Below are 113,712 nucleotides of genomic sequence, written 5' to 3' on the forward strand. Positions count from 1 at the left end.
AAGCCCGCCGAGCAGTCGCTGAACGCCGGGACGAAGATGGGCACGCCCACCTCATGCGCCGCCAGCACCACGCTGTCGCGCGTCCTGCCGTGCTTCACCAGGTAGCGGCCCATCTCCCCGATGAACTCGCGCGACGAGTACGGGCGCGGCTCCAGCTCCGCCGCGATGCGCGCGATGGTGGCGTCGCACTCGCGCAGCTCGTCCTCGTCGATGTACGTGTCGTAGATGCGGTCGATGTGCAGCTCGCGCAGCGCATTGTCGTCCGCGTCCGCGCGGCCCTTGTAGTGGCGGAAGCCCAGGGCCTCGAAGAAGTCCTGGTCCACGATGAGCGCCCCGGTGGAGACGATGGCGTCCACCATCCGGTGACGCACCATGTCCACCACCACCTGCTTCAGGCCGGCGGAGAACAGGCTGCCGGCGAGGCAGAGGATGACCCCGCACTTCTCGTCACGGAGCATGGCGTCATAGAGCCCCGCGGCGCGGCTCAGGTTGCGCGCCTGGAACGCCATGTGCCCCATGGCCTCCACGAGGGGCCGTACGTCCAACGCCTTGATGTCGATGTGCTGGATGGGAGCGCGAAGCAGCCCGGTCTTGCTGAGTGTGTCTGTCACGGCGGGTGTACCCCGACGGCCGTTGATGGAGGTCGGGAGGCCCTGGGCCGACAACAAGCGCCACCCGAGACGTCCTACGGTCCGGCCTCGGGAGAGGGGGGACCGCCATCGGAGACGTCAGGTGGCGTGCGACCCGTGCTCCCTAACACGCCAGCCGGGCGGGTGCGAGCAATGTCTGGCAGCACGCCTGCGTATGACGTGACAGGATGCCGCACCCATTCCTCCATCCCATGAGCAAGCCATGTCCCACCTGCGTCTGATGTGGAAGCGCTCCCGTCTGCTCTGGCCCACGCTGGCCGCCTGCGCCGCGGCGCCCGCCTGGGCCGCTCCCGCGCCCATCGCCGTCCCCAACGCCGGCTTCGAAACCGCCGCCGCCACCGGCCTGCCCCAGGGCTGGACCGCCTCCGGCCAGGGCAAGGTGTCCGCCCGCGGCGACGCGAAGGCGGAGGGCAGCCGAAGCCTTGTCATTGAAAACCCCCAGGGCGGCGCGGAGACCACCGTCGTCTCCGAGCCCGTGAAGCTCCAGGTGGGCCGCCTCTACCGGCTCTCCGCCTGGGTGCGCACGAAGGGCGTGCAGGCGGATGCGCAGGCCCGCTACCCCACGGCGCTGGGCGCGTGTCTGTCCATGCAGAGCTTCCCCTTCACCAACTGCTCGCCGCCGCAGGGCGCGGACCAGAGCGGCCGGGTGCAGGTGCTGTTCTTCGCCACCACGTCCAATGATCGCGTGCGCGCGCACCTGGGCCACAACGGCAAGGCCACCGGCACCGCGTGGTTCGACGACGTGAAGCTGGAAGAGGTGGACGACGTCACCGCGTACGTCCCCATGGAGAGCGTGCGCTGGGCCGGCAAGGGCTTCCGCTACGACGACGGCGGCTGGGTGTACGTGCACATCGAGGGCGAGCCCTACGAGCGCGGCCGGCAGTACGGCGAGCTCGTGTCGCAGGAGATCGTCCGCTACATCGAGAAGCTGGGCATCCAGAAGGACAAGACGGACGCCGCGAAGGGCTGGGCGCAGGTGCGCCTGCTCGCGGATTCGCTGTTCCTGCGCCGCTTCGAGCCCGAGTACCTGGAGGAGATGAAGGGCATCGCCGACGGCGCCAACGTGGGCGGCGCGAAGTTCAAGGGCCCGGACGGCAAGGAGCGCGACCTGGACGTGCTGGACGTCGTCGCCATCAACTCCGCCGTGGACCTGGGCCAACTGGAGGACGCCAACCGCGTCACCGCGTCACCGCTCTCCGGCCGCACCTTCCTCAAGGGCGAGGACGAGAACGGCCGGGCGGGGGAGGGCGACCACTGCTCGTCGTTCGTGGCCACGAAGTCCGCGACGAAGGACGGCCGCGTCGTCATGGGGCAGATCTTCATGTGGAACGGCTACACCGGCGTCCACTGGGACGTGGTGCTGGACGTGCAGCCCACCAAGGGCCACCGCTTCGTGATGCAGACCTTCCCGGGCGGCATCCACAGCGGCTCCGACTGGATGCTCAACGACGCGGGCATCGTCATCGGTGAGACGACGGTGGGCCAGACGCCCTTCAACATCGACGGCACGCCGCAGAGCAACCGCATCCGCAAGGCCGTGCAGTACGCGAACTCCATCGACGACGTGGAGCGCATCCTCAAGGACCGCAACAACGGCCTCTACACCAACGACTGGACGCTCGCGGACACCAAGACGGACGAGGGCGCGTGCCTCCTCCTGGGCACCGCGAAGACGCGCCTGTGGCGCACCGGCAGCAAGGGCAAGGCCTCCGACACGCCCGGAAACCTCAAGGACTTCATCTGGGCCAACAACAACAACCGCGACCCGGAGGTCCGCAAGGAGTCCGTGCCCAACGCGAGCAACGCCCCGGTGGACCTGGCCTTCAACACCTGGAACCGCGACATCGCCTTCCAGGAGTACTACGCGAAGTACGGCAAGGGCGGCTTCGACGTGGACAGCGCCACGCGGATGATGGCCTCCAGCCCCATCAACCGCCCGCACGCGTGTGACGGCAAGGTCACCACGTCGGAGATGGCGGAGAAGCTGATGTTCCTCGCCCACTACGGCAAGACGACGCTGCGCGAGAAGATGGTGGGCAGCCGGTGGATCCCGGACCTGCCCGGCGCCACGCCGCACCTGTCCCTGGGCTACACCGCGTTCAGCCCCGTCTACGTGGCGGATCAGCTCAAGGCCGCCAAGGCGAAGCAGAAGCCGGAGCCCAAGGCGGACGCGAAGCCCAAGCGCGACTTCGCCCGCGTGAAGGACGCGCTGTCCTTCGACGAAAAGAAGCTCTGGTCCAACACGGTGTTCCCCGCGACGGACGCGGACAACTGGTTCGGCAGCGGCTCCGCCGCGTACTGGACCCAGCTCAAGGACCTGCCGGAAGGCGATGACCTGTCCAAGGCCTTCGACACCCAGCGCGACGCGCTCGCGGAGCTCAACGCCCGCTACCTGTACGTCACGGCCCGCGAGGGCGACGTGGTGCCCAACGCGGCGCGCACGGACTACGGCCGCTACGGCCAGTACGCGGTGCCGCGCATCAAGGGCACGTACCTCCTGCACCAACTGCGGCTGACCCTGGGCAACGCGAAGTTCGCCAAGGTGATGGGCGCGGTGCACGGCAAGTTCGCCAACAAGAAGCTCAGCACGCAGGACTTCATCCGCACCGCCTCCGAGGCCGCGGGCCAGGACGTGGGGCCGCTCGTGAAGCAGTGGGTGGAGCGCGGAGGGCTGCCCGCGCCGCGCCTCACCACGCGCGCCCAGAAGGCGAAGGAGGGCTACGAAGTCACGCTGAAGGTGGACCAGTCCGGGACGCCCTGGCGCTTCGCCACGCTGGTGGAGGTGCAGACGGAGAAGGGCAGCGTGCTGGAGCGCGTGGAGGTGAAGGGCGGCAGTGACACCTTCACCGTGAAGGTCGCGGACCGGCCGGTGCGCGTGGTGTTCAACGTGGGCAACGACATCCCCGTGGCCCGCGAGCGCTACCAGACCCTGGCCAACACGCTGGATGACTGGGAGAAGCTCCTCTTCGTCTACGGCTCCGCGCACCAGGTGGAGTCCATGCGCACGCTTGCGACGAACTACCGCGAGCAGCTGGCGGACGCGTCCCCGGAGAAGCTGGCCCCGCTCAAGCCGGACGCGGAGGTGACGGACGCGGAGCTGGCGGACCGCGACCTCGTCGTCTTCGGCGGCCTGGAGGACAACGGGCTTCTGGCGCGCCTGGCGGCGGAGAAGAAGCTGCCGGTGGAGCTGGGCCGGCGCTACTTCCGGTGGCAGGGCAAGACGTACGGCCGCGCGGATGACGGCCTGGCCATGGCGCTGCCCAACCCCTGGAACCCGAAGCGGACGCTGTACCTCTTCGTCGCCAACAGCGGCCTGGAGCTGTGGCACATGACGCGCTCGTTCCAGCGCGGCCTCCAGAGCTGGGCCCTGTTCCGCGCGGGCGAGGTCAGCGGCAAGGGCTTCCACGCGGCGGACGGCTTCACGCAGGAGCTGTCCGTGGACCTGCCCGCTCCCAAGCTGGGCATGCTCACGCCCTGAACGACCGCACCGGCACCGCGCGGAAAGCAGCAGTCCTTCCGCGCGGTGGAGGTGGCCGCGGCGTCAGGGCATTTGTGCGGGGCCGTGGTGCTTCGGGACCAGCCGGGCCGCGAGGTCCATGGCCAGGGCCACCATGGTCATGGTCGGGTTCCACGAGCCGCCCTGGGGCCAGAGGGCGCCTCCCGTGACGTAGACGTTCTTCGTGCCCCGCAGCAGGTAGTCCAGGTTGACCGGCGCGCTGTCGTCCTCGCCGATGTGGAGCGTGGAGCTCTCGTGCACGAGGGCGTCCACCCGCCGCTCCTTCACGTCCGGGCGCTGGGAGGTCCAGGTCCCCACGTCGGGAGAACCGTGCCAGTACTGCACCCGGTCCGGTCCCTTCGGGCTGAGCACCCTCTCCAGGACCTCGAAGGTGCTCTGGTCCATGGCGTTCCAGGTGTGCTGGTCGGACTCGTTCACCGTCACCCGGAGCAGTGAGTTCGTCGTGGGGTTCGCGTCCGCGCCGTTCGCCCGGAACCACGTGTTCGGGTTGCGGTAGTCCAGCTCGCCGAGCACCGCGCAGACGAAGACCACGTACTCGTTGGAGGACTGGAGCTGGGCCATGGAGGCGGTGGCCACCACGTCCGGCATGTACCTCAGCGCGGTGCCTGCGTTGTGCTCGGGGGCGCGGTCCGACAGCGCGGACAGCTGGATGTGGAACTGCTGCGACCAGTCCTGCGCCTTGCCGGCGACGTAGCACGCCCCCAGCTCCAGGCTCCCGAACTCGCCCTTGGGGTCCAGGTCCGCGCGGGGCACTCGCGCGACCAGGGAGGTGATGAAGTGGGCGGAGAAGCGTTCCCCCACCCTCCTGAGCTGGGGAAAGGAATTGCGCACGAGCGTCGTCGGAGGAAGCGTGCCCATGGCCAGGATGAGCTTCGCGTCATTGAGCGGCAGCACTCCCCGCGAGGTCATCAGCGCGGTGGCCGTGCCCTCCTGTTGCACGATGCTCTCGACGATGCACTCCGTGGCGACGTCCAGCGGCGCGCCCTTGTTCTCCAGCGCCAGCTGCCGCTGGTTCATCACCAGCTCGAGGAGCGCGCCGGGCGTCGAGTACTTCTGGAAGTCGATGCCGTTGGTGTCTGGGTCCCCGGAGGCGAGCGGCGCCGGTTCGGTCCGGTAGATGGTGGGCACCTGTCCGTACCCCTGCGCCAGCAGGTTCTGGACGGTGAGCTGCAGCGCGCCGTACACGGGCCGCTGCTGCTGGATGATGCGCAACTCCTCAGGGCTCCGGTGGGCATCCACCTTGTCCGCGGGGTGCACCTGGAGCAGCGCCTCCGCGCGGGCGAAGTTCTCCTCGGCCGCCGCGATGGTGCGCCCCGGCCACCCCTGCAGCTCCTGGCCCTTGGGGCGGGGGCACCACGCGCTCCACAGCGTGGAGCGGCCTCCGAAGAAGGGCACCATGCCGTGCTGCCAGGTGACGGTGCCATCCGCGCCGCTCGCGGTGGACGCAGCCAGCGTCCACGGGAACGTCTCCGACATGCCGCCCAGCGTTCCCACGAAGGGCAGGGGCAGGTTCTGGAAGTGCTCCGGCAGGAAGAAGGGGCCTCGCTCCAGCATCAGGATGCGGCAGTGCGGGTTCTGCTCCAGCGCGCGGTGCGCCACGGCGAGCCCGCAGAAGCCCGTTCCGACAATCACCAGGTCGTACTTCTTTTCCTCCCGGGCCTCCTTCCAGCCTTCGTTGGACAGGAAGAAGACGTGGTCCATCACCCGCTGCCCCGTGGGGGACTGGGGACCGGGGGTTGGAAAGCCATGCTGGAAATTGGGCGTCGACGAAGCAGCGGACATGAGCGCTCCTTGTGGACACTCCCGTGGGGTCGGGATTGTCAGACAAAATACTCCCATCTTGGATGGCGCGTCTGTCAATGAAGACAGGGATTGAAATGACTCGCACCGCGGTCGCGGGTCTGCGTGGACCTGTCATTGCGGTCAGGCCACCTCCTGTCTGCCTGCCCACACCCTGAAAGCCCCGGCTGATTTGACTCCGGGACGGAGAGGGTTAAATCTCCCTTCAGGAAATGAATCGAGATTCAAAATCTGAGGCGCCCGTCAAACGGCTGCGCTCGCGCATGAAGGAAGCCACCGCCGACGCCATCCTGTCGGCGGCCGCGGGGGTGTTCGCCCGTGACGGCCTGCACGCGGCGAAGATGGAGTCCATCGCCGAGCAGGCAGGCGTGTCGGTGGGGACGCTCTACAACCACTTCACCGACCGCGCGGCCCTGCTGGACGCGCTGCGTGCGAAGCGCCGGCAGGTGATGCTGGAGCGGCTGGACGCGGCCCAGGCCCCCGTGGCGGCGCGGCCCGCGCGCGAGCAGCTGCGCGCCTTCGTGACCGCGGTGTTCGCCCACGCGGCCGAGCAGGACGCGTTCGTGCGGGCGCTGGTGCAGCTGCCGGAGGACCCCGCGCGCAAGAGCCGCATGATGGCGGAACTCCAGCGGCGGCTGAACGCCATCATCGACCGGGGCATCCAGGCCGGTGACATCCGCGCGGAGGGCCGCGCGTTCTACCCGGCCCTGTTGATGGGAATGGTGCGCGGCGCGCTGGACCGCCTGCGCGAGGACGACGCCGCGAGCCTTCCGGCAGCCGCCTGGGCGGAGGAGATCCTCCGCGTCTTCTTGAAGGGCATCGAGGTCGACTGACATGGCGACATCCGTCGCGACACCGGAGGTTCTGGCGCAAGCGGCGCCCAAGGCCCCCGTCAACAAATGGCTCGTCACGCTGTCGGTGACGTTCGGCACGCTGATGGGCGCCATCGACTCGTCCATCGTGAACGTGGCGCTGCCGCAGATCCGCGGCGCCGTGGGCGCCACGGTGCAGGAGATCACCTGGGCCACCACCGGCTTCGTCATCGCCACGGTGATGGTGATGCCGCTCACGGGCTTCCTGGGCCGCATGTTCGGCCAGAAGCGCGTGTACCTGTCGTGCCTGGTGCTCTTCGTGGCGGGCTCGTTCCTGTGCGGCCTCGCGTGGAACCTGCCCACGCTGGTGCTCTTCCGCTTCCTGCAGGGGCTGGGCGCGGGCGCGCTGCAACCCACCGAGCAGGCCATCCTCCGGCAGACGTTCCCGCCCAAGGAGCAGGGCACGGCGATGGCCATCTTCGGCATGGCCGTGATGGTGGGCCCGGCCATTGGCCCCACGCTGGGCGGCTACATCGTGGACAACTGGCACTGGTCCTGGATCTTCTTCATCAACGTGCCGGTGGGCATCCTGGGCTTCTTCATGGTGGCCCGCTTCGTCCAGGAGGACGAACAGCTGCGCGCCACCGCGCGCCGGGAAGCCGAGCAGCAGCGCAAGCACATGGACTGGTCCGGCATCACGCTGCTCTGCATGGGCCTGGCCACGCTCCAGTACTTCCTGGAGGAGGGACAGGCGGATGACTGGTTCGAGTCTCCCGTCATCGTCATCTGCGCGCTCCTCTCCGCCACGTGCCTCATCGCCTTCGTCATCCGCGAACTCACGGCGGTGGCGCCCGCGGTGAACCTGCGGCTGTTCAAGGACCCGGTGTTCGCGTCCGGCACGCTCCTGGGCGCGCTGGTGTTCGCGGTGCTCATGGCGAGCATGTTCCTCCTGCCGGTGTTCATGCAGGAGCTGCTGGGCTTCACCGCGACACAGTCCGGCTTCTCGCTGATGCCTCGCACGCTGGTGATGATGTTGATGATGCCCATCGTCGGGCGGCTGTACGGCAAGGTGCCGGCGCGGGTGCTGGTGGGGATTGGCATCGTGTTCGCGGGCTTCGGCGCGTACGAGATGAGCCACTTCTCGCTCGCCACCGGCTCCAGCAACATCATCGCGGCCATCGCGCTGCAGGGCGTGGGCTTCAGCATGATGTTCGTGCCGCTCAGCGCCACGGCATTGGGCAGCATCCCGCGCGAGCGGATGGCGGATGCGACGGGCCTCAACTCGCTCCTGCGTCAGATTGGCGGGTCCGTGGGTCTGGCCATCTTCACCACGCTCCTGTCTCGCTACACCGTGCTGTCCAAGGCCTCCATCGCGTCGCACCTGAACCCGGAGCGGTGGGAGGTGGCCAGCCGCATGGCCGCCACGCAGAAGGGGCTCATGCAGCACGGCCTGGACGCCGCGAGCGCCAGCATGGCCAGCCTCCAGATGATGGTGGGCAACGTGTCCCGGCAGGCCATGGTGCTCGCGTTCGACAAGCTCTTCGTGTTGGCGGCGCTGATGTTCGTGGTGGTGCTGCCGCTCATCTATTTCCTCAAGGATCCCCCGAGCGTCGGGGGCTCCCACGAGAAACCGCACATCGACGTGGAGATTTGAGACATGGCAACGACAACGACAGCTCCCCAACTCGTCCCCGAAGGGGCGCCCGCGCCCGCCGCCGCGGCACAGGCGAAGCGCGGCAAGCGGGGCTTCCTCATCCTCGGCATCGTTGTGGCCGCCATCCTGCTGGCCATCGGCGGCTTCAAGGTCGTCACGGCCGGGCAGGAGTCCACCGACGACGCGCAGGTGGAGGCGGACGTGGTGCCCCTGGCCGCGCGCGTGTCCGGCCCCGTGGTGAAGGTGGTGGTGAAGGACAACGCCACGGTGCACCAGGGCGACGTGCTCCTTCAGATCGACCCGCGTCCGTACGAGGCGCGCGTGAAGCAGGCGGAGGCCGAGCTGGAGTCCGCGCGCGCCCAGGCGGTCGCGGCGGACGCGCAGGCCACGGTGGCGGAGGCCGGTGCGAAGGGCGGCCTGTCCAGCGCGAAGGCGCTCGTGTCCACGAGCACGTCCGCGGTGAGCAGCGCCCAGGCGCAGGTGGCGGCGGCCCGCGCGGCGGTGACTCGCGCGGAGGCCCAGGCTCGCAAGGCCACGCTGGACCTGGAGCGGGCGCAGAGCCTGCGCAAGCAGAACGTGGTGGCGCAGAGCGCGCTGGACGACGCGCAGACGGCCAACGAGACGGCGCAGGCCGCGCTCGAGGGTGCCCGCGCGCAGCTCGCGCTGGCGGAAGAGGGCCGGCGGACGGCGGAGAGCAAGGTCGCGGAGGCGAAGGGGCAGCTCGACGTGAGCGCGCCCATCGACGAGAAGATCGCCGCCGCCCAGGCCAGCGCGTCGCTGGCGCACGCCCGGGTGAAGGGAGCGGAGGCCGCGCTGGAGCAGGCGAAGCTGCAACTGGAGGACACGCGGATCATCGCTCCGGCGGACGGCCAGGTGTCCAAGCTGTCCGTGCACGCGGGCCAGTTGCTCACCCCTGGCCAGGCCGTGGCGGAGCTGGTGCCGAACACGACCTACGTGGTGGCGAACTTCAAGGAGACGCAGGTGGGCCACATGCAGCCCGGCCAGCGCGTGGAGGTGGAGCTGGACGCCTTCTCCGGTGAGAAGCTGGAGGGCAAGGTGGAGAGCCTGTCTGGTGGCACCGGAGCCCGCTTCTCGCTGCTGCCGCCCGACAACGCGTCCGGCAACTTCGTGAAGGTGGTGCAGCGAGTGCCCGTGCGCATCACCTGGGTGCACCCGCCGGAAGGCCTGGCCCTGAGAGCCGGCCTCTCCGCCGACGTGACGGTGCACACGAAGTAGCCAGAAGCCCCGTCCCCCCAGCGCCGCGCCCCAGCAGGGACGCGGCGCTTTTTCATGCCCTGATGGCGGCGGGCCAAGAGCCCCTGCCTGGCGCAGCGGCCAGGTCCTCGGCGCCAATTTCAATCTCCGCTACTGAGAAGCTGAGAGCCGAACGAGCCTCCCCGTCAGGCGCGCCCCAAGCGAACTGGTCCGACAGTCGGACCAATTGGTCCTCACGCCCGAGGTAAGGGGCGCCCGCCGCAGCCAAGCCACACGGACTGGTCCGACAGTCGGACCAGTTGGGCCCAACACCAATGGCCAGCGGACCCCTCATGCGTGCCGCCGAAACCGGTCCGATAATTGGACCCGTTACGCCAACCGACCAAGGCCGGGGCGCCCGCCTCAGCCAAGCCACACGGACTGGTCCAACAGTCGGATCCGTTGGGACCAACGCCCGAGGCAGGAGGGGCCTCCGCTCCAGCCGTGCCGGAGCAACTGGTCCGACAGTCGGACCAGTTGGAGGCACTGCCCAAGGCAGGGCGTCCGCTCCGACCGTGCCTCGTGAACCGGTCCAACAGTCGGACCAGTTGGAGGCACTGCGCAAGGCAGGGCGCCCGCTTCAGCCGAGCCACATGAACTGGTCCGACAGTCGGACCAGTTGAGCCCAACGCCCGCGGGAAGGGGGACCGCTTCAGCCGAGCCACATGAACTGGTCCGACAGTCGGACCAGTTGAGCCCAACGCCCGCGGGAAGGGGGGACCACTCCATCCGAGCCATGGAGACTGGTTCGACTGTTGGACCCGTTGGGCCTACTGACTACGGCAAGGGGGACATCTTTTCTCCCGAGCGATGGCGACTGGTCCGACAATCGGACCAGTTGGGCAACCGCTTGAGGCAGGAGCCTTCGCTCCATCCGAGCTACACGAACTGGTCCGACAGTCGGACCCACTGGGCTCATCACCGAGGCAAGGGGCAGCCCTCCAGGCGAGCCTCATGAACTGGTCCGACAGTCGGACCCGTTGGAATCACCGCCCGAGGCAGGGGCCGCTCCAACCATCCCTCCGAAACTGGTTTGACAGTCGGACCAGCTGGGGGGCTTACGGCGTCCGCTCCAGCTGTGCCGCGGCAACGGGTCCGACAGTTGGACCGGTTGGGCGCATCGCTCGTGCCGAGGGGGCGCCTGCTCCAGCCGGGCCATGGAGTCTGGTCGGACCGGTTGGGGCTCGTGGGGCGGTGCCTAAACGACCGATCGTGATTCTCGAACGGTCTCAAGCTGCGCGTCGAGCGGAGGCGACGCGCAGCAAGGGGCTGGCGGACTTCTGGGTGTTCCGTGCGTCGAGGTAGGCGTCCACCTCGGTCATGAGCGCCTCCATCTTCTTGCAGCGATGGTTGCGGGTGACGTTGGCGTGCACGTCCCACCACACGCGCTCGATGCGGTTGCCCTCCGGGCAGTACGGCGGCAGGAAGTGCAGCACCAGCCGCTCACCCAGAGCCTCCAGCGCCTTCTGCGTCTTTTTGCTGGAGTGGGTGGCGGCATTGTCGAGGATGAAATGTAGGCGCTTCGCTCTGGGATAGGCGGCGTCCACGGCGCGCACCAGGTCGATGAAGAGCGCACTCGTCTTCTTCTCCCCCTGCACCCAAGTCATCCGGGCCGTGCTCGCATCCAGCGCCCCTGCCACGAAACGCTTCTGGTTGTTGCCGGGAGTGACGACCTCTCTGCGCTGTCCGGGCAACGTCCAGTCGGGGCCGATTTTCGGGTTGAGGTGCACGTCCATTTCATCCTCGAAAAGCACGGGCTCGTCGGGCCGGGCGAAGGCCGCACGGCATTTCAGCTGCCAGAGGCGCCGTCGACGTCGGCGCTCCGGCCAAGGGCAGCGCACCACGGGACGCGGACGCCTTCTGTGGGCTCCCACCGAGGCCAAGGCGCGTCCCATCGTCGCGGGCGAGACGCGTACCCGGCCTCGCCTCTGCACCTCACGCACCAGCAACTCGCGCGTCCACGTCGTGCGCCGCCAACCGGACTGCTGCGGCGTGCCTTCCAGCACCCGGCGCAGCGTCTGCCGAAATCGCTCGTCCACTTTGCGTGGCCCATTCTGAGCGCGCCTGTCCGAGAGGCCTTCTCGGCCTGACTTCTGGAAGCGCTGAACCGCGGACACCACCGTGGACGTGGCGCACAGCAACTGCCGCGCTGCTTGCGCCCGTGACTGACCACTGGCCACCTTCGCTACCGCCAGGCACCGCCGCAGGGTGAGCGGGCAGCCAGTCCTCTCTCCCCAGCGAATCAGCCGCCTGCGGTCAGGACATCGCAGGCGCAGCTGTTGCCTTCCCTGAGGCAGGGCTCGCTTCTTCATCCGGTTCTTGCGCACACAAGGCCGAACGGCGCGAGCTCCTGCCCCTTTCCTTCAGCTCCCAGCGCCTGCCTACCCTCCGAGCCGATCGGGATTCATGCGCGGTCGTTTAGCTTGGGGATTGCCGTCAGAGCGTGACGGACATTTCCACGTCGGCTCGCGAATAGCCTGTTTCCCGGGCGATCTCCGGGCCGCTGCGCGTCGTGACGAAGCCGTGCTTGCGGTACAGCCCCAGCGCGGGCCCCAAAGCGCTGTTCGTCACCAGGTACATCCGCTTCGCTCCGCACTGCCTCGCCCTGGCCAGTGCGGCCTTCATCAGCGCGTCGCCCAGGTCGCGGCCCCTTGCCTCCGGGGCCACGGCCATCTTGCACAGCTCGAACGTCTCCGCGTCCTCGCGCCTCAGCGCGCAGGTACCCAGCACCTGCCCTTCCACGAGCGCGAAGAACACCTCGCCCCCTGTTGCCACGAACATGCCGTGGGGATCCGCGAACGAGGCCTCGTCCGAGCCCTCGATGCGGAAGTCCTTTTCGATCCACTGCCGGTTGAGCCGCTGGAAGTGCTCGCGCAGCTCCGGCCGGTAGGGGACGACCTCGACGGGGACGGAGGCCATGGGGCTCACGCGGTGGCGGTGGCCGCGGCGGGCTTCTTGCGCAGGAACATCACGAAGATGAGCGCCACGATGCTGATGCCCACCAGCGTGATGAGGCCGTCCGCCGCGATGGTGGCTCGCGTGCCGATGTTCCGGAACTCCGACGCGTGCCCGTCCAGCGCCGTCGTGTAGCTGATGGCGAAGTTGGAGGCCGCGACGAAGAGCGAGTACTTCGTCGTCACCGCCGCGCCCTCGCTCACCATCTCCAGCACCATGCCCGCGAAGGCCGCGAAGCCCGCGCCGTTCGCCAGGCTGTACGCGAGCGAACCCCAGATGTACGTGCTCGTCGTCATGGGCCCCGCCGCCATGGCGAACGCGCACAGCGCCGTGGCGCCGCCCATCAGCGCGTACGCGAGCTTGCGGTTCATCCGGTCCGACAGCCAGCCGCCCACCAGCGAGCCCACCGCGCCCGTCACGCCCATGCCCAGGCCGCTCACCAGCTCCACCGTGTGCTCCGGCACCTGGTACGCACCCGCCATCGCGCTGAAGAGGTTGGTGAGCGCGCCGCAGCTCACCGGCGCCAGGCAGAGAATCAGCATGATGAGCCCGTCGCGGCTGAACGCCGTCTTCGCCAGGTCCACCACGATGCTCTTCACCCGGTCCACCGCCGCGCGGAACAGCGGCCCCGTGGGCGCTGTCGCCGGGTCGTGCCGCTCGGTGATCCAGAAGATGCCCGCGCCGCTCGCCAGCACCAGCGTGGACAGCACGATGCCCGCCACCTGCCGGGAGAACCGGCTCGCGAGGAAGATGGCCAGCGCGCCCATGAGCGCGGTGGAGCCCACGTTGCCCGCCATCTGCCAGCCGCCCGTGCGCCCCTTGTCGGACGGCTTGGACGTCGTCGCCATCAGCCCGTTGAGCGCCGCGTGCGCCGTCGTCGCCGCCGCCTGCAGCGCGGTGAGTAGCAGCGTGAAGAGGCCCAGGTGCTGGCCCGGCTCCGGGAACATCGCGCACGCCAGGATGAGCAGCGCGGTGAGCAGCGTGCTCACGCCGTACCAGACGCGGCGCCACGGCCCCAGGTCGATGAGCGGCACCCACAAGAGCTTCCACGCGTGCGGAGAGAACGCCGTGCCCGACAGCACGCCAATCTCCGCCAGCGGCATCCCGTCCTTCGCCAGCCAGTACGGCACCGCCGTCTGCAGGTAGCCCACCGCGGCGCCGAACTGCACCTCCAGCAAGCCGAACAGCGGGGGCCAGGACCAACGCGCTTCCTCGGCGGGCGCCGTGGCGGGAAGGGCTGTCTCTTGTTCAATCAAGGGCGACACCTACAGGGCAGGACAGGGAAGGGTGGGATTCTAGACAGCTCCCGCGTCCTGCACAGCGCGACGCACTGCGCTGTCACCTTGGAAGCACGGGGTGGGAGGGTCCCCTTCAACGGGGAGTCCTGGTTCGTGTCGGAAGGCAGGACTAGCTTGCCCGCGCTTCCTCCCCCAACCCCGAGGTCCCCGATGACGTTGAAGACCCGACTCCTGGTCGTCTCCACGGCCGGCCTGTTCGCCGCCGCGCCCGCCGTGGCCAAGCCGCTGGATGGCGCCAGCACCGACGTGATGATCCAGGGCTTCCACTGGAACTCCGCCAGCGCGGGCGGGTGGTGGAACACGGTGAAGAACAACGCGGCCACGCTGAAGGCCGCGGGCTTCACGATGATCTGGCTGCCGCCGCCGTCCGACGCGGCGTCCACGCAGGGCTACCTGCCCCGGCAGCTCAACGTGCTCAACTCCAGCTACGGCACGGAGGCGGAGCTCACCGCCGCGCTGGCCGCGCTCAACGCGCAGGGCGTGAAGCCCATCGCGGACATCGTGGTGAACCACCGCGTGGGCACCACCAACTGGGCGGACTTCACCAACCCCACCTGGAGCGGCTGCAGCGCGGTGGCCAAGGGCGACGAGTGGGCCAGCGCCTGCGGCAACAACGACAGCGGCGAGGGTTACGCCGCGGCGCGCGACCTGGACCACTCGCAGGCGAACGTGCGCGCGGACCTGAAGACGTGGATGAACACGCGCCTGAAGGGCGTGGGCTTCCAGGGCTGGCGGTTCGACTTCGTGAAGGGCTTCGCGGGCGGCTACGTGAAGGAGTACGTGACGGACACCGCGCCGTGGTTCTGCGTGGGTGAGTTCTGGCCCACGAACTACTTCGACGCGAACAACCCCAACGACTGGAAGCAGCAGATCACCAACTGGGTGGACGCGACGACGGGCACCTGCGCCGCGTTCGACTTCGCCACCAAGGGCCTGCTCAACGACGCGCTCACCAACAACAACTACGCGCGCCTGAAGGCGGCCGACGGCAAGCCCGCGGGTGGCATCGGCTGGTGGGCCAGCCGCCACGTCACCTTCGTGGACAACCACGACACCGGCCCCAGCGAGACGTGCGGCAACGGGCAGAACCACTGGCCGGTGCCGTGCGCGAAGGTCATGCAGGGCTACGCCTACGTGCTGACCCACCCGGGCATCCCCACCGTCTACTGGGCGCACTACTTCAACTGGGGCCTGGGCAGCTCCATCAAGACGCTGATGGACATCCGCAAGAACGCGGGCCTCACCTCCGAGTCCACCGTCAGCATCCAGCGCGCGGAGAGCGGCCTGTACGCGGCCATCATCGGCGGCAAGGTGGCCATGAAGATTGGCAGCGGCTCCTGGACTCCCGGCACCGGCTGGACGCAGGCCGCCTCCGGCACGGACTACACGGTGTGGACGTCCAACGGCACCACGCCGCCCCCCACCACCGCCAACGTGGAGTTCGTGTGCAACAACGGCACGACCGTGATGGGCCAGAACGTCTACGTGGCCGGCAGCGTCGCGGCGCTCGACAACTGGAGCCCCACCACCACCAGGATCCTCAGCCCCACCGCGTACCCCACCTGGCGCGGCACCTACGCGCTGCCCGCGAACACCACCGTGCAGTGGAAGTGCCTCAAGCGCGACGGCAGCGGCAACGTCGTGTGGCAGGGCGGTAGCAACAACACCGTCACCACCCCGGCCGCCGGCGGCAGCATCACCGCCACCGCCAGCTTCTAAGACGCCGAGACAGGCGCCCCTGTTGCACGTCTCACCGGGGGCGCCTGTGTTTCATCTGTTGCTTGAGTTCCCGTCTTCAAGCTGTCACAGGGGCCGCCTCACTCCCCCGGGCGGGCCCCTCCCGCCCTCTTGAACGAAGGCGGAAGCGATGACGCGTGGAACGGCAGTGGTGGTGTGCATGTCCGCGGTGGGCCTGATGGGCGCCTGTGGCGGACAGCCGGAGCAGACCCCGGGAAGCAGCGACACGGTGACGACGGCGACGCAGCAGCTGGTGCCGGCGCCTCCCACGCCGTTCGACAGCTATCTGTACATCGCGGGCAACCTCCCGGTGGGCGGCGCGGTGTCGTCGAACACGGGCACGTCCGCGGCCTATGAGGGCTTCAAGCTCACCGTCGCGGCGCACACGCAGGTGGCGCTGGAGGTGACGCACCTGGGCACCGGCGTGGGCGTGGACACCGGCCTGTTCGTGTACGGCCCGAAGACGCAGAACGGCTATGGCTACCGTCCGCTCTATCAGGACGACGACTCCGGCTACGGCGAGCTGAGCAAGATTCCGCTCGCGACCTTCGACGCGGCGGGCGAGTACCTGGTGGTGGTGGGCTGGAGCAACGGCCTGGGCAAGCAGTACCGCCTCCAGGCCTCCTGCGTGGGCGGCGCGTGCGTGGCGAACCCCACCCCGGCGCCGGCCAACACCCCGGTGAAGCTGGCGGCGTTCCCCCTGGAGGGGAACCTCCAGGCCCTGGTCAACACGGGCAACGCGTACCGCGAGGACATGTACTCGTTCCTGGACCGGTATGACTTCGCGTGGCCGTACTCGACGTCCGCGTCGCTGGACGCGGCGGCGGCGGCGGTGCTCGCGCGCAGCGAGTACTCGGGCTACCGCAACGACGTGCCGGACACGTACACCTACGCGGCGTTCCTGTCGCAGATGTACGGGCAGTTCCAGCCGCTGCACCAGGCCATCCTCGACACCTACGGCGAGAGCGCCGCGAACGCGCAGGTGAGGACGTACTTCCGCGAGTTCAGCACCGGCCCCAACGGCGACAACTGGCGCACGCTCAACATCATCCTCCTGCCCGTCTCCCGCCACGTCCTCGTATACGAGCAGACCGCCCACGAAATCTGACGCGCGACGCGCAGTCCTCCGAAAACACCACCGCCCTCCTCTTCGCGTACCGGAAGGGGAGGGCGGTCTGTTTTTTCAGCGCTGCGTCCGCGACGTCAGCTCACGGCGAGTGGGCCGGGGCGACCTCGTGCGACGGGGGTGCTTCCTCCTCACCGCTGGACCGCTTCGCGTCTCCGCGCACCTTCTGCATGAGGACGTAGAGGCCCGGGATGAAGATGAGGTTGACGACGGTGGACACCAGCATGCCGCCGAACACCGCGGTGCCCAGCGAGTTGCGCGCCGCCGCGCCCGCGCCGGACGCCGTCATCAGCGGCACGACGCCCAGGAGGAACGCGATGGACGTCATGAGGATGGGGCGCAAGCGGACTTCGGCCGCCGTCACCACCGCCTCCAGCGCGGTCTTGCCCTGCTCGCGCAGCTGCTCCGCGAACTCCACGATGAGGATGGCGTTCTTGGAGGACAGGCCCACCAGCATCACCAGGCCCACCTGGCAGAACACGTCGTTGGCGTAGCCGCGCGCCACCTGCAACCCCAGGGCGCCCATGATGGCCAGCGGCACCGACAGGATGATGACGAACGGGAGGCTGAAGGACTCGTACTGCGCCGCCAGCACCAGGAACACGAAGAGGATGCCCAGGGCGAAGATGATCATCGTCTGCCCGCCGGACTCCTTCTGCTCCAGGCTGATGCCCGTCCACTCCGACGACATGCCCTGGGGCAGCGCCGCCTGGGCCACCTGCTCCATGGCCTCCAGCGCCTGACCGGACGACACGCCGGGAGCGCCCTGGCCGTTGATCTCCACGGAGCGGAACAGGTTGTAGTGCTTGATGACCTGCGCGGAGACGATGGGCGTCACCTTTACCAGCGACTCCAGCGGAATCATGTCCCCGGTGTCCGTGCGCGCGTAGAACGAGCCGATGTCCTGGGGACTGTCGCGGAACTGCTGCTCGGCCTGGACATAGACGCGGTAGGTGCGGCTGGCGTAGTTGAAGTCGTTGACGTACTGGCTGCCCATGTAGAGCTGCATCACGCCGAAGATCTGCTCAATCGGCACGCCCAGCGCCTTGGCCTTCTGGCGGTCCACCTCCACGTCCAGGATGGGCGTGTTGGCGTTGAAGGGGGTGAAGACGCCGCGCAGGCGGCCCTCCTCGTTGCCCTTCTGCACCATCTCCTGCGTCGCGTTGGCCAGGTCCTCCAGCGAGTGGTTGCCGGCGACGTCCTCCACGATGAACTGGAAGCCGCCCACGCTGCCCACGCCTCGGATGGCCGGAGGCTGGAAGGGGATGACGCGCGCGCTGCCAATCTTGCCCAGCGGTCCGCGCAGCCGCTCCACCAGCGCGGCCACGGACTGGTCCTTGCCCGTGCGCTCCTCCCACGGCTTGAGGGCCGTGAAGACGGTGGCGTAGTTGGAGCCGTTGCCGCTGGGGGAGAAGCCGCCGATGGCGAACATCACCGCCACCTCCGGCTGGGCCTTGAGCACCGCCTCCACCTCCTGGAGCACCTTCTCCGTCTGGGTGAGGGACATGCCCTCCGGCCCCTGCACGGAGATGATGACGTAGCCCTGGTCCTCATCCGGGATGAAGCCCGTGGGCGCCGAGCGGAACAGCATCACCGTGGCGCCGATGCAGACGAGGAACGCCACCAGCACGAGCAGGGGATGCGCCAGCAGCTTGCGCAGGCCCTTGCCGTAGGTGTCGCGCGTCCAGTCCAGCACCTGGTCCACCTTGCGGAAGAACACCCACTTGGGGCCGTGGTGGTGCTTGAGCAGCCGCGCGGACAGGGCGGGCGTGAGCGTCAGCGCGCAGAAGGTGGACAGGGCCACCGACGCGGCGATGGTGAGCGCGAACTGCCGGTAGATGGAGCCCGTGGTGCCCGGGAAGAGGGCCACCGGGATGAACACCGCCACCAGCACCACGGAGATGGCCACCACCGCGCCGGCCACCTCCTTCATGCCCTCGCGCGCCGCCTGGAACGGCTTAAGCCCGCGCTCCGCCATCAGGCGCTCGATGTTCTCGATGACCACGATGGCGTCGTCCACGACGAGGCCCGTGGCCAAGGTGAGGCCGAAGAGGGTGAGGGTGTTGATGGAGAAGCCCATCAGGTAGACGAACGCGAACGTGCCGACGAGCGACACCGGCAGGGTGAGCGCCGTGATCAGCACGCTGCGCCACCCGTGCAGGAACAGGAAGATGACCAGGATGACGAGCGCGATGGCTTCGATGAGGGTGTGAATGACCTCGTTGACGGAGGCGCGCACCGCGAGCGTGGTGTCCGTGCCGGTGCGGTACTCCAGGCCCGGCGGGAAGGACTGGGCCAGGCGGTCCAGTTCCTTGATGACGCCGTCGCGCACGTCCAGCGCGTTGGCGGTGGGCAGCTGGAAGATGGCCAGGCCCACGCCGGTGCGGCCGTTGAAGCGCAAGAGCGTGCCGTAGTTCTCCGCGCCCAGCTCCACGCGGCCCACGTCCTTCACCGTGACGGCCTTGCCGTCGGTGTTGCGCATGAGGACGATGTCGCCGAACTCCTCCGGCTCCACCAGGCGGCCCCGCGCGCGCACGGCGATCTGATACGGCTGCGCGTCGCTGGAGGGCGGCTGGCCCACCTGGCCCGCGGCCACCTGGAGGTTCTGCTCCTGGAGCGCGCGCACCACGTCCTGCGGCGTCATGTTGCGGCGGGCCAACTCCGACGGATCCAACCACAGGCGCATGGAGAACTTGCGCTCACCGAAGATGCGCACCTCGCCCACGCCGCGCACGCGCTTGATGGCGTCCTTGAGGTTCACGTCCGCGTAGTTGGAGAGGAACTTCGCGTCGTAGCGGTTGTCCGGGGAGGACAGGCCCACCGTCAGCAGCATCTGGCTGGAGGCCTTGTTCACCACGATGCCCGTCTGGTTCACCTGCGCGGGCAGGCGGGCCGCGGCGCGGCTGACGCGGTTCTGCACGTCCACCGCCGCCACCTCGATGTTGCGCGTGGGGGCGAAGGTGACCGTGATGGTGCTGGTGCCGTCGTTGCTGCTGGTGGAGGTGATGTAGCGCATGTCCTCCACGCCGTTGAGCTCCTGCTCCAACGGGATGGTGACGGCGGACTCCACCACCTCGGCGCTGGCGCCGACGTAGGTGCTGGTGACGGTGACCTGCGGCGGCGCCAGGTCCGGATACTGCGCGATGGGCAGCGTCGGGATGGCGATGACGCCCACCAGCGTCAGGATGATGGAGCAGACGATGGCGAAGACAGGCCTGCGGATGAAGAAGTCGACGAACACGGTGTGGCGCCTCTCTTAAGAATCGCCCGCGCTAGCGGCTGCCGCCGGTGGTGCCGCCGCCACCGGACGCGGTGCGGGGCGGCTGCGAGGACTCGTCGGTGTTCACGGGGACCTGCTTGGGGATGACGGGCATGCCGTCGCGGAGCATGTGCAGCGACGACACCGCGACGAGGTCGCCCTGCTTCAGGCCGCCCTCCACCACGTAGGACATGTCGCCCAGCGTGCCCAGGGCCACCGGGCGGCGCTCCACCAGCGTCTTGCCGTCCTTCTTCTCCACCACCATGGCGAAGGGCTGGCCGCTCTGGCGCACCACCGCGAGCGCCGGAATCTGGAGCGCGTCCCGCGTGGAGTACACCAGCCGTGCCCGCAGAAGCTCACTGGGGCGCAGGCCCACGGTGTTGCGGAAGGCGGCCTTCACCTCCACCAGCTGCGTGCGCGGATCCGCCTGCGGCGCCACGTAGAAGACGGTGCTGGAGAGGATGACCTTGCCCTGCTGATCCAACAGCTCCAGCTGGGTGTCCGGCTTGAGCGACCGCGCGCGGAACGCCGGCACCGACACGCTGACCTCCAGCGCGTCCGCCTGGGCCACGGACGTCAGCACCGTGGTGGCGCCCACGTAGTCACCCACGCGCACCAGCACGTCGCCCATGGTGCCCGCGAACGGCGCGCGCACCACGTGGAACTGCAGCTGCACCTGGCGCTGGGCCACCGTCGCGCCGGCCGCGCGCGACGCCGCCTCCGCCGCCTTCACCGCCGCCTGGGCGCGCTCCAGCTCCTGCACGCTGGCCAGGCCCTCGCGGTTGAGGGACTCGGTGCGCGCCAGGGTGCGCTTGGCCAGCTCCAGCTCCACCGTGGTGGAGCTCTGCTGCGCCTGCGCGCTGTCCAGCGCCGCGGTCTCCTCGCGCGCGTCCACCTCGATCAGCGGCGCGCCGGCCTCCACCTTCTGGCCGGGCTTCACGAGGATCTTGCGCACGTAGCCGTTCACCTGCGGCAGCACCGTCACGCTCTGCCGCGACAGGAGCGAGCCCAGGTACTCCCCGGTGTCGCGCACCTCGTGCGGCGCCAGGGCCACCACCTGCACCTCGCGCGGAGGAGGAGGCGCCTTCGCCTCCGGCTTGCCCGAGCACCCGGCCACGCCAGCCACCAGCGCCGCGCCCAACACCGTCTTCGTCATCAGCGCCTTCAGGGGGCGTACCCTCGTCACCAGTCGCACCGGGCCTCCGTCAGGAACGCGTCCAGGCGGGCCTGGACGAGCTCGAATTCCCTCAAAACCAACGCGAGCTGGGCCTGGCGGAGGGCGGCTCCGCTCTGCACCAGCTCCAAGCTGCTACCTCGACCCACCTCGAAGGCCCGGCGCGTGAGCCGGTCCGTCCGGTCCGCCAGCTCCAGGGACTCGGCGGCGGTCTTCAACAAGGCTTCGGCCACTTCCACTCCACGCCGCGCGCGGGAAACCTCCACCCCCACGTTGCGGCGGGTGGCCTCCAGCGACTGGGCCGCCTGCTGCTCGATGCCCTCGCGCTCGCGCACCAGGCCCCCGCGCTGACCGCCCTCCCAGAGGGGGACGGACAGCACCGCGGACACGTTCCAGGTGGCGAAGCGGCCAAAGCCGGGGTCGGTGGTGAAGCCCACGAGTGTGCTGCTCAGCCCCAGGGTGGGCAGGTATCCGGCGGACGCCTGACGGCGGCTCTCCCGGGCCGCGTCCACGTTGGAGCGCTGGGCCACCAGGTCCGGGCGAGCGCTCACGTCCTGCAGGGGCGCGCAGTCCCGGCGCGTCTGGTCCACCAGTCCGGTGAGGTTGAAGTCCGGGTTGACGCCCACGCCGTGGTCCTCGCCCAGGGACAGGCCCAGCGACTCGCGCGTCTGCCGGAGCTGTTCGTCCCCGGCCACCAGCGACTGCCGGGCCACCGCCACGTCCTGGCTCACGCGCACCACGTCCAGCTGCGTGCCGGCGCCCAGCTCGAAGGAGCGCTGGGTGAGGGCCTGACGCTCCAGGGCCTGACGCAGGCCCACGCGGTTGATCTCCGCGGCGCGCTCGGCGGCCACCGTGGCCACCAGCACCTGCGCCAGCCCCTGGGTGAGGCGGCGCTGCACGTCCTGGAGGTTGGCCACCGACGCGGCCTCGGACGCCTTCGCGGACGACAGGCCCCGCCACGCGCTGATGTCGATGATGGACTGGGTGAGGGTCGCGGACAGCGTGCCCAGCGGGGCGCTGGGGGCCTTGGTCCCGGTGCCGGTGTTGGAGCCGCCCACGAAGCCGCCGCCCGCGGCGGAGGGGACATCCGGGTGGAGCACGTCCACGCCCACGCCCGCGGTGGCCCGCGCGTTGGGCAAGAGCAGGCCCAGCGACTGGCGCCAGCGGCCCTGGGCCCGCGTCACGCCGGCCTCCGCGCTGCGCAGGTCCGTGGAGCGCTGGCGCAGGCGGGTGAGGGCGTCATCCCACGTCTTCACCTGCTCCGGCGCGGGCGGGACGGGCGCGAGCATCGGGTCGTCCACCTTCGGCTGGAAGGGGACGGGGGCTCCGGAGGACGCGCCAGCGCCGGCTTCAGGCGCGGCGGGCTGTTGCTGGGGGGCCGGAGCCGGGGTGCCCGGGGCTGCGGGAGACGGGGCCTGCGGCGCGGCGGCGAGGAGGAGGACGAGGAGGGCGCTGGGGGTGGCCATACGCTGGAGCGGCAGGTCTTTCCGGCAGGAGCGAGTGGTGGTACCCACCCCGGGATCTCTGCACGCGGTCAAGATGTAATTGACAACCGTTGTGGAATGCAATCATCTCTTACGCCCATGACCCTCGCTGAGCAAGTGGCATCGACGCGACGCGCAGTGGTCCGGCTGCTCACCCAGAAAGTGGGAGAGCAAACGGATCGGCCGCTGATGCAGCTGCTCGTGCTGAAGAACATCGGCCTCCACGGCATCCACAGTCAGTCCGCCATCGCGGAGCGGCTGCTCATCGACGCGCCCGCCGTGAGCCGGCTGGTGGACCGGCTGGAAGAGGATGGGCTGGTGGAGCGCCGCGCGGGGGAGAACCGCCGCTGCGTGCGGCTGGAGATCACCGACGCCGGGCGCCAGGAGCTCCAGGCCCTGGAGCGCGCCGCGGAGTGGCTGGATGTCCAGGCGCGCGAATACCTGTCGCCGCCGGAAGTGGAAGTGCTGTCGCGGCTGCTGGACAAGCTGCAGACGGGACTGTGCCAGTTCCTGAGCAACGAGCTCTCGACGCCGCCGCCCCGCAACGACAACGGGTGACGACGGGAGGAGGGAAGCCGGGCACGTCCTGCCCGGCCTGCCGCCGCCCGCCGCCACCCGTGCGCCACGTCCGGGGGGGGTGGAGTGGGGTGCCTGACTACCGGTGACGCGGGATGTTGCGGGCCACGTGCAGGGCCCACGCCTCCGCGGAGTCCAGCTCGGCGCGGGCTTCCGCGTAGCGGTCCTTCGCCGCTTCACTGGCGTCGTTGGCGAAGATGGCGTCGTGCAGCTCCTTCTGCGCCCGGGTCAGCCGCAGGCTGGTCTGCAACCACAGCCGGGCCGCCATGCGGGGGGTAATCACCACCTGGGTGGGATCCCACACCTCCAGGGCGGCGTAGTCAGCGGAAGACAGCTCTTCGTAGTGGGGGGCCTGCTCGGTTCGTGCGTTCATGCCCGGATGTTCGACACGGATTTGGGGCAGGGCATCCGGGCCGCCTGGGCAGGAAGACGGCCACTGGTGAGCAGTCGAGGACAGTTCCTTCATCCCCGGGGGTACTCGCATTCCTTGATTTGCGGGAAAACTTAATGCAGGAGGCCGGTGAAATGCCTTCCACACTGCAACCGTGGAGGGATTGGGTGGGCTTCTCCTAGAATCCTCCGCTCCATGCGTGACGTGAGAGGGATTCCCTGGACCTGAACACCTTGAACAAGCTGCTGACCGTCGGCGTCCAGAACGGGGCTTCGGACATCCACTTCCGGCCGGGTGATCCACCCATCTACCGGGTGAACGGCGTGCTGCGGCCGCTGAAGATGGAAAAGCTCCAAGCGGATCACACGAAGCAGGTGGCGATGCACGTGATGAATGATCCGCTGATGAAGGCGCAGGTGGACAGCGTGCAGGAGTGCGACTCGTCCTACAGCCTTCCGGGCGTGGCGCGTTTCCGGGTGAACATCTACCGGCAGCGCGGCTCGCTGGCGTGCATCCTGCGCATCATCCCGGATGAGATTCCCAGCATCGACGGGCTGGGCCTGCCGCAGGTGCTGAAGACGATCGCCGGCAACGAGCGCGGGCTGGTGCTGGTGACGGGGGCCACGGGGTCCGGCAAGAGCTCCACGCTGGCGTCGATGATCAACCACATCAACCAGACGGAGAGCCTGCACATCCTCACCATCGAGGACCCCATCGAGTTCATCTACAAGAACGTGAAGTCCTCCATCTCGCAGCGGGAGATTGGTCCGGACACGGCGAACTTCGCCATCGCGCTGAGGGCCGCGCTGCGCCAGGACCCGGACGTCATCCTGGTGGGCGAGATGCGCGACACGGAGACCATCGACATCGCGCTGAAGGCGTCGGAGACGGGCCACCTGGTGCTGTCCACGGTGCACACCACGGACGCGTCGCGCACCATCAACCGCCTGGTGTCGGTGTTCCCCGCGGAGGAGCAGACCATGGTGCGCATGCGCCTGGCGGACTCGCTCAAGGCGACCATCTCCCAGCGCTTGCTGCCCAGGGCCACCGGCAAGGGCCGCACGGTGGCGCTGGAGATCATGGTCCAGACGAAGACGGTGGAGCAGTACATCCGGGACGACCGCGCCGCGGAGCTGAAGGACGTCATCGAGAAGGGCCGCGACATGTTCGGCATGCAGTCCTTCGACCAGCACCTGACGCAGCTGTACCGCGCGGGCGACATCACGCTGGAGACGGCGCAGAGCGCGGCCTCCAACCCGGCGGACTTCCAGCGCGCGCTCGAGTTCGACTGAGCACGCGCCGGAAGGCGGGACGGCGGACTACTTCTTCGCGGACGGCTTGTTGATGTTCGCGAAGAAGTCGTTGCCCTTGTCGTCCACGACGATGAAGGCCGGGAAGTCGACCACGTCGATCTTCCACACGGCCTCCATGCCCAGCTCGGCGTACTCCAGGACCTCCACCTTCTTGATGCAGTCCTGCGCCAGCCGCGCCGCGGGGCCGCCGATGGAGCCCAGGTAGAAGCCGCCGTGCTTCTTGCACGCCTCCGTGACGGCCGGCGAGCGGTTGCCCTTGGCGAGCATCACGAAGCTGCCGCCCTCTGCCTGGAACTGATCCACGTACGCGTCCATGCGGCCCGCGGTGGTGGGACCGAACGAACCGGACGCATAGCCCTCCGGCGTCTTCGCCGGGCCCGCGTAGTAGACCATGTGGTCCTTGAGGTACTGGGGCATGCCCTCGCCCCGGTCCAGGCGCTCCTTGATCTTCGCGTGCGCGATGTCGCGCGCCACCACCAGCGAGCCCGACAGCGACAGGCGCGTCTTGATGGGGTAGCGCGACAGCTCCGCGCGCAGGTCGCTCATGGGGCGGTTGAGGTCCAGCTTCACCACGTCCCCGGACAGGTCCGTCTCCGCCGTCTCCGGCAGGTACTTCGCGGGGTCCGTCTCCAGCGCCTCCAGGAAGACGCCGTCGCGGGTGATCTTGCCCAGGGCCTGCCGGTCCGCGGAGCACGACACCGCGATGGCCACCGGGCAGGACGCGCCGTGGCGGGGCAGGCGGATGACGCGCACGTCATGGCAGAAGTACTTGCCGCCGAACTGCGCGCCAATGCCGGTGCGCTGCGTGAGCTTGAGCACCTCCTGCTCCAGCTCCACGTCGCGGAAGCCCCGGCCCAGCGCGTTGCCGGTGGTGGGAAGCGTGTCCAGGTAGCGCGCGGAGGCGTACTTCGCCGTCTTCAGCGCGAACTCCGCGGACGTGCCGCCCACGACGATGGCCAGGTGGTACGGCGGGCACGCGGCGGTGCCCAGCGAGCGGATCTTCTGCTCCAGGAACGCGAGCAGGCTCTGCGGGTTGAGGACGGCCTTCGTCTCCTGGAAGAGGTAGCTCTTGTTCGCGGAGCCGCCGCCCTTGGCCATGAAGAGGAACTTGTAGGCGTCGCCGTCGGTCGCGTAGAGCTCGATCTGCGCGGGCAGGTTGTTGCCCGTGTTGACCTCCTTGTACATGTCCAGCGGCGCCATCTGCGAGTAGCGCAGGTTCGACGTGAGGTACGTGTCGAACACGCCCCTGGAGATGGCCGCCTCGTCGCCGCCGCGGGTGAGGACGTACTGGCCCTTCTTGCCCATCACGATGGCGGTGCCGGTGTCCTGGCAGGAGGGGAGCACGCCGCCCGCGGCGATGTTCGCGTTCTTGAGCAGCTCCACCGCGACGAACTTGTCGTTGGAGGACGCCTCCGGGTCCTGGAGGATGTTCGCCAACTGCTGGAGGTGCCCGGGGCGCAAGAGGTGCGAGATGTCCCGCATGGCCTCGCGGGTGAGCAGCGTGAGCGCCTCCGGCTCCACCTGCAGGAAGGACCGGCCGCCGGCCTCGAACGTGGAGACGCCCTCCTTCGTGAGCAGGCGGTAGGGCGTCTCGTCCTTGCCAAGCGGCAGCATGTCCTGGAACTGGAAGTCACTCATCGCGGGCGGTCTCTTCGAGAAGGGGTGGACGGCAGGGGACTCTACTCACCGGGCGGCGCGCGGGGCGGCACTTCGTAGAGGTAGACCGGCGTGCGGTACAGGTCCTTCAGCCGCACGAAGCGCACCGGGTTCCACCCCCGGAGTCCGAAGGTGTGACTCAGGATGCGAGCGCCTTCCGGAAGCTCGCCAGCGAAGCGGGGCGCCAGGCGCGTCATGATGCCGGGGGAGAGGTAGCAGACGACGCAGCTTGCGTCCCGGAAGGACGCGGCGAAGAAGTCTCCGCGTACCAGGGTGAGGTTGGGGCGCGGGAAGAGGCGCTGGCGCAGCCGGCTGAAGCACCAGGGCAGCCAGGACAGCTCGTACGCGACGATGCGCGCCTGGGGGCAGTGGTCCGCCAGGTTGAAGGCCACGTCCCCCCACCCCGAGCCCAGGTCCAGCACCGTGCCCCGCGTGTCCGCCGGGAGCATGTCGAGCAGTGCCCGCCGCACCCCGGGGGAGCTGGGCATGGGCGGCGCGCCCGTGCGCAGCGTGGACACGACGATGGACAGCACCCCGACGAGGAGCACCGTCCAGAGCAGCAGCAGGAGGAGGAAGGAGCCGGTCGCGCCCACGGAAGGAGGCGCATCATCGCGCGGAAGCCACCCCCGCGTGGGGCCCTACTTACTTGCGCGGGTGGTTGCCGGCATCCGCCCGGACGACGCGGGCCGGGCGGGAGTCCGCCTGGGCGGTGGCGCGGACCGGGGCGGGCGCCGGCTCCACCTCTTCGAAGAGGGCCCGGCCCAGCACGAAGCAGAAAGAGGCCCCTACGCAGAGTGCCACCACGTTGAAGTAGTACGCCATGGGACCCGGGTCCAAGCACGGACCATACCAGCGGCGGTCCTCCTCGGAGGGCTGGGGCCGGCGCGCCCCGGTTGTGTCCTTCCCGGCTACAACGCCCGGCCACGCGTGGCCGCCCAGGCAACAGGCCCCGCACCGGGGGTTCAACCCTTCGGGCGCGATGGTTTTCACCCCGCGCCCGGGAGGGCTCAGACGGAGGGCGCGGACTCGGTGGCGTCCTGCTCGGGGCGGGGCGGGCGGTGCTCGGCGGACTCCAGCCGGTCCACGTTGCGCAGCTCCGGGAAGAGCCAGGCCCAGAGGCCCACGACGACGAGCGTGCCCACGGCGCCAATCACCACCGCGTGCACGGCGCCCAGGGCCTCCGCGAGCGAGCCCGCGCGGAACTCGCCCAGCTCATTGGAGGCGCCAATGCACATGAGGTTCACCGCGCTCACGCGGCCGCGCATGTCGTCCGGCGTGGAGACCAGCTCCAGCGTGTGGCGCACCACCACGCTCACCATGTCCGCGGCCCCACCGATGGCCAGCGCCGCGAGCGACAGGGGCAGGGACGTGCTCACGCCGAACACCAGCGTGGCCGCGCCGAACACCGCCACCGCGATGAACATCTTCCACCCGGCGTGCCCGCCCAGCGGACGGAACGCGAGCAGCACCGCCACCACCGCGGCGCCCGCCGCCGGAGCGCTGCGCAACAGGCCCAGGCCCCACGGGCCGGTGTGCAGCACGTCGCGTGCGTAGATGGGCAGCAGCGCCACCGCGCCGCCCAGCAGCACCGCGAAGAGGTCCAGGGTGAGGCTGCCCAGCAGCATCCGCTTCTGGCGCACGAAGCGCAGGCCCGCGACGAGCGTCTTCAGGGAGACGGGCTCGCGCGACGCGCTGCCGGTGCGCACCTTGAGCGAGAGGATCCACACGATGGTGAGCGCGCACAGCGACGCGGACGTGATGTAGACGCCCTTGCCGCCCAGCCAGCCATAGAGCAGGCCGCCCAGGGCGGGGCCGGTGATGGTGGCCACCTGCCACGTGATGGAGTTCACCGCCACGGCGCGCGTCAGCTCCTCCTTCGGCACCAGGTAGGGCGTGAGCGCGGAGCCCGCGGGCGCGTAGAAGGCCCGCGCGGTGCCGAACAGCACCAGGATGCCGTAGACGAGCCGCACGTCCTGGAAGTGGCCCAGGGTGAAGGACAGCAGCAGCAGGCTGCACACCATCATCACGCCCTGGCACAGCGCCAGGATGCGGCGGCGGTCGTAGCGGTCCGCCACCTGTCCGCCCAGCAGGCTGAAGGCGAGGAAGGGGACGAACTGGGCCAGGCCCGTGTAGCCCAGCGCGAGCGCGCTCCCGGTGAGTTCGTACACCTGCCAGCCGATGGCCACCGACTCGATCTGCGCCGCGAGCACCGCGCACAGACGGGCGATTTGATACAGCCGGAAGTCGCGGTGACGGAAGATGGATGGAGCGGGGGCGGAAGGGCTGTCCATGGAGGTGGCTGCGCTGTAACGCAGCCCGTCCCCCGCCGCCAGCCACAAGGGGCACACGGCCCCGGGCGCCGCTTATGAGGTCGCGCGCATCCGGTTGAGCCGGTCGTAGTGGCGGTAGCCCAGCTTGTCGAGCGCGGCGGGCGGCGCGAGGCCGATGTCCACCAGCGTCTTGATGTCGTACGTGCCCGCGAGCACCGGCGGCGCGTAGTTGGCCACCGCCTCCGGCGTGCGGAAGCCGGGCAGCGGGAAGAGCACCTGGCTGGTGTGCACGTGCATGAAGTGCGCGGCGGACTGCCGCTGCCACCCGGGCACGCCCGGCGCGGTGATGACGTGCGGCGTGGCGAGGAACGTGCCGCCCGTGAGGATCTCCAGCTGCTGGCCCACCTGCGCCACGATGCAGCCCGCGGGCGCGGTGCCGCGCACCATCTCGCCCTGCGGCGCGTCCGGCGTCGCGCGCGTGCGCAGGTACAGGCCGCTCTGGTCGTCCGGCTTCGCGGCGGGGCGGCCCTCGGGGTTGAGGAACCGGCCTCCGGGCAAGAGCGTCAGCAGGTTGAAGTCCGTGTGCTCCTCGCCCCAGAGGATGCCGGTGTTCACCTGGGTGGGGCCCAGCGGCAGGTACTGGAGCGCGCGCGTGACGTGGGGCGCCTTCTCGCAGGCGGCGGTGAAGGTGTCCTCCGGCAGCTTCAGCGCCAGCGCGGCGCCGCGCAGCAGCTTGAGGCCGGCCTCGTGCAGCGAGCGGCCCAGGGTGAGCAGCCCCTCCTGGAAGAAGGGCGGCGCGTCGTCCGGCCAGATGTTCTCCGGGTACAGCTCCGGGAACTCCATGGCGGACTGCGGGTCCGTGGGGGTGGGCGCCGCGAAGTAGCACTCCTTGAAGTCCGGCTGCCCGTTGCTCGCGACGGCGACCTCCGTGTTGGGAGGCGTCCAGCCGCGCTGGTACCAGAAGTCCGCGCGGCCCAGGGGGCGCTTCTCCGCGTCCGGGCGGGCCACGAAGGCGGAGAACGCGTCGTAGAAGCGCTCCAGCGCGGGCGCGTCCACGCCGTGGTTCTTCACGAACACGAGGCCGAAGACGCCAAAGGCCTCGCGCAGGGCCGCCGCGGCGCGCTCGAGGCGAGCCGGTTCACCCGACGCGAGGTCCAGCAGGTCGACCGTCGGAATGTTCATCGAGGAGGTGTCCGCCATGGTGGGCCCAGGTGTATCGCGCCCGGGCCCGGCTGAGGAGGGGGACCGTGCCTGCCCGCCCCCTGGCGTACCGGGAAAATCCGGAAGGCCCTCCTCCCCGGTGCGCGCCGCTTCAGCGCGCGGCGACCGTCACGTCCACCGGGGCGCACGTCACCGGGGTGGACTTGTAGTCGCCGCCCGGGCGGGGGACGTCCTCCTTGCGCGTGGCCACGTCCATCAGCGCGTCGCGGAAGGTGATGCGGTAGGTGCCCGGCTTCTTGAAGTCATACGCCTGCGTCACCTCCACGGTGTTCTCCACCGTCGCGCCCGGGGCGATGAGCTCGTAGCTGTCCTGGGACGGGGCGGCGCGCTTCACCATGGGGCCCTGGTACTGCACTTCCTCGCCGTCGCGGGTGACCTGGAACACGGTGCCCAGGATGCCCTCCAGCGGGGTCTGCCACTTGAGCACCCAGACGGGCGTGTCGCCGCGGTTGGTGAGCTTGAAGAGGACCTCCACCGACTCGCCCACCTTGGCCTTCGGGTGGACGCTCAGGGCGCACTCCAGCTTGGGGGTCGTCACGGCGGCGGGCTCCGAGGGAGGAGGGGTGGCGGCGGGCGGCGGCGTCGCGGCGACGGGGGCCTGCTGCTGCGCGGGAGCTTCCGCGGGCTTCGGCGTACAGGCGGTGACACTGGCGGCGGACAGCACCGCGAGCCATGCGAGGTTCCTTCGTCCAAGCCCCATCACGTGACGCTCCTTTGAATGCGTGCGGCAAAAAGAAAGGGGCACGAGCCTCGCGGCCCGCGCCCCTCCGGGTCAACGGCCCACCGTCACCTTACGGCAGCGAGGGGGTGTTCTCCGCGAAGTATTCGTGGCTGTCCGCGTTGTCACGCGCGCGCGTGGGGTTGGACTTGGCCAGGTTCTTCGCGGCCGTCTGGCCGTAGGCCCAGTCGTCCGTACCGGCCACGACGGTGAAGTGGCTCATCTCGTGGACCAGCGTGCCCGCGCGCGAGTCCGTGCCCGTGTTGGGGGCGCTCCAGAAGGCGCCGCACACGTAGATCTTGTACGGCGAGCCCGGGTACACGTACGCGTACGTCCCGCTCTCGTTGCAGCTGCAGTCCACCACGACGGCCGCGCTGGCGAACGCGTTGGCGATCTTGGTGAAGTGCGTCTTGATCTCGCTCCAGCCGGTGCTGGAGTACGTGCCGAACCACGTGGTGTAGCGGCTGGTCGCGGAGGGCGTGGCGCTCAGGTAGCTGACCGCGTTGTTGGAGTACGTCTTCGCGCTGTTGAAGGCGGTGCTGATGCTGCTCTGCTCGGAGCTGGTGCAGGCGCCGGAGTAGGCCAGGCTCTGGCCCGTCACCTGGCGCATCGCCTCCGCCTCCTCGCGGCTGTTGCGGCGCCCCTCGATGAAGAGGCTGACCGAGTTGGACGACAGCGCCGTCACGCCCGCGCGCGCCTCCAGCTCGTAGCGGATGCTGTAGGTGCCGGAGACGGACAGGTCATACGCGTCCGACACGACGACCGGGCCGGAGATGCTCTGGCCGGGGGCCAGGGTAATCAGGTCCTCGGAGCGGCCCAGCACGCGCTTGAAGTGCGCGCCGGTGTACTCCACGGCCTGGCCGTCACGCGACACCGACAGGCGGCCCTCGTTGAGGCCCTCGCCCGGCGCGTCCCACTTGTAGATGCTGACCGGCGCGGAGGACGTGTTGGTCAGCGTCACCTCCACCGTCACGCGCTCGCTGGCGGCCATGGAGGCCTTGCCCACGGACACCTGCGCCGTCAGGGCGCCCTGGGCCTGCTCCGTGGCCTCGGCCGGGGTGGACTCCCCCTCCGCCGGAGGAGCGCCGCAACCACTCAGCAGGGAAACGCCGACCACCGTGCCCATCAGCCACTTGAAACCGCGAAGGCTCTTGCTCACGAGGAACTTCCTTTCGGAAACGACGCGACGGGGGAAACGCCAGGGGGAACGCCCGGGTCCGCATGCTTATAGGAGAAACCGGGCCCACTGATGATGGCATGAAATACTGTGAAATAAATGCCTGCGGGCTATCCGGGTTCACGCCGCGTCGCGGCCAGGCGTGGCCGGCAGCGTTAGTCTTCGCGCGGCACGCATTGCGTGTGGCACCAACGAAGACACAGCGAAGGGGTGGCGGACGATGCGCGCGGTGGTGGTCGAGCACGAGGAGCACGAGGGGCCGGGTCTGCTGGGCCCCGCGCTGGAGGCGGCGGGCTTCACGCTGGTGCGGCGCTTCCGGACGGTGAAGCGCGAGGACGTGGACGCGCCGCTGATGGTGGTGATGGGCGGCCCCATGGGCGTGTACGAGGCGGACGCCCACCCGTTCCTCAACGAAGAGCTGTCGCTGCTGGGCGAGCGGCTGGCGTACGACCGCGCGTGCGTGGGCGTGTGCCTGGGTGCGCAGTTGCTGGCCGCGGCGGCCGGGGCGACGGTGTCTCCGGGCAAGAACGGCTTCGAGGTGGGGGTGGGGCCGGTGCGCTGGACGCCGGACGCGCTGAAGGATCCGGTGGTGGCGGGCGTGAAGCCGCGCACGGCGGTGGCGCACTGGCACGGGGATACGTACACGCCGGTGCCCGGCGCGACGCTGCTGGCGTCCACGGACCGGTACACGCAGCAGGCGTTCCGGCTGGGGAAGTCTTACGGCTTCCAGTTCCACCTGGAGCTGACGGCCGCGGAGCTGGGGCGCTGGCTGGAGCTGGGGGCGGAGGACCTGGTCACGCGGGGCAAGGACGTGGAGGCGCTGAAGGCGCAGCTGCCCAAGCTGAAGTCGGCGGAGGCGGAGAACACGGAGCTGCTGCACCGGCTCGCGCATCAGCTGGCCAAGGGCCTACGCTGAACGGCGGTCCCCGGGGAGGGCCGGACGCCATGAAGCTGACCCGCCTGCATGTGCACCACTACCGCGGGCTCGCGCCGGACACGGTGCTGACGTTCGGCCCCACGCTCAACGTGGTGGTGGGCGCGACGGGCAGCGGCCGCACGACGCTGCTGGAGCTGGTGTCCGCGGTGCTGTGCTCGGACTTCTCCGGGCTGCTGCGTGAGCCGTTCGCGCTGGAGTACGCGCTGCGCTTCGACGCGCTGACGGTGGACGTGGCCGTGCGCAACGAGCCGCCCGCGGCCCTGCCCGCCACGGCGGGGGAGGGCGGCCCCGAGGGTCCGGGCGCCGCGCTGGCGCTGCCGCCCGGGGCGCTGGCGCACGGGCTGATGCCGTCCATCGTGGCCACGGTGCGGTGGGACGCGGCGGAGGACGCGCGGCTCGTCATGCGCGCGAGCGCCACGGGCTTCGCGTGCGAGGTGGCGGGCGCGGCAGGCTTCTCCAAGCGCATGCACTGGTCGGTGCTGGACCGCTCCGTGTGGACGCTGCTCTTCATGGCCGCGCAGTACCTGGAGCGCGGCGTGAAGGACCGGCTCAAGGACCTGCTGCGGGAGACGTTCCTGCTGGCGCCGCCGCGCTTCGACGAATCCCTGGGCATGTTCGAGCGCATCGGCGCCATCCGCTACGCGATGGAGCAGCGCGGAGAGGAGCTGTTCCCGCTGGGCCTCATGGCGCTGCCCACGTGGATGCCCGGCTGGCTGCGCGAGCAGGTGGAGCGCGAGCCCGTGCCCCCGGCGCTGCTCCTGCGCCACGACGCCATGCCCCAAAGCTTCCTCGCGCGCTTCGTGACGCTGGCGGGCTTCGCGTCGGGCACGCTGTCCGTCGACGTGACGGAGACGACGACGCTGTCCCAGGGCGGACGGCTGGGCTTCAGCGGCTTCCGCTTCGCGTTCGTGCGCGCGGACGGCACGCCGGTGACGCAGGAGCAGCTGGGGCATGGCCAGAAGCGGCTGTTGTCCTTCCTCTACTACCTGGACGTGCACGAGGCCTTCGTCATCGCGGACGAGCTGGCGGACGGCCTGCATCCGGACCTGGTGCGCGCGTGCGTGCACGACGTGGGCGCACGGCAGGCCTTCATCACCAGCCAGAGCCCGCTCGTGTTCGAGCACCTGACGTTCGCCAACGCGGAGCAGCTGCGCACGTCGTTGATCCGCTGCGAGACGGGCGCGGGGCAGGGCGGCTGGCGGTGGACGCAGCCGACGCCGGAGGAGGCCGCGCGGTGGTTCGACGCGTACCGCGCGGGCGCCGTGCCGCTGGGCGCGGTGCTGCGCGCCCAGGGCTTCGCGTGAGGCTTCAGGGGGCCGTCAGCCCCTTGAACAGGAAGCCGTCATCGAACCCGCGTGAGACGTAATCCGTGGTGCCCAGGCGCAGGGTGCCGGAGAAGCTCCCCGCCCCCACGAACTCGCCCTGCTTGTTCACCGCCACGTCCGTGAAGTACGGGCGCCCGGTCGAGGAGAATGTGCGGCGCCAGTGCTGCTGCCCCTGGATGCGCTCCAGCCTCGCGGTGAAGAGCGTGTAGCCCGCGGACGAATCCACCGCGGTGGCGGCGCCCCCCACCACCACGCTGTCGTCCTCGCCCATGGCGACCGCGCCCACGGGCTGCGGGTAGCTGTGCGCCCAGCGCTCCTCACCGGCCAGGGTCCACGCGGCGACGAAGCCCACATTGCCGTCGGCGGGCTTCGGAAAGTCCTGCCCCGCGAACGTGAAGGCGTCGTTGATCTGCCCTCCCGCCACCACGCGGTTGCCCTGCACCGCCACGCCGAGCGCGCCGCCGCTCGCGTTCACCAGCGACCGCGTCCAGACCACCGTGCCCGTGGGATGGACCTTCCAGACCTGCGGGTCGGGGTAGTGGATGCCCGCGAAGTAGAAGGCATCCGTTTCATCCACGGCGACGCTGGAGCCGCTGCCCAGGTTCCACTGCTCGCGCACGGTCCACTGCGGCATGCCGGCGGCGTTGAACTTCGTGAGGAAGGCGGTCCGGACGTCCGACACCATGGAGGAGTTGGGGCCCAGGCCGAAGTCCACCGTGAGGTAGGCGCTGCCCGTCAGGCCGATGGCGTCCTGTGAGTCGGTGACCAGGCCCCCCATCGTGATGTTGCCCGTGAAGTGCCGGGCCCACTGGAACTGCCCCGTCTTGTGCAGCTTCAGCAGGAAATCACCCGCGGGCCGCGTTCCTCCGCCCAGGTCGATGGACCCGCTCGAGCTCCCGGCGATGACGACGTTGCGCTCGCGGTCCACCGTGAGCGCCGACGCGCCGACGAAGCTCTGTCCCCCGGGGGGGGGCGCGACCTCGAAGGAGCGGGTCCACAGCAGCGCGCCGGCCGTCGTGTACTTCGCCACCGCGAAGCCATGGCTGTCTGGGTTCCCCGACCCGACGGGGCCCGCGCCCAGGTCCACGCTGCCCTGATAGTTGAGCAGCGCAAGGATGTTGCCGTCGCGGTCGAAGGCCACCGCACTGGCCTGATCGGACCTGGAGGAGCCCAGGTGCTTCACCCAGACGAAGTCACCCCCCGAGAGCTCCGCTTCCCGTGCGCGCGGGGATGCCTCGGGTGCCTCCACGGGGCCGCACCCGGCGAGCGCCACCGCCAGCGCGACGCTCCAGAGAAGCCGCCCACCCATCCAGCCGTGTGTCATTCCCATGCGCACCCCGCTGTGTCCTCAAAGACAGACAGTGGGAGTTAGGAATGACGCGGAGTTCGGGACACTGCCCCGGGGGGCAGTAGGGTTTTGGAATTTGAACAGTCTTTAGCGGCCGGAGAGCAGCTCCGTGCTGAAGGAGAAGCCGCCCAGGAGGTAGGGCATGGCGTTCACGCGGTTCTCATGCTTGAGGTACCAGCCGGCGATGAGCAGCACGGTGGGCCGGGTCATGACGCCGCCCGGCTTCGTGTCAAAGGCATACGCGACGAGCGGCCCCACGCGGACGTGCTGGTTGGTGGGCAGGCTGCGCCCGGGCAGCGGCTCCACCGCGGAGGTGTCTTCGCTGTAGCGGGGCCACACCGCGGACAGCCGGGCGCCCAGGGTCCACTTCCCCGCGAGCCAGAGCAGGTCCGTGTCGTTGGCCAGCACCCAGCCCTTGCCGGGCACCAGCGTGTCCAGCGTCGGGTCGTAGAACGTGCCGTTCGCTCCGCCGCCGCGCAGCGCCACGTTCCAGTACTCGATGGCCAGCTTCGTGCGCAGCGCCACGGACTTCACCTTCGCCTGGAGCATGGGCTCCACGAAGAAGTGGTGGCCGGAGGTGCCGTAGGCCGCGTCGTTGGTCGCGCTGCGCAGGTCGTCGTCGTAGGGCTGGAAGGAGTCCGGATAGGACTGGACGCTGCCGAAGGTGCCGAAGAACTGGACGTACTCGTAGCCGGCGCGGAGGTTGAACATCGCCACCGGTTGCAGCTCCACCACGGGCCCCAGCTTGAAGAACGCGGGGCTCAGCTTGAGGCTCGCGCCGGCGCTGGCGTACGTGTCACGCAGCAGCATGGAGGGGCTGTCGAAGAGGCGCTTCTGGTAGACGAGCCGGTTCTGCGACTCGAGCCCCAGCGGGTTGTAGCGGACCACGTTGAGCGTGGTGAAGAAGACGCGGCGCTCGGGCAGGGGCGGCTGTACCGGGGGCGGCACGTCCTCCGTGATGGGAGGCTGGGGCTGCTGCGCGGCCACGGGCGCGCCCAGGCCCAGGAGCGCGAGCAGCGCGGCGCGCGTGAGCCCCTTCGACAGGGAGGGGGAGCGGACAGACGTCGGGCGCTGCGGGGACTCGTTCGCGGGCATGCGTCCTCTCGGCGGGAGTCCGCGGAAGAAGGCCCCCGGGCAAGGGCCCCTCCTTCGCGGGCAGCGGGAGCGTCGTGCACCTGACGCGCTCGCTTCAAGACGCACCAGGACGAAGCCGGGGTGACACCGGGCGTCACCGGGCATTGCCGGGCCCGGGGGCTTCAGAACGTGAGCTGGAAGCGGGACAGGAGGGCGTTCTCGGGGGCGCGGTCGCCGTCCGGGGCGCCGCCCTCGTAGTTCGTGCGGTGGAAGTTCAGGGCGAATCTCACGCGCCGGTTGAAGGCGAAGGTGGTGGCCACGCCGAAGCCCTTCGCGCCCGTCACCGACCGCGCGGGGTTGGCGAAGCGGGGGAAGGCGGCGTCGTCCACGTCCAGCGCGTGGTAGCGCGCCGCCACCTCCAGCGCGCCGCCCTGGAGCGTCTTCGGGTCGAAGGGCTTCGCCGGCCGGGCGCCCTCGAAGGAGGCCTTCCCGCCAAACACCCACGACACCGCCGTCTGCCACGCATGGTGGCGCAGCCGCGCGCGCCCATCCGCGACCTGGACCTCCTGCGACGAGCGCACGTACTCCGCGAGGATGCCGAAGGAGCCCAGGTAGAAGTGGCCCTGGGGCGAGAAGCGCAGGTGCTGGCCGTGCGCGGTGACCGTCTCTCCGGTGTCCGCGTTGCTCAGGTAGCTGAAGATGACCTGCTGGCCCGGGCTGCGCCAGGGCGCGAGGCCGGTGTTGGTGGCCGTGCCGAACTGGAGGCCGCGCGTCACCGCGACGCCCAGCCCCAGCGCCTGGAGGAAGGACGGCTCGCGCCCCTTGAAGGGCAGGGCGAAGACGCGGGCGACCAGGTCGAAGCTGTCATCGGTGTTGGCGTCGGTGCTGGCGCCGTCGGGGTCGCCGTTCACCACCGCCAGCGAGTACTGCCACCGGCCGCCTTCGCCCTCGCCGTGCAGCTCCAGGCCCTCGTCGCGGTTGGGGACCAGGTCCACCGTGAGCGAGCGCTCGATGAAGGGGTTGTCCATGTCGGACTGGAGCAGCTCCAGCCCGAACGGCGTCTTGAACCGGCCCGCGCGCAGGCGGACCCATTCTCCCGGACGGAAGTCGAGGTACGCGTCCTGGATGATGGACTGCCCCAGGCCGAAGTCCGGCATGAAGCGGAAGTCGATGAAGCCGAAGAGCGTCCCGTCCAGGATGGGGCGCATGCGCCGCACGATGAACGTGTTGGTGCCGGTGCGGTCCGGGTCCTCCAGGAAGAAGCGCCCGTCGCCCTGGAGCTGCCCGCGCAGCTTGAGCACGAAGGCCTTGTCCGCGGACGACAGCGTGAAGCCCTCTTCCGACGCCTGGATGACCGGCGGCTCCGAGGCCTTCGGAGGTTCCGGGGCCTGGGCCCGCGCCTGGGGTGAAGCGAACAGCAGGCCCGTGGCGGCGACGAGGGCGGCGGTGGAGGAGGCGGACACTCGGGGACCTCTTGAGGGAGGGACGGGCGCCAGGGGGCGGGAGCGCCCCGCGCCGCGAGGGCGTGACCGGGAAGCGGGCAGGCACGTTGGGGACGGGAAAGTCCTGCTGTCAAGAATCGCAGGGAAGACCTGTTGTCACCTTCACTTGCCGGATCCGGGGCGGTCTGGTTCATGCTGGGTGGCATGTCCGTGACCCGACCCCGCGCCGCATCGATGTACGTCGACCTGGACCGCGACGCGTGGCGCGAGCTCCGGGACTCCACGCCGATGACGTTGACGGCGGAGGAGGTGGAGAAGCTGCGGGGCCTGGGGGACCGGCTGGACATCCACGAGGTGGAGGACGTCTACCTGCCGCTGTCGCGCCTCCTGCACCTGCAGGTGGCGTCGGCGCAGTCGCTGTGGGCGGCGCAGCAGGCGTTCATGGGGCACTCGGTGCGCAAGGTGCCGTTCATCATCGCCGTGGCGGGCAGCGTGGCGGTGGGCAAGAGCACCACGTCGCGCATCCTCCAGGCGCTCCTGGCGCGCTGGCCGGATCATCCGCGCGTGGCGCTGGTGACGACGGACGGGTTCCTGCATCCCAACCGGGTGCTCGCCGAGCGGGGCATCATGAACCGCAAGGGCTTTCCGGAGAGCTATGACCGGCGCGCGCTGGTGCGCTTCCTGGCGGAGCTGAAAGCGGGGCGCGAGGAGGTGACGGCGCCGGTGTACTCGCACCTCGTCTACGACATCGTGCCGGAGGAGGCGCAGTCCATCCGGCAGCCGGACATCCTCATCCTGGAGGGGCTCAACGTCCTGCAGACGGGGCCGGTGGAGGGCGGGCGGCTGCCGCAGACGTTCCTGTCGGACTTCTTCGACTTCTCCATCTACGTGGACGCGACCGAGACGGACATCCGCCACTGGTACGTGGAGCGCTTCCTTCACCTGTGGGAGACGGCGTTCCGCGACGAGCGCTCCTTCTTCCGGCGCTTCTCGGAGCTGACGCGCGAGCAGGCCATCGCGCGGGCCGCGTCGGTGTGGGCGGAGATCAACGGGCCCAACCTGGCGGAGAACATCGCGCCCACGCGCTCCCGGGCGCGGCTCATCCTGGTGAAGGGCAGCGACCACAAGGTCCGCCGCGTGCGGATGCGCAAGCTGTAGTCGAGGGAGGACGGACATGGCGCCACGAATGGGTTCGCTCTGGGACGCGGTGGGGAACACGCCGCTCTTGCGCATCGGCTCGCTCAGTCGCCAGACGGGTTGCGACATCGTCGCCAAGGCGGAGTTCATGAACCCGGGCGGCAGCATCAAGGACCGGGCCGCGAAGGGGATGATCCGCCGAGCCGAGGAAACAGGGCAGCTCAAGCCCGGCGGCACGATTGTCGAAGGCACCGCGGGCAACACGGGCATCGGCCTGGGGTTGCTGGGGCGCGAGCGGGGCTACCGCGTGGTGGTGACGATGCCGGACAACCAGGCGCGCGAGAAGTACGAGCTCCTGGAGGCCATGGGCGTGGAGGTGCGGCGGGTGCCTGCGGTGCCCTTCTCCAATCCCTCGCATTTCTTCCACCAGGCGCGGGTGCTGGCGGAGGCGAACGGCTGGGCGTGGATGAACCAGTTCGAGAACACGGCGAACGGCGACTTCCACTACGAGACGACGGGGCCTGAAATCTGGGAGCAGGCGGAAGGCAAGGTGGACGTGCTGGTGGCGGCGGTGGGCAGCGGCGGCACGCTGTCCGGGACGAGCCGCTACCTGAAGGAGAAGAACCCGGCCCTGCGCGTGGTGTTGGTGGACCCGCCGGGGTCGGGTCTCTACTGCCAGGTGCGCACGGGGAAGATGGAGACGGTGGGAAGCTCCATCACGGAAGGCATTGGCATCATGCGGCTGACGGAGAACTTCCGGCAGGCGCGAGTGGACGAAGCCATGCGCCTGGAGGACCCGGACATGCTGGACATGCTCTACCACCTGGCGCGCGAGGACGCGCTGGTGGTGGGCACCTCCGCGGCCCTGAACGTGAGGGCCGCGTGGGAGGTGGCGCGCAAGCACCAGGGGCAGGGCCTGCGCATCGTCACGTTCCTGTGCGACCACGGCAGCCGCTACGCCTCCAAGGTGTTCAACCCGGAGTTCCTCGCGTCGAAGCAGCTCACGGTGAAGCCGCTGCCAGCGGAGTGAGGCCTACTGGCTGGCGACGACCTTGAGGGTGGGCTCCACGGGAGACTCCTCCTTGGCGGTGAGGGACAGCTCCAGGCTGCGGGCGACCAGCGCCTTGAGCGCCCACACCTCGGGAATCGACTGGATGTAGACCCGGCTCACGCCGAAGGCCGAGGGGGACGCTTCGACCTCGAAGCCCGCCGCGAGCGTCTTCGCTTCGTCGACGGGAACCCAGGTGGCAAGGCTCTTGCGTTTGCCATTGCCGAAGAAGCGCACGAACCACTTCGTGGGTTTCTTGAAGGACACGTTGAAGTAGCTCGCGGTGTCCCGGTAGAGGACGTCCTCCGCCGCGTGGCCGTTCTTGGTGCAGATGTCCCGGATGACGCCGAAGAAGGACAGCTCCTCCTCGGTGGTCTCCACGGCAGGGCGTCCCTTGTCGTCGCTCAGGGCGCGCGGCTCCGTGTCGAAGGGCCTGGCGCTCTCGGCCTTCACCACGTTGGGGCCTTCCTTGGCGGCGGAGGGCTCCACGCCTTCGTTCAGCCGCTGGATGCGCTCCTTGAGCTTGTCGAGGAAGTCATCCCCCATGACCCGGAGGAGGGTGGGCTCGATGGCCTCCTTCGCGACCTCCGCGAGGCGCTCCATCACGGCGGTCGTCCGCTTCCCCTTGTAGATGTCCTCGGTGAGCCACTTGAGGAAGCCCTCGTGCTCGCCGGGTGATTTCAGGGCCGCGGACAGCTTGTCGATCATCCCCTGGCGGTAGCGGCTGTTCTCCGCGTCGGTGATGAGCGTCGTGGCGTTGAAGGATTCGCGGCTGAACTTGGAGAGGAACTTGGCGACCTTGGCCCAGTCCGACTTCGTGTCCTCCAGGGAGAACGTGAAGAAGGGCTCCGGGTCCATGACGTTGGGGTTTTCCAGGTCACCGAAGAACAGGTAGTGGCACCCGTCCGTGATGATGCCGAAGTGGAGCTCCGGGAGCTGGGAGAGGTAGCGGGCCAGTTGCTGGGCGCGTGACTTGAGGTCCGTGCCAAGGGGTTTGGTCTCGATGACGATGAGAGGCTTCAGCCCCGTCTGGTCGAAGATGGCGAAGTCCATCCGGTCCGGGAGTTTCTTGCCGTCGCCCTGGACGAAGTCCGCCGAGTACTCAAGACGCACCTCCCGCGGAAGCCCGGGGTCGTAGCCAAGCAACCGGATGAAGGGGACCACCAGCGCCTGCTTGGCGGTCTCTTCGTTGGTGATGAAGTTCTTGGAGTCCTGATAGCGCTTGACCAACTCCAGCAATTGATTCGCATCCACGGTCATTCCCCCCAGCAACCCGTCAAAGGCGGGCTCCGGGAACAACAATCCTGGGCAGCGTCCTTGTCCATACCTCCTTCGAGTGAGGTAGCGCCTCAGCGGAACGACTGACCGAAACGGCTCAGACCGAGGCAGGGTCCGTTCCGCAGGGTACGTCGCATTGTGCTACGCAGTTTTCGCAGAGGCTGCTGTTGCTCTTCGCCGTGCTGGCCCCCGCTACGACAGGCAACTGGCAACTCAAAGGCAGTCCGCAGGAGCAGGTGGATAAGGAGGCGGACTGGAGGCCTTCCTCTGGACTCGAATCGTCTCGACCGTCGGACGGACTTCCCGCGGCCGCGTCCACGGCACTCCCTTCCACGCGCTCACACCCGGGCTCGCTAGACATAAGGCTCAGGGCGATTGAAGGACGCAGTTCCTCGCCGTCCGGCTTCGTGGGGCAGTCGAGGCCCCGCTTCGTCACGCAGGGGATGACCTCCAAAGCCCCTTCCTGCGCGCTGGCTGACATGGAGGCTTCGGGGAGGGAAGTCTCGGGGGATGCATGCATCCGAGGACGTGGGGCGAACGAGTCGAGCACCCGCGCATCACACGCCTTCAGCAGTAGCGGCAGTTGGTGCTGAAGCGCCTGCATGTCGCGCTCGCTCAGGGCGTGCATCGCGCACCGGGCCCACTGGCCCAGGACTTCGCCGCCCATGAAGGGCAGCAGCCGTGCCTCAATGCCCCTGAAGGCCCTTTGCAGCGATTGGATGAGGAGCAGGTGCCCGGGACGCGCAGCCACCTGGGCCGCCAGCCGCAGCAGCTCGAACTCCAGCTGGGCGCAGCGCTCTCCAGGGTGCCAGCGCGCCGCGTCCCAGAGCGCGTAGCAGACGGACTCCAACCGGCCAATCTCCGACTCGGAGGCATTCGCGCAGCAGTCGGCCAAGAGCTCCACCAGCACCTGCCGCTTGAGGCTGAAGAAACCCTCCAGCAGTCGCCGGCCCTCCTCGGAGCGCGCGGCATGCAGCGCCAGGCCCAGGTTCTCTAGCGTCAGCGTTTCGTCCAGCGCCACCGCTCGCGCCTGGCGTCCGGGGTGCTGCACCACGAGGCCTCGTGCCGCCAGCCGCCGCAGGGCCTCGCGCACCGTGCCCCGGCTCACGCCATACCAGTGGGCCATCACCCGCTCCGAGGCCAGCCGCCCGTTCCTCGGCAGGCGCCCCAGCGCGATGTCCTGCTCAATCTGCTGCTCCACATATGCCACCAGCCCCACCCTCACCATCTCCGCCGCCCTTCTCGCCGATGCTTCGCGCATCCAACCAGACGGGTCTGACATGGACGGGACGAACTGGGGGACCCGCCCTCCGGCGGCGGACTCCGCGAACTGGTCCGACAGTCGGACCAGTTGGGCGACGTCGGCCCCGGCAGGGGCCTTGGCTCATGGGCTCTTCCTGTGCGCCTGTCGGGCCTGCGCGTCACCGCTCCGTTCCTGCTGAGAACTCAGGGATGCAGGGTTTATCGACGGGCTTCTGGCGCCCTGACTAGGATGCGCGCCGTCCTCTTCCTTCACGGAGCTTCGATGGTGCGCACCCGGTTCGTTGGCCTCCTGGCGTTGCTGTTCGTCGTGGTCCCCTTCGTGTCGGGGGCCCAGGATGCCGTGGCTCCGGCGGCGGTGGCCTCGGGTGACGAGGCGACGCATCAGGCGCTGCGTGCCATCAAGCAGGACATGGAGGACGCGCTCAACAAGCAGGACCTGGACCGGTTGCTGTCGCACCTGCACCCGGACGTCGTGTTCTCCACCATGAACAACGACGTTCGCGTGGGGAAGGACGCCATCCGGGAGTACTACGCGCAGATGCTGGGCGGCCCGAACAGCGTCGTGAAGAAGGTCACGGCGAAGTTCGACGTGGATGCGCTCACGCGGCTGTATGGCAACTCGGGCGTCGCGTATGGCTCGTCCCTGGACCACTACATCCTGAGCGACGGCACGGACCTGGTCGTCAATGGCCGGTGGACCTGCACGCTGGTGAAGGAGGGCGACCGGTGGCTCATTGCCGCGTTCCACTACTCCACCAACGTCTTCGACAACCCCCTGCTCACCAAGGTGAAGAACGCCGCCATGGGCTTCGGGGCGCTGGTCGCGGTCGCCGCGCTCGCGGCGGGTTTCTTCATCGGACGCCGGGGACGCCGGTCGGCGACGGCTTGAGCTCGAGCCGCATGGGCTGGCGCTTGCCGTAGGTGAGCGAGCGCCACAGCCACTCGGCCGGACCGAAGCGGAAGCGCGACAGCCACCCGTGGCTGAATGGAATCTGGAGCACGAATACCGCCATTGTCAGCGCCACGCATTGTGACGGTGGCAGCTTGCCGACGAGCCCGAGCCCCCAGCCGTCGTAGAGGCAGAGACTCACCACCGTCTGCAGCAGGTAGTTGGTCAGCGCCATGCGCCCCACGGGTGCCAGCACGCCCAGCCAGCGGCGCCAGCGCTCCTTCTGGAAGAGCAGGGCGAAGGCTGCCACGTAGGACGCGGCGAGCCCCAGGTAGCCCACCTCCTGGATGGCGGACAGGGTGAACATCCAGTGCGCCTTTGATGGATCCAACAGCCCCGCGAGACGCAGGTGCTGCACCACCGCCCCCGTGCCATTTCCCAGCACGCCCAGCACCAGGCCCCAGCCCAGCAGCTTCCGGTGCCAGGCGCGGTGGCGATCCACGTCCTGGAGCAACAGGTGCCGTCCCGCTAGCAGCCCCAGCAGGAAGCGACCCAGGATGAAGATCATCCACAGCAGCCGCTTGAGCGTGGGCAGCATGTACTGGAGGAAGTGCGCGTTCGCGGCCTGCGTCGTCCAGAGTGAATCGCTCTTGAGTCCCAGCAGCAGCCGCCCTCGCGTCTGGGCCTCCATGGCCTCGGTGGCCTTCGCGGCGTCGGCCGCGGCCTGCGCACCGTGGATCAGGATGGGTCCGAAGTGCAGGAGCGCCGGCACCACCAGCGGGACCACCACCACCGACAATCCGACCCACACCCAGAGCGTCCGGTCCGAGCGGTCCCGGAAGAGCAGCAGCGCGAAGCCCAGCAGCGCGTACGTGGAGAGCACGTCTCCCGCCCACAACACGGTGAGGTGCACCACGCCGATGCCCAGCAGCACCAGCAGCCGCCGCGAGTACACCGGGACGACGGAGGCTCCACGGCCCTCGGCTCGCTTCAGCTGGATGGAGAACCCCAGCCCGAAGAGGAAGGCGAACAGCGTGACGAACTTCTGGTTCACGAAGAAGTGGTAGAGCGTCGAGACCGCCGCCTCCAGGGGTGGCGCCGCCAGCGCCTGGGCCTGCTCGCGCGGCATGAGCACGCGGCCGCTGAACCACGCGAAGCTGTTCGACACGAAGACGCCCCACAGCGCGAAGCCGCGCAGCACGTCCAGGAGCGGCAGCCGCTCGGAGACGTCCACCGGACGGGCGCTGGAGGCGGAAGAGACGGAGTCGGACATGCGTCCAGCAGATGCCTCCCTCCCGTTCCCGTCAACGCATGCAGCACGTCGTCCACGCAGGCCGGACCCCGCGCGCGGGAAGGACGACCGCGCGTGAAAGACTCAGGAGGTTTCGAGGACGGGTGCTTCGCGCAGGAAGGGCATGCGACGCGGCAGCTTCCGCGCCCAGAAGGACTCCACCGACCGGTGGAAGAGGCGCAGCAGCGCGACGCCGGGCCTTCCTTCCAGGTGGGCAAGCTCCTTCGCGGAGCGGTCCAGCAGCGCTCGGGCGCGCTGGTATTCGCTGCGCACCCAGGCGCGTCCGGCCTCCGCCGCGAGCAGGGAGTCAAAGTCTTCCGGATCATGCCCCCGGGCGCGCACCTCCGCCGCGACGTCGGCGGGGACGTTGAAGAGGCCCTGGGCCAGGTCCTCGCGCAGGTCTCGCATCACCGAGCACCAACCCAACGCCGCGAGCAGGGAAGGGGCCTCCTCCGCTCGGACCCGGGCATCCGCGACTTGCAGCATCAGTCCCACGGAGAGCCGGAAGGTGTCACCGAGTTGGGTCTGGAGGGTTTCCGCATTCCACCAGCGACCGTCGCGCACCCGCTCGCGATCCCGGCGCATCGTGCGTACCAGCTCGAACACCTGCTTGCGTGCCGCAGGGTCGGTCAGCTCCGTGAGCAGCATCCGGCCGAGCGTGGTCGCGGTGTCGTGGAACTCCGTCGCTGGGGCCGGAGCTCCGGTCTCCAGCGTGCGCAGGAGCGCGTCGATGGCGTCCAGCGGTTCGCCTTCGACCGGGCGGTCTCCATCCAGCACGTCATCCACCAACTGGAGGAAGCAGAAGCCGACCCGCGCCCTGCGCGCCTTGCTCCAGCGCCCCAGGGATTGTTGATACAGCGCGAGCGCGATGAGTCCGTAACGCGGGTGCCTGCGCGCGAAGCGGTAGAGCTCCCGCGCGCAGAGGGACTCCACTCGCACGGCTTCGAGGAAGGCGCTCCGCCGGACCCTGGGCGCCACGACATGCCACGTGCCCCAGGCGAGCAGGGCTCCAGCGATGACGTCCGCCAGGTGGTGCTCGTGGATGAGCAGCGTGGACGCCGCGATGGCCCATGCCCACAGCGTGAACAGGGAGCTCGCCACCGGACCTGAACGTTCGCGGTAGGCCAGGGCCGCCGTGCAGGCGAAGGCGACGTGGAGCGATGGCAGGTAGTTGCGCTCCAGGTTCATCGTGTCGGCTGCTTGAAAGACTTCCGTCCACCCTCCGGTGACGGCTCGTGGCGGCCAGGCCACTTCGACCGGCAGGACGAGGAAGCAGAGCGCCCCCAGCACTGTCTCCGCGCACAGCGCCAGTGCGAACGGGAGCATCTGCCGCCAGGTCCGGAAGATGAGCAGCGACAGGAGCAGCAGCGCGTCCATGCTGACGTAGACGGCGGCCCACCCGGGCATGAACGGGATGCGCTGTTCAAACGGCAGGTCCACGCGCAGGCCTCCGGGATAGAAGCCCGTCACCCAGCTCGAGCCTCCGTACACCGCTAGGAAGAACAGCGCGAAGCCGCACGTCATCGCGCCCGTGCGCTTCAATTCCTTTCTTTCGGGCCAGCCGAAGAGCGGGCCCTCCACTTGCGCCTCGGCGCCGGATGGCTCGCTCACTTCGTCTGCTCCGGGAACGGCCGGGGGCCCCGCCACATCGACAGCCAGATGCGCAGGAAGGACGGCCGGGGGACGCGCTCGTCCACGTAGCGGCCCAGGTAGAGCCAGGGTACCTGCGGGTGCCGGTGGTGCGCGCGGTGGTAGTGGTAGTTGAGGAACACCCAGCGCACCGGCGCCGCGACCCTGAGGTCCCACGCTCCTTCGCGCACGTCCAGTGGCGACCACGCGTGATCCGCGTACTGGAGCGAGCTCCAGTTCACCGCGAACGCCGCGTAGCAGAGCACCCACCCAACGAGCGTCAGGTCCAGCGCGTACGCCAGCCCCGCCTGGACCGTTACCATTCCCAGCACCTCCACTCGGATGGCCCCGCCCGGTGCGTCCTCCAGCCGCCCCAGGTACGCGTCCGCGCCCGTCTGCTCCCCGTAGCGCGTGCCCGGGCCTCTCAGCCTCCGCAGCAGGCCCGGCGCGAGCGCGAACACCAGCGCCCCCAGCGGCACGAACAACCAGTAGACGCCGGTCAGGATGACGTACCACTGCGCATACTTGAGGAAGCGGTGGTCGCCCGGGTGGAGGTAGTCGAACTGCTCGCGCGCCGTGCGGTTGTGGCGGTGATGCGTGAGGTGGAACGCTCGCTGCAACGTGAAGGACGTGGGGAAGAACGTCGCCGCCAACCGGCCCAGCCCGTCGTTGAGCCGCCGCGACGGATGCAGCACGCCGTGCGTCGCTTCGTGCAGCAGCGAGAACACCGTGTTGTTCACGTAGGAGAACACCCCCGCCGCCACCAGCCGCACCCAGAGCCCTTCCGCGTGCGATGCGACCCACAGGCACAGCGCTCCCGCGCCCATCGCCGCGACGAGCAGCGCCGCGTTGAGCGCGGCCGGAATCGGCGGAGCGTCATCGGCGCGCATCGTCCCCGTCCTCCGGCAGGCCCACGGCGAAGTCGAGCAACTGGCGCATCACCGGATCCGCCGTGGCGGTCGTGACGTTGAAGCGCATTCCGTCCAGCACGGACAGGTCCCTGCGCAGGAACGACGTGTAGAGCCACCGCGACACGCCGAGCACCAGCGCCGCGGCTCCCGGAACCCGGCCCCGCCGCGCCGCGACGGCGAGCCGCACCGAGGTTCCCTCCGCCACCGGCGTCAGGCTCGCGAGCAGCAGCCCCCGCGCCCGGCCCAGGTCGCTCTTCACCGACATCAGCGTGCCGCCATGCAGCGTCAGCTCGACGCGGATGCGGTTGCCCGACAGCGCCTTCATCAGCCGGTCGCTCGCGCCCGTGCCGATGACTCGCGACGTGTAGCGCAGCCGCAGGGTGTACCGGTCCGGCGTCTCCCAGGTGGGCGTGTCCCACAGCTCCCGGTGGTGCACCGTGCGCAGGTGCTCCAGGTCGAAGGCGTTCGCCGCCAGCGGCAGCCAGGGACAGCGCACCGTCACCGGAGGCCCCACGTTCCAGACGTGCTCCCCACCCGTCAGGTCGGGCGGGGGAAAGAGCACCTCCGTCCCGTTGAAGACGAGCACCCCGCCAAAGCGCTCCTCCACCGGCCAGGCCCGGGGCCCCGGCAGGGCGGACACGTCGCCGCGTCCCGGCGCGGCGCGGCAGCGGCCCCCTCCATCGAAGGTCCAATGGTGCAGCGGACAGCGCAGCTGCTCGCCCTGGACGGTGCCGTGCTTCAGGTGGGCCCCCAGGTGGGGACAGTGCGCCGACAGGGCGTGGACGCGCCCCTCCTGGCTCCGGAACACCACGACCTCGTGGCCTCCCACCTGGACGCCCATCGCCTGCCCGGGGCGCAGGGCGGCGGAAGGGGCCACGAGGTACCAGGAGCGCGGGCGCGAGGGTCCGGGGAGGCGGTCCGGAGACACCCCGGCCGGGACGGGAACAACCATGCCCGGACCCTAGCGGACCCGGTGTCTCCAGGGCCACGGGGGGAGGCGGTCGAGGCTGGCTTTACGCCCGGGTTCCTGGTTAGTCAGGCGCTTGTGGAACCGGGCGCGTCGCCCCGACGGGGCGGGCCTGGGAAGGGACGTGTGACATGGCAGGCGAAACGGCGGGCAGCGGACGGGGCGGTTCGGCACGGGGCGGCACGCTCCAGGTGGTGCAGTCCCTGGCGGCTCAAGGCGAGCCGGAGCGCGCGGCGCAGCTCTACGAGGAGCTGGGCGCGGCGCAGCGCGAACGCCTGCGCAAGGAGGCCGCGCAGGGGTCGGCGAAGGAGCGCCACTGGCTGGTGGACGTGCTGCGCCGGGCTCGCGACTTCACGGGCGCGGCGCGGCTCTTGGACGGCAGCGGCGACGACGTGTCCGTGGCGGACCTGTACGCGCAGGGCGGTCAGTACGTGGCGGCCGCGGAGGCGTACCTGCGCGCGGGCGAAGTGGAACGCGCCGCGGCGGCCTTCGAGCGGGGTGGGGCGCTGGAGCGCGCGCTGGAGGTGTACCGGGGCCTGGGGGCTCGCGAGTCCATGGCGCACTGCCTGGTCCGCCTGGGCCGCCCCTTCGAGGCCGCGGACCTCTACCACGAGCTGGGACAGGCCCACGCGGAGGCCGAGGCGCTGGGCGGCGTGCTCGCGGAGGATCCTCGCTACGTCGAAGCGGTGCTGCGCACGTGCAAGGTGCTGGACGCCGGCGGCTTCACGCACCGGGCGCTCGCGGTGCTGGCGGACGCGCTGAGCAGCTCCGAGCTGCTGCGCGCGGATCCCGTGTTGGTGACGGAGAAGGCGCGGCTGTTGCGCCGCATGGGCCTGGACGTGGAGGCGGAGGCGCTGCTCGCGCGGCTGGCCGCGGGCGCGACCGTGCCCGAGGCCAGCGGCTACCGCTTCCTCAAGGCCATTCCCATCTTCGGCGAGCTGACGCTGGAGGACATGAAGGACCTGTACCGGCTGGCGCGGCCCGTGACGGCCACGCCGGGCTCGGTGCTGCTGGAGAAGGGCGCGCCCGGCACGGGCCTGTTCGTGCTGCTGGAGGGCACGGTGGACGTCTTCTCCGGCAACGAGCCGAACGCGCGGCACCTCAACACGCTGGGGCCGGGCTCGTTCCTGGGGGAAATCTCCCTCGTGCAGGATGGCCCCGTGTCCGCGAACGTGCGCGCGAAGACGGCGGTGCGCGCGCTGCGCATCACCCGTGAGAGCTTCCAGCACTTCCTGGCCACGCACGACGCGGCCTCGCTGCACATCTACCGGCTCTTCACGCAGAACCTCGCGGCCCGCGTGCGGGCGCTGAGCGGGTGACGATGGCCGTGTCACCCGTGGGGCGCGCTTGCTACGGTCCCGCACCATGGGTGATTCGACACGGCTCGAAACCGCACGCAACGTGCGCGTGGCGGCGGAGTTCTGGAAGACGTGCGCGGCGCTGCAGGGCCGGAACGCCTTCCTCGACGCGGTCCTGCTGAAGGGGCCCACGAAGGCGGGGGAGCTCCAGCTGGCGCTGCCGGAGTCCACGCGGCTTCTGGGCTACGCGAAGCAGGAGCAGGAGTACCTCGCGTTCCTCCGCACGGTGGAGCCCTTCCTGCCCCGGACCCCCGAGGACGGATACCGCTCGTGGGGCGAGGCGCTGTTCGAGTCGGAGGCCCAGGCGCGCTGGCACGTCACGTTCCACTTCGGCGCGAAGCCCCAGGTGCGCGTGCGCCGCGCGGCCTGGGTGGACGTGAGCCTCAAGGGCGCGAAGCCCCTGGTGGCCTTGAAGAAGCCCGCGGGCGGCAAGGGCGAGGTGCTCTTCGCGCACGCGGACACCCGCTTCCAGGGCCTGCGGGTCGTTGGCGACGTGCTCCACGTGCGCAAGGGCCACCTGGGTTCGCCGGGGCGCACGTCCTCCAAGCGCTACGCGTACTCGGGGCTGGCGAGGGCCGCCGCGGAGCGGTTGATGACGAAGCTGCGCCAGGAGGGCTTCCGGCTGCGCAGGGCCTGACCCTGGTGGGGAGGCAGGCGAGCATGGCCGGGGGCCCTTCATTGGACCCGGGTCCATCCCCATCCTCCTGGACAACCCTCCATGTCCGGAAGGATGTCCCGATGGCTTCAATCGACGCACTGAGGCAACAGGCTCGCGCGAACTGGCGCACGTGGTTGGTGTGGGTGGCCACGCCCATCGCCGCGCTCCCGCTGCTGGGAGTGGGCAGCCGTCGCCGCATGGGCCTCGTCGCCGAGGTGGCCGCCGGGACCGTGGGGCTGGGCGTCCTGTCCCTGACGTTCATGGCCCTGGGGCGGCTCCCCCGGCCGGCCGCCAGCCCGGCTGCCGACAAGCCGTGGAAGCGCGCGCCGAAGGACTTCCCCATCTCTGGCTCGATGGTTCCGGAGGAGTTCTCCGCGTCGATGCTGTCCGGCCACTGACGCTTCAGGGCCGGCGCTCGATGCCGATGGCGATGGAGGGGCCGGTGAGGGCCTCTCCCGTGCCGTCGGAGAGCGACACGATGCCCAGGCTGGCGGAGAGCACGGTGGTGCCGGAGCCGCCGGTGCCCTTGAGGAAGCTGCGCACGCCCAGCTCGCCGAAGCCCCATCCGCTGGCCGAGCCTCCGCCCGCGCCGAAGAGGGAGAGGCTGGGCGTGAGGGGCACCTGGACCTCGCCCCGCCCGGAGCCGAAGCGGAACTGGTTGTCGCGCGAGAGGATGGCGGAGTTCCAGGCGATGTGGAACCCGTCGAGCGCGCCCAGCCGCAGCACCTGCTGGAAGGTGGGCCCCGCGTTGGAGTCGCACACGGTCTCGGGTTCGAGCGGCTCGTAGGTGATGGGGTCGTACGTGTACCGCGGGGCGCACTCCTTCTGCCCGAACTGCCCGCCCGCGCCGAGCCCGACCTCCAGGAACGCGGTGGAGTAGGCGGCCGCGACGTACGCGGAGCCCGGCGTGTGGCGCAGGCCCGTGCCCAGGCCGAAGCCCACGGGGTCGAACTGCGCGCTCAGCACCAGCGGCAGGTCCCCGGGCCGCCACGCGATGAACGCATCCAGCAGCAGGCCGCCCGCGCGAGCGGAGTTGCCCCGCCGCGTCTTCGCATCCAGCGCGAGGAAGGGCCGCGCATGGAAGCCGTAGCGCAGGCGCGGCACGCCGGGCTCGGGGAAGAAGAGGCGCGCGGTGGCCGGGGCGTCGGTGACGACGGCGGTGTCGCCGACGCGCACGTTCTCGCCTCGGCCCAGGCGGGCGATGGCGGTGTCCTCGCGTGACTCCACGACCCGCAGCACCACCTCGCGGGAGTCCTGCGTGCGGATGCGGACGCGAGTGTCTTCCCTCAGGCCCGCCGTATTGCCCCCGGAGAGGGTCACGTCACCGTCGTTGACCGCGGTGACGGTGACCCGGGTGGAGGAGGGGGCCGCCTGGGGCGGAGGGGCCTGGGGGGGCGGCGGCGTCTGGGTGACGACGGTGAGGTCACGCGCCGCGCCCAGCGCCGAGGCCAGCGAGTCCGGCCGAGGCTGCTCCGGTGTGGCGAGGGAGAACGCATGGGCCTCCTCGCGCTGCTCGATGGCGAGCAGGGACTGGCCCACGACGACGAGCCGCACGAAGCGCCGGCCCTCTTCCACGCGCCGCACGAGTTGGGGCGCCGTGCCATCGAGCTTGAGCACGGCGATGCCGCCACGTCCGAGCGCCGCGTAGGTCACGCCCTGGTGGACGACGGAGTCGAGGACAGGTCCCAGGCCCAGTTCTTCCGTGGCCCGTGAGACCGGGGACGCGGGAGCCTGGGCGACGATAACGGAGGCAAGGAGCGCGGAGACGGGCATGACGTCCCGCTGTATATCGCTCCTGCCTTCCGGTGTTCCTGGCCTTTGGGTGACTAATCGACGAGCAGCCGCTTCACGGGCGCGGGGTCCACGGCCACCATCAACGGCCGGGTGAAGCTGCTGAAGGACACCAACGCCTGTCCTGGTGCGAGCCGGGAGACCCGGTTCCACAAGCTCTCATCGATGCTGCCCACGCTCTTCTTGAGTTGGCTGATGACAGCGCCATCCGTGATCTTGTGGATGATGAAGTTGTTGAGCAGGGCGAGCACTTCGGGAGGCAGGTGTTGAGGGAGTTGCGTGACGAAGACGAGCCCCAGCCACCGCTTGCGGCCCCGCTTGGCGATGCGTGAAACCTGTTCGAACAGGACAGGCATCTGCGAAATGCGACTGGCGGACAGGAACTCGTGTGCCTCCTCGATGATGATGAGCACCGGCGTTACTTCGCCACCCTCGCGGTCAGCCTTTTCGTAGGCTGCCTCCTGCCGCTCTTGAAGCCCACGCAGGATGTCCGCGATGACCAGGTTGTTGAGCTGCGGCGAGTCCGTGTCCGACAGGTCGATGACGGATACGCGGCCCGGGCTGAGCATCGCGTCGTACTTCACACCCGAGGACGTGCCGCGATCGAAGATGTTGAGCCGCTTCAGCCGGTAGAGCTTGCTGGCCAGGGCCTTCCAGCTGATCTCCGTGCGGCTGCTCGCGGCGTACACACGCTGCATCACCATGCCGGGATTGCTCTTGAACTCGCTGTAGAGCTGTGGCCCGGACGGCACGGGGGTGGAGGCCTCTTCAGGCTCCTCGCCAAGTCCCAGGTCCGCTTGTACCGCGGCGCGCCGGCGAGAACCCGTTCGGGTCCCCGTGCCGCGGCTCTCTGACCTCCCTTCATCACTGAGGCTGTAGATGTAGGCCGTCACCACGTCCAACACGTGTTGGATGGTCATGCGCGGATAGCCGGTGGTCAGCTCATCCAGGTCCATCACCTGCCGCTGCTGCTCAGGGTCCCTGGGGTCGGATGGGAAGATCTTGAAGTCCTGCAGCAGCAGCTTGGTGACGTCGTAGGCCTTGATGAACCGCTCGTGCTGCGCCTCCGACAGCTCCAGGATTTCCGCGAGCGCATGCGGAGACAGGCTGGAGAAGTTCAGCGAGAAGCGGTGCAGCGCGCGGTGCCGGGGGTTGCGCGTCTTGCGTCCGTCCAGGTGGTGGATGTGGAGCTCTCCCACGCCTTCGGCTTTGTGCCCCCGGCGATGAAGCGCTTCCAGCATCGCCTCATGGCTCGTGGGCTGGTCGATATGGGTGTACTCGCCCTCCACGTCGAACACGATGGTGGCGATACCCTCTCGCTGTGCTCGGTGGATGAGCGTGGCGACAGTGGTCGACTTGCCGCCGCCCGTCGTCCCGATGATGCCCGTGTGCCGGGGCAGGACGGACTTGTCGCGCGGGTTGAGGCTGGCCTCCATGCCCTCGTAGCCCACCACCATGCCAAGGTTCAGCTTTCCGCCCACACCCAGCACGCGCGCGCTCTCTTTCTCATCCAGGATGAAGACGGGGCTCTGCGGACGTGGCCGGAAACGTGGCGGGTGCAAGGTCCCCCGCACCTCCTCGCCCAGGAGTTCCACCTCGGCTCGGCCGTGATAGTCGAACGTATAGGTCAGCTTCTTGCCCTGGGTGACCACGCCAATGGCCATGGAGGAATTCGCGGGCACGGCGTTGGGCTCCGCGAAGGGTCCGCTCACGACGACGCCCAGGTAGGAACGGCCATCCTCCCGGGACTTCACGCGCACCAGCGTCTGGGAGGCCAGCCGGGGCACGTCCTCTTTCGTCGACAACACGGTGATGAGGTTGTCGTGGCTGGACGAGGTGTCGAAGTGGGTGAAGCCCACCGCGAACGCCAGCTCAGGATCGGCCTTCACCGCTTCCTGGGCCTCCTTCTGCGCGGCAGCCAGCGCGTGAAGGACCTCCGAAGGCGTCTCCTGGACGACGTTGTTCTTGGGGATGGATGGCCGGCCTCCCGTGGGGGGCACGGAGGGCGGAGCTTGCGTCGGACGCCCTGGGGTTGGCACGGCGGCCGTGGGAGTGGGACGCGCCCCGGTGGGGGCAGGAGGCCGGATGGCATTGCTGGCCGGGCGGATGTTGCCGTTCAGCGGATGCGGCGCCTGCCCGTTGCGGAGGTTGTTGCCATTGTGCGGTGGATACGGCCCCGGGCTTCCAGGGCCTCGGCCATTGTCAGACATGGATGTCTTCCCCCTCGATGGGACTAGCGGCGCAGCTTGCGAACGTTCAGGTACTGGAGGCTGGGATCGGCCTGGGCGTAGGCGTCCTGGACGAGGCCATGAAAGCCGTCTTCGCCGAAGACGCTGTGACAGGTCATCGAGGCGACATCCAGGAGCATGGGGTAGCCCTGCTCGGGCCGCAGGATGCTGTCCGCCATGGCGATGCGCACCGCGAAGTGGACATGCTCCTGGTGCGCGAAGAAGAGGCGAGGCGGGGAGTTGTTCGATGCGCGGTACAGCCCCATCACGACCTGGGGGCAGTAGCGGCGGACGAAGCGGGTCGCCTTCACAAGCCCTTCGTCGTCATAGCGCCAGCCATCGAGGATCTCCTGGCCATAGGACTCCAGGGTTTCGAGGATGGCGTACTCACCCGTGTCGAGTGAGTGCCCCAGCGTGAGGAACCCCCGGTGCTCCAGCTTGTCCGTGACGAAGACGAACTTCTGCTGCCGGTCGATGAGGTTCGCGAGCATCTCGAGGGATGCATCCAGGAGCGTCCGGTAGCCGGAGCCGGTAACGAGCTCATATGCCAGCGGATTGCCACTGCCGATCCGCCATTCCGACTGGAGCCGTTCGGCCAGGATGGCCCGCTCCGCGTAGGTGCGAATGCCTCGGGTCGCGAGCCTCGACAGGCTGTCCTTGTTGCGAGGTGCCTTTCGCGAGCGGATTTCCCGCTGCTCGATGTACTCACGGGCCTGCTTGAAGGGGTCGTCCATCTGGAACGTGACCTCCTTGCGGAACAACCGCTGGGAGAAGGTCCCGGATGAGCCGCCGTAGCCGACCGCCGCGATGCCCAACTGCGTGATGCCAAGAGCCAGTGTGTCGTGTGACACGGCACGTCCGTTGACCGCCTCGACGTTGCCCCGGAACAGGTAGCCGTCGTGGACTGCTCGCAGCTGTGCCTCCGTGGCGTGGTAGACGCCGGCACCCTTGGGCGCATGGGGACCTGTCTTCAGGAGCGGCAGCAGTTCCTTGCGCACAGCGGCGCGGAGCACGTCCTCCTTGCGCATGGACCCGCCGACCTGCTCGCGGAAGACCCGCAGGATGTCTTCCACGTCCAGCCCGTTCGCCCATCGCCCGATGTCGAGCGTCTGCAGCAGGGTTTCGCCGAAGGACGCGAGGAAGTCGCCGTCTCCCGCGAGCTCGCTGTCATCCAGGGGATCAGGCATGGCTAACCCGGGTTCCTTTCACCCAGCACCGAGGACAGGGAGAAGCGCGGCGCTCCCTCTCGTTGTGCCAGCACCCGCGCGTAGGCTTCCGCCTTTCGTGGGGGCAGGCCAAACGAGTGTTGGAGTCGAGCGATCCGCTCCTCGTGAGGACCTTGCTTCATGACCTGCGTTGCGACGGCTTCGGGAGCAAGCCATTCAAAGGCAAGACGGTCCGCGCGTTGTTCCACACGCAGGACATCTCCTGTGGAGATGTCGCCCAGGTCATCCCGCTCCATCAGGTGGATCTGGGCCTTCAGGGGAACACCGTCCAGTGCGGAGGTCAGGAGTTCTTCCTGCGTGGGCTTCTGCTGGAGATCGAGGACCGGCAGGATGCTGTCGCCGAAGAAGCGCAGGGCCTTCTGCCGCGGGACCAGGTGGTCGAGGACGAAGTGCGCCAGCTCGTGCGCGGCCGTGAAACGCTGGTCCTCGAGAGAGTCCTTCCGCGAGTAGAAGAGGAAGGCGGTACCTTGCAGGGCCACGATGCAGCCATGAATGTCCCGGTCATTGCCTTCCGGCATGGATTTGCAGCCACGCCGGGACAGGTAGGCACGAACGGTGTGGCCGGTGACTTCATCCAGCGCGACGAAGCTCACGCGCAGCACCTTTTGCGCGTCCGCGACGATGGCGCGCGGAAAGGTGCTAGGGGAGGGAAGGCCCGCCAGCTGAAGGGCATCCCGCAGCCAGCGTTCCCTCATGAGTTCTTCTCCCGGTCGCGTGCCGCCCGCAGCACGGCACGTGCTTCGGGTTCCAGGGGGCTGTTCTCCGTCGCGATGAGTGCGGCGGTGGCCTCCATGTCGCGCAGGACCCTGGAGAGTTCGAACCCGTCGATGCCGAAGTGCTCGGCGATCTGATTCACGTGCTCGGAGAAGGACTCGCCTTCGGGCCTCCGGCAGAGGGACACCCAGTGGAGCGTTTCCACGGTGCAGCCCAGCTTCTCGGCGAAGGCCTGGACCGACAGCTCCTCCAGGTCCCGGTACCACGCGAAGACGGAGCCCAGCATGTCGGGTTCCCGCGCACCACGTTCGGCCGCTGCTTCCAGCCAGTCAGGATTCATCATGGGTGTCCTCCTCCTTTCCGAGCCGCCTCAGCTGCTTGAGGAGGCGGTCGCGGTTCTGCTTCACCACCCGCTTGCGCTCGGGCGCGGGCAGCCCTGCCTTGCCCAGGGGGCGGGCCAGCTCCAGGGTGGAGCTCTCTCCTTGGAGGATGAGCCGGAGGACCCCCTGGTCCTCCTGCGTCATGTTGCGGCGTTCGAGTCTCTTCAGGGCCAGGGCGGTTTCCACGGCTGCCTCCATCTCTTCATTCGGAGGCCTCGCCTGGAGTTCGATTACGTCCGCGAATTTTTGTTCGCGCAGGACCCGGCGCTGCTGGGAACGCCGTGAATCCAACACATTCCGCCTGGCCACCAGCATCAGGTAGCTGCGCAGGAGGGACTGGTCCCGGTCGTAGCCGTCAGGCCGACGCAGGTACTCGATAACCGCCTCCAGGGCGCACGCACGGGCCTCCTCGGTGTCGCACTTCATCTCCGAGGAGAGCGTCTTCAGCATGAACGGCACGAAGAGTTCGAAGACCTTCGCGTTCGCGACAGGCATCCGCTTCAAGACCTGGTCGTGAAGCGCCCACTCCTCTTCCCTTGATGGATAAGTCATCCCCCAAACCTCACTGACATGCGCACGCCCGCTTTCGGGTTGGCTACGGTCCGTCAGGACTTTCGCTACAGCCCTGGAGAGTTCGACGGCGGAGCGTCTCCGTCCGAGCCGGGAGGTTGGCGAGGTCGAGGATCCGTGTCTGTACCTCGGAAGGGGTACTGCCTTTGGGTGCAATGGGTCCTTCGCGATCCCCCCGGATCGAAAAAGACACCTGTTTCAATGCAACGCGTGTGTCTCACCCTGGCAGATGCGCTGACAGCGCTTCTTGTAGACGTCGTCCTTGTCCAGGAGTGAGAACAGCGAGAACAACGTCATCTGGAGCTGCTGGGGCAGGGACAGCCCCGCGGTATGGCTCAACGCCACCGCCCGGCTGTCCGCCACCATCCGGTCGATGAACTTCAGTCTCCCCGGATGCGACGAGACAGCGCCGTAGCGCGCCTCCAGCCGCGAGCGGGCCTTCGCGGGCTGCTTCGCCAGCGCCTCATCCAGGATGTTGTCTTCATGCAACGCCACCACGCCCAGCCGCCAACCCGTGCAGCCGAAGTGTTTGGAGTACGAGTAGACCAGCAGCGTGTTGCGCGGCAGGTCCGCGGCGAGCGAACGGAAGCCGTTCACGAACGTGCCGTAGACGTCATCCGTGATGATCAACAGGTCCGGCCGGCGCTTTCGCACCAGTTCCACCAGCTTGTGCACGGACTCCTTCCGCATGGCCACCGCGCCCGGGTTGGACGGGTTGACCAGGAGGAACGCCTTGATGCGCGGGTCCTCCAGCTTGCGCAGCTCCGCGTCCGGGTACTGCCAGGTGTGGCGGCCGTCCTTCGTGGTCGCGCTCTGCTGGAGGTCCACCGTGTGCAGCGGGAGCTCGTCCAGCCGGGGGATCGCCTGATACGGCGCGAAGAGGGGCGAACCCAGCGCGATCGTGTCTCCCTTGTGCAGCAGGCCGTTCACACCCAGGGCGCGGAAGACGTAGCTCATCGCGGCGGTGCTGCCCTCGACCGCGAAGAGGTCGAACCGGCCGGACGGCGGACGGCCCGTGAACAACTCCCGCGCCAGGTACTCCTGCACGATGCGCTCGGCATGGGGGAGCATCCGGTCCGGCACCGGATAGTTGTCTCCGATGACGGCGTCAGTCAGCTCCCAGACGAACCGGTCCGGATGGAAGCCCAGCGTGTGCTCCCCGTACGTCAGGGCTCGCCGTAGCAACTGGACCGCGGGCTCGTCGTCGCTCGCGTCCAGGAAGTCATGCAGGCGTCGGGCGATGCCTGGAGAGCGGGGCATGCCCGCGAGCCCCACGCCGGGCTCGTCCCAAGCGCGCCGGCTCTCCGCGAGCGCGAACTGGCCCAACAGGAAGAAGGCCTCTCGCGGCGTGGTGGCGATCCAGTTGGGGTTGCCCCGGCCCGCGTCGAGCATCATGGCCTCGCGGGTCTTCACCGCCTCGTCCGCGACCTGCGGGAGCGCGTCCTTCAGCTCGATGGGGCTGAGCTTGCGCAGCTCACGTTCGGAAGGGGCTCCCAGGTCCTCGGGTGTCTGCTCGGTCATGGCGTCCTCCTCCAGCGTCCGTCCAAGGTGAATCACCCGTGGGACGTGGACCATGCGCCGTGGGGTGGGGCGGGCGGAGGCAGCGGGCGGTTGGCCGGGCTCATTGAAAAAAGACAACCCGTGAGCGCACTCGGGCCAGCAGCGACGAATGAAAGGTCGGGGCCGGACACACAGTCCGGCAAGCACCGTGGAAGCGAGACCCGCCATGTCTTCATGGAGTTGCCGTGTCGCGACAGCACAGCGTGAACTGGATGACGCGCTCCGCGTCCGTTACCAGGTCTTTGGCGAGGAGATGCGGATGCTGGGGCCCAAGCGCCCGCGTGCGCCGCGCGAGGCGGACTGCTTCGACACGCTTCGGACCACCTCCCATGTCGTCGTCTACTCGGGCGAGGAGGCCGTCGCGACCGCCCGGCTGCTGATGCCCAACGCGGAGGTGGCTGCCTTCGCGGACACGCTCGTGGGGCTCGACATCGAGAAGAAGCTCGACCTGTCTGGGATTGTCGCGCCGGGCCGCGTGTTCGCGGAGACCACGCGTTACTGCGCCACCCGGGGCAGCCCCCACTCGACGGCGCTGCGCCTCCAGGCGGGCCTGTACCGCGAGAGCCGTCGGCGCGGCGTCACCCACTGGATCGCCGCGGCCAACATGGAGACGGACTGCCCGGAGGAGGCGGACCTCTACTTCCAGGCCGCCGCGCACCAGGGCTGGGTGAGCAGCGAGTTCCGTGTGCGGACCCGGGAGTTCCCCCCGCCGCCAACGGAACCCCGTGCGGCACGCCTTACGGCGAAGCAGCGTGCCCACGCCCGCCAGGGCCACCTGGACGCGCTGCGCATGCCGCGCATCCTGTCGCTGTTCGCGGACAAGATGGGCGCGCGCTTCATCGGCCCGCCGCACTTCGATCCCGCCTTCAGCCGCTTCACCGTGCCGCTCGTCGCCGCGCTGGATGCGATTCCCCAGCGGACGCTGGAGCTCTTCGACGAACTGGACGCTGACGCCGCCTGAAACAAGGCCGGCGCGCTCCTCCTCCCTTCACCTTCAAATGCAGCACCCCGCGGGCCTTCACGGGCCCCTGTCAGGAGACGTGTATGTGCAAGCAGCCCAGGAATGAGCAGACGGCGAAGACGGACTGGTTGGATTCCCTGCGGCACGAGGCGCGGATGCTCGTGCACGATCTGGACGCGACGCCCGGCGCGCAGCGCCTCTTCGAGGGCCGCATCGGTCAGGACGACTATGCCTATTACCTCGTCCAGACGTACCAGTACGTGCGCTGGAGCACCGAGTTCCTCACCGAGTCCGGCGAGCGCATGAAGCGCGAGGGCAAGCACACCGCGCTCGCGGACCTGCTGCTCCAGAAGTCGCGCGAGGAGAACGGCCACGAGAAGTGGTTGCTCAGGGACCTGGAGGCCCTGGGCTGGACGAAGGAGCAGGTGGAGCAGGCACCGGTCTGCTCCGCGGTGCGCGCCTACGTGGAGTGGAACCGCTTCACCACGCTGTCGGGCGTGCCCACCGCGTTCCTGGGCACGGCCTACGTGCTGGAGTACCTCTCCGTGAACCGCGCCACGGACGCCAAGGACCGGCTCATCGCCAACAACGGCATCCCCCACATCCAGGACGCCGTCCTCTTCCTGCGCGGCCACGGCGCCGCTGACGGCGACCACGTGGCCGAGCTGGAGTCCGTGCTGCGCACGCTCACGTCCCCGGAGGAGCAGGCCGCGCTGCTGCTCTCCGCGCGCACCACGCGCGCCCTGTTCCCGAAGTTCTTCCGGGCCCCCTGAGCGCGCGCTCCGGACCTCCTCACCCCGGCTTCTGTCTCCAGGCGGCCTGGTAGAGGAGGTCCGTGCGGCTCTCGATGCCCAGCTTGGGGAAGACATTGCGCAGGTGCGTCTTCACCGTGTTGAGCGTCAGGCCCAGGTCCTCGGCGATGGTTTCGTTCGTCCAGTTGCTGAGGACCCCCTGCACCACCTCCACCTCGCGCTTGGAGAGCTTCTGGCGCCAGGGCTCCGGCATCGGGATGGCCCGCGAGCACTCCTGCAACACCAGCACCCAGGGGCGGCTGCCGCGCTGCTCCGGCAGCTCCACGAACGTCACCTTCAAATCGAACTTCCCCCCGGAGCGCGTCCATGTGTCCATGCCCAGGGTCCGCTTCGTCCCCGGTGCCCGGAGCCGTGTCAGGTGCTCGCGCAGCTCCTGGGGCAGCCGCGCGTCGTTCGCCTTCAGCTCCTCCGGGTACCAGCGCCGCAGCAGCTCCGTCGCTCCGGGCGTCCGCAGCTTCTCGTGCTCCGGGGGATCCATCACGACGCACTCGGCGCCCTGGTGGCGGAAGAGGGCGTCCAGGAGGTCGCCTCGCGTCGCCTCGTTCCCGAACAGCCGGCAGTTGCGCACCGTGTTCGCCAGGTACGGGGTCAGGTCCTCGAGGATGGCCTGCTCGCGGTCGGAGAAGGGCAGGGTGTGCTCCCGGTACAGCGTGAAGCCGCCATGCCAGTCCTGCCGCAGGTCCAGCAGCACCGCCATCACGTGCTCCAGCGGCAGCCCCATCTCCCGGCAGCGCAGGTACAGCAAACTGCGCTTCAACTCCTTGCGCGACAGAATGTCCGAGTCGCGCAGCGGCACGTTGGGCTGCTGCATCACCGACTCGCGCACGAAGTCCACCGCGGCCAGCTCCGGGTAGTGCGCGAAGAGGATGCCCGGGGCTCCCAATCCCAGCCACTCGTAATCCCCGGGCCGCTCCGGCCTGGACACGCACACCGCCGCGTAGTCACAGGGCAAGAGCTGCGCGATGGTCCCCTGGGACCGGGCCAGCACCTCCGTCAGGTCCAGCGAGCTGGACAGGGTGCGGGTCAGCTCGAGCAGGAGCGCCTGTTCGCGCTCGGTGAGATTCATTCGACGGGCCTCCTTCCATCCGGTCCGTGCAAGGACATACCGGTGGTGGGGGCCGGGGGTCTGTACCCCGCAATAGGTATGGACGGGCTTCGCACCTCCGAAGCCCGCCCACGCCTGTCGTTCATGGCGATGTCTGTCGATGCCGGGGCGGCGCTAGTTGCCCGCGCTGCCTTCCACCGGCGGCGTGCCCGTGGTGGGGCTGACGGGGCTGCCCATCTTCTTGTTCTGGTCCCAGGCCGGCGGCGTCACTTCCATCTGCGCGCCCTTGTTGCCCGGAGTGCCCGAGTTCGGCGCGCCCGGCTTCGCGGCGGCCGAGTGGTCGCTCGTGCTGTTGCTCCCCTGCTCGGTGGAGCCGGAGCCGCCGACGCCTTCATCCACGCTGCTCGGGGCCACGGCGTTGTCGTCGGCCTCGTCCGCGGGCTTGAGGTCCTCGGTGTCCGAGGAGGCGGCGCCCGAGCCGCCCGTGCCCTTGTCCCAGCGCTCCGCGCTGTCCTGGGGCGCGTCCGTGGACGGCTCCTGCATGGGCGGCGTCTCGTGGTCGGTGTGGCTCTGCGCGAACGCCTGTCCGGAGAAGGCGAGTGCTGCCAGTGCTGCCATCAGGGGGAGCTTCATGGGTGGCTCTCCTTCGAAGAACGTGTGTGCTTCGAAGGTGGCGACCGTTGGGTGGGAAACAAGCGCTTGACGCACACCCGCCCCCAGGCCGCGTCCCCGCTCGCAGGGCGGGCAGCCGGCCTTCAGCCCGCCAGCGCGCGCGGTGGCACCGAGCCCACTGCCCACGCGGTGAGCTTGCGCAGCAGCTCCGCGCGGTCCTCGGGCACGGAGAAGAGGTGATCCGCGCGCGGATAGAAGGCGTAGGTGACGCGGCCCTCCAGCTTCAGCGGCGAGAGCATCTCGTAGAACTGGCGCTCGTGGTTGAAGGACAGCCCCATGCCGCCGGAGAACACGAAGCACAGGCTGACGCCGCGCTCCATGAGGTGCTTGTAGTCCTCGGTCAGCCGCGAGCGCTCGGGGTACTCGCGCGTGTAGACCTCGTCGGCCTCACCGGCTTCCCGAAGCTGGGCGGGCAGCTTGCGCTTGCGCAGGTAGCGGGTCCACCGGCGCGGGCTCAGGTAGCGCAGGTGGAAGCGCAGGTGGTAGCCCAGGGTGCGGTACGTGTACCCGTCGATGAAGGCCGCGGCCACCACGCGCTCGTCGGCCACCGTCACCGCGTGCGCGCTGTCCACGCCGGAGCACAGGCCGATGAGCGCGAAGCGCTTCTGGCCCTTCTTCTGCTCCAGGTAGTCGAGCGCCGCGCGCGTCTCCTCTCGGGCGCGCTGGAACTCGTCGGAGCCGCCTTCACGGCGCGGGCGGCTGTCGCCCAGGCCGGACAAGTCGAAGCGCAGCGTGGTGACGCCGCGCCCCGCGAGCTGCCGGGCCAGCTCCACCCACAGCCGGTACGGCCCCACGTGGTGGTTGAGGCCCACGTTGGACAGCACCACGGCGGGCGCACCCGGCAGGGCCTTCGCCGGGTCGGGTTCCGTGATGACGCCCACGAGGCTCTGCTCGGGGCCGAAGGTACAGATGCGCTCGCGCATCACGCGGCCTCCTTCAGGAGCGTGGTGATGGTCTGGAGGATGCGGTTGGACAGGAGCGCGGACTCCTGGCCGCCCGCGCCCTCCTCGGGCACCAGGTGGTGCTGGAAGGGCAGGCCCGTCGACTCCAGGCGCTCCTGGAGGCGCTGGTATTCGGGCCGGGGCGCGCCGGCCACCAGGTGCGTGCGCGTCGCGGGCCACGCGGGCAGCGCGGCCAGGTCCAGCGCGAGGATGTCTTCGCGCAGGGCGCGGGGGAACGCGAAGCCGAGCAGCTCCTGGCGCACCTCCAGCGGGCTCTGGGGCTGAGGATACAGCGTGCGGGTGGCCCGGCGCGCCTGGAGCAGCTCCAGCTCCTGGATCCACGCCTCGCCCTGGACCAGCGGCTCCCAGAGTACGAGCGCGGCGGTGGACAGCCCCTCCGCCGCGGCCCGCACCGCGAGCGCCGCGCCCAGGCGCAGGCCCACGAGCGCCACGCGCTGCACGCCCGTCACGTCCTGCAACTCATTGGCGGCGTGGCGGATGTCCTGGACCCACGTGGCCACGCGGCCCTCGTGGACCTCTCCGGCCGAGTCCCCCGTGCCGTAGTAGTCGAAGCGGAAGACGTGGAAGCCCTCCCGCGTGAGCATCCCGGCCAGCTTCCGGAAGGCCCAGTGCGTCAACATGTACTCCTGGGCGGCGGGATAGCAGAGCACCACCCCGGTGGAGCGCTCGGCGCCCTGGGCGGGGTGGTGGATGCCAAAGAGCTGTCGTTCGGAGCTGCCGAAGAAGCAAGGCGTCACGGTCTGACCATTCTCCTCGGAGGGCCGCTCAGTCCGAGCGCCCCGGCAGGTTCCGCTTCAGCTTATTGAACAAGCGTTGCGCCAGGGGAACAGAAGTCTCCTGGGTGGCAGGCTTTGTCTGCGTGGCGGGCTGCGTCCGGGCGGGGGTTGTAGCGGCCGGCGCTACAACCGCGAGCTGCGAGGCCACCTGCTCCAGCGTGTTGAGCAGGAGGGTGCGCGGGTGCAGCTCCTGGTTCAGCTCCTTCCGGACGCGCATCACCACCTGGAACGACAGGAGCGAGTGCCCGCCGATGTTGAAGAAGTTGTCGTGCACGCCCACCTGCGCGATGCCCAGCACCTCCCGCCAGATGCGCGCCAGGTGCTGCTCCGTCGGCGTGCGGGGCGCGACGAAGCCGTCCTCCACGGGGCGCGCGGTGCCCGCCGGGGGCGGCAGGGCCTTGCGGTCCACCTTGCCGTTCGGCGTGAGCGGCAGCGCCTCCAGCTCCACGAAGTGCTGCGGCACCATGTACTGCGGCAGTTGCGTGCGCAGGTGCTTGCGAAGCTCCGTGTCCGTGTAGGCCTGCCCCGGCTTCGTCACGAGGTACGCGACGAGGCGGCGGTCACCGGGCCGGTCCTCGCGCACGAGGGCGACGGCCTGGGCCAGCGACGGATGCGAGGCGAGCGCCGCCTCGACTTCACCCAGCTCGATGCGGAAGCCGCGCAGCTTCACCTGCGAGTCATTGCGGCCCAGGTACTCCACCGTGCCGTCCGCCAGCCAGCGGGCGAGGTCGCCCGTGCGGTACATGCGCTCACCGGGGCGGAAGGGGTTGGGCAGGAAGCGCTCCTGCGTCAGCTCCGGGCGGTGCAGGTAGCCCAGCGTGACGCCGTCGCCGCCGATGTACAGCTCGCCCGCGACGCCCACCGGCACGGGGGCCAGGTGCGCGTCGAGGAGGTAGAGCTGCGTGTTGGCGATGGGGCGGCCAATGCGGATGGAGGAGAGCGGAGGCTGCACGCGCCAGGTGGTGGACCAGACGGTGGTCTCGGTGGGGCCGTACATATTCCAGAGGCTGCCGACGCGAGCGAGCAGTGCTTCGGCCAGCTCACGAGGAAGGGCCTCGCCACCGACGAGCGCCTTGAAGCCCGGACGCGACTGCCAGCCGGCCTCCAGCAGCAGGCGCCATGTGGAAGGCGTGGCCTGCATGACGGTGACGGCGTGCGACTCCATCGCCGCCTTGAGGAGCGCACCGTCGGAGGCGGTGTCGCGCGAGGCGAGCACCACCTGCGCGCCCGTGGTGAGCGGCAGCAGCAGCTCCAGCACGGCGATGTCGAAGGAGAGCGTGGTGACGGCCAGCAGCACGTCCTGTGCAGAGAGGCCCGGAGCCTCCTGCATGGTGCCCAGGAAGTTCACCACCGACCGGTGCGGCACGCGCACGCCCTTGGGCTTGCCCGTCGAACCCGACGTGTAGATGACGTACGCCACGGCTTCGGGCGTGACGCCGGGAACCTCGGGGGCGGTGTCCGCCTGCGACGTGGTGTCCTCGACGAGGAGGGCCTTCGCCGTGGTGGAGGGCAGGGTGCCCTGGATCGCCCGCTGCGTGACGATGAGCGACAGCTTCGCGTCCTCGACCATGAAGGCCAGACGCTCGGGCGGGAAGCCGGGGTCGAGCGGGACGTAGCCCGCGCCCGCTTCGAGGATGCCCAGCAGGCCCACGACCATGTCCGGGCCGCGCTCGGTGAACAGGCCGACGAGGCTTCCGGGCGCGACGCCTTCCTGCTTCAGCGCGTGCGCCACCTGGTGGCTGCGCTGCAGGAGCTGACGGTAGGTGAGCGTCACGGCGCCGGAGCGCAGGGCCACCGCGTCGGGCGTGGCCTGGGCCTGCGCGGCGACGAGCGTGTGGACGAAGGCGCTCCGGTCGAAGGGCTTCCCGGTGGCATTCCAGTCCACCAGCACGCGCTGCTTCTCCGCCTCGGGCAGCAGCGGCAGGCGCGACACGGGGACTCCCGCGTCGGACACCGCGGCCCGCAGCAGCGTGCGGATCTGCTCGAGCATGCGGACGACGGTGTCCCGCTCGAACAGGTCGGTGTTGTAGTCCATGCCGCCGACGATGCCGTTCGCCGTCTCCTTCACCCAGAAGCTCAGGTCCAGCGGCGTCGCGTGCGCGTGCACGTGCACCTGGCCGTAGGTGAGGTCTCCCAGGCTGGAGCCACGGTTGCGCACGTCCTGGAACGTGAAGAACGTCTGGAACAGCGGCGTGCGGCTCAGGTCGCGCTGCACACCCAACTGCTGCATCAGCAGCTCGATGGGCATGTCCTGGTGGCCGAAGGCCTCCATGCACGTGGTGCGCACGCGCTCCAGCAGTTGCCGGAACGTCAACTCCGGCGCCAGCTGCGTGCGCAGGACGAGCGTGTTCACGAAGAAGCCCAGCAGGTCCTCGACCTCCGGATGCGAGCGGCCCCGGATGGGCGTTCCCACGACCAGGTCTTCCTGGCCGCTGTAGCGGTGCAGCAGCGTCTTGAACGCCGTGAGCAGCACCATGTACAGCGTGGCGTTGGACTCGCGGCCCAGCTTCGTGAGCGCGTCCACCTCCGCCGCGGTGAGCACGAAGGGCTCGGTGCCGCCCTTGAGGCTCATCTGCGCGGGGCGCGGCTTGTCAGTGGGCAGCTCCAGCGCGGGCAGGTTCCCGGAGAGCTTCCCCTTCCAGTAGCGCGCCTGCCGCTCCAGCTCCTCGCCCTGGAGCCAGTTGCGGTGCCACTCGGTGAAGTCCGCGTACTGGATGGGCAGGGCGGGGAGCCTGGGCTCCTGGCCGCGGGTGAGCGCGGAGTAGATGATGTCCAGCTCGCGCAGGAACACGTCGAACGACCACCCATCCCAGATGAGGTGATGGGGCATGAAGAAGAGGACGTGCTCGGTGGCGCCCAGGCGGAACAGCGTCAGCCGGAACAGCGGCGGCGCGGTGATGGGGATGGACTCGTCCGCCAGCGCCTGGAGGCGGCGCAGCAGGTCCTCCTCGCGTGTGTTCGCGGGGACGGCCTCCAGGTCCACCGGCTCCAGCTCCACCGTCAGCTCCGGAGCCACGTGCTGCACCGGCGTGCCCTCGTCCCACCGGACGAAGGTGCGCAGGGACGTCTGGCGCTCCAGCAGCTTGTTGAAGCTGAAGCGCAGCGCGCCCACGTCCAGCGCGCCGTGGAGGCGGAACGCGGAGGGCAGGTTGTAGACGGCGGTGCCCGGGTTGAGCTGCTCCAGGAACCACAGCCGCTGCTGCATGAGGGACAGCGGCGCGGGCTCGGTGCCGGCGCGGGGCGAGATGCGCTGCGCGGGGCTCGCGGCCCCGTCGTCGCCGCGCACCAGCCGGGCCAGCTTCTCCACGGTGGGCGCTTCGAACATCCGGCGCAGCGTGAGGCTGACGTCCAGGTCCCGGCTCGCGCGCGTGAGGGCCTGCGACGCCAGCAGCGAGTGGCCGCCCAGGCGGAAGAAGTCCGCCGTGACGCTCACCCGGCGCAGCCCCAGCACGTCCGCGAAGATGGCCGCGAGCTTCTGCTCCGTCTCGTCGCGAGGCGCGACGTACGCGTCCTCCTGCGACTCCACCTGCGGAGACGGCAGGGCCTTGCGGTCCACCTTGCCGTTCGGCGTGAGCGGCAGCGCGGGCAGGGCCACGAAGTGCTGCGGGACCATGTACTCCGGCAGCCCCTGCTTGAGGTGCGCGCGGAGGACTTCATCCGTGGGCGTCGTCTGGCCGGGCCGCGCGATGAGGTACGCGACGAGGCGGCGGTCACCCGGGCGGTCCTCGCGCACGAGGGCGACGGCCTGGGCCAGCGACGGATGCGAGGCGAGCGCCGCCTCGACTTCGCCCAGCTCGATGCGGAAGCCGCGCAGCTTCACCTGCGAGTCATTGCGGCCCAGGTACTCCACCGTGCCGTCCGCCAGCCAGCGGGCCAGGTCGCCCGTGCGGTACATGCGCTCACCGGGGCGGAAGGGGTTGGGCAGGAAGCGCTCCTGCGTCAACTCCGGGCGGTGCAGGTAGCCCAGCGTGACGCCGTCGCCGCCGATGTACAGCTCGCCCGCGACACCCACCGGCACGGGGGCCAGGTGAGAGTCGAGGAGGTAGAGCTGGGTGTTGGCGATGGGGCGGCCGATGCGGATGGAGGAAAGCGGAGGCTGCACGCGCCAGGTGGTGGACCAGACGGTGGTCTCCGTGGGGCCGTACATATTCCAGAGGCTGCCGACGCGAGCGAGCAGTGCTTCGGCCAGCTCACGAGGAAGGGCCTCGCCACCGACGAGCGCCTTGAAGCCCGGACGCGACTGCCAGCCGGCCTCCAGCAGCAGGCGCCACGTGGAAGGCGTGGCCTGCATGACGGTGACGGCGTGCGACTCCATCGCCGCCTTGAGGAGCGCACCGTCGGAGGCGGTGTCGCGCGAGGCGAGCACCACCTGCGCGCCCGTGGTGAGCGGCAGCAGCAGCTCCAGCACGGCGATGTCGAAGGAGAGCGTGGTGACGGCCAGCAGCACGTCCTGTGCAGAGAGGCCCGGGGCCTCCTGCATGGTGCTCAGGAAGTTCACCACCGCCCGGTGCGGCACGCGCACGCCCTTGGGCTTGCCCGTCGAACCCGACGTGTAGATGACGTACGCCACGGCCTCCGGAGAGACGTCCTGCGCGGGGAGCGCGGACTCCGGCTGCGACGCGGTGTCCTCGATGAGCAGCGGCTTCACGCTCGTGGAGGGCAGGGACGCCACCAGGGACTGCTGCGTGAGGATGGTGGAGAGCTTCGCATCCTCCACCATGAAGGCGAGGCGCTCGGGCGGGAAGCCAGGGTCCAGCGGGACGTAGCCCGCGCCCGCTTCGAGGATGCCCAGCAGACCCACCACCATGTCCGCGCCGCGATTCGTGAAGAGGCCGACGAGGCTTCCGGGCGCGACGCCTTCCTGCTTCAGCGCATGCGCCACCTGATGGGCGCGCTGGATCAGCTGCTGGTACGTGAGCGACACGTCCCCCGCGCGCAGGGCCACCGCGTCGGGCGTGGCGCGGGCCTGGGCGGCCACGAGCGTGTGGACGAAGGCCTCGCGGTCGAACGGCTTCGCAGTGGCGTTCCAGTCCACCAGCACGCGCTGCTTCTCCGTCTCGGGCAGCAGCGGCAGGCGCGACACGGGCGCTTCCGCGTCGGCGACCACGCCGCGCAGCAGCTCCTCGTAGCAGGCCATCCAGCGGCGGACCGTGGAGCCGTCGAAGAGGTCGGTGTTGTACTGGCACTCCAGCACCACGCGGCCATGGGCCTCGGCCGCGTTGATGAAGAGGTCGAAGTTCTCGAAGTGGCGCGGGTTGCTCGCCAGGGTGCAGGTGAGGCCCTGGAACGCGAGCTGCTCACCCGTGACGGCCTGATCCACGTTGAACAGCACGTTGACCAGCGGCAGGCGGCTGGGGTCGCGCGGCAGCGCCAGTTGCTTGAGCAGCGTGCCGAACGTGTACTCCTGGTGCTCGTAGGCATCGAGCATCGTCGTGCGCAGCTGCTTGAGCACCTGCGTGAAGGGCGCCTCCGCGGCGACGTTGCTGCGCAGGGGCAGCGCGTTCACGCAGTGGCCCACCAGGTCCTTCAGCCCGGCCACGGACTGGCCCGCGGCGGGGATGGCCACCACCACGTCCTCCAGCCCCGTCAGCCGGTGCAAGAGCGCCTTGAAGCCCGCCAGGAGCGTGGTGAAGAAGCTTCCGCCGTGACGCGCGCCCACGCGCTTGAGCTGCTCCACGAGCGCGGGCTCCAGGACGTAGTCCTCCCGCCGCGAGCTGTACGTCTTGGACGGCGGACGGCGCCGGTCCAGCGGCAGCTCCAGCACCGGCAGCGTGCCGGAGAACTGCTTCAGCCAGTAGCGCTCGTGCTCCGCGTACTCGGGCGTCGTGGCCAACTGCGCCTGCGCGCGGGCGTACTCGCTGAACGTGGGCGCGGGCGACAGCGTGGGCGGGGTGCGCCGCGCATGCGCCGAGTAGAACGCCGCCAGGTCGCGCAGCATCACCGCCATGGACCAGCCGTCGCACACGATGTGGTGCGCGGTCAGCGTCAGCAGGTGCTCCTGGGCGGACAGCCGGGCGAGGCGCGGGCGCAGGAGCGGCCCGGTCTCCAGGGACAGCGGCGTCTCCACCTCGTGGGCGACGAGTTCGCGGACGCGGGCGTCGCGCTCGGAAGAAGGCAGCGCGTCCAGCGACACGACCTCCAGCAGGAGGGGCGTGGCGGCGGCGACGCACAGCGTGAGGCCATCCGCGCTGAACGTGGTGCGCAGCGCTTCGTGCCGCGCCAGCAGGTCCTGGAGCGCGGCACGCAGGCACTCGACGTCCAGGGGCCCGTGCAGCCGCACGGACATGGACTCGTTGAAGGCGCACGACGCGTCCGGGCCCATCTGCACGCCGGTCCACACCTCGCGCTGGGGCTCGGTGGACGGCGCGGTGAGCAGCAGCGCGGGCCCGGCGAACGGATCGAAATCGTCGGGCAGGTCCTGGGTGGAGGAATCGGGGGTCTTCATCGGGTCTCGCTCAGCTTGACGAACTTGCCGGGCACCGTGGGGTGCGGGACGAACCAGGCGGGGTTGCCCTGCGGATCACGTCCCAGGCGGGCGCCGGGGACGGGGGGCTGGTTGGAATCGAAGACGGCGGGGGCCTGTGGCTGGGGCCGCGCCGTGCCGGGCAGGAAGCCCGCGTCCTGCAGCTCCGTGACGCTGTCCTGGAACGCGGTGATGAGCCGCTGCACGTCCGCGTCCGAGTGCGCGGTGGTGAAGAAGCACGGGAAGCCGTCCCAGATGTGGATGCCCTTGTCGCGCAGCAGGCAGAACAGCAGGTCCGCGTTCGCGACGTCCGCCGTGACGAACGTCTTCCACAGCGACCCGAAGTGCTTGATGCGCAGCGGGGCGCCCACCTCGTCGAAGAACGCGTTGAGCGTGCTGGCGAGCCGGTCCGCCTTCGCGCTCACACTGCGCTGCAGCTCCGGGCCCGCGGCCTTCATGTGCTCCAGCGCGGCCTTCGCGGCGGCGAGCGCCAGCGGGTGGCGCACGAACGTGCCGGCGAAGTACGTCACGCCCACGGTGGGCACGGAGTCGTCGCCGAACTGCCAGTGGCCGCCGTCGAGCGCGTCCATGAACGGGCGCTTGCCGGCGATGACGCCGATGGGCATTCCGCCGCCCACGACCTTGCCGTAGGTGGCCACGTCCGCCTGCACGCCGAACACCGCCTGGGCGCCGCCCGGGTGCATGCGGAAGCCGGTGATGACCTCGTCGAAGATGTAGACGGAGCCGGACTTCTGGGTGAGGTCGCGCAGCTGGTGCAGGAACTCGCGCGGCTGGAAGTCCGGGCGGCGGCTCTGCACGGGCTCCACCATGATGGCCGCCAGCGAGTCCGCGCGGGCGCGCAGGATCTCCAGCGACTCCGGCGTGCCGTAGTCCAGCACGAGCACGTCCTGCACCGCGCCCGCCATGATGCCCGGGGCGGCCGGCACGGTGCGCAGGCTCTTGGTGCCGCGCACCAGCACCTCGTCGAAGATGCCGTGGTAGCTGCCGGAGAAGATGGCCACGGTGCTGCGGCCGGTGACGGTGCGGGCGATTCGCAGCGCGCCCATCACGGCCTCGGAGCCGGTGTTGCAGAGCGCCGCGCGGTCCGCGCCGGTGAACTCACAGACGAGCTTCGCGACCTCGCCGGCCAGCGGGTGCATGGGCCCCAGCTCGTAGCCGTCGTCCACCTGCTTGTGCACGGCCTGGGTGATGAAGTCCGGCGCGTGGCCGAACATCACGGAGCCGAAGCCGTTGAGCGCGTCCAGGTACTCGTTGCCGTCCACGTCCCAGAGCTTGGAGCCCTTGGAGCGGTTCACGGCCAGCGGGTAGATGAGCTCCTTGAGCAGCGGACGGAAGCCCGTCACCACGCGCGGATCCGACAACTGGCTCCGGTTCTCCTGGGCGGAGCGCTTGGAGCCCTGCGTCTTCGTCGTGTAGCGGCGGGTGAAGTCCTCCAGGAACGTCTGCTGGCGGGGCGTGAGGGAATCCTTCGGCGCGAGGCTGATGCGCGCGATGGCGCCGAAGGCCTTCTTCACGTCGTACTTCACCGGACCCTTGAGGTCGGCTTCGTCCGTTGCCGCGGCAGGCGCGGGCTGCGCCTGTGGGGCCTGGACCGGCTCGGCCTGCGGCTGCGCGGCCGGGGCCTGCGCGAAGGCCTGCGGGGCCACGGCCTGCGCGGGCTGACCGGACAGGAGCGCGAGCTGCTGGGTCATCAGCCACAACTGCTGCGCGACCACCGCCTGGAGGCTCCCGGCGGGCGCGGCCATCGCCTGGGCCTGGAACGCGGCACCGGCGGCGGCGAACTGCGCCGGAGGAGCGCTGATTGCCGGCGCGGACTGGGCCGGGAACGCGGCGCCCGCGGACGCAGGCACCTGCGGCTGACCGAGGATGTTCGCGGTGAGCTGCGCGGTCGGCGCGGCGGCGGCCACGGGCGCGGCCTCCGGAGGCATGCGGCCGTCGAGGAACGCGGCGAGCTGGCCCAGCGACGGGACCTCCTCCAGCAACTGCCGGAACGTCACCTTCACGCCGAATTGCTTCTGCACCGCGAGCGCCGCCTGCGTGAGCACCAGCGAGTCGAGCCCCAGCTCCAGGAAGCTCGCGCCCGGGTCGGCGCCGGCCAACTCCAGGCCGCTCAGCTCCTCGAACAGGTTGCGCAGGGTGGGGACAAGACGCTCGGCACGGGGAACAGGGGCGGGACTCACGACGACTCCGGTGGAGGAAGTGGGAGCGGGCACGGACGCCCGCTCGAGGTCGATCCAGTGGCGCTGCCGCTGGAAGGGATACGTAGGAAGGGTGACGCGCTGGCGCTGCTCGTCGGCGTGGAAGGCCCGCCAGTCCAGGGCCACGCCCCGGCGCCAGAGCTGGCCCGCGGCGTTCAGGAGGGCGCTCCAGTCCGCGGCGTCACCGCTGGACTCGCCCAGGGACGTGAACACGCGCGAGCGCTGGTCGGCCGTGGCCTGCTGCCGCGCCAGCGTGGCGAGCGTCACGCGCGGGCCCACCTCCAGCAAGAGGTGCTCGCCCCGGTCCCAGAGCGTGCGCAGCGCGGGTGAGAAGCGCACCGTGTCGCGCAGGTGCCGCGCCCAGTACTCGGGCGACGTCGCCTCGGAGGCCTTCAGCCACGTGCCCGTCGCCGTGGAGACGATGGGGATGCGCGGCTCGGACAGGCGGATGCCCTTCACCGTCTCCAGGAACGGCGCCACCGCGGCGTCCATCATCGGCGAGTGGAACGCGTGCGACGTCTGGAGCAGCCGGCACGCGGTGCCCTCCGCCTCCAGCGCGGCCTGGAGCCGCTGCACGGCCTCCGTGGGCCCGGACACCACGCACAGGCGTGGCCCGTTGTCCGACGCGATGGCCAGCCCGTCCGTCAGCCGGGGCGCCACCACCTCCGCGGAGAGGCGCACGGACAGCATGCTGCCCGGCTCCTGCGCCTGCATGAGCTGGCCGCGCTTCGCCACCAGGTGCAGCGCGTCCTCCAGCGTGAAGACACCCGCGAGGCACGCGGCGACGAACTCGCCCACGCTGTGCCCCACGAGCGCGCCGGGCCGCACGCCCCAGCTCCACCAGAGCTGCGCGAGCGCGTACTCCACGGTGAACAGGGCCGCCTGCGCGAACGACGTCTGGCGCAGCGCCTCGGCGGCCTCGGGAGACTCCGGGTCCTTCGGGAAGAGCACCTCGCGCAGGTCGCGCCCGAGCAGCGGCTTGAGCACCTCCGCGCACGCATCCACCGTGGCGCGGAAGGCCGGCGCGTGGCGGTACAGCCCGTGCGCCATGTCCGGGTGCTGCGAGCCCTGACCCGGGAAGAGGAACGCGACGGGCGGCGTGGACTCCAGCCCGGAAGCCTCCGGCTCGGCCGCGGTCAGCGCCCGCACCGCCTCCTCATGCGTCCCCGCCACCACGGCGCGACGGAACGGGAACGCCTTGCGCCCCGTGGCCAGCGTGTGCGCCACGTCCGCGAGCGGGTCCTCCGGATGCGCCTGGAGGTGCGCGGCCAGCCGTTGCGCCGCCTGCGTCAGCGCCGCGGGCGTCTTCGCCGACAGCGTCAGCAACTGGCGCGGCTTCGACGGACCGGAAGCCGGACGCTCCGGCGCCTCCTCCACCACGACGTGCGCGTTGGTGCCGCCCACGCCAAACGAGCTCACGCCCGCGCGCAGGGGGCCCGTGCCCTCCGGCCACGCGGAGCGCTTCGTCTGGACGAAGAAGGGGCTGCGCGGGAAGTCGATCTTCGGGTTGGGCGTCTGGAAGTGCAGCGTCGGCGGCAGCTCGCGGTGCTTCAGCGCGAGCACCGTCTTGAGCAGGCCCGCCACGCCCGCCGCGGCGGTGAGGTGGCCGAAGTTGCTCTTCACCGAACCGATGGCGCAGAAGCCCGTGTCCGCGGTGTGCGCGCGGAACGCCTGCGACAGCGCCTCCACTTCGATGGGGTCGCCCAGCGGCGTCGCCGTGCCGTGCGCCTCCACGTAGCGGAGGGTGCGCGGGTCGATGCCCGCGTTCGCGTGCGCCGTCGCGATGGCGGTGGCCTGGCCCTCCACGCCCGGCGCCGCGAAGCTCACCTTGGCCGCGCCGTCGTTGTTGATGCCCACGCCGCGCAGCACCGCGTGGATGACGTCGCCGCCCGCCTGCGCGTCCGACAGGCGCTTGAGCACCACCGCGCCCAGGCCGTCGCTGAAGAGGGTGCCGGTGGCGTTCGCGTCGAAGGGCCGGCAGTGCCCGTCCTGGGACAGCATGCCGCCCTCCAGGTACAGGTGGCCGGACTTCTGCGGCACCGTCACGGACGCGCCGCCCGCCAGCGCCACGTCGCACTGGTGCGTCTGGAGCGCCCAGAACGCCTGCGCCACCGCGACCAGCGACGTGGAGCACGCGGTGTTGAGCGACAGCGCGGGCCCGCGCAGGTCCAGCTTGTGCGCGACGCGCGTCGCCACATAGTCCTTCTCGTTGGCGACCATCGCCTGGAAGGCACCCACCCGGCCCACGATGTCCTGCCGGGGCAGCACGTGCAGTGGCCCGTAGCTGTTGTTGTGCGTGCCCGCGAAGACGCCGATGAGGCCGGGGTACGTCTCCGGCACGCAGCCGGCGGACTCCAGCGCCTCCCAGGCCGTTTCCAGGAACAGGCGCTGCTGCGGATCCATCACCTGCGCCTCCTTCGGCGTGATGCCGAAGAAGGCCGCGTCGAACAGCTCCACGCCGTCCAGGATGCCGCGCGCCCGCACGTACTCGGGGGCGTCGCGCTCGGCGGCGGGGACGGACGGATCCACCTCCTCGCGCGTGAAGGTGGCGACGGACTCCACGCCGCCCACCAGGTTCTTCCAGAACGTCTCCACGTCGGGAGCGCCCGGGAAGCGGCCCGCCATGCCGATGATGGCCACCGGCTCCGCGCCGCCCGCCGCCTGCTGACGCTTCGCCTGCCGCGCCTCCGCCAGCTGCTTGAGCGACGGGCGCGACGCATCCCCCGTGAGCACCGCCGCCAGCTGCGCGACCGTGGGGGACTGGAACAGCTGGACGATGGGGATCTCCAGCCCGTGCGCCTGCCGCAGCCTCGCCACGCACTGGAGCGCGAGCAGCGAGTTGCCGCCCAGCTCGAAGAAGCTGTCGTGCACGCCCACCCGGTCGATGCGGAGCAGCTGCGCCCACGCCTCCGCGAGCGTGCGCTCCAGCGGCGAGCGCGGCGCGACGAACGCCTGCTGCAGCTCCGGCCGCGTGGGCAGCGGGGCGGGCAGGGCGCGGCGGTCGATCTTGCCACTGGGCGTGCGAGGCAGGGCCTCCAGCAGGACGAACGCGGAGGGCACCATGTAGTCCGGCACCCGCGTGGACAGGTGGCGCCGCAGCGCTCCGGCCGCGTGCTCCAGCGTGCCGTCCGGGACGACGTAGGCCACCAGCCGCTTGTCGCCGGGCACGTCCTCGCGCGCCACCACCGCCACCTGCTTCACCGCCGGGTGGCTGCCGAGCGCGACTTCAATCTCGCCCAGCTCGATGCGGTAGCCGCGCACCTTCACCTGTCCGTCGAGGCGGCCCAGGAACTCCACGTTGCCGTCGGGCAGCACGCGCGCCAGGTCGCCCGTCTTGTACGCGCGCTCGCCGGTGCCGGGCTTGAGCGGGTGCGGCACGAAGCGCTCCGCCGTCAGCGCCTCGCGGTGCAGGTAGCCGCGCGCCAGGCACACGCCCGCGAGGTACAGCTCGCCGGACTCGCCGTGCGGCACGGGCTTCTTCTGCTCGTCCAGCACCAGCAGCTCGCAGCCGTCCAGCGCCTTGCCGATGGGCGGCAGCGCGGGCCACGCCTGCGGGTCGCCGCGGAGCACGTAGCTGGAGACGACGTGCGTCTCCGACGGGCCGTAGTGGTTGTGCAGCGCGCAGCCCGGCAGCGCGGCGAAGAACGCGCGCAGGTGGTGCGTCACCTGGAGCTGCTCGCCCGCGGTGACGACCTCGCGCAGGGACGGCGGGACCTTCTGGTGGGAGGTGGCGATCTCCGCCAGGTTCTGCAGCGCGATGAAGGGCAGGAACAGCCGCTCCACGCGCTCGTCCGCCAGCAGCTGCAACAGCAGCACGGCGTCCAGCCGCAGCGCGTCCCGCACCAGCACCAGCGTCCCGCCGGAGCACCAGGTGCCGAACAGCTCCTGGAACGACACGTCGAAGGACAGCGGGGAGAACTGGAGCGTGCGCGTGCCCGGCCCCGAGATGGACTGGCCCAGCTGCCACGCGATGAGGTTGGCGAGCGGCCGGTGTCCCATGGCCACGCCCTTGGGCGTGCCCGTGGAGCCCGACGTGTAGATGGCATAGGCCAGCCCCTCCAGGCTCGACGCATCCACCGGCGAGGCCGGGGCGTTAGCGGCGAAGAGGGCAGGGGATTCATCCAGGCACAGCACCGGGCCCGCGAAGGCCGGCAGGCCCGCGCGCAGCTTCGCCTGGGTGAGCAGCACTGGCGCCTTCGCGTCCTCCAGCATGAAAGCCAGACGCGGCGCGGGATAGGCCGGGTCCAATGGCAGATACGCGCCGCCCGCCTTGAGCACGGCCAGCACCGCCACCACCATCTCCACCGACCGTTCCAGGCACACGCCGACGAGCACGTCCGTGGTGACGCCCAGGCCCCGCAGGTGGTGTGCGAGCTGGTTGGAGCGGCGGTCCAGCGCCGCGTACGTCAGCCCCTCGCCTTCGAAGCGGACCGCCTCGGCGTCAGGCGTCCGGGACGCTTGCGCAGTGAAACGCGCCACCACTGTCTGCATGAGCGCTGCATCCACGGACATATCCCCCAGGGCCATCCGACCTTCTGGTTCCAGACGTTTGAAATGGAAGAGGATGGGAAAGACTGGCCAACCCGGTCCCGCAGCATGCCACGACTGGAAAGGAATGATCGCGCCCGGGCAGATTCCTTACGACCGGAAGGCCCCTTGGCTGCTCCCCAGCCTTCGCATTCAGAGAAAGCGCGAAAAGAACGCCAGCACCCTGCGTGGATATTCTTCCGGAGCGGCCTGGAGGTAATTCTCGTGACCCGCCCCCGGGACACGCCACTTCTCCCAGGGGCCTTGACCCTGCCGCAACAGGTCATCCAGCGCGGCGTCCGGCACCCAGGGATCCGCCGCTCCGGCCACCAGGAGGACGGGGCGGCCGGCCAGCCTGGCCATGTCACGAGCAGGCTGCACCGCGTTCACGTCCACCCCCGCGCGCTTCATGACGCCCAGCGCCGGCCACAGGCCCAGGGGGCCCCAATGTCCCAGCTCATCCTGGAGCGCCTGCGCGGGAGCGACGGCTGCCGCCTCCACGACCACGGCCTTGAGGCGCGGATCCTCCGCCGCCGCCTTCAGCACCGAGTAGCCCCCCAGCGAGAACCCGAGCGCGCCGATGCGCTTCGCGTCCACCTCCGGCTGGCGGGTGGCGAAGTCCACGGCCGCGCTGACCTGGGCGGCCTCGCGGTCTCCATAGGAGGACACCGTTCCATCGCTCTCGCCGTGCGCGCCCAGGTCGAAGAGCACCAGCCCGTACCCGGCTTTCGCCAGGAACCGGGCCTCGGGCAGGAGCTGCGTGCGGTTGCCCGACAGGCCATGGACCAGGACGACGAGCCCCCCGTCGCGCGGCGGCAGGTACCAGCCCTTGAGCTGGAGGCCGTCGCGGTCCTGGAACGTCACGTCCCGCAGGCCGGCGAACTCCGCTTCACCCGGAGGGCTGCCCACCGGCTGCCGGGGCGGGTGGACCTCCTGGGAGATGTAGCGCGCGCTGCGCACCGCGACCCAGGCCGCCATCGCCAGCAGGGCCACGCCGCCCAGCACCAGCCCGGCGACGAGCGGACGCTTCACGCGGACTCCCGCGCCACCCACGCGTCGATCTTCGCCTCCAGCACGTCCAGCGGCAGCGAGCCCGTCAGCAGCACCTGATCATGGAAGGCCTTCACGTCGAAGCGCTGGCCCAGCGCGGCCTCCGCCCGGTCGCGCAGCGCGCGCATGCGCAGCTGGCCGACCTTGTACGCCAGCGCCTGGCCCGGCCACGCGATGTAGCGGTCCAGCTCGTTGGTGAGGTCCAGCTCCTGGCGAGGGACATGCTCCAGGAAGTAGTCCAGCGCCTGCTTCCGCGTCCACCGCTTCGCGTGCAGGCCGGTGTCCACCACCAGCCGCACCGCGCGCCACATCTCGTAGGCAATCTGGCCGAACTTGTCGTGAGGGTCGTCGTACAGGCCCAGCTCCTCACCCAGCGACTCGCTGTAAAGCGCCCAGCCCTCGTCGAAGGCCACGTAGGACGTGAACCGGCGGAAGTCCGGCACGTCGGTCTGCTCGGAGGCCAGGGACACCTGGAAGTGGTGGCCGGGCACGGCCTCGTGCAGCGTCAGGGGCACCATCTCCCAGACGGGGCGCGTCTCCGGCCGGTAGAGGTTCACCTGGAAGGTGCCCGGGCGCGAGCCGTCCGCGGAGGCCGGGAAGTAGAACCCCGTCGTCACGTCCGGGGCCATGGCCTCCGGGATGGGTTCGACGACGTAGGGCTTCTTCGGCATCGTCCGGAACAGGCGCTCGAGCAGCGGATCAATGCGCTTCGCCAGTGCCCGGTAGCGCGCGAGCAGCGACTCGCCCGTGGGCTCGTAGAAGCGTGGCTCCGTGCGCAGCAGGTCGAAGAAGGCCTGCCGCGTGCCGGTGAAGCCCGTGCTCGCCATCACCTGGTCCAGCTCCGCGCTCAGCCGCTGGACCTCCGCGAGCCCCATCGCGTGGATCTCATCGGGCGTCAGCCGCGTCGTCGTGTGCCGGCGCGCGAGCACCGTGTACATCGCCTCGCCGTCCGGGAACTGCCACACGCCCACGGTCTCCGGGGCCGCGGGCAGGTACTCCGTGACGACGAAGTCCAGGGCGCGCTTCAGCGCGGGCACCACGGTGTTCGCGATGGCGTCACGGCCCGCCTGTGCCAGCCTCCGCGCGTCCTCCGGCGGGAAGTCCTTCGGCATGCGCGTGAAGGGCCCGTAGAAGCCGCTCTGCGTCGGGTCCTTCACCACCTGCCGCTCCAGCTGCGGCGGGATGCGCTGGAGCACGATGCGCGGGTGGATGCGGTGCTGGCGCATGCCCTCTCGCATGAGCGCCACCACCTGATCCGCGTAGGCGCCGAAGCCCTCCAGCCGCTTCACCCAGTCCTCGTAGTCCCGCACCGTCTCGAAGCGCAGGGTGTCCGCCAACTGGTACGCCGTCTGGAGTCCCGGCGGCTGCTTGAGCCCCTCCGGCAGGCCGCCCATCTGGTTGAGGGGCAGGAGGTGCGCCTTCACCCCGTACTCCTCAAGCCAGGTCTCGTGCATCCGGCGGAAGAGGTCCAGGTGCAGCCGGTCCGCGTCGCTGTCCAGCCCGGCGCGGTCCACGTCCTGAAGCCGGCGCAGCACGTCGTGGCTGTGCCGGTGATCCGCCTCCAGCGCGGCGAGGCTCAGGTCGTCCCACTTGTCATTCCAGCGCCGGTCCCCCAGCAGCGACGCATAGGTGGGGTACTGCTGGAGGGAGTACTGCCACTCCGCTTCCAGCAGGGCATGCAGCGAAGCGGAGGCGGCACCGCGCCGGGGGACGGACTCGGATGACATGGACGGACTCCGGAGTGGGAAGCGCGACTAGACGAACAGCGAAGGATCGAACTCGTCCACGTTGACCGGCAGGAGCCGGGGCAGGGGACGCTGGAAGACGCGGGCGTTGAGCTCCAGGTCCACGACCTTCAGGCCCAGCGGGGTGAGCTCGCGGAAGCGCTGGCTCACGTACTCGCGAAGGCCCAGCACGGCGACCTGGCGCTTCTCCTCCAGCAGGGGCTTGAGCGCCTCCGCGAAGTCCGCGCCGTCGTGGCTGGCCAGGCCCACCGCCGCTCCCGGGCGTTGGGTGCGGATGTTCTCCAGGAGCTTCAGGATGCCCAGGTCCACGACCTTCTGATCCGGCCGGCCGTGCAGCAGCGCGACCTCACAGCCCGCGGACTTCAGCGCGCGCACGAAGCCAATCATCGCGTCCGGCAGCTGCTCGCCCCGCGCGTTGAGCACCACCACGCAGCGCACGGGCTTGGGGAAGTACGTGTCGCAGAAGGCGACGAGCCGGTCGAACTGCACCCGGTCCTGGGGCTCGGGCTTGCGCCCGACGATGTTGGAGACGGCCCAGTCGACGTTCTCGGCGTCGATGAGGACGTAGGATGCGGCGGCGGGACGAGCGGATTGCATGGCCGGCACCATACGCGGGCTGCCGGCCGTTGTGGGTTTTCATAGACCCACGCGAATCCGTTGGAACTCCTCCAACAACAGTTCCGACACGCGCCGGACCCGGGGAATATCCAGTGCGGACTTCGCGCACACCAGATGCGTCTGGCTCCGGGAGAAGGGGCCCAGGTCCACGTCCAGGGGGACCAGTTGCGTCGGACGCGTGAAGCGGTGCGCCATGCGCGCCATCACCATCGCGCCCAGCCCGGCCTCCGCCGCCGCGAGCATCACCAGGTAGTTGTCCGCCGTGAACGACGGAGCGAAGCCGGGGATCATCGACTCCAGTTGGGGGTTGGGCGGGACGGCTTCGAAGGGCGGCGCCCATGCCACCCAGGGGAGCTGCTGGAGCGTGACCTTCTTGGGCAGCCGGGCCTTCAAGGCCTTGGACACGAAGACGGCGTTGGGGACCTCCAGCGTGTCCACGAGCTTGAGGTCCGCGCTCGTGGGAAGCCGCCCGCGCAGCGCGAGGTCCGCCTCGCCGCGCCCCAGGTCCAGGTATTGAATCTGCGACTGCACCTCCAGGCGCAGGCCCGGGTGCTTCTGGGCGACGAAGGCGGCGAAGGGGGCCACGAAGTCGAAGCTCATGTAGGGCGTGGCCGTCACGCGCACGATGCCCCGGGGTGAGCTGTCCGCGGACTCCGCCGCGCGGTGCAGCTCTCCGGCCCACTCCGCCATCTTCTTCGCGGGCACGAGCAGCCGCTCACCGGCGGCCGTGAGCGCCGCTCCATCCACGCTGCGGCGGAACAGCGCCGAGCCCACCGCGTACTCCAGCGCGGCCAGCCTGCGGCTCACCGTGGGCTGACCGATGCGCAGCCGCCGCGCCGCGGCGCTGAAGCTGCCCGTTTCCGCGATGGCGAGGAACAGCCGGGCGTCGTCCCAGGAGATATCCATGAATGGATGGCATCATGCCGTTTTCGGCAATTTCCATCCACGGACGCATCCCGCATCTTGCCGCCTGTCCCGAACGCCCGGTGTCCCGGGCCCGGCAAGAAGGAGTCCCCGCCATGAAGTCGTCCCTGCTCGCGCTCTGCCTGTCCGTCGTGGGTTTCACCACCGGCTGCGCCACGTCCTCTCATGCCGTCCAGAAGTCCGCGCTCGGCGTGACGCGGCCCGCGGACGCGCTGCTCGCGCAGCTGGACGTGCCGGGGCCGGTGGAACTGGAGACCGTGGCGTCGTGCGACTGGGCCGTGGACCGCGGCGGCCTCATCAACCTGGAGCACCCGTCGGCGAAGGCGGCGCACCTGGAGGACGGAGACGAGCCCATCCAGGTCTTCTTCCATGCGCTGCGCCACCCGACGCGCGGCCTGTACATCGTGGACACCGGCGTGGAGACGGCGCTGCGGGACGCGCCCGACCGCTCGGCGTTGCGCGGCGTCGTGGCGAGCGCGATGCACATGGAGAAGATGAAGGTGCTGGCGCCGCTGGGCGAGTGGCTGGCGAAGCAGCCCCAGCCGCTCTCCGGCGTGTTCCTCACGCACCTGCACCCGGACCACATCAGCGGCATGGCGGACGCGCCGGCGGGGACGCCCGTCTTCACCGGCCCGGGTGAGGCGGGCAGCCGCGCCTTCGTGAACCTGCTGGTGCAGGGCGCCACGGACCGCGCGCTGGAGGGCAAGCCGGCGCTGTCGGAGTGGAACTACTCGGCGGATCCGAAGGGCCTCTTCGAAGGCGCGGTGGACGTCTTCGGGGATGCATCCGTCTGGGCGCTCTGGGTGCCGGGGCACACGCCGGGCAGCACCGCGTACCTCGTGCGCTCCACGAAGGGGCCGGTGCTGCTGTTGGGGGATGCCAGCCACACGCGCTGGGGCTGGGAGCACGACGTGGAGCCGGGCACCTTCACGCAGGACGGGCCCCAGAGCGTGGAGAGCTTCAGGAAGCTGCGCGCGTTCGTCGCGGCGCACCCGGAGGTGGAGGTGCGCTTCGGCCACCAGCACTGACGCCTTCCAGGCCTCCGCGGAACGCACGGCGGTAGGCGAGGGGACTGGTGGCGACGAAGCGCTGGAAGTGTTCGCGGAAGGTGGTGAGCGAGCCGAAGCCCACCTTCTCCGCGATGGCCTCCACGGACTGGCTGGTGGTCTCCAGCAGGTGCTGGGCGCGGCGCACGCGGGCGTGGAGCAGCCACTGCAACGGCGTGGTGCCGGTCTGTTCCCGGAAGTGGCGGCTCAGGGTGCGCTCGCTCATCGCCGCCTTCCGGGCGAGGGCCTGGAGCGTGAGGGGCCGGTGCAGGTGGTCCTCCATCCAGTGCAGGAGCGGCTCCAGCGACGCGCCTTCGGGCGCGGGGGGCACGTGGGTGATGAACTGGGACTGGCCGCCGTCCCGCTCCAGCGGCATCACGGCCAGCCTCGCCGCGTCCGCCGCCACCGCGGCGCCGTGGTCGCGCCGCACCAGGTGCAGGCAGAGGTCCAGCCCCGCAGCCGCGCCCGCGGAGGTGAGGAGCTGGCCGTTGTCGACGTAGAGGACGTTCGGATCCACCTGGATGGCGGGATGGCGCCGGGCCAGCTCCTCCGCGGCCATCCAGTGGGTGGTCGCGCGCAGCCCGTCGAGCAGCCCCGTCGCGGCCAGCAGGAACGCCCCGGTGCAGATGGAGGCGATGCGCGTGCCCCGGGCGGCCGCTGCGCGCAGTGCCTTCACGAGCGCGGGAGGGACGGGCTCGGAGAGGTCCATGATGCCCGGGAGGAAGATGGTGTCCGCGCGCGCCAGCGAGCCCAGGCCATGGTGGGTCTTCACGCGGAACGCGCCCGCGTGGACCTCCGGGGTGAGGCCGCAGACGCGGACCTGGTAGCCGGGGCCGCCGAAGGGGAGCCGCACGTGGCGGAAGACCTCGGTGGGAATCGAGAGGTCGAAGGGCACCACTCCATCCAGCGCGACGATGGCCACGGTATGCATGGCGGGAAGATGCCAGGGGAGGGGTGTTCCCGCCAAGGCGGCCCGTGGCGGGAAGCCGTCGAAAGATGGCGTTTCCGCCACTCACGGTGCGGGGTGCACGCGTGGCATACGGACGGGGACTGACGGATTCACGGTGAGGGTGCCGGGTGTTGATCTACCGCTTGCTGCTCCTGCTGAAGTTCGTGGGCGTGGTGCTCTACGGCGGCGGGCTCGTGGGCGCGCTGGCCGCGACGACGTCGCAGGACCGCAAGCGCGCGGTGCACGCCATCGCGTCGCCGGGGCTGGTGATCACATGGACGGCGGGCTACCTGCTCACGCTCCAGTTCAACATCGCGTTGACGGAGGCGTGGATATCAGGCGGGTTGGCGCTGTCGCTGGTGTCGCAGTTGTCGCTGGTGGCCATGGCGACCCGCGAGCGGCGCACGCTGCCGGGTGCGCTGATGGCAGCGGTGCCGTTCTTCCTGGTCCTGGTGTTGATGGTCTTCCGGCCGCGCTGGCCCTGGGTGGACACATGAGTGCGCTGCGACAACTGCGGTGGGTGGCCTTCCTGGAGGGGATGTCCTTCCTGGGGCTGCTCTTCATCGCGATGCCGGTGAAGTACCTGCTGGGGCAGCCCCTGGCGGTGCGGATCGCAGGAAGCGTCCACGGGCTCCTCTTCCTGCTCTTCGTGTCGTCCCTGTTCCGGGCGGCGTCCGAACACGGCTGGCCCGCGCGCCGTTCGCTCGCGGCGTTCGGCGCGTCGCTGGTGCCGTTCGGGACCTTCGTCCTGGACCGGGCGCTGCGGCGGGAGGAGCAGGGCGGTCCAGGCTGAGGCCCCGTTGGGCCTCACTCCTGCTCAAGCTTCAGGCTCATGTCCACGGCACCCTGCCGTGCCTTTCGCACCGCAAGCATCCAGTCCGCCCAGAGGGCAGCGTCCGCGGGCGTGCCATCGTCGAGCAGGGACATGCTGCCCAACAAGCCGCCCAGCTCGTCTGAAGGATTCATCTCGTACTGCCCTTTCAGGTACTCGTACATCGCCGCGTAGGCCTCTTTGATCGTGAGCACGTCTTCCATGGCGGCCTCAGGGGCGGGTGGGAGCGGAAAGCCCCATCTGGGTGTTGTAATCGCGAGCGACCGGATTCAATCCCCCATTGATGATCTCTCCTTTTCGAACTTGCACCCAAAGCTGAGTGCCATCCGGATTGAGCCTCGCGGACCACATGTTGCCGAACCGGTCTGTTCCAAGCCTTGCGGACTCATCCGCAGCCAGCTCTTGAAGCAGCCGTCGATTGGTGGGGGTATCTGGGAGATGGCCGGAGGCGGAGCGGAAGATGTGCTTCGCCCTTCCTTCTGGGATGCCCAGGCCGTGCGCGGATGCCGCCTGCCTGTTCGTGTCCTGCGCGCTCATTGCTACGGCACTCGGAGCGAGGGAGAGCGTGACGGTGGATGGGCCTACCGTGACCGTCTTCACGCCCTCGACTGCCGTGAGCGCAAGCCCCATCTGGGATTCCGCCTGCATGGCAGCCTGGGCGGAGGCTGGGAGCCCCGGTACCTTCGCCGCCAGGCCGGAGGCAGTGGTGCCAATGGCCGCGGTGGCCAGCAGGGCGAAGGCTCGGGCGGCGTTTCGGCCCATGACCTTGCCGTAGCGTTCACCCGCCTCACGCAACGCGCCAAACGTGGTGGCCCGGTCCGCGGCTTCTACCAACTCCTTGAAGCCCACAATGAGAGACCAGAAGGTATCGACCCCCACGTAGGAAATGAGCGTGGCGGTCATCACGGCTGCGAGTCCCTTGGAGAAGGGTTCGGGCACCGAGAGCAGGATGAGGTACGTGGTCCAGGTCCATAGGACCGCCGTCAACATGGCCTGGGGATCGGCCATGTCCTTGAAGGCCTCCTGCATCTCCTCCAGGACAACGCCCTGAGCAAGTGCCATGGCCAGCGCATAGCGCCCATCCCCGGTGACAGAGGAACCCTCCACCAACAGGCGCAGGCAGTCGCCATGCCTGCCCGTACGCTCGCACCAACGCAGGTAGGCACGCGTCAGCTCCGCATCCGGGTCAAAGGCTTGAGACTCCGGATGTTCGGATGGACCGAGCGCTGTGATGCGCCGGCTGCGCGGATCAAACAAGTAGGATCCACTGCGCGGCTCCACCTCCCAGAGTCTGCGAGCGGCCTCTTGGGGCTGCGAGGAGGGCCTCAATGCCAGGGCGAGCTTCTCCATGGCTCTTCCGAATTCATCCGCCTCCACCCTCACCCGAGCGTCATCAGGGCGTCCATGGAGCTTCACGGGCGCGCCACTGCTGAGGCTCCTATGGTCATCCAGGATGTGTGAAGCCATCCATGGAAGGAAGGCCTCGCTACCTGACACCGGGGCCACGTCCGGACGGAAGTGGGCTCCTGGCATTCTGCCTACCGCAGTCGGAACGAACCCTGGGAGATGATCAGCAGCTCCACGCCGGTGTTCGTCCTGGCGCCGAAGGACGTCAGGGTCGCGGCGGCGCTCCCGCGGGCCGCTGCGTCATACGTGGTGAAGGCGCTGACCACGGCATCAGAGAGCGCCGCCGCTGAAATCCTCCCGGCCTGCTCCAGCACCGTGCCCAGCGAGGCATCCAGCGCCGCGCTCGCCTGCGCTCCCGAGTTCACCGCGGAGTCGAAGGCGAGCTGGTTGCTGCTCGTGACCCCCAGATACGCGCCCATCACGGACGCGCTGCCGCTGGTGGCGAGCTGGGCATCGAAGGACGTCCAGGCCGTCGCGGCCGCACCGGCCGACGTGGCGCCGGCGAGGTTCGTGCGCAGCGCCGTGGCGGCGGTGTTCGCCTGGGCCAGCACCGTGTCCGTGGCGCTGGCGGCCTGGAGCAGGGCCTTCACCGCGGCCTCGGTGGCTCGCGCCTCCAGCGCGGCGGCGGAGCGCGCCGATGCGTCCGCGACCGCGGCCCCCGCTCCGGTGGAGAGCCGCGCATCCACCGTCATGCGATAGGCCACGCTGGCCTCCCGCTCCGCCTGCTGGTCCTGTACGTCGCTCGCCTGGGGCGTGGCCGCACGCACCTCCGCGAAGAACGCGTCATAGGCCTGCGCCGCCTGACCACCCGCGTCCAGCGCGGCGTCCAGCTTCGCCGCCGCGTCCAGCGACGCGCTGAAGAGCTGGTCCTGCGTGATGACCACGCCCGCGCGGGCATACGCCTTGATCCGGGTCGCCTGCGCCGCGCGCACCGCCGCGCCGAGCGCCTTCACCGACTCCGTCGCCGTCTCCTTGAGCTGACCGCGCACCGCCGCGGCCTGCTCCACGTTCAGCCGCGCGCGCAGGTCCACCGTGTCCACGTTGTCCGGCGTCTCCCCGTCCCGCACCATCTGGACGTAGACCTCCGCCTCCAGCGAGGACTCACTGGTGATGGGCGGCGCCGTGCGCACGTCCTGCCCGGACTGCGGCGCCGTGGAGTCCAGCAGCGCGGAGCCCACCGTGACGCCGGACTTGTTCACCGCCTCGATGATCAGCCGCTGCCCCGCGTCGTCCAGCTCCAGCGTGTAGCTGCCGTCCGCCGCGACGTCGGCCTCGGCCAGCGTCGTCAGGTCGCCCGCCGCCACCACGCGGCTGATCCGCACCGTGGTGGTGGCCGACGCCGTCCCGTCGCCTCCCAGCGCGGGCGCGCCGTCGGTGAGCCCCTGGGACTGCTGACCGCCACCGTTGGTGACGTGCCCCCGGACCTGCACCTTGTCGCCGCCACAGGCCGCGAGCCACAGACCGACCACTGCACCCAGCACCACTTCACCCGCGCGACGCGTCCGCATGTGTAGGGAACCCCCGCCGGGCTCGAACCCGCCTCGGCATCGGGGGGAATACAACCAGGGCAAACGCGGGATGCAAGCAGCCGGGCGTGCTGCTGCCCCGGGGCACCGTCAGCTCATCTTCTCGAGCAGGCTCCAGAGCTGCGCCTGCTCCGCCGCGCTCAGGCGGCCAAGCCGCGCGCCGAACGCGTCCGACAACAGCGCGAGGCCCCGCGCCGTCACCTTGCGCCCGGCGGGGGTGACCAGCAGCCGGTGCCGACGAAGGTCCTTGGAGTCGATCTCCCGGCGAAGCAAGCCCGCCGCCTCCAGCCGCTTCACGTACACCGTCACCGTCGGCTTGGGCATGCTCAGGACCGCCGCCAGCTCCGCCGGGTAGGGGGTCTCCTCCACCTGCGCCAGCACGAACAGCTCCTTCACCTCCAGCCCCAGCGCGGAGATGTCCGGAGAGACACCGGAGATGACCGACATCAGCAGGTTGTAGTTCAGCGACCAGATCTTCGCCGGGTCGATTCTCGACATGGGACCTTGCGCGGAAATTGGTACAAAATTAAATCAGTTCAAGGCGGAACCAATCCGGCCCTCCCAAAACGGTAGCACAACCCCTGGAGCTCGCATGTCGCTCAACCACTACGTGACGCTCGGCCGCTCAGGCCTGCGCGTGAGCCCGCTGTGCCTCGGTGCGATGACGTTCGGTGAAGACCTCGGCTGGGGCACCAGCGTGGAGGAGTCCGAGCGGATCATCGACCGCTTCATCGAGCTGGGCGGCAACTTCATCGACACGGCGAACTTCTACACGAAGAGCCATTCCGAGAAGATCATCGGAGATCACGTCGGACGGCACCCTGCCCGGCGTGAGCGCCTGGTCATCGCCACGAAGTTCAGCGGGAACCTCTACCCCGGCGACCCGAACGGGGGCGGCTCCGGCCGCAAGTCCATCATCTCTGCCTGCGAGAACTCGCTCCGCCGCCTGCAGACCGACTACATCGACCTGTACTGGCTGCACAACTGGGACAGGCACACGCCCATCGACGAGACGATGGCCGCGCTCGAGGACCTCGTGAAGGCCGGCAAGGTCCGCTACATCGGCGTCTCCGACACGCCGGCGTGGAAGATCGTCGAGGCGAACATGACGGCGCGCTTCCGAGGCTGGTCCGCCTTCATCGGGTTGCAGATCGAGTACTCGCTGCTCGAGCGCAGCGTGGAGCAGGAGCTGGTGCCCATGGCCCTGGAGCACGGGCTGGGCATCACCCCCTGGTCGCCGCTCAAGAGCGGCGCGCTCAGCGGCAAGTACACCCGCAAGAACGCGGGACAGCTGAAGGGCGACCGGGGCGCCTTCATCGAGCCCTTCCTCAACGAGAAGACCTACACCGTCGTCGACGCGCTGGAGGTCATCGCCCGGGCGCACGAGAGCACCCCGGCGCGCGTGGCGCTGGCGTGGGTCATGGCGAAGCCGGGCGTGGGGTCCACCATCATCGGCGCGCGGCGCATGGCGCAGCTCGAGGACAACCTGAAGGCCGCCGACGTGAAGCTCACGGCCGAGGAGCTGGCCCGGCTGGACGAGCTCACGAAGCCCACGTTCGGGTTCCCGCAGAGCATGGAGCCCATGTTCCCCGCCATCCACAACGGCGGGACGTCGGTGAACGGCGTCGAGATGCCGGCGTCCCCCTTCGGCGTGCAGAAGGGCGACAAGATCTACTGACCGCCACTCACCGCCGGGGCCGGGGCTTCGTGCCCGGCCTCGGCTGCTCGCGCGCGAACGCCTCCGCCACGAAGTCCACGAACACGCGGACGCGTGGCGACAGGTGCCGGCGCTCCGGATAGACGACGAACACGTCCGGCCCCGGTGAGTCCACCTCACCGAGCACGGCCCGCAGCCCTCCGGAGGCCAGCGCCTGCGCGGCGACGAACTCCGGGATGCGCGCGATGCCCACGCCCTCCACCGCCAGTGCCAGCAGGGCCTCGTTGTTGTCGGACGCGAACGGGCCGGGCACGTCCACCGGCGTGCCATCCAGCCGCCACGGGACGCGCTGGCCGTCGCGCAGGTAGGCCAGACACGCGTGGCGCTGGAGGTCCGCCACCTTCCGGGGCGTGCCGTGCCGGCGCAGGTACGCGGGCGACGCGCAGATGACCGCGCGCGACGCTCCCAGCCTCCGGCGGACGAGCCGCGTGTCCGCGCTCTCCCCCATGCGCAGGCCCACGTCCACGCGCTCCTCCACCAGGTCGATGAAGCGGTCCGTGAGCCCCAGCGCGCACTGGACCTGCGGGTACGCGGCGAGGAACGCCGGCAGGCGCGGCACCAGCCAGTAGCGGCCCAGGTCCATGGGCGCGGTGACGTGCAGCGGCCCCCGCGGGCCTTTCGATTCGCGCAGCTCGCCCTGCGCCGCCTCCAGCTCCGCCACGATGCGCTGGCCCCGCTCGAAGAGCGACAGCCCCTCCGGCGTGGGTTGGAGCCGGCGCGTGCCGCGCTGGAGGAGCAGGACTCCCAGCCGGCCCTCCAGGCGGGCCACCGTCTTGCTGACCGCGGAAGGGGACACGCCGAGCGCCCGGGCCGCCGCGCTGAAGCTGCCCGTTTCAAGCGTGCGCACGAAGGCGCCCAGCCCGGCGAGCGGCTCCTGGATGAGGGTCATTCAAGAACTCTAGGAACAGGGCATGTGCCCGGCAAGCCACTACCCGTCCACCACGGAACAGCGCAGGTTTCCTCCCATTCACGGGAGCGGATCATGAAAGTCTTCGTGTTGGGCGCGACGGGGTACATCGGCGGGTCGGTGGCGGCGCGGTTGATGGCGGCGGGCCATCAGGTGGTGGGCACCGCCCGGACCCCGGACAAGGCGCGGGCGCTGGAGGCGCGCGGCATCCAGGCGACGGTCGCTTCGTTCGATGACCTGGACGCGCTCGCGCGGCTGGCGAAGGAGTCCGATGCCGTCATCAACGCGGCGTCCGCGGACGAGCGCAAGGTGGTGGAGGCGCTGCTCGTCGCGCTGAAGGGCTCCGGCAAGCGCTTCATCCACACCAGCGGCTCCAGCATCGTCGCCACCGACGCGGGCGGCGAGCTGACCCCCGGCGTGCACGACGAGGACACGCCCATCGAGCCCGTGCCGGAGAAGGTGGCGCGCATCGCGCTGGACAGACTCGTGCTGGACGCGGCGAAGGACGGCATCCACACGAACGTCATCTGCCCGTGCCTCATCTACGGCAAGGGGCTGGGGCTGAACCCGGACAGCGTGCAACTGCCGCCGCTCATCCAGTACGCGCGCGAGACGGGCACGGCGCGCTACATCGGGAAGGGGGAGAACATCTGGTCCAACGTGCACATCGAGGACCTGGCGGACCTGTACCTCCTGGTGCTGGAGCGCGCGCCGGCCGGGGCGTTCTTCTTCGCGGAGAACGGCGAGGCGAACTTCCGGGACGTGGTGACGGCCATCGGCAAGAGCCTCCACCTGCCCGTGGCCAGCATGCCGCTGGCCGAGGGGGAGAAGCGCTGGGGCGTGGAGCTGGGGCGGCTGGCGCTCGCGTCCAACAGCCGCATCCGCGCGAAGCGGGCCCGCGCCCTGGGCTGGAAGCCGCGCCGGCCCTCCGTGTTCGACGTCCTCGCGGAGCTGAAGTAGCCGCGGACCCGCGAGGGGTCCGCGGCCTTCCTTCACGTCAGTCCGCCTGCATGAAGGCGATCTTGTACCTGCGTGCCTGCGCCGGGAACCCGCGCGCCACCGCGTCCGCCACGTAGCCAGCGAGGTTGGGGAACACGTAGTCGCGCTCGGCGGCGGTGTTCAGGCCCAGCCAGGAGGCCAGCGTCCAGCCGTACTGCTCCACGGTGAGCGTGGGAATCCAGCGGCCGCGCTCGTCCGTGGAGCCCTCCAGCGAGCCCGACAGGTCCAGGCTGGGGAAGGTGCCGTAGAGCGCCTTGCCCGCGACGCGGTTGCCCAGGACGATGGCATGCCCACCCCAGGCGTGGTCCGTGCCGCTGTCGCCGTTCTCCAGCAGCGTCCGGTTGAAGTCGCTCATGGTGAAGAGCGTCGCCTGGGGCGCGTTGGCGCCGAACGCGGTCTGCGTCTCCAGCAGCGTCACGGCCTGCTGGAAGGCGTCGAGCGCGAAGTCCAGCTGCGCCAGCAGCTTCGGATGGTCCACGTCCTCGTTCTGGTGCGTGTCGAAGGAGCCGAAGCCCACGGAGAACACCTGGCGCTTGAGGCCCAGGCCCGCCTTGCTCACCGGCATCGCTCCCGCCACCAGGTCGCGCACCACCTGGTAGAGCTGCGTGTGCAGCGTCCACTTCGCGGTCTCCTCCGGCGGCAGCGTGGGCACGAAGTAGCCGTCGATGGCGTCGCGGGTGGCCTGGGGCAGTTGCGCCCACGCCGCGTCGCGCGCGGCGGCGCGGGCGGAGGAGAACGTCTGCGCCGTGGTGAACACGTCCGCGTAGGCCGTCTCCAGCACGTTGCCGTCCTGCACCGTCATCACGTCCGCCAGCGCCGCCTGCTGGAGCAGGTCGAAGTCCGAGGGCGGGGTGGTGAGGGTGCGGAACGCGAGCGTGCCGTCGGCAGCCACCATCATGGGCTTGCGCTCCACGCCCGCGCAGAAGCGCGGTTTGCCTCCGAACGAGGTCACCTCCGGGTAGTCCGGCGGTGTGCTGGCGTTGAGCACGTGGAGCTTGTCCGCCGCGCGGCCGCCCCAGCCGGTGACCTTGAGGTCGGCGGTGGCGGTGCTGGAGCCGGGGTTGGCCAGCGCGCTGGCCCAGGCGTCCTGCTGGTCGCTGTGGGAGAAGAGGTTCTCCGGCACGGAGGTCCCGCCGGCCAGGTAGTCCGCCTTGTTCAGGGGAAGCACCAGCGGCCCCACGTTGCACACGAACGCGGCGCGCCCCGCCTCGAAGTGCGCGCGCAGCTTCGACAGCGTCTTGGGCAGGGCGAAGGACCCGGCGGCCAGGCCCGTGGGGTTGATGAGGTCCAGTTGGTCCGTCTTCAGGCCAATGGTGGGCCGGGCGGCCAGGTACTGCGCGTAGGCGTTGGTGTCCTGCGGGATGAGGATGTTGTTGCTGTCGTTGCCTCCCAGCAGGAAGACGCAGACGGCGACGCGGCTGCCGGAGTAGCCGCTGGTGCTGGCGGCGTGGGCATTGCCCACCCAGCGGGGGAGGGCGGCGGCGGCGGCCAGGAAGCCCAGGCCCTGCGAGGCGCGCCGGAGGAACTGGCGACGGGTGGTGGTCATGGGGTTCACCGCTGGATCTGGAAGGAGGGGGAGAGGAACGTCAGGTAGAGCCCGAGCTTCTTCTTGCGGATGGCCGTGTTCGCCCGGCTGTCACCCATGGCCGTCAGCAGCTTCTGCTCCAGCTCCGGCGCCAGCGTGCCGTGCAGCCAGTAGCGGCCCATGTACGCGACCAGGTCCGCGTTGGTGGCGGGCAGCAGGTCGTAGTCCACGGTGATGCCCGCGTTGGCGGCGGCGCCGGAGTAGAGGAACTCGTGGAGGAAGTTGGCGCGGGCGGTAAGGGTGGCCGTGTCCAGGATGGCGAACTCCGGTCCGACCAGGCCGTCCACGCCCGGCAGCGGCGCGGTGGGCGGGTAGAAGCTGAAGACGGAGGGCGGGCGGGTCACCCACTGGTTCATCGTCTTGCTCCAGTTGCTCAGCTTCAGCCCCGGGTCCTTGGTGGCCGTGTCCAGCGTGGGATCCAGCCAGCGGACCACGTTCGTGACGAACAGCGCGGGCGAGCGCAGGTGGCCGAAGCCGGACCGCAGGCCGAGGGGCGGCTGGGCGCCGCGCGCCTCGTCGTCCTCCAGGATGGCGCGCACCACCGCCTGGAGGTTGCCGCGCGCGCCGGTGCCGTCGTTCTTGAAGACGGCGGCCACGCGCCGGACGTAGGCGGGCGTCGGGTTGCTCGTCACCAGGTGCTGGATGAGCTGCTTGCTGATGAAGGGCGGGACGTTGGGGTCGTTGAAGACGTTGTTCAGCGCCTGGGTCAGGTGCGTGGTGATGCTGCCTCCCGCGGCGGTGGTGACGCCGCGCAGGAGCACCTGGCTGTCCGTGTCGTGGTTGGCGTTACAGGGCATCAGCGGGTTCTTGTAGTCGGGCGTGTTGATGGCGGCGCCCCGGGCCGGACACGCGGTGGCGTTCCAGGTCCAGCCGGACAGGGCGTGCGCGAAGGCCTTCACCTGCTCCTCGCTGTACGCGCGCTGCCGGTTGCCGTTGGCGTCCAGCAGCGGGGTGCCGTCCTGGTTCAGCTTGTCCGTGCCCAGGGTGAAGAGCTGGAGCATCTCCCGCGCGTAGTTCTCGTTCGGGTCGATGGGGTTGCCCTTCGAGTCGAAGGCGCGGTTGTTCGCCATGTCCAGGTAGCGGCCCATGGCGGGGTTCTTCGTCACGGCCTCCAGCAGCACGCGGAAGTCGCCGAAGGCATGCTGCGACAGCAGGTTCATGTACCCCGCGACCGCCACCTTGGAGTCCACGTACGGCGTCCTCGTGGAGTCCGGGATGCCGTTCTGGGAGACGACGAAGATCTGGCTGAGCGCGAACGCCACGCGCTGGCGGAGCTGATCCTCCCCCGTCACCGCGCGCTGGAAGAACTGCGAGCCCAGGTCCTGGGCGCTCTCCCCGTCGTACGGCGTGGCGGGCTGGAGCGCGAACTGCTCCGTGAGCGACTGCGTGATGCCGACCGCCATCACGTGCTCCACGGTGCCCACGGGCGCGGGTGCCACGCCGCGCGCGAGCTTCGGGCCGAACGAGGACTGCTCCAGGAACCGGATGCTGTTCGGCTCGCTGGGCGTCTCCAGGGATTCCACGGCCTGTTCGGTCCGGCCGTGGACCTCCTGCTGCTCTGGGGGCGGGGACTCTGTGGCGGAAGGCCCGTCGGCCTGTGTGCAGGAGGTAGCGCACAGGACGAGGGCCAGGGCGGTGCGACGAAGCATCCGGTTGCTCCTGGTGACTGCGGGGGTGGTCGACCCCGGAAACGCCGGGGCCGCGACGTCGCAAAAGATTCTAGATGATAGGTAAATGAGTTTAAACGGGCTTTCCTGGTAGTGCTGGAGTCGTCGGACGCGGGAGGTTTGTCGTGCCCGGACGCGGGGCCCGGTCCGTATGTCTGACGACGCCGTCCTGCCTTGGAGCCCGTGATGCCCTCCGCCCCATGCTGGTCCTGGTCCTCCGCGCTGCTCCTGGGGTCGCTCTGCGCCTGTGGCGAGTCCGTCCCTCCCGTGGCCACGGACCTGGCCGCGCGGCTGGAGGCGGCGCGCGAGGCCATCCGGGCGGACACGTGCTTCCGGGAGCGGCCGGACGGTGCCGGGTGTGAGTGGGGCGACTTCGCCTACGACCCGGGCGCGTTCGCGATGCGCCACGACAGCGGCGAAGCCATCCTCGTCATCGACGACTTTCCCACGCTGCCGCTCCGGGCGCTGCGCTACCAGAACCGCCTTCGGGGCTACTTCCGGGCGGACGCGCAGGGGCGGCTGGAGCCGGTGCCCTTCTCCTGGCGCCTCCCCGCCACGCTCCACCGCACGCTCCAGTCGTTCGCGACGCCGGACTTCCTCCCCGCGGAGCAACTGCGCACCCTCGCGGCACCGCTTGGGGAGACGTATCCCTCCCAGGTCATGGAGAGCGTGGGCCATGGCAGCTTCGTGTTCTCGCTGCTGGTGGAGACGAATCCGCACCAGCCCCTGGTCCTGCTGGACACGCTGCGCTTCACCACCTTCGCCCCGGAGGAGTTCTGCGACGGCTCCGGCACACCCGAGTCCATGGAGCGCCTGCGCGCGAAGGCGTCAGTCGTCGCGGAAGGGGTGCGTGGGCTGATGGCGGCGCACGGCGTGCGCTACGTCAACCTGAGCTCGGGCGTGACGCTGGCCTCGGTGCGCCAGGACTGGTCCGCGTCCTGCGAGGGGCCGCTTCCGGATGACCGCGTGCTGCGTGCGAAGCTGGACGCCTATGCGCCCATCTACGCGGCGCTGTTCAACACGCCGGGTGTCTTCACGGCCCAGGCCGCCATCGACGTGGCGAGCCCGGAGGACAACCCCTTCGACTCCGCGTCGGAGGCCTTTCCCAACCGGCTGCGGGTGGGGTTCTTCACGGTGCTCGAGTCCGGGCTGGACGCGGAAGGGCGGGGCGCGCACGCGAACCTGGGCGGATGGCCGGGGCAGGCCAACGTGGACCTGTATGTGAATACGGGCGTGCTGCCACAGCGGCCCTTCGAATACAGCCGGACGCCGCTGCTCCAGGTGGATGCCTTTGGGGTCGACATCTTTCCCATCACCCGGGCCACGACGTCCTGGGTCGCGCCCCTGGCCCTGTCCCGGTTCATCCACGCGCGGTCCGCATACTTCGCGGGCCAGGAGCTGTCCGACGCGCTGATCCGCCAGGTGATGGAACGGATGACGCCGCCGCGTTGCGAGGACCTGCCCGGGAGCGTCTGCGTCTACCAGGACCCGCTGCTGCACGGACAGACGGAGGCGGTCCGGCTGGGCTACCGCCCACGCGAGTACACCGCGCCCTGAGTGCTCCCGGCGGACGCTACCGCGAGCGCCGCGCGGGCTTCGCGTCGTGCACCAGCGTGGCGACGAGCGTCTTCACCAGCGCCTCCGCCGGTGCGCCCTGGAACCCGGAGCAGGTGAGCTTGAGGCTGATGATGCCGTGCAGCCCCGCCCAGAACACCTCCGCCAATCCCTCGGCCGGTGTGTTCTCCAGGGCCCGTCCGTCCGCCTTCAGGTCCTCGAAGGCCCGCACCAGCAGGGCGAAGGACTTCGGTCCCGCCCCTTCCTGCTTGTCCTGGAAGAGGCCCTCGGACAGCTTGGGGTCCTCCATGAAGATGAGGCGGTAGGTCTCCGGGTGCTTCAGGGCGAAGGCCAGGTACGCGTCCGCCAGACGTGACAGCCGCTCCGCTGAATCCTTCACGGCGGCCGCGGGCTCCAGCACCGCGAGCAGCTCCTGGAAGCCGCGCACGCACAGCTCGCGTGCGATGGCGTCGCGGTTCTCGAAGTGAAGGTAGAGCGTCGCCGGTGCGTACTCCACCGCGTCCGCCAGCTTGCGCATGGAGAGCGCGCCAAAGCCCTCCTTCATCACCATGTCGCGAGCCACCTGGAGGATGTGTTCCCGCAGCTCCGCCCGCTGTCGCTCCTTGCGCTCCGTGATGCCCATGTCACGAGGTTAGGCCTTGACGAAACGAACGGCCAGCAATAGATGAACGGTGTTCACAGAACGGTGTTCATAAAAATATCGGACGTTCATTTTTCCGGGAGGACGACATGGAGACGGTGGCGTTGTTCGGCGCTTCGGGCGTCATTGGGCAGAGCGTGGCGCGGACGCTCCAGGCGCAGGGCCGGCCGTACCGGGTGGTCGGACGCTCGGAGAGCAGCCTGCGCAGGGAGTTTGGCGCGGATCCGCGGGCGGAGGTGGTGACGTGGAATCCGGACGACCCGGCGTCCATCCGGGCCGCCGCGCGGGGCGTCCGGACGATCATCTACATGGTGGGGGTGAACTACTGGCAGTTCCACCTGCACCCGGAGCTGATGCGCCGCACGCTGGACGCGGCCATCGCGGAGGGCGTGGAGCGGGTGGTGCTCATCGGCACGGTGTATCCATACGGGATGCCGCGCACCCCGACGGTGTCGGAGTCCCATCCGCGCGAGCCGAACTCCTTCAAGGGCCGTATGCGCAAGGCCCAGGAGGACATGCTGCTGGAGGCGGACGCGGCGGGCGCCATCAAGGGCACCATCCTGCGGCTGCCGGACTTCTACGGGCCGGGCGTGGAGCGCAGCTTCCTGTACAGCGCCTTCGTCGCGGCGAACCAGGGCAAGCGCGCGCCGCTCATCGGGCCGCTCGACACGCCGCATGAGTTCGTCTTCGTCAACGACGTGGGCCCCATCGTCACCGCGCTGATGGACGAGCCGCGCGCGTACGGCCGCTTCTGGAACCTGGCGGGCCCGGGCGCCACCACGCAGCGCGAGATGGTGAAGGAGATCTACGCGCAGGCGGGCCACCCGCCGAGGATGAAGACGATGGGGAAGACGATGGTGCGGCTGGTGGGCCTCTTCCACCCCTTCATGCGCGAGCTGGTGGAGATGTACTACCTGCTCACGAACCCCGTGCTGATGGACGACTCCGCGCTGCGCGGCCTCCTGGGCACGGTGCCCAAGACACCCTACGCGGAGGGCATCCGTCAGACGCTCGCGGCGCTGCGCGGGGAGCAGGAGGCGAAGGCTCGCCCGGCCCCGGTCCCCGCGACGACCTGAGCCTCCGCGCTCAGGCGGGCCGGGGCGTGGGGGAGCGCGCGCCGCCAATGCCGCGCTCCCGCGTGCGGGCGTTGGACAGGCGCTGCCGGTGGCCCGCGAGCAGGTCGCTGCGCGTGAGGATGCCCACGACGAGCTCCGGCTTCGCGCGGGAGACGACGGGCAGGCGGCCCACGCCCTCCTCCACCATCAGGTCCGCCGCTTCACGCAGGGAGCTGTCATCGAAGACGACCGCCGGGGCCCGCTTCACCACGTCCCGCATCCGCCGGCCTTCGCTCGCGTGGCCATCCATCAGGTCCCGGCGGGTGACGACCCCCACGAGCGCCCCTTCGCGGGAGACGACGGGGAAGCCCTGGTGGCGGGAGCCCGCCGCGTCGGACGTGAGCCACGCGCGCACCTCCTCCAGGGGCATGTCCGCCTGCAGCGTCACCACGGGCTTGAGGCCATGGTCGCGCACCAGCGCCTGGCCCAGCGCGTCCGCGCCCAGCTCCGTGGGGATGCGGACGCCGCGACGGGCCAGCTTCTCCGTCATGATGGAGTGGCGCATGAGCAGCGCGGACACGAGGTAGGACGCCGCGCACCCGGCGAGCAGCGGCAGCAGGCCCATCGGCTGCCGCGTCGTTTCGAAGGCGAACACCACCGACGCCAGCAGCGCGCGCGACGCCCCGGCGAAGAGGGCGGCCATGCCCACCAGCGCCGCGACGCGCACGTCCACACCCAGGCTGGGGAACAACTGCGTGGCGAGCAGCCCCAGGCCGGAGCCCAGGCCGCCGCCCAGCGTGAAGAGGGGGGCCAGCGTGCCGCCGGACGTCCCGCTCCCCAGTGCGATGGACCAGGAGATGAACTTGAGCGCGCAGAAGACGAGCATCGCCGTCCCCACGAAGCGGCCGGACAGGATGTCCTCGATGTTGGTGTAGCCCACGCCCAGCGTGCGCGGAGACACCAGGCCCACCACGCCCACGACGATGCCGCCCAGCGCGGGCCACCACATCCAGTGGATGGGCAGCTTCTCGAACGCGTCCTCCAGCCAGTACACCGCGCGCGTGCACACCACGGACGCGGCGCCAATCAAGAGCCCCAGCACCCCGTAGAACGCGAGCGCCGTGCCGGACGGCGCGGTGAGGTCCGGGATGGCGAACGCGGGCGCGCCGCCCATGAAGGCGATGCGCACGCCGGTGGCGGTCGCGGTGGCCAAAGCCACGGGGATGACGGAGCGGGGCTTGAACTCGAAGAGCAGCAGCTCCACGGCGAGGAGCACGGCGGACACCGGCGCGCCGAACGTGGCGGCCATGCCCGCGGCGGCGCCCGCGGCGAGCAGCGCCTTGCGCTCGTCCGCCGTGACGTGGAGCCCCTGGCCCAGCAGCGACCCCAGCGCGCCGCCCGTGGCGATGATGGGGCCCTCCGCGCCGAACGGACCGCCGGTGCCGATGGCGATGGCCGACGACAGCGGCTTGAGCAGCGTCATGCGGGGCGGGATGCGGCTCTGGTTGAAGAGCACCTGCTCCATGGCCTCCGGGATGCCGTGGCCCCGGATGGCCCGCGAGCCGTAGCGCGCCATCAGGCCCACGATGATGGCGCCCGCCACGGGCACGAGCACCACCCAGCCGCCCAGCGTGTTGTCGCCCGGAGACACCGGCTGCAGGGACAGCCGCCCGTAGAAGGCCAGGTTCGTGACGAAGTGGATGAGCGTCCCCAGCCCCTGCGCCACCAGGCCGGCGGCGACCGCGAGCCCCACCGCCAGGACGCTGATGAACACCGTGCGGGAGTCCACCGCCACGGAGGATGTAGGAGTGCGCAGGCTGGCGAGCGCGGGGCCCATCGACGGCGCCACCGGCAGGCCGGCCCGTTCATCAGGCCGCTCGCCCAGGCCCTCCTCGATGCGTTCAACCTCAGGCTTCTTCATCCGTGTGCTCCTGTGTCTTTCGGCGCCGCGACGGGCGCGAGGATTCGTCTTCGAAGAAGAGGGGGGCCTCATCCACGTCGAGCCCCAGCGCGCGCACCCACGCGTCCAGCCCCTGGACCAGCCCCGCGCGCACGTCCGGCTCCAGGCCACGCAGTCCGGAGATGAGCCGGGCCTGGGCCATGGGCGGCGCCTTGCGGATCAGCGCGCGCCCCTTGGGCTCCAGCGCTACCTCCACGCGGCGGCCGTCCTCGTCCGAGCGGCGGCGGCTCACCAGCCCCTGTTCAATCAGCTTCGTGACGACGACGGACACGCTGCTCTGGTGCGTGAGCGTGCGCTCCGCGAGCGTGTTGATGGAGCAGGGCCCGGCCTCCGCCAGCTCCTGGAGGATGAAGAGCTGGGCGCCACTGATGCCCACCAGCCGTTCGGAAGCGCGAGCGGAGACCCGCAGCAGCCGTACCAGCCGCCGCACGCCGTCCATCGCAGCGCGCACCTCGCCAGGCACGTCCGCGGGCGGCGGCGCTCGATTTGAATGGGAGCCCATATATCTCCCCGCAACCTACGGGCCAGGGGGCACGGGCACAAGCGAAAGCGCGAGGGATGCCAGGCTGCCTGGGGGCCGGCGGGAGGGCGGCGCTCGACGAAGGGGGGCTCACCCTTGGAGCGCACGGCCGATACGTGTCTTGGCGTGAACGATCGCGAGGCCCGGCCATGCAAGCCCGGGCCTCGCGAGGAAGCGGACCGCGGCTCAGGTGCCGGCGGTGACGGCCTGCTCGGCGGCGGGGTGCTCCTCGCTGCACACCTGCGCGGCGTCCTCGGCCTGGCGGGACTCGTCCGCGCTCACCGAGGCCGTGGTGGTGGGGGCAACGGCGGCACCGCCGCAGGACTGATAGTTCGTGTAATCACCGCACGTCGTCTCCGTGAGCCCGATGTAGCAGTACGCGTCGCACTCCTGCGTGCGACAGCCCAGGTAGCTGCACTGGGGCGGCAGGGCAAAGGCAGCCGAGGGGGCCAGCGACAGGACAGCCGAGACCGACAGCAGGGACTTCACCAGCTTGCGCATGTGTGCTCCTCGTGAGGGGACGGCGCGGCGAGTCTGGCCCTCCTTCCCAGACAAGTAAACGCAGGCGTTGGGAGGGTTTGGCGTCACCCCGGGGCGCTGACTGTCATTGGGGAACTTTCCGGCGTGACGGTGCGGCGCCGGGCGTCGCGGCCGGAACGGGCGGGTCCGGGCGGTCGCGCTGGGTCAGGAGCCAGTCCACGAAGAGGCGCGCGGCCGGGCGCAGCCGCCGGTGCGAGGGATGGACCACGAAGTAGCTGGCGCGCGTGGGCACGATGGGCCCGGGCAGCCGGATGAGCCGGCTGTCCGAGAAGTAGGGCGTGGCGATCTTCTCGCGCGCCAGCGCCGCGCCCAGCCCCTGCACCGCGGCCATCAGCGCGCCGGTGGTGTCGCTGAAGCTGTAGCGCTCCTCGAACCGCGCCCCGCGCACGCCCGCCGAGCGGAACCAGTCCTGCCAGCCCTGGCGGGAGAGGTCCGCGATGAGCGGCAGCTTCGCCACGTCCGCCGCCTCGCGCACGTGCTCGAGGCCCGCGAGCCGCGGGGAGGCCACGGGGAAGAGGGCGTCGTCCATGAGCGGCTGCGCGCTCAGGCCCGGCCAGGGGGGCTGGCCATAGCGGATGCCCAGGTCCGGCCCGCCCTCGTCGAAGCGGGTGAGCGCCATCTCCGTGTCCACGTGGATCCGCACGTTCGGGTGCTGGGCCGTGAAGCCGGGCATGCGCGGCAGCAGCCACGCGTACGTCAGCGAGTGCACGGTGGTGACGCGCACCACCGCGGCCTCGTCCTGTGAGCGCTTGAGGCCCCCCAGCACGTTGTCCATGTCCGACAGCGCGGTGCTGGCGGCGTCCGCCAACTGGCGCCCCTCGGCTGTCAGCGCCACGCCCCGGGCATGCCGCTGGAAGAGCACGACGCCCAGCCGGTCCTCCAGCTTGCGGACGTGGTGGCTGACCGCGCTGGCGGTCAGGTGCAGCTCCTCCGCCGCGCGGGCGAAGTTCTGGTGGCGGGCGGCGGACTCGAAGGCCGCCAGGGCGGGGAGCAGGTCGGTGCGCAGGGTCATGGGCCGAGCCTCAAATCTGGCTCATGTCTGGCACGGAAAGGATGCGCTTGTGAAGCGGAGGTGGCGGCGTGAAGAAAGGGCCAGACAGAAATCAGATTCCTTCCTTGTCCGAGGGGGCCGCCATGAGCGCATCCGTTCCCACCCATCCCCACGTCGCCACTCCCACCCTCAACCGGGCGTGGCTCACGCCCCTGGAGCTGGGGGGGCTGGCCGCCATCTGGGGCACGTCCTTCCTGTTCCTGCGCATCGCGGCGCCGGCCTTCGGCCCCATTCCCCTGGTGGCGCTGCGCCTGGTGCTGGGCGCGGCGGTGCTGATGCCCTTCCTCTGGCGCGCGCGCTCGGCCATCCGTCCCGAGCTGTGGCCCCGGCTGGCGCTGGTGGGCGTCATCAACGCGGCGGTGCCCTTCTCGCTGTTCGCCTGGGCCGCGCGGCAGGCCCCCGCGGGCGTCGGGGCCATCACCAACAGCATGGCGGTGCTCTTCACCGCCCTGGTGGCGTTCCTCTTCTACGGCGAGCGCATCGGGGGCCGGCGCGCGGTGGCGCTGTTCGTGGGCTTCTCCGGAGTGGTGGTGCTGGCCAGCGGCAAGTCCGCGGGCGCGAGCGTCGCCTGGGCCGTGGCGGCGGGGACCACCGGCGCGTTCCTCTACGGAATCGGCTCGAACCTGGTGCGCCGCCACTTCACCGGGCTGCCGGCCGCCGCGGTCGCCGCCGCCACGCTGGCCAGCGGCGCGGTGCTGATGCTGCCCTTCGCGGTGGCCCTGTGGCCCGCGGAGCCCATTGGCATGCGGGCCTGGCTGGCGGCGGCGGCCCTGGGCGTCATCTGCACCGGCTTCGGGTACGCGGTGTTCTACCGCCTCATCCAGCGCATCGGCGCGCCGCGCGCCGCCGTCGTCACCTACCTGGTGCCGCTGTTCGCGCTGACCTGGGCCTGGCTGCTGCTGGGCGAGCCGCTGACGCCCACCATGCTGGTGTCCGGCACCCTCATCCTGGGGAGCGTGGCGCTGGGGCAGTCTTCCCCGGCGCCGAAGGCGAAGTGAGGCGTCAGCGCCGCTCGAACTTCCAGATGCCGTAGCCGTCGCGGACCTTGGGCATGAACCGGCGGACGATGAACGCCGGGACGCGCTTGCCGGCCAGCTCCAGCGCGCGCAGCGGGACGGAGGTGGAGGACGCGAGCGTGTAGCCCGCGTCCAGCAGGCTGGCCTCCGGCGTGTCCGTCATGTCCTGGAAGGACGCGCCCATGCTGGCCAGCACCTCGTGCAGCTCGCGGCTGTACTCGCGCTGGAAGGTGGCGCGCATGAGGTCGCAGTACACGGCGTGGTGGGGGAACACCTGGGCCAGCACCGCGAACATGTCCCGGCGCTGCGCGTTCGACAGGTACATGATCACGCCCTCGATGATGACGTGCGTGCGGCGTGAGTCCTGGTAGGGCGCCAGCTTCCGGGCCAGCGACTCCGCCGCGAAGTCGATGGAGATTCGCTCCAGCGGGTTGCGCGCCTCCGTCACCGGCAGCTTCGCGTCCTTGAGCGTGATGATGGCGGGCTCGTCCACCTCCAGCCACCGGCCGCCGCGAAGCCGGTAGGCGCGCGTGTCGAAGCCCGCGCCCAGCACCACCACCCGCGCGTCGGGGGCGCGGTCCAGCTCCTCCTGCACCCGCGCGTCGATGATCTGATGCCGCGCGGCGTTGCTCTGGTTGGCCTCGCGGAAGGACTGGAAGCGGGACCAGACCTGCCGCGCCTCGTCATCCATGAAGCGGGAGGCGAAGGTGTCACCGCACAGGGGCCGGGGCTGGCGTGCGTCCTCGGCCCGGCAGGCCAGGGTGTAATAGGCGGTCTTCGAGATGGCATTGGCCATGGCGGGGCGCTCCTTGAAACCTGCTCGCAGCTTGCATGAGATACGCGCTTTCACAAAAGGTGGGTCGCGATGCGATTCGTGATGGCGCTGGGATTGGTTGCGTTGGGCACGGGCTGTGCGCACTCGCCGAAGACGGCGGGCTCAACGGAGCCTGACCTGGCTTCGCGGGCCCAGCAGCTCTCGGCGGAGGCGGAGCAGGCCTATGAAGCGCTGGACTTCGAGCGGTGCGCGGAGCGCTTCCGCGCCTCCGGCGAGGCGTACGAGGAGGGACCGGACCGCGCGGAGTCCCTGTATCGCGCCGCGGGGTGCGCGTCGCTCGCGGGGCATGCGGACGCGGCCGTGGACGTGCTGAAGCGCGCGGTCCAGGGCGGCTACTACGACGCGGATCATCTCGAGTACGACCCGGAGCTGGCGCCGCTGCATGCGCTGCCCGCGTGGAGCGGCATCGTCGCGGAGGCGCGCGCCAACCTGGCGAAGGCGCCCGAGGCGCCCTTCATGACGATGACGCTCATGGGCGTGGATGCCTTTGGTTCGCGGAAGGTGGACCGGGAGACGGTCCAGCGGCTGCTGGGGCTGGAGGTGGGCAAGCCCATCGTGCACAGCGCCGCCATCTTCAAGCAGAAGGAGGCGGCGCTGCGTGAGCAATACGGCCTCGCCTACGCCCACGTGGGCATGTCCATCTACTTCGCCGCGGAGCGCAAGGGCACCGCCTTCGTGGTGATGGACATGGTGGATGCCGAGGACGCGGGCCGGCTGAACTTCCTCCCCGAGCCCAAGGGGCACCCGGCGGATCCGGAAGGACTGCTCGCCCGGTGGAACGACTATGTGCAGCGCCTCCAGCGGCTCCAGATGCAAGGGAAGCTGTCGGAGGACTCCAGCTGCAAGGTCGCCAGCTGTGTCGGTGGGTTCGGCCATCCGGACCTCGCGGCCTTCGAGCCGGAGTTCCTCGCGAAGGTGCCAGGGCAGCTGGACGCGCTGACCACCGTCCTGCGTGAGGAGGCGGACGCGGAGAAGCGGGTCGCGGCGGCCTACCTGCTGGCCTACGCCCCCACGCCCGAGGAGACCGTGCGCCGGCTGCAACCCTTCGTCCGGGATTCGCAGTCCTCCGTGCGCAACGGCGTGCTGCGCGTGCTGACCGCGACGCAGGAAGCCGCGACGAAGCCCCTGGTGGACGTGGCCACGGTGGCGGACGCGGTGACGATGCCGGCGGCGACCGACCGCAACAAGGCGACCTTCCTGCTCTCCTACCTGCTGGAGGACCTGTCACCAGAGGCACTGAAGGCGCAGCGGGCCGGGCTCATCCGCCAACTGGGAGATCAGCTCGTGCGGATGTCCGCGCTCACGTTGCCCATCAACCGCGAGCCCGCGGTCCTGGTGCTGAAGAAGCTCTCCGGCGAAGCGTACGAGACCGCGGACGAGTGGCGCGCGTGGCTCGCGCGTCAGCCGAAGACCGCGGGGTAGGGGACCCGTCAGTCCGCGACGACGACGGAGACCTGCGTGGAGAACTGCCGCACGACGCAGTCCTCCGCGCTCCCGTCCTCCCACGCCAGCATCGCGAACTCGGCCGGCGCGTCGAGCGCCACGATGGGGTGGTGCCACACGCCCCGGTGGTAGTTCACGCCCTGGCCGGGGCCGCAGACGAACGCGACGAGCCCGTCCAGGTCCGGGCCGCCAGAGGGCGCGGCCGGCGCGACGCACACCAGGAAGCGCGAGCAGCGCATGGGCAGGAACGCCTGGCTCGACTGGGGATGGTGTTCCAGCAGCTTCACGGTGAAGGGAAGCGGCTGCGGCACGGAGCGGAACACCGCGAGGTTGGGCTTCGCACCCGGCCGGCCGTTCTCCAGCCGCGCGGACCAGTCGAACCGCACCGCGGTGCCCTGGTTCGCCGAAGCACCGCTCTTGAGTCCCGCGGACACGACGTCCCCGAAAGGAGCGAAGCCCTCCGGAGTCAGGGGCCGGGCGACGATGGAGCGGAGCGGGGTGGATGCGTCCTTCATGGGGACGACTATAGGGGCGCGTGCCCGGGACGTCAGGCGGCGCAGGGCTGGATTCCCGGCTAGGCTTCGCGTCCGGGAGGCCGCGATGCAGGCCCGATGTGAGCAGTGTGGCACGCCACTTCCGGGCTCGGCGCCCGGCCATGTCCTTCTCACCTGCCGGAGCTGCGGCGTGACGTACCACGTGCGCGACAACGGCAGCTTCCGCCGCGTGGGAGGCCCGGCCGCCGCGACCGGAGGGCCGCCGGCCGTGTCCCAGGGCGCGGTCTCCGTGGCGCCTCCCAACTTCCTCGTGGAGCGGGATGACGGGACGCTGCGCATCGGGTGGGCCGCGCCGTCCTTCGACGCGATGTACGCGGTGCTGGGCATCCTCCTCGTGGCGGTGCTCTGCGCCGTCCGGTTCCCCGACATGGTCGCCAACCTCGGCGTGCTCGGGTGGAGCTGTGTGGGCGGGGTCGTGCTCATGGGCCTCTACCCGGCTTTCGCCGCGGCCTTCAACCTCACCTGGGTGGAGGTGAAGGGCGACACGCTGCGCATCACGTCCAGGCCGCTGCCCATCTTCAGCGCCGCCACCGTGGACGTGCGCACCCTGGACTCCCTCAAGGTGCACGCCTTCACGCGCAAGGGCGGCAAGGGGCTGCTCGTCCTGCGCCGCTTCGCCCTGCAAGCGAGGACGCGTGAGGGCCAGACGCTGACGCTGGCGAGCGGCTTCGAGTCCGAAGGCGATGCCGCCTGGCTCGCGAGCACCCTGCGCCGTCACCTGCGGTTGAAGGACGGCCCCTGGGGCGAAGCCGCCACCCCGGACGACTGAGCGGGCTGGCACTTCAGGGCGGCTCAACTTCCGGCCGGCTCCGTCCGATAACCCTGTATGTCCAAGGTCTCCTCCAGGCCCGCCTCGTCCCCCGTGCCGTCCTCCGTCCGCACGGAGCCCGCCGCCGCGCCGCGTGTTACCAACGCGGTCCGGCCGCAGGCGCCCTACCCGGTCGCGGACGGGATGGACGTGTCGAAGGCCGGGACGCGCCCGCCGGTGTCCCTGGACGTCCCCCCGCCGCGACAGGCGCAAGCGCAGGCCGTCACCCGCCGGGACGGACGCGCCCAGGACGGCAAGCGCACCATCCGTGTGGAGACGGGCGTCGCCGACGGACCGTGGGGCAGCACGGTGCACCAGTACATCGAGATCCGCGTCAAGCCGCTGGACCTGGGCATCGCTCCGGGGCAGCTCCAGGCGGAGCTGGACCGCGCGTCGGCGGAGAAGCTCGCGGATGACGAGAAGGCCTATGGCGCGGACATGCGCGCGGCGGGCTACGCGTCGCTCCAGGAGTGGTCGAAGGCCCAGGGCTACTACGGCTCCCCGTCGCACGTCGCCTGGGCGGAGGCCGCCAGCGCCCGCACCGGCGGCCAGATTCCCGCGGACTGGTGGATGCGCTTCGACCCCTTCGGCGGCACCGCCGGCAACGGCCCCAACATCCTCCCCACCGGCGAGTACCCCGGGGTCGCGAGCCGCATCGCCATGTGCCACGACACGGACTGGGACCTGGGCCGCTACTTCGGCGCGGGCCCGCTGAGCAAGCTCCGGGGCGCGGAGAACGCGCAGGACCTGGGGCCGCTCGGCCTGAACCCCCTCCTGGGCGGTGACCTCTACACCTTCGGTCACGCGGACTGGGACGTGACCTACGGCGAAGAGGTCCAGCGCTCCGGCCGCTGAAGCCCCTTTCCCTCGCGCGAGCAGGGAAGGGGCCCTGTGCCGTCAGTCCCCAAAGGAGCCCGTGGCCTTGCTGAACCCCGCCTTCGTGTGGTGCTTCACGCGCTCCGAGCGCGAGGCGCCCTCCAGCGCGGCGATGACGGCCTTCTCCGCGTCCGGCCCCCACTCCTTCACCTTGGCGGGGTCCACGCCCTTGTCCTTCACGTACTTCTCCAGCGCGGCCTTGGCCACCCTCGCGCCCGAGCCCGCGTTGATGGCGAGGTCGGCCATGATGGCGTTGCCGTACTCACTGGTGACGACGTCCTTGAGCCTCAGCTTCACCGTCGTGGCCTTGCCTTCGGCGTCCTTGCCCGGCACGGACACCGTCGTGTTGCGGGCCGCGGTGATCTTCCCCTCGCTCGCGTAGGTGACCTGGGCCGCCTGCATGTCCGAGTCCGCGCCCGCCGCCATGAAGACCGCCGCAAGCTTCACGTCGGTGCGGATGGCCTCGGCCGCCTCGACACCCTTCAGCACCGTGCCATCCGGGCGCGTGAGCACCACGCCCTTGCCGTCAATGCCAATGCCGAACTTGCCGAAGTGCTTCTCGTACTGCTCGGGGTTGGTCTTCTTCAGGTCCCGCATGAACTCGGCGAGCGTGCCGTTGCCGTCTGCGCCGAGCGTCCACTGGGCGAAGCCCCACGAGACGCGGCCGATGTCCCAGGTGTTCACCTTGCTGAAGGTGCCCTCCAGGCCGGAGATGGAGCCGAGGATCTTCTGCCGGTCCTCGCTGATGCCGCTCTTCTCCAGCTGCGACGTGACCTGCTCCTCCGAGTCACCTGTCAGGGCGCCGCCATCCACCGCGTTCCATGAGTTCGTGTACGGCGTCTCCCGGCCGTCCCGCATGCGCACGGTGACCCCGTTCACGGTGACGTCCGACCGGGTCTGCCGCACGTCCACCATGGGCGAGTAGTTGTCGATGCGGGCAATCAGCCCGTCCTTCACCGTCTTCACTTTGGCCTGCGCGTCGGTGACCTTCGTCTTCGCCGCGTCGAGCGCGGTCTTCTGGGTCTGCTTGAACTTCTCCGCCTCGACGGGGTCCTTGGGAACCTTCGCCTTCTTCTGCTGCTTCTCCAGCTTGGAGAGCGCGCGTTCGGCGAGCTTCGCCTCCGCCATGGCGCTGCGCAGGGACGGGTTCGTCTTGAGGTGCTTCTCCTCCTTCATCCACGCCTTGAGCTTTTCGCCCTGGGCCTGGACGGCCTGATCCGCGGCCTTGAGCTTCTCCTGCGCGGCCTTCTTCGCGGGCTCCGTGGTGGCCGCGTTGACGGCGGCCTGGGCCTTGTTGCGTGCCTCCACGGCCTTCTTCAGCGGGTTGTAGACGTGGGCCTTGGGCGGCTCCCACTTCGCGACGTTGCGCGGAATGATGTCATTGAGCTCGACGGCGTTGCCGCGCTGGATGGTGCCCTCGTCCTTGGTCTTCACCACGATGGCATCCAGGTTCTTCTGGATGTCGCTCGCGGTGGCGGCCGGGACGGCCGTGGCCGCCGCGGTCTTGGTCGCGGCCTTCACCGGCGCGGTGGGGGCGGCCTTCGCCTGGCCTTCGAGCGCCTCGAGCGCGCGCTTCAGGTCCGCGCCCTCCAGCTCGAGGTTGAGCGCGTCCTGCAGTGAGGTGCCGGTCAGCTTCTCGTACTTCTGGGCCACCTGCTTGCGCTGGGATGCGTCCAGGCCTTCCAGCGCCTTGAACACCGCGTCCTCGTCGGTGCCCCAGATGTCGTCCATCGCCGCCTTGAGCGCCGCCGCGGCGGTATCCACGGCGCTGGCGGGCGCCGCGCGCTTCAGGGGCCCCGCGAGGGTCCCCGTGGAGGCGGACATCGGGTTGAAGGAGAAGCCCTGGTTGGAGGGAGGGCGCCCGCGAATCTGATCCGCCAGCCGCTTGAGCGTCGCGCCCGACGCGCCCCCCGCGACGGCCTTGAGGAGGAAGGTGCGCTCCGCGTCCGCGTCGGTGCGGGGAGAGGCCTTGGTGCTGACGCCCGCCTTCGACAGCAGGGCCGCCAGGTCCTTCTGCTGCGTGGGGCTGAGCCTGCCCAGCGCGGTGGCGACCGCGCCCGCGTCGTCCGGCGACATGCCGCTGGAGAGCGCCTTCTGCAGGGCCTGTCGCATGGGCCCGTCCGGGAGCGCGGAGAGCTGCTGCTCCATCTTCCGCTGCGCCGGAGCCTTCGCGCCCGCGGCGACCGGAGCGGCCATGGACGAGGCGGAGCTGGTGCGGCGGGGGGTCGCCACGGTCGCGGCGGAGGGCGCCTTCGTGACAGGCGTGTCCACACTCGCGACGGACGTCGGCTTGGGGCCTGGGGAGCCGGAGATCTTGACCATGGGGCCCCAGCCTAACGCACCGTCAGTGCGGCTGACATCCAGGGGGGCGGAGGGAGCGGGCCCCGGGCTCCCGGTAGAGGAAGGGCCGATGGAACGCGGCGCGCCCCGCCCCCTTCCTGCCATCGCTGGCACGCATCTCCACCGTGAAGAGAGGAGGCAGAGATCGTCATGGCGCAGGGATATTCCATCAACATTGGTTTGAACGCGGTGGATCCGCAGCACTACGCAGGCTGGGATGGCCAGCTCCAGGCCTGCGAAGCGGACGCCGAGGACATGGTCAGCATCGCGAAGGCGCAGGAGTTCAGCCGCGTCCGCCCCTTCATGACAAAGGACGCCACGCGCGCGAGCGTGCTCGCGGAGCTGGGCGAGGCGGCGACGGTCCTCCAGGCCGGAGACCTGCTGCTGTTCACCTACTCAGGACACGGCGGGCAGCTCCCCGACATCAACGGGGATGAGTCCGACGGCCTGGACGAGACGTGGTGTCTGTATGACGGGGAGCTCGTTGACGACGAAATCTATCAGGCGATGTCGAAGCTCAAGGCAGGCGTGAGGGTCTTCATGCTCTCCGACAGTTGCCACAGCGGCACGGTGAGCCGGGTGGCGTACGCGGCCCTGCGCTCCAGCGGCAGCCTGCACCTGCTGGCGGATTCGGTGCAGAGCACGGAGCCCTCGGAGCGGCGCTTCAAGGAGATGCCGCTGGGCATCGAGCAGCGCACGTACCGCGACAACAAGGCGATGTACGACGCCATCCTGAAGGGGTTGCCCAAGGAGGATCCAAAGCTGACGCTCAAGGCCACGGTGCTGCTCATCTCCGGTTGCCAGGACAACCAGCTCTCCAGCGACGGCGTCTTCAACGGGCTCTTCACGTCCAACCTGCTGAGCGTCTGGAACGGCGGGAAGTTCAAGGCCACCTACCCGACGTTCCACCGCCGCATCCTGCGCGCCATGCCCCCCATCCAGTCCCCCGCGTACTCCGTCATCGGAGTGCCCAGCCGCGAGTTCGAGCGGCAGGTGCCGTTCCGCGTGAACTGAAAGGAGCGATGCCACTCCACGCGGCATCGCTCCCTTCACTTCAGCAGCGGCAAGCTAGTCCTTCGTGCAGACGACGTCGTCGACCTGGAGGTGGTCGCGGTCGGCGACGCTGCGGCTCGGGTAGAAGAGCAGGCGCCAGTCACGCACGTTGCCAGTGAAGCGGAAGAACACCGGCTGCCACTCATCGCTGTCCACGGCGATGAAGTCCGTCTGCGGGCTCCAGCCCGCGCTCGAATAGAGGCGGTGGCGGATGGTGCCATGGCCGCGCACCCGGTACGAACAGGAGTAGTTGCCCGCCGGCACGGTGAACTTCTCCAGGGAGAAGCGCTCCGCGACCTGGATGGGGACCACGAACTGCAACGCCGCCGAGCCCCCGTGCACCGCGTTCGTGTAACGCGCGAGCCGCGAAGGCTTGATCTCCGTGCCCGGGTCCGAGATGCCGTTGTCCAGGCCGTACCAATAGTCAGGGACGAAGTTGTTCCCGTAGTAGGGGATGGGCCGCGTGCTCCAGTTCTCGAAGCCGCCGTTGCGGATGATGTTCGAGGAGTGGTCGGCCGCGACGCAGCGCTTGGTGGCCGGGTCGCAGGCGGGCAGGGCGCCACGGCAGTCATAGGTCGTGAAGCAGGCCCCCTCGGCCAGCTCGCACACGCCCGTGGTGGGATTGCAGGTCGTCGCGGGGTTGCTGCACGTCACGCCGGCGCAGGGGTCGCCCTCGATGCACAGGTGCGTGGCGGTGTCGCAGACGGGCGTCTCCGGCGTCCCCGCGCAGTCCGCGTGGCGCACGCAGCGGTCCTCCGCGGTCACGCACGTGTGGGTCGCATCACAGGCCTGCCACTCGTTGCAGTCCGCGGCGTCATCGCAGCGGCCGGAGAGCGGCTGGCACGTGGCGGTGGCGTTGTCGCACCGCGCCCAGACCTCGCAGCTCACCTGATCACACGGCTCCGGGGCCCGCACGCAGCGGACGTTGTCGATGAGCAGGTGCTCGCCCGTGGTGTTCTGGACGCTGAAGATGAGCTCGAAGGTGTCGAAGACGGCGTTGGCCAGGTTGAAGGAGTACGCCACCTGCTTCCACGTCTGGGTGTCGACGGTGGTGTAGGCCGAGTAGGTGGAATAGGTGGTGCCGTTATAGAAGGCGTTGCGGACCTCGCCCCGCCCGCGTGCCTGGTAGGTGCAGGAGTAGCGGCCCGCGGGCATGGACTTCGCCACGGTGCTGAAGCGCTTGTGGGTGCCCGTGGCGTTGATCAGCCGGGCCGCGTTCACGCCTTCGAAGGCCTGCGTCGTGACCTTCTGCACCGGGTCCTCGATGTTCGTCGTGCTCCCGGACCACAGCGCCGGGGTCGCACCGGGCCACTCCTCGAAGCCGCCGTTGTCGATGACGTTCACCTCGGTGGGGCCGCCCGCGTCCGGCGTGCCGGAGTCAGGCGTCTCCGAGCCGGCGTCCGGCGTCCCGGAGCCCGCGTCGGTCGGCTCCGTGCCCGCGTCGGTCGGCTCCGTGCCCGCGTCCGGCGTCACGGTGCCGGAGTCAGGAGTCTGGGTGCCGGAATCGGGGACCTCGGTGCCGGAGTCCGGGACCTCGAAGCCCGCGTCCGGCTCCCCGGCGCCCGCGTCCGGCTCGGGGTTGCCGGAGTCCGGCGTCTCGACGCCCGCGTCCGGCCGGGACTGCCCGGCATCGGGCGCCTCCGGAGAATTCGAATCGCCGCACGCGACGGCCAGGACCAGCAACGAAGTCAGACACACTCGAAACAACGTCAACGCGAGCCTCCGGTTCCAGGAACGGATCTTTACTACCACACTGTTCAGGGAACCTTCTCCACGCGGGACAGGGCCCGGGGTGGCACCTCCTCTCGGACCGAGGCCCCGTAGGTCACGAGCAGCGCGGCCGCCAGCGCGGCCAGTGCGCCTCCCAGTGCCAGGGGGCGCTCCCACCGGCTCCACGCGCGGGTGACGGCCTGGGGGCGCACCTCCCGCGCCACGGCGAGCCGCAGCCGGTCCCGGGCCTGTGGAGAGGGCAGGGGGCCTTCCTCGCTCGTCTCCAGCTCGCGCTTGAGCGCGATGAACTCCCGCAGGCACTTCGTGCACTCGGGCAGGTGGTCCTCGACGGCCTGCCGGGCCTCCGGGTCCAGGGTTCCGAAGTGGTAGGCCACCAGCTCGGGCGCCACGGTGTGGCAGCTCATGGGTGCATCTCCTCGCGCAGCTGTTTCATCATCTGGTGCATCCGGGACTTCACCGTTCCCAGGGGGAGGCCCAGGACGGTGGCCATCTCCTCGTACGACATGCCCTGGGTGCGCAGGGCGTAGAGTTCGCCCAGCTCCAGGGGCAGCCGGGCCACGGCCTCGCGCAGCGCATCCCGGGCCTGCTGGTGCTCCAGGGCGTGCTCGGGTCCGGGGATGGGCTCCTCCGGCGAGTCGGCTTCCTTCTTCAGGGCCCGGGTCGCCCGGTGGGCGGACCGGTGGCGGTTGAGACAGAGGTTGCGCGAGACCTGGAAGAGCCACGCCCGGAAGCTTCGCGCGGCACGGCCTCCGGCCCGGTCGCGGAGGACGGCCAGGAACGTCTCGTGAAGGACGTCTTCGGCCTCGTGGGCATCCTGGAGGTGCTTGCGGATGAACCCGAAGAGGTGCCGCTCGTAGCGCGCGTAGAGCGCATCGAAGGCCTTGAGGTCTCCGCCCAGCAAGGCTTCGTAGAGTGCCTCGTCCGATGGCATGGGCGTTCAGGGCTGCGAAGCGGGCGCGCGGAACAGCCCCATCACGCGGACGGCCCCGATGGACACGAAGACGCCGGCGATGAGGAGGAGGACGAGGCCCAGCACCAGGGGGTGGAGCGACTCCTCGCAGCCGAGGGCGGCGATCTGGAGCTGCTCCGCGGGAGGCACGAGGTGCAGGTATCTCAGGGAGTTCATCACCCCCAGGCAGAAGCCCAGCATGCCCGCGGTGAACGTGGTGGCGCCCAGGCCGATGAGCGACGAGAGGTAGCGCGGCTCGGGCCGGAACAGGAAGAGGATGCTGCAGGCCAC

91 protein-coding genes and 1 pseudogene (2 of these 92 only partly in view) are annotated in these 113,712 nt (G+C 70.0%); 30 read left to right on the plus strand and 62 right to left on the minus strand.

Going from position 1 to position 113,712, the window contains the following annotated elements; all coding sequences use genetic code 11:
* Nucleotides 1-611, minus strand: partial view of a 1,9-bis(guanidino)-5-aza-nonane synthase gene (locus tag JYK02_RS08025; protein ID WP_207050302.1) — the 5' portion only. The gene continues 421 nt to the left of window position 1, outside the view; 611 of the gene's 1,032 nt are visible here — the first part of the coding sequence; it begins with the start codon at nt 609-611; its stop codon lies beyond the left edge, outside the window.
* A 241-nt stretch (nt 612-852) separates the two neighbouring features.
* On the opposite strand from JYK02_RS08025, the gene JYK02_RS08030 reads away from it, so the two are divergent.
* On the plus strand, nt 853-4,128 hold the full coding sequence (locus JYK02_RS08030) for a C45 family autoproteolytic acyltransferase/hydolase (RefSeq protein ID WP_207050303.1): 3,276 nt from the start codon (nt 853-855) through the stop codon (nt 4,126-4,128).
* Between the two features lie 63 nt (nt 4,129-4,191).
* On the opposite strand, the gene JYK02_RS08035 is transcribed toward JYK02_RS08030, so the two are convergent.
* On the minus strand, nt 4,192-5,949 hold the full coding sequence (locus tag JYK02_RS08035; protein WP_207050304.1) for a GMC oxidoreductase: 1,758 nt from the start codon (nt 5,947-5,949) through the stop codon (nt 4,192-4,194).
* A 281-nt stretch (nt 5,950-6,230) separates the two neighbouring features.
* Here JYK02_RS08035 and JYK02_RS08040 point away from each other — a divergent pair, with 281 nt between their 5' ends.
* Genes JYK02_RS08040 through JYK02_RS08050 form a run of 3 tightly spaced genes read left to right on the plus strand, consistent with a single transcriptional unit; the run spans nt 6,231 to nt 9,669 of the window.
* On the plus strand, nt 6,231-6,800 hold the full coding sequence (locus tag JYK02_RS08040; RefSeq protein ID WP_207050305.1) for a TetR/AcrR family transcriptional regulator: 570 nt from the start codon (nt 6,231-6,233) through the stop codon (nt 6,798-6,800).
* 1 nt (nt 6,801) lies between these two features.
* On the plus strand, nt 6,802-8,433 hold the full coding sequence (locus tag JYK02_RS08045; RefSeq protein ID WP_207050306.1) for a DHA2 family efflux MFS transporter permease subunit: 1,632 nt from the start codon (nt 6,802-6,804) through the stop codon (nt 8,431-8,433).
* Between the two features lie 3 nt (nt 8,434-8,436).
* On the plus strand, nt 8,437-9,669 hold the full coding sequence (locus JYK02_RS08050) for an HlyD family secretion protein (protein ID WP_207050307.1): 1,233 nt from the start codon (nt 8,437-8,439) through the stop codon (nt 9,667-9,669).
* A 1,247-nt stretch (nt 9,670-10,916) separates the two neighbouring features.
* On the opposite strand, the gene JYK02_RS08055 is transcribed toward JYK02_RS08050, so the two are convergent.
* The 3 genes from JYK02_RS08055 to JYK02_RS08065 form a co-directional block, all read right to left on the minus strand.
* Entirely contained in the window at nt 10,917-11,999 is a 1,083-nt protein-coding gene (locus JYK02_RS08055; RefSeq protein ID WP_431603473.1) for an IS630 family transposase, read from the minus strand.
* A 124-nt stretch (nt 12,000-12,123) separates the two neighbouring features.
* The gene (locus JYK02_RS08060; RefSeq protein ID WP_207050308.1) at nt 12,124-12,606 is read right to left on the minus strand and encodes a GNAT family N-acetyltransferase; all 483 of its coding nucleotides are present in this window, start codon (nt 12,604-12,606) and stop codon (nt 12,124-12,126) included.
* Between the two features lie 5 nt (nt 12,607-12,611).
* Complete coding sequence (locus JYK02_RS08065) at nt 12,612-13,898, minus strand: MFS transporter (RefSeq protein WP_207050309.1); 1,287 nt, start codon at nt 13,896-13,898, stop codon at nt 12,612-12,614.
* A gap of 192 nt (nt 13,899-14,090) precedes the next feature.
* Here JYK02_RS08065 and JYK02_RS08070 point away from each other — a divergent pair, with 192 nt between their 5' ends.
* Both JYK02_RS08070 and JYK02_RS08075 read left to right on the plus strand, forming a co-directional pair.
* Nucleotides 14,091-15,659: a glucan 1,4-alpha-maltotetraohydrolase domain-containing protein gene (locus JYK02_RS08070; RefSeq protein WP_207050310.1), complete on the plus strand. Its 1,569-nt coding sequence runs from the start codon at nt 14,091-14,093 to the stop codon at nt 15,657-15,659.
* A 148-nt stretch (nt 15,660-15,807) separates the two neighbouring features.
* Nucleotides 15,808-16,785: a hypothetical protein gene (locus tag JYK02_RS08075; RefSeq protein WP_207050311.1), complete on the plus strand. Its 978-nt coding sequence runs from the start codon at nt 15,808-15,810 to the stop codon at nt 16,783-16,785.
* Between the two features lie 100 nt (nt 16,786-16,885).
* Here the strand turns inward: JYK02_RS08075 and JYK02_RS08080 are convergent, their stop codons facing one another.
* Genes JYK02_RS08080 through JYK02_RS08090 form a run of 3 tightly spaced genes read right to left on the minus strand, consistent with a single transcriptional unit; the run spans nt 16,886 to nt 22,702 of the window.
* Nucleotides 16,886-20,044: a multidrug efflux RND transporter permease subunit gene (locus tag JYK02_RS08080; RefSeq protein ID WP_207050312.1), complete on the minus strand. Its 3,159-nt coding sequence runs from the start codon at nt 20,042-20,044 to the stop codon at nt 16,886-16,888.
* A 31-nt stretch (nt 20,045-20,075) separates the two neighbouring features.
* Nucleotides 20,076-21,218 (minus strand): efflux RND transporter periplasmic adaptor subunit, encoded by a 1,143-nt coding sequence (locus JYK02_RS08085; protein WP_207050313.1) that lies wholly within the window; start codon nt 21,216-21,218, stop codon nt 20,076-20,078.
* A gap of 26 nt (nt 21,219-21,244) precedes the next feature.
* Nucleotides 21,245-22,702, minus strand: coding sequence for a TolC family protein (locus tag JYK02_RS08090; RefSeq protein WP_242588494.1), 1,458 nt, complete (start codon nt 22,700-22,702; stop codon nt 21,245-21,247).
* A 207-nt stretch (nt 22,703-22,909) separates the two neighbouring features.
* On the opposite strand from JYK02_RS08090, the gene JYK02_RS08095 reads away from it, so the two are divergent.
* The gene (locus tag JYK02_RS08095) at nt 22,910-23,278 is read left to right on the plus strand and encodes a MarR family winged helix-turn-helix transcriptional regulator (RefSeq protein WP_242588495.1); all 369 of its coding nucleotides are present in this window, start codon (nt 22,910-22,912) and stop codon (nt 23,276-23,278) included.
* Nucleotides 23,279-23,375: 97 nt separating this feature from the next.
* Here JYK02_RS08095 and JYK02_RS08100 read toward each other — a convergent pair whose 3' ends face one another.
* Entirely contained in the window at nt 23,376-23,669 is a 294-nt protein-coding gene (locus JYK02_RS08100; protein ID WP_207050315.1) for a FruA-associating protein, FapA, read from the minus strand.
* A 251-nt stretch (nt 23,670-23,920) separates the two neighbouring features.
* Between JYK02_RS08100 and JYK02_RS08105 the strand changes: the two genes are divergently transcribed.
* The gene (locus JYK02_RS08105; RefSeq protein WP_242588496.1) at nt 23,921-24,979 is read left to right on the plus strand and encodes a type IV pilus twitching motility protein PilT; all 1,059 of its coding nucleotides are present in this window, start codon (nt 23,921-23,923) and stop codon (nt 24,977-24,979) included.
* A 27-nt stretch (nt 24,980-25,006) separates the two neighbouring features.
* Here JYK02_RS08105 and JYK02_RS08110 read toward each other — a convergent pair whose 3' ends face one another.
* The 7 genes from JYK02_RS08110 to JYK02_RS08140 form a co-directional block, all read right to left on the minus strand.
* Nucleotides 25,007-26,638 carry a fumarate hydratase gene (locus tag JYK02_RS08110; RefSeq protein ID WP_207050316.1) on the minus strand — a complete coding sequence of 544 codons (1,632 nt, stop codon included), beginning with the start codon at nt 26,636-26,638 and terminating at the stop codon, nt 25,007-25,009.
* Nucleotides 26,639-26,679: 41 nt separating this feature from the next.
* Nucleotides 26,680-27,249, minus strand: coding sequence for a methyltransferase (locus JYK02_RS08115; RefSeq protein ID WP_207050317.1), 570 nt, complete (start codon nt 27,247-27,249; stop codon nt 26,680-26,682).
* 49 nt (nt 27,250-27,298) lie between these two features.
* Nucleotides 27,299-27,478 (minus strand): hypothetical protein, encoded by a 180-nt coding sequence (locus tag JYK02_RS08120; protein WP_207050318.1) that lies wholly within the window; start codon nt 27,476-27,478, stop codon nt 27,299-27,301.
* 185 nt (nt 27,479-27,663) lie between these two features.
* Nucleotides 27,664-28,947: an MFS transporter gene (locus JYK02_RS08125; protein WP_207050319.1), complete on the minus strand. Its 1,284-nt coding sequence runs from the start codon at nt 28,945-28,947 to the stop codon at nt 27,664-27,666.
* A gap of 72 nt (nt 28,948-29,019) precedes the next feature.
* Nucleotides 29,020-30,126 (minus strand): isopenicillin N synthase family oxygenase, encoded by a 1,107-nt coding sequence (locus JYK02_RS08130; protein ID WP_207050320.1) that lies wholly within the window; start codon nt 30,124-30,126, stop codon nt 29,020-29,022.
* Nucleotides 30,127-30,238: 112 nt separating this feature from the next.
* Nucleotides 30,239-30,847: a protease gene (locus JYK02_RS08135; protein WP_207050321.1), complete on the minus strand. Its 609-nt coding sequence runs from the start codon at nt 30,845-30,847 to the stop codon at nt 30,239-30,241.
* A 91-nt stretch (nt 30,848-30,938) separates the two neighbouring features.
* Nucleotides 30,939-32,024 carry a M35 family metallo-endopeptidase gene (locus JYK02_RS08140; protein ID WP_207050322.1) on the minus strand — a complete coding sequence of 362 codons (1,086 nt, stop codon included), beginning with the start codon at nt 32,022-32,024 and terminating at the stop codon, nt 30,939-30,941.
* A gap of 238 nt (nt 32,025-32,262) precedes the next feature.
* Here JYK02_RS08140 and JYK02_RS08145 point away from each other — a divergent pair, with 238 nt between their 5' ends.
* Nucleotides 32,263-32,958 (plus strand): glutamine amidotransferase-related protein, encoded by a 696-nt coding sequence (locus tag JYK02_RS08145; RefSeq protein WP_207050323.1) that lies wholly within the window; start codon nt 32,263-32,265, stop codon nt 32,956-32,958.
* Between the two features lie 29 nt (nt 32,959-32,987).
* Complete coding sequence (locus JYK02_RS08150; protein WP_207050324.1) at nt 32,988-34,283, plus strand: AAA family ATPase; 1,296 nt, start codon at nt 32,988-32,990, stop codon at nt 34,281-34,283.
* A 4-nt stretch (nt 34,284-34,287) separates the two neighbouring features.
* On the opposite strand, the gene JYK02_RS08155 is transcribed toward JYK02_RS08150, so the two are convergent.
* The 3 genes from JYK02_RS08155 to JYK02_RS08165 all read right to left on the minus strand — a co-directional run bounded on the left by JYK02_RS08155 (nt 34,288) and on the right by JYK02_RS08165 (nt 38,189).
* The gene (locus JYK02_RS08155) at nt 34,288-35,613 is read right to left on the minus strand and encodes a hypothetical protein (protein ID WP_207050325.1); all 1,326 of its coding nucleotides are present in this window, start codon (nt 35,611-35,613) and stop codon (nt 34,288-34,290) included.
* 126 nt (nt 35,614-35,739) lie between these two features.
* Nucleotides 35,740-36,747, minus strand: coding sequence for a hypothetical protein (locus JYK02_RS08160; protein ID WP_207050326.1), 1,008 nt, complete (start codon nt 36,745-36,747; stop codon nt 35,740-35,742).
* A gap of 161 nt (nt 36,748-36,908) precedes the next feature.
* Nucleotides 36,909-38,189: an OprO/OprP family phosphate-selective porin gene (locus JYK02_RS08165; protein ID WP_347402447.1), complete on the minus strand. Its 1,281-nt coding sequence runs from the start codon at nt 38,187-38,189 to the stop codon at nt 36,909-36,911.
* Between the two features lie 183 nt (nt 38,190-38,372).
* On the opposite strand from JYK02_RS08165, the gene coaA reads away from it, so the two are divergent.
* Entirely contained in the window at nt 38,373-39,326 is a 954-nt protein-coding gene (coaA, locus tag JYK02_RS08170) for a type I pantothenate kinase (RefSeq protein WP_207050327.1), read from the plus strand.
* A gap of 16 nt (nt 39,327-39,342) precedes the next feature.
* On the plus strand, nt 39,343-40,335 hold the full coding sequence (locus JYK02_RS08175; RefSeq protein ID WP_207050328.1) for a cysteine synthase A: 993 nt from the start codon (nt 39,343-39,345) through the stop codon (nt 40,333-40,335).
* Between the two features lie 3 nt (nt 40,336-40,338).
* Here JYK02_RS08175 and JYK02_RS08180 read toward each other — a convergent pair whose 3' ends face one another.
* Nucleotides 40,339-41,607, minus strand: coding sequence for a type I restriction enzyme HsdR N-terminal domain-containing protein (locus JYK02_RS08180; RefSeq protein WP_207050329.1), 1,269 nt, complete (start codon nt 41,605-41,607; stop codon nt 40,339-40,341).
* Between the two features lie 121 nt (nt 41,608-41,728).
* Nucleotides 41,729-42,892, minus strand: coding sequence for a FadR/GntR family transcriptional regulator (locus JYK02_RS08185; RefSeq protein WP_242588498.1), 1,164 nt, complete (start codon nt 42,890-42,892; stop codon nt 41,729-41,731).
* Between the two features lie 264 nt (nt 42,893-43,156).
* On the opposite strand from JYK02_RS08185, the gene JYK02_RS08190 reads away from it, so the two are divergent.
* Nucleotides 43,157-43,783 carry an SgcJ/EcaC family oxidoreductase gene (locus JYK02_RS08190; protein WP_207050330.1) on the plus strand — a complete coding sequence of 209 codons (627 nt, stop codon included), beginning with the start codon at nt 43,157-43,159 and terminating at the stop codon, nt 43,781-43,783.
* Here the strand turns inward: JYK02_RS08190 and JYK02_RS08195 are convergent.
* The 4 genes from JYK02_RS08195 to JYK02_RS08210 all read right to left on the minus strand — a co-directional run bounded on the left by JYK02_RS08195 (nt 43,746) and on the right by JYK02_RS08210 (nt 48,566).
* Nucleotides 43,746-45,056: a DUF418 domain-containing protein gene (locus JYK02_RS08195; RefSeq protein WP_207050331.1), complete on the minus strand. Its 1,311-nt coding sequence runs from the start codon at nt 45,054-45,056 to the stop codon at nt 43,746-43,748. The two genes, JYK02_RS08190 and JYK02_RS08195, sit on opposite strands and share 38 nt — an antisense overlap.
* A gap of 102 nt (nt 45,057-45,158) precedes the next feature.
* Nucleotides 45,159-46,685, minus strand: a complete 1,527-nt coding sequence (locus JYK02_RS08200; RefSeq protein WP_347402448.1) for a phosphatase PAP2 family protein — start codon at nt 46,683-46,685, stop codon at nt 45,159-45,161.
* A complete protein-coding gene (locus tag JYK02_RS08205; protein ID WP_207050332.1) occupies nt 46,682-47,593 on the minus strand; it encodes a fatty acid desaturase in 912 nt (303 codons plus the stop codon). Before JYK02_RS08205 ends, JYK02_RS08200 begins: the two co-directional genes overlap by 4 nt.
* On the minus strand, nt 47,580-48,566 hold the full coding sequence (locus JYK02_RS08210; RefSeq protein ID WP_207050333.1) for a Rieske 2Fe-2S domain-containing protein: 987 nt from the start codon (nt 48,564-48,566) through the stop codon (nt 47,580-47,582). The genes JYK02_RS08205 and JYK02_RS08210 overlap by 14 nt, the downstream gene beginning before the upstream one ends.
* Nucleotides 48,567-48,712: 146 nt before the next feature.
* Between JYK02_RS08210 and JYK02_RS08215 the strand changes: the two genes are divergently transcribed.
* The 3 genes from JYK02_RS08215 to JYK02_RS08225 all read left to right on the plus strand — a co-directional run bounded on the left by JYK02_RS08215 (nt 48,713) and on the right by JYK02_RS08225 (nt 50,995).
* Nucleotides 48,713-49,900: a cyclic nucleotide-binding domain-containing protein gene (locus JYK02_RS08215; RefSeq protein ID WP_207050334.1), complete on the plus strand. Its 1,188-nt coding sequence runs from the start codon at nt 48,713-48,715 to the stop codon at nt 49,898-49,900.
* Between the two features lie 46 nt (nt 49,901-49,946).
* Nucleotides 49,947-50,576 carry a hypothetical protein gene (locus tag JYK02_RS08220; protein WP_207050335.1) on the plus strand — a complete coding sequence of 210 codons (630 nt, stop codon included), beginning with the start codon at nt 49,947-49,949 and terminating at the stop codon, nt 50,574-50,576.
* A 101-nt stretch (nt 50,577-50,677) separates the two neighbouring features.
* Nucleotides 50,678-50,995 carry a hypothetical protein gene (locus JYK02_RS08225; protein WP_207050336.1) on the plus strand — a complete coding sequence of 106 codons (318 nt, stop codon included), beginning with the start codon at nt 50,678-50,680 and terminating at the stop codon, nt 50,993-50,995.
* Between the two features lie 4 nt (nt 50,996-50,999).
* Here JYK02_RS08225 and JYK02_RS08230 read toward each other — a convergent pair whose 3' ends face one another.
* The 7 genes from JYK02_RS08230 to JYK02_RS08260 all read right to left on the minus strand — a co-directional run bounded on the left by JYK02_RS08230 (nt 51,000) and on the right by JYK02_RS08260 (nt 59,027).
* Nucleotides 51,000-52,370 carry a hypothetical protein gene (locus JYK02_RS08230; protein WP_207050337.1) on the minus strand — a complete coding sequence of 457 codons (1,371 nt, stop codon included), beginning with the start codon at nt 52,368-52,370 and terminating at the stop codon, nt 51,000-51,002.
* Between the two features lie 53 nt (nt 52,371-52,423).
* The gene (locus JYK02_RS08235) at nt 52,424-54,598 is read right to left on the minus strand and encodes an ATP-binding protein (RefSeq protein WP_207050338.1); all 2,175 of its coding nucleotides are present in this window, start codon (nt 54,596-54,598) and stop codon (nt 52,424-52,426) included.
* 23 nt (nt 54,599-54,621) lie between these two features.
* Nucleotides 54,622-55,803: a hypothetical protein gene (locus tag JYK02_RS08240; RefSeq protein ID WP_207050339.1), complete on the minus strand. Its 1,182-nt coding sequence runs from the start codon at nt 55,801-55,803 to the stop codon at nt 54,622-54,624.
* A 2-nt stretch (nt 55,804-55,805) separates the two neighbouring features.
* Nucleotides 55,806-56,537, minus strand: coding sequence for an ImmA/IrrE family metallo-endopeptidase (locus JYK02_RS08245; RefSeq protein WP_207050340.1), 732 nt, complete (start codon nt 56,535-56,537; stop codon nt 55,806-55,808).
* Nucleotides 56,534-56,899 carry a hypothetical protein gene (locus JYK02_RS08250; protein ID WP_207050341.1) on the minus strand — a complete coding sequence of 122 codons (366 nt, stop codon included), beginning with the start codon at nt 56,897-56,899 and terminating at the stop codon, nt 56,534-56,536. Before JYK02_RS08250 ends, JYK02_RS08245 begins: the two co-directional genes overlap by 4 nt.
* Nucleotides 56,886-57,431: an RNA polymerase sigma factor gene (locus JYK02_RS08255; protein WP_207050342.1), complete on the minus strand. Its 546-nt coding sequence runs from the start codon at nt 57,429-57,431 to the stop codon at nt 56,886-56,888. Before JYK02_RS08255 ends, JYK02_RS08250 begins: the two co-directional genes overlap by 14 nt.
* 273 nt (nt 57,432-57,704) lie before the next feature.
* Entirely contained in the window at nt 57,705-59,027 is a 1,323-nt protein-coding gene (locus JYK02_RS08260) for a bifunctional aspartate transaminase/aspartate 4-decarboxylase (RefSeq protein WP_242588499.1), read from the minus strand.
* Between the two features lie 205 nt (nt 59,028-59,232).
* On the opposite strand from JYK02_RS08260, the gene JYK02_RS08265 reads away from it, so the two are divergent.
* Both JYK02_RS08265 and JYK02_RS08270 read left to right on the plus strand, forming a co-directional pair.
* Nucleotides 59,233-60,027, plus strand: coding sequence for a GNAT family N-acyltransferase (locus tag JYK02_RS08265; RefSeq protein WP_207050343.1), 795 nt, complete (start codon nt 59,233-59,235; stop codon nt 60,025-60,027).
* 83 nt (nt 60,028-60,110) lie between these two features.
* Nucleotides 60,111-60,800 (plus strand): iron-containing redox enzyme family protein, encoded by a 690-nt coding sequence (locus JYK02_RS08270; RefSeq protein WP_207050344.1) that lies wholly within the window; start codon nt 60,111-60,113, stop codon nt 60,798-60,800.
* A 19-nt stretch (nt 60,801-60,819) separates the two neighbouring features.
* Here the strand turns inward: JYK02_RS08270 and JYK02_RS08275 are convergent, their stop codons facing one another.
* The 10 genes from JYK02_RS08275 to JYK02_RS08320 all read right to left on the minus strand — a co-directional run bounded on the left by JYK02_RS08275 (nt 60,820) and on the right by JYK02_RS08320 (nt 81,822).
* The gene (locus JYK02_RS08275) at nt 60,820-61,905 is read right to left on the minus strand and encodes a LuxR C-terminal-related transcriptional regulator (RefSeq protein WP_207050345.1); all 1,086 of its coding nucleotides are present in this window, start codon (nt 61,903-61,905) and stop codon (nt 60,820-60,822) included.
* Between the two features lie 153 nt (nt 61,906-62,058).
* On the minus strand, nt 62,059-62,517 hold the full coding sequence (locus JYK02_RS08280; RefSeq protein WP_207050346.1) for a hypothetical protein: 459 nt from the start codon (nt 62,515-62,517) through the stop codon (nt 62,059-62,061).
* 122 nt (nt 62,518-62,639) lie between these two features.
* Complete coding sequence (locus JYK02_RS08285; RefSeq protein WP_207050347.1) at nt 62,640-63,479, minus strand: alpha/beta fold hydrolase; 840 nt, start codon at nt 63,477-63,479, stop codon at nt 62,640-62,642.
* Nucleotides 63,479-64,255 carry an alpha/beta fold hydrolase gene (locus JYK02_RS08290; RefSeq protein ID WP_207050348.1) on the minus strand — a complete coding sequence of 259 codons (777 nt, stop codon included), beginning with the start codon at nt 64,253-64,255 and terminating at the stop codon, nt 63,479-63,481. Before JYK02_RS08290 ends, JYK02_RS08285 begins: the two co-directional genes overlap by 1 nt.
* A 28-nt stretch (nt 64,256-64,283) precedes the next feature.
* Nucleotides 64,284-70,739, minus strand: a complete 6,456-nt coding sequence (locus JYK02_RS08295; protein WP_207050349.1) for a non-ribosomal peptide synthetase — start codon at nt 70,737-70,739, stop codon at nt 64,284-64,286.
* On the minus strand, nt 70,736-77,503 hold the full coding sequence (locus tag JYK02_RS08300; RefSeq protein WP_207050350.1) for a polyketide synthase: 6,768 nt from the start codon (nt 77,501-77,503) through the stop codon (nt 70,736-70,738). The genes JYK02_RS08295 and JYK02_RS08300 overlap by 4 nt, the downstream gene beginning before the upstream one ends.
* A 153-nt stretch (nt 77,504-77,656) precedes the next feature.
* Nucleotides 77,657-78,535: an alpha/beta fold hydrolase gene (locus JYK02_RS08305; protein WP_207050351.1), complete on the minus strand. Its 879-nt coding sequence runs from the start codon at nt 78,533-78,535 to the stop codon at nt 77,657-77,659.
* Complete coding sequence (locus tag JYK02_RS08310) at nt 78,532-80,280, minus strand: DUF885 domain-containing protein (protein WP_207050352.1); 1,749 nt, start codon at nt 80,278-80,280, stop codon at nt 78,532-78,534. Before JYK02_RS08310 ends, JYK02_RS08305 begins: the two co-directional genes overlap by 4 nt.
* A gap of 27 nt (nt 80,281-80,307) precedes the next feature.
* On the minus strand, nt 80,308-80,895 hold the full coding sequence (locus tag JYK02_RS08315) for an NYN domain-containing protein (RefSeq protein WP_207050353.1): 588 nt from the start codon (nt 80,893-80,895) through the stop codon (nt 80,308-80,310).
* Between the two features lie 39 nt (nt 80,896-80,934).
* On the minus strand, nt 80,935-81,822 hold the full coding sequence (locus tag JYK02_RS08320) for a LysR family transcriptional regulator (protein ID WP_207050354.1): 888 nt from the start codon (nt 81,820-81,822) through the stop codon (nt 80,935-80,937).
* 113 nt (nt 81,823-81,935) lie between these two features.
* Between JYK02_RS08320 and JYK02_RS08325 the strand changes: the two genes are divergently transcribed.
* Nucleotides 81,936-82,868 carry an MBL fold metallo-hydrolase gene (locus JYK02_RS08325; protein WP_207050355.1) on the plus strand — a complete coding sequence of 311 codons (933 nt, stop codon included), beginning with the start codon at nt 81,936-81,938 and terminating at the stop codon, nt 82,866-82,868.
* Here JYK02_RS08325 and JYK02_RS40370 read toward each other — a convergent pair.
* Nucleotides 82,801-83,817, minus strand: coding sequence for a GlxA family transcriptional regulator (locus JYK02_RS40370; RefSeq protein ID WP_207050356.1), 1,017 nt, complete (start codon nt 83,815-83,817; stop codon nt 82,801-82,803). The genes JYK02_RS08325 and JYK02_RS40370 overlap by 68 nt on opposite strands.
* 146 nt (nt 83,818-83,963) lie before the next feature.
* Here JYK02_RS40370 and JYK02_RS08335 point away from each other — a divergent pair, with 146 nt between their 5' ends.
* Both JYK02_RS08335 and JYK02_RS08340 read left to right on the plus strand, forming a co-directional pair.
* A complete protein-coding gene (locus JYK02_RS08335) occupies nt 83,964-84,332 on the plus strand; it encodes a hypothetical protein (protein ID WP_207050357.1) in 369 nt (122 codons plus the stop codon).
* A complete protein-coding gene (locus JYK02_RS08340; RefSeq protein ID WP_207050358.1) occupies nt 84,329-84,628 on the plus strand; it encodes a DUF3817 domain-containing protein in 300 nt (99 codons plus the stop codon). Before JYK02_RS08335 ends, JYK02_RS08340 begins: the two co-directional genes overlap by 4 nt.
* Nucleotides 84,629-84,642: 14 nt before the next feature.
* On the opposite strand, the gene JYK02_RS08345 is transcribed toward JYK02_RS08340, so the two are convergent.
* The 4 genes and pseudogenes from JYK02_RS08345 to JYK02_RS08360 all read right to left on the minus strand — a co-directional run bounded on the left by JYK02_RS08345 (nt 84,643) and on the right by JYK02_RS08360 (nt 88,098).
* Nucleotides 84,643-84,870 (minus strand): hypothetical protein, encoded by a 228-nt coding sequence (locus tag JYK02_RS08345; RefSeq protein WP_207050359.1) that lies wholly within the window; start codon nt 84,868-84,870, stop codon nt 84,643-84,645.
* Nucleotides 84,871-85,186: 316 nt separating this feature from the next.
* Nucleotides 85,187-86,050, minus strand: a pseudogene (sitA5, locus tag JYK02_RS08350) (SitA5 family polymorphic toxin); the annotation flags it as partial.
* A 155-nt stretch (nt 86,051-86,205) separates the two neighbouring features.
* Nucleotides 86,206-87,582, minus strand: coding sequence for a hypothetical protein (locus tag JYK02_RS08355; protein WP_207050360.1), 1,377 nt, complete (start codon nt 87,580-87,582; stop codon nt 86,206-86,208).
* A 108-nt stretch (nt 87,583-87,690) separates the two neighbouring features.
* Nucleotides 87,691-88,098, minus strand: a complete 408-nt coding sequence (locus JYK02_RS08360; RefSeq protein WP_207050361.1) for a MarR family winged helix-turn-helix transcriptional regulator — start codon at nt 88,096-88,098, stop codon at nt 87,691-87,693.
* Between the two features lie 94 nt (nt 88,099-88,192).
* Here JYK02_RS08360 and JYK02_RS08365 point away from each other — a divergent pair, with 94 nt between their 5' ends.
* A complete protein-coding gene (locus JYK02_RS08365; RefSeq protein WP_207050362.1) occupies nt 88,193-89,278 on the plus strand; it encodes an aldo/keto reductase in 1,086 nt (361 codons plus the stop codon).
* 7 nt (nt 89,279-89,285) lie between these two features.
* Here the strand turns inward: JYK02_RS08365 and JYK02_RS08370 are convergent, their stop codons facing one another.
* Complete coding sequence (locus tag JYK02_RS08370; protein WP_207050363.1) at nt 89,286-90,206, minus strand: LysR family transcriptional regulator; 921 nt, start codon at nt 90,204-90,206, stop codon at nt 89,286-89,288.
* A gap of 93 nt (nt 90,207-90,299) precedes the next feature.
* On the opposite strand from JYK02_RS08370, the gene JYK02_RS08375 reads away from it, so the two are divergent.
* Nucleotides 90,300-91,184 (plus strand): NAD-dependent epimerase/dehydratase family protein, encoded by an 885-nt coding sequence (locus JYK02_RS08375; RefSeq protein WP_207050364.1) that lies wholly within the window; start codon nt 90,300-90,302, stop codon nt 91,182-91,184.
* Nucleotides 91,185-91,221: 37 nt separating this feature from the next.
* On the opposite strand, the gene JYK02_RS08380 is transcribed toward JYK02_RS08375, so the two are convergent.
* Together JYK02_RS08380 and JYK02_RS08385 are read right to left on the minus strand one after the other, a co-directional pair.
* Nucleotides 91,222-92,769, minus strand: coding sequence for a DUF1501 domain-containing protein (locus JYK02_RS08380; RefSeq protein WP_207050365.1), 1,548 nt, complete (start codon nt 92,767-92,769; stop codon nt 91,222-91,224).
* Nucleotides 92,770-92,774: 5 nt separating this feature from the next.
* Nucleotides 92,775-94,331: a DUF1800 domain-containing protein gene (locus tag JYK02_RS08385; RefSeq protein ID WP_347402450.1), complete on the minus strand. Its 1,557-nt coding sequence runs from the start codon at nt 94,329-94,331 to the stop codon at nt 92,775-92,777.
* Nucleotides 94,332-94,661: 330 nt separating this feature from the next.
* Between JYK02_RS08385 and JYK02_RS08390 the strand changes: the two genes are divergently transcribed.
* The gene (locus JYK02_RS08390) at nt 94,662-96,032 is read left to right on the plus strand and encodes a hypothetical protein (RefSeq protein WP_207050367.1); all 1,371 of its coding nucleotides are present in this window, start codon (nt 94,662-94,664) and stop codon (nt 96,030-96,032) included.
* A 16-nt stretch (nt 96,033-96,048) separates the two neighbouring features.
* On the opposite strand, the gene JYK02_RS08395 is transcribed toward JYK02_RS08390, so the two are convergent.
* Nucleotides 96,049-96,672, minus strand: a complete 624-nt coding sequence (locus JYK02_RS08395; RefSeq protein WP_207050368.1) for a TetR/AcrR family transcriptional regulator — start codon at nt 96,670-96,672, stop codon at nt 96,049-96,051.
* Between the two features lie 107 nt (nt 96,673-96,779).
* Between JYK02_RS08395 and JYK02_RS08400 the strand changes: the two genes are divergently transcribed.
* Complete coding sequence (locus JYK02_RS08400; RefSeq protein WP_207050369.1) at nt 96,780-97,766, plus strand: NAD-dependent epimerase/dehydratase family protein; 987 nt, start codon at nt 96,780-96,782, stop codon at nt 97,764-97,766.
* Nucleotides 97,767-97,776: 10 nt separating this feature from the next.
* Here the strand turns inward: JYK02_RS08400 and JYK02_RS08405 are convergent, their stop codons facing one another.
* The 4 genes from JYK02_RS08405 to JYK02_RS08420 all read right to left on the minus strand — a co-directional run bounded on the left by JYK02_RS08405 (nt 97,777) and on the right by JYK02_RS08420 (nt 101,777).
* Nucleotides 97,777-99,666: a chloride channel protein gene (locus tag JYK02_RS08405; protein WP_207050370.1), complete on the minus strand. Its 1,890-nt coding sequence runs from the start codon at nt 99,664-99,666 to the stop codon at nt 97,777-97,779.
* On the minus strand, nt 99,653-100,207 hold the full coding sequence (locus tag JYK02_RS08410; protein WP_207050371.1) for a MarR family winged helix-turn-helix transcriptional regulator: 555 nt from the start codon (nt 100,205-100,207) through the stop codon (nt 99,653-99,655). The genes JYK02_RS08405 and JYK02_RS08410 overlap by 14 nt, the downstream gene beginning before the upstream one ends.
* Before the next feature lie 204 nt (nt 100,208-100,411).
* Complete coding sequence (locus tag JYK02_RS08415; protein WP_207050372.1) at nt 100,412-100,726, minus strand: hypothetical protein; 315 nt, start codon at nt 100,724-100,726, stop codon at nt 100,412-100,414.
* A 103-nt stretch (nt 100,727-100,829) separates the two neighbouring features.
* Nucleotides 100,830-101,777 carry a LysR substrate-binding domain-containing protein gene (locus JYK02_RS08420; protein WP_207050373.1) on the minus strand — a complete coding sequence of 316 codons (948 nt, stop codon included), beginning with the start codon at nt 101,775-101,777 and terminating at the stop codon, nt 100,830-100,832.
* A 122-nt stretch (nt 101,778-101,899) separates the two neighbouring features.
* Here JYK02_RS08420 and JYK02_RS08425 point away from each other — a divergent pair, with 122 nt between their 5' ends.
* Entirely contained in the window at nt 101,900-102,814 is a 915-nt protein-coding gene (locus tag JYK02_RS08425; RefSeq protein ID WP_207050374.1) for a DMT family transporter, read from the plus strand.
* Nucleotides 102,815-102,818: 4 nt separating this feature from the next.
* Here JYK02_RS08425 and JYK02_RS08430 read toward each other — a convergent pair whose 3' ends face one another.
* Nucleotides 102,819-103,628, minus strand: coding sequence for a class I SAM-dependent methyltransferase (locus JYK02_RS08430; protein WP_207050375.1), 810 nt, complete (start codon nt 103,626-103,628; stop codon nt 102,819-102,821).
* 69 nt (nt 103,629-103,697) lie between these two features.
* Between JYK02_RS08430 and JYK02_RS08435 the strand changes: the two genes are divergently transcribed.
* A complete protein-coding gene (locus JYK02_RS08435) occupies nt 103,698-105,089 on the plus strand; it encodes a hypothetical protein (protein ID WP_207050376.1) in 1,392 nt (463 codons plus the stop codon).
* A gap of 8 nt (nt 105,090-105,097) precedes the next feature.
* On the opposite strand, the gene JYK02_RS08440 is transcribed toward JYK02_RS08435, so the two are convergent.
* Nucleotides 105,098-105,625, minus strand: a complete 528-nt coding sequence (locus tag JYK02_RS08440) for an ureidoglycolate lyase (protein ID WP_207050377.1) — start codon at nt 105,623-105,625, stop codon at nt 105,098-105,100.
* Between the two features lie 169 nt (nt 105,626-105,794).
* On the opposite strand from JYK02_RS08440, the gene JYK02_RS08445 reads away from it, so the two are divergent.
* Together JYK02_RS08445 and JYK02_RS08450 are read left to right on the plus strand one after the other, a co-directional pair.
* Entirely contained in the window at nt 105,795-106,433 is a 639-nt protein-coding gene (locus JYK02_RS08445) for a hypothetical protein (RefSeq protein WP_207050378.1), read from the plus strand.
* 57 nt (nt 106,434-106,490) lie between these two features.
* Nucleotides 106,491-107,327, plus strand: a complete 837-nt coding sequence (locus JYK02_RS08450) for a hypothetical protein (RefSeq protein WP_207050379.1) — start codon at nt 106,491-106,493, stop codon at nt 107,325-107,327.
* A 42-nt stretch (nt 107,328-107,369) separates the two neighbouring features.
* Here JYK02_RS08450 and JYK02_RS08455 read toward each other — a convergent pair whose 3' ends face one another.
* On the minus strand, nt 107,370-109,670 hold the full coding sequence (locus JYK02_RS08455; protein WP_207050380.1) for a hypothetical protein: 2,301 nt from the start codon (nt 109,668-109,670) through the stop codon (nt 107,370-107,372).
* Between the two features lie 168 nt (nt 109,671-109,838).
* Here JYK02_RS08455 and JYK02_RS08460 point away from each other — a divergent pair, with 168 nt between their 5' ends.
* Nucleotides 109,839-110,702 (plus strand): caspase family protein, encoded by an 864-nt coding sequence (locus tag JYK02_RS08460; protein WP_207050381.1) that lies wholly within the window; start codon nt 109,839-109,841, stop codon nt 110,700-110,702.
* 54 nt (nt 110,703-110,756) lie between these two features.
* Here the strand turns inward: JYK02_RS08460 and JYK02_RS08465 are convergent, their stop codons facing one another.
* The 4 genes in view from JYK02_RS08465 to JYK02_RS08480 are tightly spaced (at most 44 nt apart) and all read right to left on the minus strand, a layout consistent with a single transcriptional unit that may run on beyond the window.
* Nucleotides 110,757-112,454: an invertase recombinase-like protein gene (locus tag JYK02_RS08465; protein ID WP_207050382.1), complete on the minus strand. Its 1,698-nt coding sequence runs from the start codon at nt 112,452-112,454 to the stop codon at nt 110,757-110,759.
* A 44-nt stretch (nt 112,455-112,498) separates the two neighbouring features.
* Nucleotides 112,499-112,876: an anti-sigma factor family protein gene (locus JYK02_RS08470; RefSeq protein ID WP_207050383.1), complete on the minus strand. Its 378-nt coding sequence runs from the start codon at nt 112,874-112,876 to the stop codon at nt 112,499-112,501.
* The gene (locus JYK02_RS08475) at nt 112,873-113,403 is read right to left on the minus strand and encodes an RNA polymerase sigma factor (protein WP_207050384.1); all 531 of its coding nucleotides are present in this window, start codon (nt 113,401-113,403) and stop codon (nt 112,873-112,875) included. The genes JYK02_RS08470 and JYK02_RS08475 overlap by 4 nt, the downstream gene beginning before the upstream one ends.
* A gap of 6 nt (nt 113,404-113,409) precedes the next feature.
* A protein-coding gene (locus tag JYK02_RS08480) for a hypothetical protein (protein ID WP_207050385.1) crosses the window boundary here: on the minus strand, nt 113,410-113,712 show its 3' portion. 66 nt of this gene lie beyond the right edge of the window; 303 of the gene's 369 nt are visible here — the last part of the coding sequence; its start codon lies beyond the right edge, outside the window — the gene reads right to left on this strand; its stop codon occupies nt 113,410-113,412.

Source organism: Corallococcus macrosporus, from assembly GCF_017302985.1.
Classification (GTDB): Bacteria; Myxococcota; Myxococcia; order Myxococcales; family Myxococcaceae; genus Corallococcus; species Corallococcus macrosporus_A.

Excerpts from the sequence above, each read along its gene's own strand:
- JYK02_RS08220 (WP_207050335.1), top strand. The coding sequence starts at position 49,947 with ATGGGTGATTCGACACGGCTCGAAACCGCACGCAACGTGCGCGTGGCG.
- JYK02_RS08135 (WP_207050321.1), bottom strand. The coding sequence starts at position 30,847 with ATGGGGCTTGGACGAAGGAACCTCGCATGGCTCGCGGTGCTGTCCGCC.
- JYK02_RS08440 (WP_207050377.1), bottom strand. The coding sequence starts at position 105,625 with ATGAAGGACGCATCCACCCCGCTCCGCTCCATCGTCGCCCGGCCCCTG.
- JYK02_RS08195 (WP_207050331.1), bottom strand. The coding sequence starts at position 45,056 with ATGTCCGACTCCGTCTCTTCCGCCTCCAGCGCCCGTCCGGTGGACGTC.
- JYK02_RS08085 (WP_207050313.1), bottom strand. The coding sequence starts at position 21,218 with ATGACGAAGACGGTGTTGGGCGCGGCGCTGGTGGCTGGCGTGGCCGGG.
- JYK02_RS08275 (WP_207050345.1), bottom strand. The coding sequence starts at position 61,905 with ATGAATCTCACCGAGCGCGAACAGGCGCTCCTGCTCGAGCTGACCCGC.
- JYK02_RS08070 (WP_207050310.1), top strand. The coding sequence starts at position 14,091 with ATGACGTTGAAGACCCGACTCCTGGTCGTCTCCACGGCCGGCCTGTTC.
- JYK02_RS08190 (WP_207050330.1), top strand. The coding sequence starts at position 43,157 with ATGGTGCGCACCCGGTTCGTTGGCCTCCTGGCGTTGCTGTTCGTCGTG.
- JYK02_RS08175 (WP_207050328.1), top strand. The coding sequence starts at position 39,343 with ATGGCGCCACGAATGGGTTCGCTCTGGGACGCGGTGGGGAACACGCCG.
- JYK02_RS08310 (WP_207050352.1), bottom strand. The coding sequence starts at position 80,280 with ATGTCATCCGAGTCCGTCCCCCGGCGCGGTGCCGCCTCCGCTTCGCTG.
- JYK02_RS08075 (WP_207050311.1), top strand. The coding sequence starts at position 15,808 with ATGACGCGTGGAACGGCAGTGGTGGTGTGCATGTCCGCGGTGGGCCTG.
- JYK02_RS08265 (WP_207050343.1), top strand. The coding sequence starts at position 59,233 with ATGTCTTCATGGAGTTGCCGTGTCGCGACAGCACAGCGTGAACTGGAT.
- JYK02_RS08235 (WP_207050338.1), bottom strand. The coding sequence starts at position 54,598 with ATGTCTGACAATGGCCGAGGCCCTGGAAGCCCGGGGCCGTATCCACCG.
- JYK02_RS08395 (WP_207050368.1), bottom strand. The coding sequence starts at position 96,672 with ATGGGCATCACGGAGCGCAAGGAGCGACAGCGGGCGGAGCTGCGGGAA.
- JYK02_RS08250 (WP_207050341.1), bottom strand. The coding sequence starts at position 56,899 with ATGATGAATCCTGACTGGCTGGAAGCAGCGGCCGAACGTGGTGCGCGG.
- JYK02_RS08040 (WP_207050305.1), top strand. The coding sequence starts at position 6,231 with ATGAAGGAAGCCACCGCCGACGCCATCCTGTCGGCGGCCGCGGGGGTG.
- coaA (WP_207050327.1), top strand. The coding sequence starts at position 38,373 with ATGTCCGTGACCCGACCCCGCGCCGCATCGATGTACGTCGACCTGGAC.
- JYK02_RS08045 (WP_207050306.1), top strand. The coding sequence starts at position 6,802 with ATGGCGACATCCGTCGCGACACCGGAGGTTCTGGCGCAAGCGGCGCCC.
- JYK02_RS08475 (WP_207050384.1), bottom strand. The coding sequence starts at position 113,403 with ATGCCATCGGACGAGGCACTCTACGAAGCCTTGCTGGGCGGAGACCTC.
- JYK02_RS08125 (WP_207050319.1), bottom strand. The coding sequence starts at position 28,947 with ATGGACAGCCCTTCCGCCCCCGCTCCATCCATCTTCCGTCACCGCGAC.
- JYK02_RS08270 (WP_207050344.1), top strand. The coding sequence starts at position 60,111 with ATGTGCAAGCAGCCCAGGAATGAGCAGACGGCGAAGACGGACTGGTTG.
- JYK02_RS08410 (WP_207050371.1), bottom strand. The coding sequence starts at position 100,207 with ATGGGCTCCCATTCAAATCGAGCGCCGCCGCCCGCGGACGTGCCTGGC.
- JYK02_RS08470 (WP_207050383.1), bottom strand. The coding sequence starts at position 112,876 with ATGAGCTGCCACACCGTGGCGCCCGAGCTGGTGGCCTACCACTTCGGA.
- JYK02_RS08185 (WP_242588498.1), bottom strand. The coding sequence starts at position 42,892 with ATGCGCGAAGCATCGGCGAGAAGGGCGGCGGAGATGGTGAGGGTGGGG.
- JYK02_RS08145 (WP_207050323.1), top strand. The coding sequence starts at position 32,263 with ATGCGCGCGGTGGTGGTCGAGCACGAGGAGCACGAGGGGCCGGGTCTG.
- JYK02_RS08460 (WP_207050381.1), top strand. The coding sequence starts at position 109,839 with ATGGCGCAGGGATATTCCATCAACATTGGTTTGAACGCGGTGGATCCG.
- JYK02_RS08325 (WP_207050355.1), top strand. The coding sequence starts at position 81,936 with ATGAAGTCGTCCCTGCTCGCGCTCTGCCTGTCCGTCGTGGGTTTCACC.
- JYK02_RS08035 (WP_207050304.1), bottom strand. The coding sequence starts at position 5,949 with ATGTCCGCTGCTTCGTCGACGCCCAATTTCCAGCATGGCTTTCCAACC.
- JYK02_RS08230 (WP_207050337.1), bottom strand. The coding sequence starts at position 52,370 with ATGCCCGTCTCCGCGCTCCTTGCCTCCGTTATCGTCGCCCAGGCTCCC.
- JYK02_RS08050 (WP_207050307.1), top strand. The coding sequence starts at position 8,437 with ATGGCAACGACAACGACAGCTCCCCAACTCGTCCCCGAAGGGGCGCCC.
- JYK02_RS08355 (WP_207050360.1), bottom strand. The coding sequence starts at position 87,582 with ATGCGGACGCGTCGCGCGGGTGAAGTGGTGCTGGGTGCAGTGGTCGGT.
- JYK02_RS08090 (WP_242588494.1), bottom strand. The coding sequence starts at position 22,702 with ATGGCCACCCCCAGCGCCCTCCTCGTCCTCCTCCTCGCCGCCGCGCCG.
- JYK02_RS08100 (WP_207050315.1), bottom strand. The coding sequence starts at position 23,669 with ATGAACGCACGAACCGAGCAGGCCCCCCACTACGAAGAGCTGTCTTCC.
- JYK02_RS08365 (WP_207050362.1), top strand. The coding sequence starts at position 88,193 with ATGTCGCTCAACCACTACGTGACGCTCGGCCGCTCAGGCCTGCGCGTG.
- JYK02_RS08360 (WP_207050361.1), bottom strand. The coding sequence starts at position 88,098 with ATGTCGAGAATCGACCCGGCGAAGATCTGGTCGCTGAACTACAACCTG.
- JYK02_RS08110 (WP_207050316.1), bottom strand. The coding sequence starts at position 26,638 with ATGAGTGACTTCCAGTTCCAGGACATGCTGCCGCTTGGCAAGGACGAG.
- JYK02_RS08315 (WP_207050353.1), bottom strand. The coding sequence starts at position 80,895 with ATGCAATCCGCTCGTCCCGCCGCCGCATCCTACGTCCTCATCGACGCC.
- JYK02_RS08420 (WP_207050373.1), bottom strand. The coding sequence starts at position 101,777 with ATGACCCTGCGCACCGACCTGCTCCCCGCCCTGGCGGCCTTCGAGTCC.
- JYK02_RS08390 (WP_207050367.1), top strand. The coding sequence starts at position 94,662 with ATGCCCTCCGCCCCATGCTGGTCCTGGTCCTCCGCGCTGCTCCTGGGG.
- JYK02_RS08150 (WP_207050324.1), top strand. The coding sequence starts at position 32,988 with ATGAAGCTGACCCGCCTGCATGTGCACCACTACCGCGGGCTCGCGCCG.
- JYK02_RS40370 (WP_207050356.1), bottom strand. The coding sequence starts at position 83,817 with ATGCATACCGTGGCCATCGTCGCGCTGGATGGAGTGGTGCCCTTCGAC.
- JYK02_RS08415 (WP_207050372.1), bottom strand. The coding sequence starts at position 100,726 with ATGCGCAAGCTGGTGAAGTCCCTGCTGTCGGTCTCGGCTGTCCTGTCG.
- JYK02_RS08030 (WP_207050303.1), top strand. The coding sequence starts at position 853 with ATGTCCCACCTGCGTCTGATGTGGAAGCGCTCCCGTCTGCTCTGGCCC.
- JYK02_RS08425 (WP_207050374.1), top strand. The coding sequence starts at position 101,900 with ATGAGCGCATCCGTTCCCACCCATCCCCACGTCGCCACTCCCACCCTC.
- JYK02_RS08205 (WP_207050332.1), bottom strand. The coding sequence starts at position 47,593 with ATGCGCGCCGATGACGCTCCGCCGATTCCGGCCGCGCTCAACGCGGCG.
- JYK02_RS08245 (WP_207050340.1), bottom strand. The coding sequence starts at position 56,537 with ATGAGGGAACGCTGGCTGCGGGATGCCCTTCAGCTGGCGGGCCTTCCC.
- JYK02_RS08120 (WP_207050318.1), bottom strand. The coding sequence starts at position 27,478 with ATGGCGTACTACTTCAACGTGGTGGCACTCTGCGTAGGGGCCTCTTTC.
- JYK02_RS08435 (WP_207050376.1), top strand. The coding sequence starts at position 103,698 with ATGCGATTCGTGATGGCGCTGGGATTGGTTGCGTTGGGCACGGGCTGT.
- JYK02_RS08300 (WP_207050350.1), bottom strand. The coding sequence starts at position 77,503 with ATGGCCCTGGGGGATATGTCCGTGGATGCAGCGCTCATGCAGACAGTG.
- JYK02_RS08240 (WP_207050339.1), bottom strand. The coding sequence starts at position 55,803 with ATGCCTGATCCCCTGGATGACAGCGAGCTCGCGGGAGACGGCGACTTC.
- JYK02_RS08215 (WP_207050334.1), top strand. The coding sequence starts at position 48,713 with ATGGCAGGCGAAACGGCGGGCAGCGGACGGGGCGGTTCGGCACGGGGC.
- JYK02_RS08370 (WP_207050363.1), bottom strand. The coding sequence starts at position 90,206 with ATGACCCTCATCCAGGAGCCGCTCGCCGGGCTGGGCGCCTTCGTGCGC.
- JYK02_RS08285 (WP_207050347.1), bottom strand. The coding sequence starts at position 63,479 with ATGCGCGAGCGCATCTGTACCTTCGGCCCCGAGCAGAGCCTCGTGGGC.
- JYK02_RS08400 (WP_207050369.1), top strand. The coding sequence starts at position 96,780 with ATGGAGACGGTGGCGTTGTTCGGCGCTTCGGGCGTCATTGGGCAGAGC.
- JYK02_RS08130 (WP_207050320.1), bottom strand. The coding sequence starts at position 30,126 with ATGGCGGACACCTCCTCGATGAACATTCCGACGGTCGACCTGCTGGAC.
- JYK02_RS08455 (WP_207050380.1), bottom strand. The coding sequence starts at position 109,670 with ATGGTCAAGATCTCCGGCTCCCCAGGCCCCAAGCCGACGTCCGTCGCG.
- JYK02_RS08160 (WP_207050326.1), bottom strand. The coding sequence starts at position 36,747 with ATGCCCGCGAACGAGTCCCCGCAGCGCCCGACGTCTGTCCGCTCCCCC.
- JYK02_RS08210 (WP_207050333.1), bottom strand. The coding sequence starts at position 48,566 with ATGGTTGTTCCCGTCCCGGCCGGGGTGTCTCCGGACCGCCTCCCCGGA.
- JYK02_RS08055 (WP_431603473.1), bottom strand. The coding sequence starts at position 11,999 with ATGAAGAAGCGAGCCCTGCCTCAGGGAAGGCAACAGCTGCGCCTGCGA.
- JYK02_RS08450 (WP_207050379.1), top strand. The coding sequence starts at position 106,491 with ATGTCCAAGGTCTCCTCCAGGCCCGCCTCGTCCCCCGTGCCGTCCTCC.
- JYK02_RS08380 (WP_207050365.1), bottom strand. The coding sequence starts at position 92,769 with ATGACCACCACCCGTCGCCAGTTCCTCCGGCGCGCCTCGCAGGGCCTG.
- JYK02_RS08375 (WP_207050364.1), top strand. The coding sequence starts at position 90,300 with ATGAAAGTCTTCGTGTTGGGCGCGACGGGGTACATCGGCGGGTCGGTG.
- JYK02_RS08260 (WP_242588499.1), bottom strand. The coding sequence starts at position 59,027 with ATGACCGAGCAGACACCCGAGGACCTGGGAGCCCCTTCCGAACGTGAG.
- JYK02_RS08340 (WP_207050358.1), top strand. The coding sequence starts at position 84,329 with ATGAGTGCGCTGCGACAACTGCGGTGGGTGGCCTTCCTGGAGGGGATG.
- JYK02_RS08280 (WP_207050346.1), bottom strand. The coding sequence starts at position 62,517 with ATGAAGCTCCCCCTGATGGCAGCACTGGCAGCACTCGCCTTCTCCGGA.
- JYK02_RS08295 (WP_207050349.1), bottom strand. The coding sequence starts at position 70,739 with ATGAAGACCCCCGATTCCTCCACCCAGGACCTGCCCGACGATTTCGAT.
- JYK02_RS08430 (WP_207050375.1), bottom strand. The coding sequence starts at position 103,628 with ATGGCCAATGCCATCTCGAAGACCGCCTATTACACCCTGGCCTGCCGG.
- JYK02_RS08225 (WP_207050336.1), top strand. The coding sequence starts at position 50,678 with ATGGCTTCAATCGACGCACTGAGGCAACAGGCTCGCGCGAACTGGCGC.
- JYK02_RS08320 (WP_207050354.1), bottom strand. The coding sequence starts at position 81,822 with ATGGATATCTCCTGGGACGACGCCCGGCTGTTCCTCGCCATCGCGGAA.
- JYK02_RS08345 (WP_207050359.1), bottom strand. The coding sequence starts at position 84,870 with ATGGAAGACGTGCTCACGATCAAAGAGGCCTACGCGGCGATGTACGAG.
- JYK02_RS08255 (WP_207050342.1), bottom strand. The coding sequence starts at position 57,431 with ATGCCTGTCGCGAACGCGAAGGTCTTCGAACTCTTCGTGCCGTTCATG.
- JYK02_RS08095 (WP_242588495.1), top strand. The coding sequence starts at position 22,910 with ATGCAGCTGCTCGTGCTGAAGAACATCGGCCTCCACGGCATCCACAGT.
- JYK02_RS08405 (WP_207050370.1), bottom strand. The coding sequence starts at position 99,666 with ATGAAGAAGCCTGAGGTTGAACGCATCGAGGAGGGCCTGGGCGAGCGG.
- JYK02_RS08155 (WP_207050325.1), bottom strand. The coding sequence starts at position 35,613 with ATGGGTGGGCGGCTTCTCTGGAGCGTCGCGCTGGCGGTGGCGCTCGCC.
- JYK02_RS08060 (WP_207050308.1), bottom strand. The coding sequence starts at position 12,606 with ATGGCCTCCGTCCCCGTCGAGGTCGTCCCCTACCGGCCGGAGCTGCGC.